General features: G+C 68.6%; 77 protein-coding genes and 1 tRNA gene. 35 read left to right on the top strand and 43 right to left on the bottom strand.

Features of this window, described 5'->3' with window-relative positions; all coding sequences use genetic code 11:
* Positions 1 to 296: 296 nt before the first annotated feature.
* From ASC87_RS14330 to ASC87_RS14315, 4 genes are all read right to left on the bottom strand, one after another.
* The gene (locus ASC87_RS14330) at positions 297 to 2,174 is read right to left on the bottom strand and encodes an ATP-binding protein (protein WP_082568631.1); all 1,878 of its coding nucleotides are present in this window, start codon (positions 2,172 to 2,174) and stop codon (positions 297 to 299) included.
* On the bottom strand, positions 2,174 to 2,899 hold the full coding sequence (locus tag ASC87_RS14325; RefSeq protein WP_056662903.1) for a response regulator transcription factor: 726 nt from the start codon (positions 2,897 to 2,899) through the stop codon (positions 2,174 to 2,176). The genes ASC87_RS14330 and ASC87_RS14325 overlap by 1 nt, the downstream gene beginning before the upstream one ends.
* 249 nt (positions 2,900 to 3,148) lie before the next feature.
* A complete protein-coding gene (locus tag ASC87_RS14320) occupies positions 3,149 to 3,601 on the bottom strand; it encodes a MaoC family dehydratase (protein WP_056662900.1) in 453 nt (150 codons plus the stop codon).
* Positions 3,598 to 4,218, bottom strand: a complete 621-nt coding sequence (locus tag ASC87_RS14315) for a ParA family protein (RefSeq protein WP_056662897.1) — start codon at positions 4,216 to 4,218, stop codon at positions 3,598 to 3,600. Before ASC87_RS14315 ends, ASC87_RS14320 begins: the two co-directional genes overlap by 4 nt.
* A gap of 92 nt (positions 4,219 to 4,310) precedes the next feature.
* Here ASC87_RS14315 and ASC87_RS14310 point away from each other — a divergent pair, with 92 nt between their 5' ends.
* The 4 genes from ASC87_RS14310 (at position 4,311) to ASC87_RS14295 (ending at position 8,566) form a co-directional block, all read left to right on the top strand.
* Complete coding sequence (locus ASC87_RS14310) at positions 4,311 to 4,931, top strand: NAD(P)H-dependent oxidoreductase (protein ID WP_056662894.1); 621 nt, start codon at positions 4,311 to 4,313, stop codon at positions 4,929 to 4,931.
* Between the two features lie 2 nt (positions 4,932 to 4,933).
* Positions 4,934 to 6,799 (top strand): glutathione-regulated potassium-efflux system protein KefC, encoded by a 1,866-nt coding sequence (gene kefC / locus ASC87_RS14305; protein WP_056662891.1) that lies wholly within the window; start codon positions 4,934 to 4,936, stop codon positions 6,797 to 6,799.
* 87 nt (positions 6,800 to 6,886) lie between these two features.
* Entirely contained in the window at positions 6,887 to 7,321 is a 435-nt protein-coding gene (locus ASC87_RS14300) for a DUF1841 family protein (RefSeq protein ID WP_056662916.1), read from the top strand.
* Positions 7,322 to 8,566 (top strand): DEAD/DEAH box helicase, encoded by a 1,245-nt coding sequence (locus ASC87_RS14295; RefSeq protein ID WP_056662888.1) that lies wholly within the window; start codon positions 7,322 to 7,324, stop codon positions 8,564 to 8,566.
* A gap of 16 nt (positions 8,567 to 8,582) precedes the next feature.
* Here the strand turns inward: ASC87_RS14295 and ASC87_RS14290 are convergent, their stop codons facing one another.
* Entirely contained in the window at positions 8,583 to 9,215 is a 633-nt protein-coding gene (locus ASC87_RS14290) for a 3'-5' exonuclease (RefSeq protein ID WP_056662886.1), read from the bottom strand.
* A 130-nt stretch (positions 9,216 to 9,345) separates the two neighbouring features.
* On the opposite strand from ASC87_RS14290, the gene ASC87_RS14285 reads away from it, so the two are divergent.
* Positions 9,346 to 12,354 carry an L-glutamate gamma-semialdehyde dehydrogenase gene (locus ASC87_RS14285; protein ID WP_056662882.1) on the top strand — a complete coding sequence of 1,003 codons (3,009 nt, stop codon included), beginning with the start codon at positions 9,346 to 9,348 and terminating at the stop codon, positions 12,352 to 12,354.
* Between the two features lie 40 nt (positions 12,355 to 12,394).
* Here the strand turns inward: ASC87_RS14285 and ASC87_RS14280 are convergent, their stop codons facing one another.
* From ASC87_RS14280 to ASC87_RS14265, 4 genes are all read right to left on the bottom strand, one after another.
* Positions 12,395 to 12,892, bottom strand: a complete 498-nt coding sequence (locus ASC87_RS14280) for a hypothetical protein (protein ID WP_056662879.1) — start codon at positions 12,890 to 12,892, stop codon at positions 12,395 to 12,397.
* Between the two features lie 107 nt (positions 12,893 to 12,999).
* Positions 13,000 to 14,568, bottom strand: coding sequence for an ABC transporter substrate-binding protein (locus ASC87_RS14275; protein WP_056662876.1), 1,569 nt, complete (start codon positions 14,566 to 14,568; stop codon positions 13,000 to 13,002).
* A gap of 92 nt (positions 14,569 to 14,660) precedes the next feature.
* Positions 14,661 to 15,887 (bottom strand): HD-GYP domain-containing protein, encoded by a 1,227-nt coding sequence (locus ASC87_RS14270; RefSeq protein ID WP_056662874.1) that lies wholly within the window; start codon positions 15,885 to 15,887, stop codon positions 14,661 to 14,663.
* A gap of 126 nt (positions 15,888 to 16,013) precedes the next feature.
* A complete protein-coding gene (locus ASC87_RS14265; RefSeq protein WP_056662871.1) occupies positions 16,014 to 16,676 on the bottom strand; it encodes a cytochrome c in 663 nt (220 codons plus the stop codon).
* Positions 16,677 to 16,757: 81 nt separating this feature from the next.
* Between ASC87_RS14265 and ASC87_RS14260 the strand changes: the two genes are divergently transcribed.
* From ASC87_RS14260 to ASC87_RS14240, 5 genes are all read left to right on the top strand, one after another.
* A complete protein-coding gene (locus tag ASC87_RS14260) occupies positions 16,758 to 17,600 on the top strand; it encodes a MoxR family ATPase (RefSeq protein WP_056662868.1) in 843 nt (280 codons plus the stop codon).
* A 190-nt stretch (positions 17,601 to 17,790) separates the two neighbouring features.
* Positions 17,791 to 18,975: a VWA domain-containing protein gene (locus ASC87_RS14255; RefSeq protein WP_056662864.1), complete on the top strand. Its 1,185-nt coding sequence runs from the start codon at positions 17,791 to 17,793 to the stop codon at positions 18,973 to 18,975.
* The gene (locus ASC87_RS14250) at positions 18,972 to 20,834 is read left to right on the top strand and encodes an autotransporter assembly complex family protein (RefSeq protein ID WP_056662860.1); all 1,863 of its coding nucleotides are present in this window, start codon (positions 18,972 to 18,974) and stop codon (positions 20,832 to 20,834) included. The genes ASC87_RS14255 and ASC87_RS14250 overlap by 4 nt, the downstream gene beginning before the upstream one ends.
* On the top strand, positions 20,834 to 25,081 hold the full coding sequence (locus tag ASC87_RS14245) for a translocation/assembly module TamB domain-containing protein (RefSeq protein WP_056662857.1): 4,248 nt from the start codon (positions 20,834 to 20,836) through the stop codon (positions 25,079 to 25,081). Before ASC87_RS14250 ends, ASC87_RS14245 begins: the two co-directional genes overlap by 1 nt.
* A gap of 147 nt (positions 25,082 to 25,228) precedes the next feature.
* Positions 25,229 to 26,380, top strand: coding sequence for an IS481 family transposase (locus tag ASC87_RS14240; RefSeq protein WP_056662913.1), 1,152 nt, complete (start codon positions 25,229 to 25,231; stop codon positions 26,378 to 26,380).
* Between the two features lie 494 nt (positions 26,381 to 26,874).
* Here ASC87_RS14240 and ASC87_RS14235 read toward each other — a convergent pair whose 3' ends face one another.
* Both ASC87_RS14235 and ASC87_RS14230 read right to left on the bottom strand, forming a co-directional pair.
* Positions 26,875 to 27,060, bottom strand: a complete 186-nt coding sequence (locus tag ASC87_RS14235; RefSeq protein ID WP_056662853.1) for a hypothetical protein — start codon at positions 27,058 to 27,060, stop codon at positions 26,875 to 26,877.
* 120 nt (positions 27,061 to 27,180) lie between these two features.
* Positions 27,181 to 27,483 (bottom strand): hypothetical protein, encoded by a 303-nt coding sequence (locus tag ASC87_RS14230; RefSeq protein WP_157604047.1) that lies wholly within the window; start codon positions 27,481 to 27,483, stop codon positions 27,181 to 27,183.
* A 170-nt stretch (positions 27,484 to 27,653) separates the two neighbouring features.
* On the opposite strand from ASC87_RS14230, the gene ASC87_RS14225 reads away from it, so the two are divergent.
* Positions 27,654 to 27,728: transfer RNA gene (locus ASC87_RS14225), tRNA-Arg, on the top strand.
* Between the two features lie 4 nt (positions 27,729 to 27,732).
* On the opposite strand, the gene ASC87_RS14220 is transcribed toward ASC87_RS14225, so the two are convergent.
* Both ASC87_RS14220 and ASC87_RS14215 read right to left on the bottom strand, forming a co-directional pair.
* Positions 27,733 to 27,960 (bottom strand): hypothetical protein, encoded by a 228-nt coding sequence (locus ASC87_RS14220; protein WP_056662847.1) that lies wholly within the window; start codon positions 27,958 to 27,960, stop codon positions 27,733 to 27,735.
* 76 nt (positions 27,961 to 28,036) lie between these two features.
* The gene (locus ASC87_RS14215; protein WP_157604046.1) at positions 28,037 to 28,489 is read right to left on the bottom strand and encodes a hypothetical protein; all 453 of its coding nucleotides are present in this window, start codon (positions 28,487 to 28,489) and stop codon (positions 28,037 to 28,039) included.
* 367 nt (positions 28,490 to 28,856) lie between these two features.
* Here ASC87_RS14215 and ASC87_RS14210 point away from each other — a divergent pair, with 367 nt between their 5' ends.
* From ASC87_RS14210 to rocF, 4 genes are all read left to right on the top strand, one after another.
* The gene (locus ASC87_RS14210; protein WP_056662841.1) at positions 28,857 to 30,356 is read left to right on the top strand and encodes a S41 family peptidase; all 1,500 of its coding nucleotides are present in this window, start codon (positions 28,857 to 28,859) and stop codon (positions 30,354 to 30,356) included.
* 78 nt (positions 30,357 to 30,434) lie between these two features.
* A complete protein-coding gene (locus ASC87_RS14205; RefSeq protein WP_056662838.1) occupies positions 30,435 to 31,190 on the top strand; it encodes a HesA/MoeB/ThiF family protein in 756 nt (251 codons plus the stop codon).
* Between the two features lie 45 nt (positions 31,191 to 31,235).
* Positions 31,236 to 32,138 (top strand): TIGR00730 family Rossman fold protein, encoded by a 903-nt coding sequence (locus tag ASC87_RS14200; RefSeq protein ID WP_056662833.1) that lies wholly within the window; start codon positions 31,236 to 31,238, stop codon positions 32,136 to 32,138.
* Positions 32,139 to 32,166: 28 nt separating this feature from the next.
* Entirely contained in the window at positions 32,167 to 33,081 is a 915-nt protein-coding gene (gene rocF / locus ASC87_RS14195) for an arginase (protein ID WP_056662831.1), read from the top strand.
* 5 nt (positions 33,082 to 33,086) lie between these two features.
* On the opposite strand, the gene ASC87_RS14190 is transcribed toward rocF, so the two are convergent.
* A complete protein-coding gene (locus tag ASC87_RS14190; RefSeq protein ID WP_082568629.1) occupies positions 33,087 to 33,596 on the bottom strand; it encodes a thermonuclease family protein in 510 nt (169 codons plus the stop codon).
* A complete protein-coding gene (locus ASC87_RS14185; protein WP_056662822.1) occupies positions 33,593 to 35,035 on the bottom strand; it encodes a potassium/proton antiporter in 1,443 nt (480 codons plus the stop codon). Before ASC87_RS14185 ends, ASC87_RS14190 begins: the two co-directional genes overlap by 4 nt.
* A 173-nt stretch (positions 35,036 to 35,208) precedes the next feature.
* Between ASC87_RS14185 and ASC87_RS14180 the strand changes: the two genes are divergently transcribed.
* The 3 genes from ASC87_RS14180 to ASC87_RS14175 are packed head-to-tail and all read left to right on the top strand — an operon-like array spanning position 35,209 to position 39,211.
* Positions 35,209 to 38,187, top strand: coding sequence for an EAL domain-containing protein (locus tag ASC87_RS14180; protein ID WP_056662820.1), 2,979 nt, complete (start codon positions 35,209 to 35,211; stop codon positions 38,185 to 38,187).
* Positions 38,184 to 38,357: a hypothetical protein gene (locus ASC87_RS31880; protein ID WP_157604045.1), complete on the top strand. Its 174-nt coding sequence runs from the start codon at positions 38,184 to 38,186 to the stop codon at positions 38,355 to 38,357. Before ASC87_RS14180 ends, ASC87_RS31880 begins: the two co-directional genes overlap by 4 nt.
* The gene (locus tag ASC87_RS14175; protein WP_082568628.1) at positions 38,354 to 39,211 is read left to right on the top strand and encodes an HDOD domain-containing protein; all 858 of its coding nucleotides are present in this window, start codon (positions 38,354 to 38,356) and stop codon (positions 39,209 to 39,211) included. The genes ASC87_RS31880 and ASC87_RS14175 overlap by 4 nt, the downstream gene beginning before the upstream one ends.
* A 13-nt stretch (positions 39,212 to 39,224) precedes the next feature.
* On the opposite strand, the gene ASC87_RS14170 is transcribed toward ASC87_RS14175, so the two are convergent.
* The 6 genes from ASC87_RS14170 to nudB form a co-directional block, all read right to left on the bottom strand.
* Positions 39,225 to 40,817 carry an ATP-binding protein gene (locus ASC87_RS14170; protein ID WP_056662814.1) on the bottom strand — a complete coding sequence of 531 codons (1,593 nt, stop codon included), beginning with the start codon at positions 40,815 to 40,817 and terminating at the stop codon, positions 39,225 to 39,227.
* A 191-nt stretch (positions 40,818 to 41,008) separates the two neighbouring features.
* On the bottom strand, positions 41,009 to 41,833 hold the full coding sequence (locus tag ASC87_RS14165) for a DUF429 domain-containing protein (protein WP_056662811.1): 825 nt from the start codon (positions 41,831 to 41,833) through the stop codon (positions 41,009 to 41,011).
* Entirely contained in the window at positions 41,830 to 43,200 is a 1,371-nt protein-coding gene (gorA, locus tag ASC87_RS14160; RefSeq protein ID WP_056662910.1) for a glutathione-disulfide reductase, read from the bottom strand. Before gorA ends, ASC87_RS14165 begins: the two co-directional genes overlap by 4 nt.
* Before the next feature lie 270 nt (positions 43,201 to 43,470).
* Positions 43,471 to 44,745, bottom strand: a complete 1,275-nt coding sequence (clsB, locus tag ASC87_RS14155; protein WP_056662808.1) for a cardiolipin synthase ClsB — start codon at positions 44,743 to 44,745, stop codon at positions 43,471 to 43,473.
* The gene (locus ASC87_RS14150; RefSeq protein ID WP_056662805.1) at positions 44,742 to 45,542 is read right to left on the bottom strand and encodes an endonuclease/exonuclease/phosphatase family protein; all 801 of its coding nucleotides are present in this window, start codon (positions 45,540 to 45,542) and stop codon (positions 44,742 to 44,744) included. The genes clsB and ASC87_RS14150 overlap by 4 nt, the downstream gene beginning before the upstream one ends.
* Complete coding sequence (nudB, locus tag ASC87_RS14145) at positions 45,539 to 46,021, bottom strand: dihydroneopterin triphosphate diphosphatase (RefSeq protein WP_056662802.1); 483 nt, start codon at positions 46,019 to 46,021, stop codon at positions 45,539 to 45,541. Before nudB ends, ASC87_RS14150 begins: the two co-directional genes overlap by 4 nt.
* A 187-nt stretch (positions 46,022 to 46,208) precedes the next feature.
* Between nudB and ASC87_RS14140 the strand changes: the two genes are divergently transcribed.
* The 5 genes from ASC87_RS14140 to ASC87_RS14120 are packed head-to-tail and all read left to right on the top strand — an operon-like array spanning position 46,209 to position 53,744.
* A complete protein-coding gene (locus ASC87_RS14140) occupies positions 46,209 to 46,553 on the top strand; it encodes a multidrug efflux SMR transporter (protein WP_056662799.1) in 345 nt (114 codons plus the stop codon).
* Positions 46,554 to 46,555: 2 nt separating this feature from the next.
* A complete protein-coding gene (locus ASC87_RS14135) occupies positions 46,556 to 47,119 on the top strand; it encodes a TetR/AcrR family transcriptional regulator (RefSeq protein ID WP_056662796.1) in 564 nt (187 codons plus the stop codon).
* A 46-nt stretch (positions 47,120 to 47,165) separates the two neighbouring features.
* Positions 47,166 to 48,035: an SDR family oxidoreductase gene (locus tag ASC87_RS14130; RefSeq protein ID WP_056662793.1), complete on the top strand. Its 870-nt coding sequence runs from the start codon at positions 47,166 to 47,168 to the stop codon at positions 48,033 to 48,035.
* 51 nt (positions 48,036 to 48,086) lie between these two features.
* On the top strand, positions 48,087 to 48,881 hold the full coding sequence (locus ASC87_RS14125) for an AraC family transcriptional regulator (RefSeq protein WP_056662790.1): 795 nt from the start codon (positions 48,087 to 48,089) through the stop codon (positions 48,879 to 48,881).
* A gap of 39 nt (positions 48,882 to 48,920) precedes the next feature.
* Positions 48,921 to 53,744 (top strand): NAD-glutamate dehydrogenase, encoded by a 4,824-nt coding sequence (locus tag ASC87_RS14120; RefSeq protein WP_056662787.1) that lies wholly within the window; start codon positions 48,921 to 48,923, stop codon positions 53,742 to 53,744.
* 22 nt (positions 53,745 to 53,766) lie between these two features.
* On the opposite strand, the gene ASC87_RS14115 is transcribed toward ASC87_RS14120, so the two are convergent.
* The 4 genes from ASC87_RS14115 to ASC87_RS14100 all read right to left on the bottom strand — a co-directional run bounded on the left by ASC87_RS14115 (position 53,767) and on the right by ASC87_RS14100 (position 55,720).
* Positions 53,767 to 54,075: an acylphosphatase gene (locus ASC87_RS14115; RefSeq protein ID WP_056662784.1), complete on the bottom strand. Its 309-nt coding sequence runs from the start codon at positions 54,073 to 54,075 to the stop codon at positions 53,767 to 53,769.
* A 54-nt stretch (positions 54,076 to 54,129) separates the two neighbouring features.
* Complete coding sequence (locus tag ASC87_RS14110) at positions 54,130 to 54,378, bottom strand: hypothetical protein (RefSeq protein WP_056662781.1); 249 nt, start codon at positions 54,376 to 54,378, stop codon at positions 54,130 to 54,132.
* A gap of 185 nt (positions 54,379 to 54,563) precedes the next feature.
* A complete protein-coding gene (locus tag ASC87_RS14105; RefSeq protein ID WP_056662778.1) occupies positions 54,564 to 55,058 on the bottom strand; it encodes a hypothetical protein in 495 nt (164 codons plus the stop codon).
* 68 nt (positions 55,059 to 55,126) lie between these two features.
* A complete protein-coding gene (locus tag ASC87_RS14100; RefSeq protein WP_235582170.1) occupies positions 55,127 to 55,720 on the bottom strand; it encodes a TetR/AcrR family transcriptional regulator in 594 nt (197 codons plus the stop codon).
* A 73-nt stretch (positions 55,721 to 55,793) separates the two neighbouring features.
* Between ASC87_RS14100 and ASC87_RS14095 the strand changes: the two genes are divergently transcribed.
* Positions 55,794 to 56,390 (top strand): NAD(P)H-dependent oxidoreductase, encoded by a 597-nt coding sequence (locus ASC87_RS14095; RefSeq protein WP_056662774.1) that lies wholly within the window; start codon positions 55,794 to 55,796, stop codon positions 56,388 to 56,390.
* Positions 56,391 to 56,611: 221 nt separating this feature from the next.
* Here ASC87_RS14095 and ASC87_RS14090 read toward each other — a convergent pair whose 3' ends face one another.
* Positions 56,612 to 57,871: a hypothetical protein gene (locus ASC87_RS14090; RefSeq protein ID WP_056662771.1), complete on the bottom strand. Its 1,260-nt coding sequence runs from the start codon at positions 57,869 to 57,871 to the stop codon at positions 56,612 to 56,614.
* Positions 57,868 to 58,107 carry a hypothetical protein gene (locus ASC87_RS14085; RefSeq protein ID WP_200954358.1) on the bottom strand — a complete coding sequence of 80 codons (240 nt, stop codon included), beginning with the start codon at positions 58,105 to 58,107 and terminating at the stop codon, positions 57,868 to 57,870. The genes ASC87_RS14090 and ASC87_RS14085 overlap by 4 nt, the downstream gene beginning before the upstream one ends.
* Before the next feature lie 78 nt (positions 58,108 to 58,185).
* Here ASC87_RS14085 and ASC87_RS14080 point away from each other — a divergent pair, with 78 nt between their 5' ends.
* On the top strand, positions 58,186 to 58,995 hold the full coding sequence (locus ASC87_RS14080) for a methyltransferase domain-containing protein (protein WP_056662766.1): 810 nt from the start codon (positions 58,186 to 58,188) through the stop codon (positions 58,993 to 58,995).
* A gap of 53 nt (positions 58,996 to 59,048) precedes the next feature.
* On the opposite strand, the gene aspS is transcribed toward ASC87_RS14080, so the two are convergent.
* From aspS to ASC87_RS14050, 7 genes are all read right to left on the bottom strand, one after another.
* A complete protein-coding gene (gene aspS, locus ASC87_RS14075) occupies positions 59,049 to 60,842 on the bottom strand; it encodes an aspartate--tRNA ligase (protein WP_056662907.1) in 1,794 nt (597 codons plus the stop codon).
* A gap of 117 nt (positions 60,843 to 60,959) precedes the next feature.
* Positions 60,960 to 61,610: a DUF502 domain-containing protein gene (locus tag ASC87_RS14070; RefSeq protein WP_082568627.1), complete on the bottom strand. Its 651-nt coding sequence runs from the start codon at positions 61,608 to 61,610 to the stop codon at positions 60,960 to 60,962.
* Between the two features lie 34 nt (positions 61,611 to 61,644).
* Positions 61,645 to 61,983, bottom strand: a complete 339-nt coding sequence (locus ASC87_RS14065; RefSeq protein WP_056662763.1) for an FmdB family zinc ribbon protein — start codon at positions 61,981 to 61,983, stop codon at positions 61,645 to 61,647.
* A gap of 89 nt (positions 61,984 to 62,072) precedes the next feature.
* Positions 62,073 to 63,524 carry a sodium:solute symporter family protein gene (locus tag ASC87_RS14060; RefSeq protein ID WP_056662760.1) on the bottom strand — a complete coding sequence of 484 codons (1,452 nt, stop codon included), beginning with the start codon at positions 63,522 to 63,524 and terminating at the stop codon, positions 62,073 to 62,075.
* A gap of 314 nt (positions 63,525 to 63,838) precedes the next feature.
* The gene (locus ASC87_RS14055) at positions 63,839 to 64,882 is read right to left on the bottom strand and encodes an acyltransferase family protein (RefSeq protein WP_056662758.1); all 1,044 of its coding nucleotides are present in this window, start codon (positions 64,880 to 64,882) and stop codon (positions 63,839 to 63,841) included.
* Between the two features lie 138 nt (positions 64,883 to 65,020).
* Positions 65,021 to 65,185, bottom strand: coding sequence for a hypothetical protein (locus ASC87_RS31875; protein WP_157604043.1), 165 nt, complete (start codon positions 65,183 to 65,185; stop codon positions 65,021 to 65,023).
* Between the two features lie 132 nt (positions 65,186 to 65,317).
* Positions 65,318 to 65,947, bottom strand: a complete 630-nt coding sequence (locus ASC87_RS14050) for a hypothetical protein (RefSeq protein WP_157604042.1) — start codon at positions 65,945 to 65,947, stop codon at positions 65,318 to 65,320.
* Positions 65,948 to 66,055: 108 nt separating this feature from the next.
* Between ASC87_RS14050 and ASC87_RS14045 the strand changes: the two genes are divergently transcribed.
* The gene (locus tag ASC87_RS14045) at positions 66,056 to 66,718 is read left to right on the top strand and encodes a response regulator transcription factor (protein WP_056662752.1); all 663 of its coding nucleotides are present in this window, start codon (positions 66,056 to 66,058) and stop codon (positions 66,716 to 66,718) included.
* Complete coding sequence (locus tag ASC87_RS14040; protein WP_056662749.1) at positions 66,715 to 68,184, top strand: ATP-binding protein; 1,470 nt, start codon at positions 66,715 to 66,717, stop codon at positions 68,182 to 68,184. Before ASC87_RS14045 ends, ASC87_RS14040 begins: the two co-directional genes overlap by 4 nt.
* On the opposite strand, the gene ubiB is transcribed toward ASC87_RS14040, so the two are convergent.
* Positions 68,153 to 69,703, bottom strand: a complete 1,551-nt coding sequence (ubiB, locus tag ASC87_RS14035; RefSeq protein ID WP_056662747.1) for a ubiquinone biosynthesis regulatory protein kinase UbiB — start codon at positions 69,701 to 69,703, stop codon at positions 68,153 to 68,155. The two genes, ASC87_RS14040 and ubiB, sit on opposite strands and share 32 nt — an antisense overlap.
* Positions 69,700 to 70,254: a hypothetical protein gene (locus ASC87_RS14030; protein ID WP_235582169.1), complete on the bottom strand. Its 555-nt coding sequence runs from the start codon at positions 70,252 to 70,254 to the stop codon at positions 69,700 to 69,702. The genes ubiB and ASC87_RS14030 overlap by 4 nt, the downstream gene beginning before the upstream one ends.
* Positions 70,255 to 70,347: 93 nt before the next feature.
* Between ASC87_RS14030 and galE the strand changes: the two genes are divergently transcribed.
* Both galE and ASC87_RS14020 read left to right on the top strand, forming a co-directional pair.
* On the top strand, positions 70,348 to 71,358 hold the full coding sequence (gene galE, locus ASC87_RS14025) for a UDP-glucose 4-epimerase GalE (RefSeq protein WP_056662739.1): 1,011 nt from the start codon (positions 70,348 to 70,350) through the stop codon (positions 71,356 to 71,358).
* Between the two features lie 160 nt (positions 71,359 to 71,518).
* Positions 71,519 to 75,325 (top strand): exonuclease SbcCD subunit D C-terminal domain-containing protein, encoded by a 3,807-nt coding sequence (locus ASC87_RS14020; protein WP_056662737.1) that lies wholly within the window; start codon positions 71,519 to 71,521, stop codon positions 75,323 to 75,325.
* A gap of 205 nt (positions 75,326 to 75,530) precedes the next feature.
* Here ASC87_RS14020 and ASC87_RS14015 read toward each other — a convergent pair whose 3' ends face one another.
* The 5 genes from ASC87_RS14015 to ASC87_RS32450 all read right to left on the bottom strand — a co-directional run bounded on the left by ASC87_RS14015 (position 75,531) and on the right by ASC87_RS32450 (position 81,076).
* Positions 75,531 to 75,809, bottom strand: a complete 279-nt coding sequence (locus ASC87_RS14015) for a hypothetical protein (RefSeq protein WP_157604041.1) — start codon at positions 75,807 to 75,809, stop codon at positions 75,531 to 75,533.
* A gap of 59 nt (positions 75,810 to 75,868) precedes the next feature.
* Positions 75,869 to 76,735, bottom strand: coding sequence for a cupin-like domain-containing protein (locus ASC87_RS14010; protein WP_056662730.1), 867 nt, complete (start codon positions 76,733 to 76,735; stop codon positions 75,869 to 75,871).
* A 105-nt stretch (positions 76,736 to 76,840) separates the two neighbouring features.
* Complete coding sequence (locus ASC87_RS14005) at positions 76,841 to 78,835, bottom strand: diguanylate cyclase domain-containing protein (protein ID WP_056662726.1); 1,995 nt, start codon at positions 78,833 to 78,835, stop codon at positions 76,841 to 76,843.
* Between the two features lie 8 nt (positions 78,836 to 78,843).
* Positions 78,844 to 79,845 carry an ABC transporter substrate-binding protein gene (locus tag ASC87_RS14000; protein ID WP_157604040.1) on the bottom strand — a complete coding sequence of 334 codons (1,002 nt, stop codon included), beginning with the start codon at positions 79,843 to 79,845 and terminating at the stop codon, positions 78,844 to 78,846.
* 169 nt (positions 79,846 to 80,014) lie between these two features.
* Positions 80,015 to 81,076 (bottom strand): SGNH/GDSL hydrolase family protein, encoded by a 1,062-nt coding sequence (locus tag ASC87_RS32450; protein WP_162255161.1) that lies wholly within the window; start codon positions 81,074 to 81,076, stop codon positions 80,015 to 80,017.
* A 252-nt stretch (positions 81,077 to 81,328) separates the two neighbouring features.
* Between ASC87_RS32450 and ASC87_RS13990 the strand changes: the two genes are divergently transcribed.
* From ASC87_RS13990 to ASC87_RS13975, 4 genes are read left to right on the top strand one after another with little or no spacing between them, the layout of a single operon-like run.
* Positions 81,329 to 94,273 (top strand): hybrid non-ribosomal peptide synthetase/type I polyketide synthase, encoded by a 12,945-nt coding sequence (locus ASC87_RS13990; RefSeq protein ID WP_056662716.1) that lies wholly within the window; start codon positions 81,329 to 81,331, stop codon positions 94,271 to 94,273.
* On the top strand, positions 94,270 to 94,962 hold the full coding sequence (locus tag ASC87_RS13985; RefSeq protein WP_056662713.1) for a 4'-phosphopantetheinyl transferase superfamily protein: 693 nt from the start codon (positions 94,270 to 94,272) through the stop codon (positions 94,960 to 94,962). The genes ASC87_RS13990 and ASC87_RS13985 overlap by 4 nt, the downstream gene beginning before the upstream one ends.
* Entirely contained in the window at positions 94,959 to 95,762 is an 804-nt protein-coding gene (locus ASC87_RS13980; protein WP_056662710.1) for a serine aminopeptidase domain-containing protein, read from the top strand. Before ASC87_RS13985 ends, ASC87_RS13980 begins: the two co-directional genes overlap by 4 nt.
* Complete coding sequence (locus ASC87_RS13975) at positions 95,759 to 96,577, top strand: serine aminopeptidase domain-containing protein (protein WP_056662707.1); 819 nt, start codon at positions 95,759 to 95,761, stop codon at positions 96,575 to 96,577. Before ASC87_RS13980 ends, ASC87_RS13975 begins: the two co-directional genes overlap by 4 nt.
* Before the next feature lie 66 nt (positions 96,578 to 96,643).
* On the opposite strand, the gene ASC87_RS13970 is transcribed toward ASC87_RS13975, so the two are convergent.
* Together ASC87_RS13970 and ASC87_RS13965 are read right to left on the bottom strand one after the other, a co-directional pair.
* Positions 96,644 to 97,684, bottom strand: a complete 1,041-nt coding sequence (locus ASC87_RS13970; protein WP_056662704.1) for an SDR family oxidoreductase — start codon at positions 97,682 to 97,684, stop codon at positions 96,644 to 96,646.
* Positions 97,684 to 98,964 (bottom strand): nucleotide sugar dehydrogenase, encoded by a 1,281-nt coding sequence (locus ASC87_RS13965; protein ID WP_056662702.1) that lies wholly within the window; start codon positions 98,962 to 98,964, stop codon positions 97,684 to 97,686. The genes ASC87_RS13970 and ASC87_RS13965 overlap by 1 nt, the downstream gene beginning before the upstream one ends.
* Before the next feature lie 319 nt (positions 98,965 to 99,283).
* Here ASC87_RS13965 and ASC87_RS13960 point away from each other — a divergent pair, with 319 nt between their 5' ends.
* Both ASC87_RS13960 and ASC87_RS13955 read left to right on the top strand, forming a co-directional pair.
* Positions 99,284 to 100,639, top strand: a complete 1,356-nt coding sequence (locus ASC87_RS13960; RefSeq protein ID WP_056662700.1) for a hypothetical protein — start codon at positions 99,284 to 99,286, stop codon at positions 100,637 to 100,639.
* A 53-nt stretch (positions 100,640 to 100,692) separates the two neighbouring features.
* On the top strand, positions 100,693 to 101,454 hold the full coding sequence (locus ASC87_RS13955; RefSeq protein ID WP_056662696.1) for a YdcF family protein: 762 nt from the start codon (positions 100,693 to 100,695) through the stop codon (positions 101,452 to 101,454).
* Positions 101,455 to 104,405 lie beyond the last annotated feature (2,951 nt).

The raw sequence follows: 104,405 nt of genomic DNA, 5'->3' as shown, positions 1-104,405 counted from the left end.
AGTTACCTTCGGCTTCGGGGCTGTGACTTACCCCGACGCGGACTTGCACCGCGCTGGTACGCGCCATCGTGGGCGCACTCACCCCGACGAAAGTCGGGGCCCACCGGCCCAATGGGTCCCGGCCTTCGCCGGAACGACAAGGTGATGTTGGGCGAGCGAGCGAAGCGAGCAACGCCCCGCACCGCGAACGCCAGGAAGGCGAGCGAAGCGACGCCGCAGATCAAGCTACCGCCGAGCCCGGGTCCCCCGGGCGACCGCGGGCGCCCCTCGGGGGCAGGAGCGAAGCGACTGGGGGGCTAACGTCTCACGCCGAGCTTGAAGCCAATCATGGCCCGAAGCTTGTTGGGCACCACCGGCTTCACCAGCAAGTGGAAATCATGCGCCTGCGCATCGGCCTCCAACCCGCTCATCGTGCTGCCCGTCACCATGATGGCGGGCACTTGCGGACCGAAACGCCCGCGCAGGGCCTGGATGGCATCGAGCCCGGTGCTGCCATGCTCCAGTCGGTAGTCCACCACCAGCAGGTCAGGCGCCTTCACGTCCGGTGCAGCAGCCGACGCCCAGTTGCGGCTGGCTTCCACCGTTTCGAACGTGGCCACGGTGGCACCCCACCCCTTGAGCAGCACCTCGAGGCCACCGCGCACGGCCGGTTCGTCTTCGACCACCACGATGAACTTCTGGTCGAGCGTGAGGCCCAACGGCGCCTTGCCGGCCACGCCGGACAGCGACTGCGTGCGCGGGGCCTTGCCCGGCGGCAGCGTCAGCGAGAACACGGTGCCCCGGCCCGGTTGCGAGCGCAGGTCCAGCGGCGCGTTGATCAGGTCGGACAGGCGCTTGACGATGGCCAGGCCGAGGCCGAGGCCCTTGCGCTGCTGCGGCGAGAGCACCTCGGTATGCGGCACCTGGTAGAACTCTTCGAAGATGCGCGTCTGCTCGCGTTCACGAATGCCCACGCCCGTGTCCCACACCTGCAGGATCATGCGGCCGCTGCGGCGGCGGCAGCTCACGAGGATGCTGCCGTCGTTGGTGTAGCGGATGGCGTTCGACACGAGGTTGCGCAGGATGCGCTCCACCAGCGTGGGGTCGGCGTACACGTTGTGACTCTCGCCACGGAAGCGCAACGCCAAGCCCTTCTCGAACGCGGTGGGCTCGAAGTGCAGGCGCAGCTTGCGGAAGATGTCGCCGATGTTGAAGTGCTCGGGTGTGACGTCCACGCCACCGGTGTCGATCTTGGTGATGTCGAGCAGTTCCGAGAACAGGCCCTCGAGCGCATCGACCGAGCCGTTGATGCTGGTCACGAGGCTCGTCACTTCCTCGTCGTGGCTGCGCTGGCGCAGCGCTTCGGCAAAGAGGCCCATCGCATGGAGTGGCTGGCGCAGGTCATGGCTGGCCGCGGCAAAGAACTGGGTCTTGGCGCGGTTGGCCACCTCCGCCTCCTGGCGGGCCTGGTCGGCCGCGGCCTTTTCGGCCCGCAGCTGCACGAGCAGCTGGTCGGCCCGCACCTTGATCTGCAGGAGCCCCTCGAAGTTCTTGCGGTACAGGCGGCTCAACGACACGGTGATGCCGAAGATGAACACCAGCACGCCGGCGAGGAACAGGTCCTCGAAGGTGCCGGGCCAGGCCACCTTCACCACCAGCGGCACGAGGGCCAGCACGCAGAACTCATAGAACGTGTGGTGCTGCGGCGAGAGGATCTGCATGGCGGCCATGCAGAAGCTGTAGATGGTGAGGATCAGGCCCACCTTCTCGGTGACCCCGCCGTACTTGTAGAAGAACCAGGCGGCCGCCCCCCACAGCACGCCAGCGGCCAGCGTGCTGTAGCGCCAACCCTGGTAGTACTTCAGCAGCCGCGACTGGTCGGTGGGGCGCTCGCGCCAGAACGACCGGTACATGAAGGTGCGGGCCAGGCCCAGCAGCACCAGCAGGCCCAGCCAGGTGAGCAGCCCCGCGTGGGGCACGTGCTCCCAGTACAGCACCGTCACCACGCCGGCCCCGGCGGCGGTGGCGGCCTGGGTGGTGGGAAGGTACGAATAGATGTTCTCGACCCGTTCGGCCGAGGCCTGGTCTTCGAGCAAGGTTTTCAGTGCCGAGGCGTTTTCAGCGGCGGCGGAAGCGGCCTCTGCCGGGGTGGGAGCCGCGAGGGGATTGCGTTCGGTGGGGGACGGTGCCGTCATCATCGGGAGGTGCTGCTGCGCCAAGTGGAGAATCCACCGTGCTTCTGGCTCATCTGGCTCACGGCCAGGACGGCCTGCGTGCGGGAACTGACTCCGAGCGCCCGCAGCACCGCGGCCACGTGGTCCTTCACGGTTTCGACCGAGAGGCCCAGCTCACGGGCGATCAGCTTGTTGGGGTTGCCCTGCAGCAGCAGCGCGAGCACGTCGGTCTGGCGCGGGGTGAGGCCCAGCGACGCCAGGCTGGGCTGCTGCTGGAATTCGCTGCCGGCCGCTTCGCGGCCCACGACGTTGAGGTCGTTGCGGCTGTCGAGCCGCGTGAAGCCGTTTTCGGCGCCGATGTTCATGGGCGGCACGTAGATGCCACCGGACATGACCATGTGCAGCGCCTCGAACAGCGTGTCGTTCGAGGCCCGCTTGGGCACGAAACCCATGGCGCCCTGGTCGATGGACCGGATCACGTCGCTGGCCCGGTCGGACGCGGACACCACCACCACCGGCAGCGCCGGGTAGGCGGCGCGGAACTCGACCAGCAGGTCGAACCCGTCGGCGTCGCCCAGTTGCAGGTCGAGGAGCACCAGGTCGAAGTCGCTGTCGGCCTGCAGCGTCTCGCGCGCGGCGCGCGCGCTGCCAACGCCAACCACGGTGACGTGGTCACCGAGACCTTGGATCACGGTCTGCAGGGCGGACAGGATCAGGGGGTGGTCATCAACCAGCAGCACTTTCATTCTTCATCTCCAGGCGGATCGATGCCACGATCTCGGATCGTACGATGAAGAACCCCCCTCCCGCGCCCCTCTTAAGGGGGCCCCAGGGAAAAGAGGGCGAGCGACGCGCAGCGAGCAATGCCCCGAGTCGCGAACGCCAGGAGAGCGAGCGCAGCGAAGCGACCGATCAAGCTACACGCGAGCCCGGGTCCCCCGGGTGACCCGTGGCGCCCCCTTCCCGGGGGGCAGGAGCGAAGCGACGCGGGGGCCCTACCAATATCGGCGGGACAGCGATTCGGCCACGCACACCGGCTTGATGCCGTTCTCGCGTTCCATCGTGGCCTCGATCGTGAGCTGGGCGCCACCTTCCAGGGGCTCGTACGACAGCAGCTTGAAGCGGCCGCGCACGCGGCTGTCGACGGGCACCGGCGCCGGAAAGCGCACTTTGTTCAGGCCGTAGTTCACGCCCATCTTGGTGTCGAGCACCTTGAACGCGTTGGCGGTCAACTCGGGCAGCAGGCTCAGCGTCAGGAAACCGTGGGCGATGGTGGTGCCGAACGGGCCGTTGGACGCGCGCTCGGCGTCGAGGTGGATCCACTGGTGGTCGCCGGAGGCCTGGGCGAACAGGTTGATGCGCTCCTGGTCGATGACGATCCACTCGCTGACACCCAGCTCCTGGCCTACCAGGGATTCCAAATCGGTGATCTTGTCGAAGGTCTTCATTCGGTCTCGATCCAATCGGTGAGGGATACCCATTGTTCTACATCCCGCTGCACCCTGCCAGGTGCCACGTCCCACAACGTGAGGCCGCGGGCGGCGAGGTGCACGTAGTTCTGGGTGTCGCGGAGGAAAGCCACCAGCGGCACGTCGAGGGTTTCGAGGAACTTGTGCAGCTGGTCGGCCGAGATGGTGCCCTCGCGGGTGCGGTTGCCGATGAGGCCGATCTTGACCTTGCCACCCCGGCGGTGGGCTTGCAGCTCGCGCACGAACGCGTGGGTGGCGTGGATGTCGAAGAGGCTCGGCTGCAGCGGCACGAGCACCTTGTCGGCGAGTTTCATCACGGCGTCAAGCCGCTTGCCGTGCAGGCCGGCCGGCGTGTCGAGCACCACGTGGGTGGTGCCCTTGGGCGGGCGCACGACGTCGTCCTGGTCGACGTCCCAGCCCTGGATGGCAGGCAGGTTCGGGGGCCGCAACGACAGCCACGTGCGGGTGGACTGCTGGCGGTCCACGTCGCCGAGCATGACGGGATGCCCCGCCGCGGCGAACCAGCCTGCGAGGTTGGTCGACAGCGTGCTTTTTCCCACGCCACCTTTCGGATTGGCCACCACGATCACGGGCATGCGACGCTCCTGCAGGCTGGGCCTGTTTGCGGTTGGGTTATGTTAGCGGGCCCACGCCCCCGATTGCCGCAGATTCATCGAGAGTTGTACCAATGCCCGCAGACATCCTGGTCCTGACCGCCCACCCGCACCTCGAACACTCGAGGGTGAACCGGGCGCTGATGGCCGCCGCCACCGCCGTGGACCGCACCGAGGTGCGCGACCTGTACGCGCTCTACCCCGACTACCTGATCGACGTCGCGGCCGAACAACGGGCGCTTGCCCAGGCCCGGCTCGTGGTCTGGCAGCACCCGATCCAGTGGTACCACATGCCGCCGCTGATGAAGCTGTGGGTCGACGAGGTGCTCGGCTTCGGCTGGGCCTACGGCCACGGCGGGCATGCGCTGCAGGGCAAGGACCTGTGGCTCGTGGCGTCCACCGGCGGCCCCGAAAGCTCCTACCGGCCCGCCGACTACAACCGGTACCACTTCGACGCCTTCCTGCCGCCCTACGAGCAAACGGCCGTGCTGTGTGGCATGCGTTTCCTGCCGCCCCTGGTGCTGCACGGCGCCCACCGGGTCACCACCGCCGAACTCGACGCGCACGCCGGGGTCCTGACCGATCGCCTCCGCACCTACCCCGACTGGCCCGAGATCGAGGACCTCGCCGACTGCGTCGCCTGCGAAGTGCCCGACAACGCCCGGCCGAGCCTGGCATTGCAGGAAGGTGCATGACGATGGAACACAGCAACTGGCTGTCGGGCACGCTCGTCTACCTGAGCGCGGCGGTGCTGGCGGTGCCCGTCGCCAGGAAACTCGGGTTGGGGTCGATCATCGGGTACCTCGTGGCCGGCATCGCCATCGGCCCGTGGGGGCTGCGTCTCGTGACCGACCCGCAGGACATGCTCCACTTCGCCGAGTTCGGCGTGGTGCTGATGCTGTTCCTGGTGGGCCTCGAACTGGAACCGCGCCGGCTGTGGGCCCTGCGCAAGCCCATCTTCGGCTGGGGCACGGCGCAGCTGGCCGGTTCAGCGGCGCTGATCGTGGCCATCGCACTGGCGTTCGGCGTGCCATGGCAGCTGTCGCTCGTGGTCTCGCTGGGCCTGGCGCTGTCATCCACCGCGATCGGCCTCGGGGTGCTGAACGAACGCAACCTGATGTCCACGTCTGGCGGGCAGAGCCTGCTGAGCGTGGCGCTGTTGCAGGACATCGCGGCCATTCCCATCCTCGCGCTGGTGCCGCTGCTGGCGGTGACGGCTGCCGACGCCCCGCACGACGGCAACGGCTGGCTCGCCGCCGGCAAGGCCCTCGGCATGATCTTCGCCATCGTGCTGGGCGGCCGGCTGCTGCTGCGCCCGGCACTCCGCTGGATCGCCCGCAGCGCCACGCCGGAGATCTTCACGGCCGCCGCACTGCTGCTGGTGGTGGCCACCGCCTCGCTGATGCAGGCCGTGGGCCTGTCGATGGCGCTTGGCGCCTTCCTCGCCGGTGTGCTGCTCGCGGAAAGCGAGTACCGGCGTGAACTCGAGACCGACATCGAACCCTTCAAGGGCCTGTTGCTCGGGCTCTTTTTCATCGCCGTGGGCATGAGCGTGGACTTCGCCGTGGTGATCGCCCGACCCGGCCTGATCGCGGCCATCGTGGTGGGGTTCCTGCTCGCCAAGGCCCTGGTGCTGTGGGGCATGGCGCGCACCATGCCACTGCCCGCCCCGGAGCGTCCCGTGTTCATCATCCTGCTGGCCCAGGGCGGCGAGTTCGGTTTCGTGGTGTTCCAGTCCGCGCAGCAAGCCGGGGTGATCGACGCGCCCACCTCGTCGCTGCTCGTGGCGGCCGTGGCCGTGTCGATGCTGCTCACGCCGCTGATGCTGGTGGCCGCCGACCGCTGGTGGATCCCCCGCCTGACACGCGCCACGCGCAACACGTTGCCGGAGCTGAACGAGCCCCAGGATGCGCCGGTGATCATCGCGGGCTTCGGCCGGTACGGCCAGGTGGTGGGCCGGATGCTGAACGCCAACGGCATCGACGTCACCGTGCTGGAACACGATGCCGACCAGGTGGAAACGCTGCGCCGCTTCGGCATGAAGGCGTTCTACGGCGACGCCACCCGGCTCGACCTGCTGCGCACCGCCGGGGCCGACAAGGCGCGCATCATCGTGCTCGCCATCGACGACGTGGAGCAGAGCCTGAAGGCCGCGGACGTGGTGCGCCAGAACTTCCCGCAATTGACCGTGGTGGCCCGCGCCCGCAACGTGACGCACTACTACGGCCTGCGACAGCGGGGCGTGACCCTCATCGAACGGGAAACCCTCGACTCCGCGCTGATGAGCGCCCGCTCAGTGCTGGAACTCATGGGCTTCGAGCGCCACCAGGCCCGCAACCTCGCCTTGCGCTTTCGCCGCCACACCATCGACCTGCTGGAGGAAATGACCCCGCACCAGGGCGACCAGAACAAGCTGATCGCCGTCGCGAAAAAGGGGCGCCAGCAGCTGGAGCAGCAGTGGGCCAAGGAACGCGCCGAGGCCGGCGCCCGGCACAAGCGGGCCGGCTGGCACACCGACAGCCAGCACCCGGAGCCAGTGACGGGCGAGAGCGCGCGAGACTGAGGAGGAGGCAATTCGCACGATCGTTCACGCAGGACTTTCCTTGGGGACCACAGCCTCACGTCCGTGACAGGCGACAATCGCGGGATCATGTTTGCCCCCTCCCAGCACGACGTGCGCCGCTTTTTCTGCGACGCCTACCGCAAGCACCGCGACGGCAGCCCCGTCACCCCCCTCGAGGCGCTGGCCGCCGACTGGATCGCGGATCACCCCGAATACCACCCCGACTTCGCCGACGCGGACGCGGCGGTGGCCGCCGTCTACGACCCCGACCAGGGCCGCGAGAACCCGTTCCTGCACCTGTCCATGCACCTGTCCATCAGCGAGCAGGTCAGCATCGACCAGCCGCGTGGCATCAAGCAGGCGTACGAACTGCTGGCCGCGCGCCGCGGGTCGCCGCACGAGGCCCAGCACGAGGTGATGGAGTGCCTCGGCCAGATGATGTGGGAATCCCAGCGCAGCGGCATGCCGCCCGACGGCGACCAGTACATCGCCTGCGTGCGCCGCCGGGCCACGCGCGACTGAATGACCGCTCCCCTCACCTTCGCCGCCCTCGGGCTGGCCCCCGCGCTCACCGACGCCGCCGCCGCCCGCGGCTACACCGACCCCACGCCCGTGCAGGCCGCGGCCATTCCCGCGGTTTTGCGCGGGCGCGACGTGCGCGCCGCAGCCCGCACCGGCTCGGGCAAGACCGCGGCGTTCGTGCTGCCGCTGCTGCAGCGGCTGGCCGCCACGCCACGCACCACCACCCGCCATGCCACCGTGCTCGTGCTTGTGCCCACGCGCGAACTGGCCGCGCAGGTGGCCGACGTGGTGCGAGACCTCGCCCCCGTGCTGGCCCAGCCGCCGAAGGTGGCCTGCCTCTTCGGCGGGGTGTCGATCAACCCGCAGATGATGGGCTTGCGCGGTGGCGCCGACGTGGTGGTGGCCACGCCCGGCCGCCTGCTCGACCTGGTGGACCACAACGCGCTGTCGCTCGCCCAGGTGGCCGCGCTGGTGCTCGACGAGGCCGACCGCCTGCTCGACGCCGGGTTCGCCGACGAGCTGGGCCGCGTGCTGGCCCTGCTGCCGCCGGAACGGCAGAACCTGCTGTTCTCGGCCACGTTCCCGCCCGCGGTGCTCGCGCTGGCCGACTCGCTGCTGCACGACCCGGTGCACATCGACGCCCCCGACGAACCCGAGGCCGTGCCGGCCATCCAGCAGCGTGCCATCGAGGTGGATGCCGCACGGCGCACCCAGCTGCTCGCCCACCTGGTGCGCGACGGCGGCTGGAACCGCGTGCTCGTGTTCGTGGCCACGCAATACGCCAGCGAACACGTCGCCGAGAAGCTGCGCCGCCAGGACATCCGCGCCGCCGCGTTCAACGGCGACCTGAGCCAGGGCGCCCGCACGCGCCTGCTGGCCGACTTCAAGGCCGGCCACGGCCAGGTGGTGGTGGCCACCGACATCGCGTCGCGCGGCCTGCACATCGACGACCTGCCGGTGGTGGTGAACTTCGACCTGCCCCGTTCGGCGGCCGACCACGTGCACCGCATCGGCCGCACCGGGCGGGCCGGTGCCGAGGGCCTGGCCATCAGCTTCGTGAGCGCCGGCACCGAGGCCCACTTTCGCCTCATCGAGAAGCGCCAGGGGTTCCGCGTGCCGCGCGAGCAGGTGGCGGGGTTCGAGCCCACCGAGGTGGCCACCGAGGCGCAGGCCACCGGCGGCGTGAAGGGCAAGCGCAAGAGCAAGAAGGACAAGCTGCGCGAGGCCGCATCACGCGGCGAGTGATCAGCGGCTCAGCCTCTCAGCCGCGCCGGGCCACCCAGCTCCGCAGTTCGTCGGCGGACAGCGCCAGCGCCTCGAGCACCTTGAGCGCCGCGAACGCGTCGTTGGCGGCGTAGCGCAGCTGCCGGTCTTCCAGCTCGGCCACGGACCAGTTGGACGTGGTGACCCGCTTCGACTTCGTGAAACAACGCCCGGCGGCCACCGCCATGGCACCGCGCACGCCGATCGTGCGCGGGTAGCCGCGCTGGCGGAACACGATGTCGAGGTCCAGCACCGGGCGCACCAGCACCCCGAGCCTCGCCTTCAGCTGCGTGTGATCGGACTGCAGGCCGAAGCCCACCTTCACGACGTCGTTGGATTCGAGCACCCGGCGCACGATGTCATGGCATTCGGGATGCCGGAGCTGGAACACCCAGGCCGACGACGGCGTGGCGAACTGCACCACGTCGGGCCCGCCCGACACCTCGCCGGCCGTGAAGGTGGGCTTCGATTCGGTGTCGAACCCGACGAAGGCGCACCGCCCCAGGTCGGACCATGCGGCGTCGAGGGCCTGTGGCGAACGGGGCACGTGGATGCGATCGAGCAGGAGGCCGTCGAACGGCGGCATCTCGGCGATGGTTTCCTTCGAGGGGGGCAGCTTGCGGGTGACCATGCGACCAGTCTACCGACAGTCTGGCCGGGTGCACCGGGAAGTGGCCCACGCACCCATCCATTCGCGGGAGGCGCGCACATCCGGCAGGCGGGTCTTACCATGGGCAGATCCACCGCTTCCGGTGAACGCCATGGATCACGCCGCCTTCCGCCTCGCACCCCGCCGCGTGCAGGACCGTCTGCCGAGCCCGTACCGCGACGAATCGGCGGTCCTGGCCGACCTGGTGTCCCGCCTGCCCGACAGCCTGTCGTGGCCCGACGCGGTGGCCACGGCCTGGCCCTGGGTGCAGGCCGTGCGCGAGAAGCCGGCGCCGTTCTGGGCCATGGAGTCGCTGCTGCGCGACTACCCCATCTCCCGCCCCGAGGGCCTCGCACTGATGCGCCTGGCCGAGGCGCTGCTGCGGGTGCCCGACGCGGCCACCGCCGTGGCCCTCACGGCCGACCAGCTGGGCAAGGCGGACTTCGGCGCGCCGGCATCCAGCGCGCACAAGGTGGTCTCGGGGCTGTCGTCGAGTGTCATCGCATTGTCGAAGCGGTTCCTGCCGGACGGCGAAGGCGGCACCGGTCTCTTCAAGCGGCTCGGGGCGCAGACGGTGGTGGCCGCCACCGTGCAGGCCATCCAGCTGATGGGCAAGCAGTTCGTGCTGGGCCGCCACATCGGCGAAGCCCTGCACGAAGCCGGCGCCGCGCGGCACGCCCACCCCGGGTTGCGCTACAGCTACGACATGCTCGGCGAAGGCGCCCGAACCGAAGCCGACGCGCGCCGCTACCTGGCGTCGTACGCCGACGCCATCGGCCACATCGCGGCGTCGGCACGCGGCGCGGGGCCCGAGGCGGCCGACGGCATCTCGATCAAGCTGAGCGCCCTCTTCTCCCGCTACGAGGACGCACACCGCGCCCAGGTGGGCGACACACTGCTGCCACGGGTGTGGACACTGGTCGAAGCCGCTGCCGCCGCCGACATCAACCTGACCATCGACGCCGAGGAATGCGACCGCCTGGAGCTGTCGCTCGACGCCTTCGAGGCCCTCGCGTCACGCGCGGCCGCCGAGTTCCCGCCATGGCGCGGCTTCGGCCTGGCGGTGCAGGCGTACCAGACACGCGCACGCCACGTGATCGACGAGGTGGCCTGCATCGCCCGTGCGAACGGCCAGCGGTTCATGGTGCGGCTCGTGAAGGGGGCGTACTGGGACGGCGAGATCAAGCGCGCCCAGGAACTGGGCCTGACCGCGTACCCGGTGTACACCCACAAGCACCACACCGACATCTCGTACCTCGCGTGCGCCGGTGCGCTGATCGGCCACGCCGACGTCCTCTACCCACAGTTCGCCACCCACAACGCCGGCACCATCGCCGCCATCCAGGCGATGGCCCGCGGCCGCAACGCCGCGTACGAGCTGCAGCGGCTGCACGGCATGGGAGAAGGCGTCTACCGCGAAGTGATGCACGATGCCGGCGTGCCGGTGCGGGTGTACGCGCCGGTGGGCGAACACCGCGACCTGCTGGCCTACCTCGTGCGCCGCCTGCTGGAGAACGGCGCCAATTCCTCGTTCGTGCACCAACTGACCAACGATGCGGTGCCCATCGACACCCTGCTCGCGTCGCCGCTGCACCCGTCGCCCGACAGCGGCCTGCCACTGCCCGTGGCCTTGTACGGCTGGGACGGCCACCGGGGCCGGCGCAACCCGGCCGGTGCGGACCTGGCCGTGGCGGCCGAACAAGACCGGTTCGAACACGCCGTGGCCAGCACGCGGGTGGAGCCGGTGGCATTGGCGGCGGTGGACCGTGTCGGCGACGCACTCGCCGCGCTGCACGCCGGCTTCCCGCGCTGGAACGCCACGCCGCTCGCCGGGCGCGCCGCCGTGCTGCGCCGCGCCGCCGATGCCCTCGAGATGCGCCTGCCCGAGTTTTGCGGCCTGCTGGTGCGAGAGGCCCACAAGACCCTCGGCGACTGCATCGCCGAAGTGCGCGAGGCCATCGACTTCTGCCGCTACTACGCCGACCAGGCCGAGACCACGCTGGCCAGCCGGGCCCTGCCCGGCCCCACCGGCGAAACCAACACGCTGCACCTGCATGGCCGCGGGGTGTTCGTCTGCATCAGCCCATGGAATTTCCCGCTCGCGATCTTCGCGGGCCAGGTGGTGGCCGCGCTGGTGGCCGGCAACACCGTGGCCGCCAAACCCGCGGAGCAGACCCCCGCGGTGGCGGCGCGCTTCGTGGCGTTGCTCCACGAGGCCGGCGTGCCCGCCGATGCGGTCGTGCTGCAGCACGGCCCGGGCCGCACGCTGGGCGCCGCGCTGGTGGCCCACCCGCTCACCGCCGGCGTGTGTTTCACCGGTTCCACCGCCGTCGCAAAGGGCATCAACCGGATACTCGCCGCGAAGGACGGCGCCATCGTGCCGCTGATCGCCGAGACCGGTGGCATCAACGCGATGGTGGTCGACAGCACCGCACTGCCGGAACAGGTGGTGGATGCGGTGGTGCAAAGCGCCTTCCGCAGCGCCGGCCAGCGCTGCTCCGCTCTGCGCCTGTTGTGTGTGCACGAGGGCATCGCCGACGCGGTCATCGCCATGATCGGTGGCGCGTTGCAGGAACTGTCCGTGGGCGACCCGGCGCTGCTGGCCACCGACGTGGGCCCCGTGATCGACACCGAGGCGCGCGACGGCATTGCCGCCCAGGTGCGCCACCTCGAAGCCCACGCCCGGCTCATCGCCCGGGCGCCGGCCCCGGCCGGCAACTTCGTCGCGCCGGTGGCGTTCGAGGTGGAGAAGGTCTCGGACCTGACTGGAGAGATCTTCGGCCCGGTGCTGCACGTGGTGCGCTGGTCGGGCGAGCCCGATGCCGTGCTGGCCGAGATCAACGCGCTCGGCTACGGGCTCACCCTCGGCCTGCAGACCCGCATCGACTCCCGCGCGCTGCGCCTGGCGTCGCTCGCCCGCATCGGCAACGTGTACGTGAACCGCAACATGATCGGCGCGGTGGTGGGCGTGCAGCCGTTCGGTGGCGAGGGGCTGTCAGGCACCGGCCCGAAGGCCGGTGGCCCGCACTACCTGTTCCGGTTCTGCGCGGAGCAGACCGTCACCATCAACACCGCCGCGGCCGGCGGCAACGCGGCGCTGCTGGCGGGCACCGCCGGATAGTCGCCCCGTGCCGCCCGGTGCGCAGCCGCGAGCTGCTCTGTCAGTTGGACGACGAGGCCGCCGGCGCTGCCTGCGACGGCGCGCGGTCCGTCTCGAGGATCACGTTCAGCGTGGAACCACCGAGCGCCGCGCAGTCCTGCGTCACCGGCTCCACCCACTTGACAGCGACGCCTCGTGCCACCGGGCGCACCATCCGCCAGGGGAAGAATCCGAAACGCTGCGAGCCGCTGTAGTTGATCACGGCATCGGCGCCGAGCCGCTTCGCGGTGGCCGCGAGCTTCGGAAGCATTTCCTTCACGCCCCCGTACGTTTGTTTGCCCGCCACCACGCGGCGAATCACCTTGTACTCGCGCCCGACCGGTGCACCGGCGAAGAAGCAGAAGTTCCCCAGCCCGTCCGCCGCCGCACCGGACACGGGCGCGTCGTCCAACTGTTCGACCGGGGCGTCAGACGCCTCGGCGCCCGCATCTTCCGCGGCGAGGGCACCGAAGCAGCAGAACGAGAGGGCAAGCGTGGAGAACAGGGCTTTGGTACGCATGAGGACACGATGGCAAATGAATGGGCCGCGGCGGGTGCGCCCGCCGCGGAAAGGCGCGAGCGTACCCTGTCTTCATGGACGCGCCAACGCAGCGCGCCCCGTGTCCATCATTTGGCCACCTTGACCCAGCTCCATTCCAGCCAGTTGTCCGCCCGGTGGACCACCGTGACATTCGATCGGGCGGCCCACGGGATCACCTGGCGGTGCAGCGGCAGGTGGAGCACCTGCTCGTTGTGGCGCTTGAGCAGCTCGCGGATCAGCTGCTCGCGCTTCTTCGGGTCCGGCTCGCGGCTCGACGCGGCGGCCAGTTCGTCGATCTTCTCGTCCTTCACGCCGCCGAAGTTCCATGAGCCGGTGGTGTCGCTGCGGCTGCGCAGGATGGGTGTGATGAGGGTTTCCGCATCGGTGATGGAGCCGCCCCAGCCCAGCAGGTACATCGACGTGTCCTGCTTCTGCAACTTCGGGAAGTAGAGGCTGCGTGGCATCGCATTGACCCGCACCTTCACGCCGAGGCGCGCCCACATCGCCGCCAGGGTCTGGCAGATCTCCTCGTCGTTGATGTAGCGGTTGTTCGGGCAGTCGAGCGTCACCTCGAAGCCGGCCGGGTAGCCCGCGTCGGCCAGCAGCTTCTTCGCGGCCTCCAGGTCATAGGGCAGCCGGCGCTCGATCTCGGGATCGTTGTAGGCGCCGAGCGGCGACGGCGTGATGCCGCCGGTGGGCAGCGACTGCCCGCGCATCAGGCGCGACTTGATGGCCTCGATGTCGATGGCCTGGTACAGCGCGCGGCGCACGCGCACGTCCTTGAACGGGTTCTTGGCCTTGACGCTGCCGTACAGCAATTGGTCGCGGGACTGGTCCATGCCGATGAACAGGAGGCGGTTTTCCGGGCCGTCGATGACCTTGACGCCGGACGTGGTGCGCAGGCGCTGCACGTCCTGCGGCACCGGGTCGAGCACGAAGTCGATCTCGCCGGAGATCAGCGCGGCGGTGCGGGTGGCATCGCTCGCGATGGGGGTGTACACCACCTCCTGCACGTTGCCTTCGAACGTGCCCCACCAGGCGGGGTTCCGCTTGTACGTGGTCTTCACGTCAGGCTGGCGCGACACCAGCATGAATGGCCCGGTGCCGTTCGCATGGAACGACGCATAGTTCTCGCTCTTGCCCTTGAAGTTCGCGGGCTCGGTGGCCTTGTTCTTCTCGGCCCAGGCGCGGTTCATGATGGGCAGCGTGGTCAGGTGCTGCTCGAACACCGGGTTCACCTGCGCCAGCTCGAACTCGACCGTGAGCGCGTCGATCTTCTTCGGGGTGCCGAGCGCCGCGGCGTACGCACCGATGTCCGACGTGCCCGCCTTCGCGCGCTGCAGCGAGAAGATCACGTCGTCGGCGGTGAACGGCGCACCATCGTGGAACTTCACGTTCGGGCGCAGCTTGACGCGCCAGCGGGTGGGCGCCACCTGCTTCCATTCGGTGGCCAGCACCGGCACCAGCTCGAGGGCCTTGCCCCGGTTCACGAGGGTCTCGTAGACCTGCCCGTTCATCTGGTTGGTCAGCGACTCGTTCTGCGAGTGCGGGTCCATGGTCTGCGGGTCGCCCTGGGACGACCAGCGCAGGGTCTGTGCCGAGGCCGATGCGGCCAGCGACACCACGAGGCTTCCCACGACAAACCAGCGGCGCATGTCCTGTCTCCGTGCAAAGGGCGGAGTTTAGGCGGCCGCCCCCGAGGAAGCATGGAAGGGATCCGCATGCCCCCACTCGGGGGCATGCCGGGCTATTTGCCGAGGCGCCGGAGCGCGTCGGGACCGGCCCACAACTCTTCGAGGTGCGCGAACTTCCACTGGGCGTTGGACTCGCGCGCGGCGATGCGGTCGTTGCACGACGGCTGTGCCAGGTCGACCAGTTCGGGCGGGATGTGCATCTGTGACCGGGTCGAGAAAAACACCTTGACCATGGGCGTCACCAGCGAACGCTCGTTCTGCGAGACAACCACGGCGAGCCGCCCGGAATGCATGCGAACCAGCGAACCGGTGGGGTAGATGCCCAGGCTTTTCACGAACGCCTGGAACACGGCGTCGTCGAAATGGCCGCCACGCCATTCGGCCATGTTGCGGATGGCCTCGGCAGGGTCCCAGCCGGCCTTGTACGGCCGGTTGGACGTGACGGCGTCGTACACGTCGCACACGGCACCCATGCGGGCCATCTTCGAGATCTGGTCGCCGCGCAGGCCCTTCGGGTAGCCGCTGCCGTCCATCTTCTCGTGGTGGTGCAGGCACACGTCGAGTGCGGCGGCCGGGGCGGTTCCCCCCTGGAGCAGTTCGAAACCACGCTCGGGGTGCGACTTGATGACGCGGAATTCCTCGTCCGTGAGCTTGCCGGGCTTGTTCAGCACGTCGAGCGGCATCAAGGCCTTGCCCATGTCGTGCAGCAGGCCCGCGATGCCCGCCACGCGGGTCTCCTGCTCGTCGGCGCCGAGCTGGCGGGCGAGCGACACCATCAGCGCGCACACCGCGACCGAATGCATGTACGTGTAGTCGTCGTGGGTCTTCAGCCGCGCGAGGCTGATCATCGCGCCCGGGTTGCGCCACACGGAACTGGCAATCTCGTCGACGAGCGGCAGGCACTCCTCGGCGTCGATGGCGCGCCCGAGGCGCACTTCCGAGAAGATGGCCGCCACGGCCTGCCTGGCCTTGCCGATCAGCACGCTGGCGCGCCGCACCTCTTCGTCGAACTCGGTCGCCCGCGGTGCCGGAGGGGCCGGTGGCGCGACAGGCGCCGCGGCCAGTCCTGCGGGGGGTGGCGGAGGCGCCACGGCCACGTCGAGGCCCTTGCCCGGGTCGATCCAGACGGCATCGACGCCGCTGGACTGGAGTTTCTGCAGGTCGGAGGTGTCGTCGATGACGAACTTGGTCTTCCAGAACGGATGGTCAAGCCATGCCCCGCACAGCGAGTGCACGTGCATGCCGAGCCGGACCTGGGATACGGGAATCTTCTTCAACATCTTGGATTCAGACACCAGGAAGGCGCTTGTCGCACCAGTGTGCCCCCGTCCGGCCGTCCGCATACGCGGCGCCCAAGAAAAAGGCCGCACTTCGTGCGGCCTTGCTCGAACGGGGCGGTGCCGGCTTCAGCGGAAGCGCGACTGCGGCTGCACCGTGAGGTCGGTCTTCAGCGAACCGAGGTAGTTGGCCAGGAGCTTCAACTCGGCATGCGTGAACCCCTGGATCTGGGCCTGCATGGTGGGGTTGGCACGGCCCACGTTGGGCTTGCCGGTGGTCTGGTAGGCCTTCAGCGCAACGTAGAGGTAGTCGGCGTGCTGGCCGGCGAGCTTCGGGTACTCACCGCTGATGGCGGTGTTGAAGTCGGCGCCATGACAGGTGACGCACTTGCCCTTGTCCAGCAGGGCGGTCACGTTGGCCGGCGCGGGCGGCACGGTCTTCTCGGCGCCCGCGACGCCCTGCTTCTCGTAGAAGGCGGCGAGGTCGGCGAGGTCCTGTTCGGTGAGCGATGCGGCGATGGCCTTCATCGTCGGGTGCTTGCGGTCGCCCTTCTGGTACTCGCCCAGCGCCGCCACGATGTACTTCGCGCCCTGCCCACCGATCATCGGGACCTTGTGCACTTCGGGGAAGCTGGCCTGGTAGCCCGGAATGCCGTGGCAGCCGATGCACATGGCCGCCTTCTTCTCGCCCGCGGCCGCACTCGGCGTGACCTGCTCGGCATGGGCCGCCGAGGCGGTTCCCATCAGGGCAGTGACCACCACGGGGAGGAATTTGGAGAACAGCTGGTTCATGGTTCTTCGGGCGAGTCTTCAGTCAACCAGCGATTATAGGGGCCCTTATACTGAGCCGACACCCTCAACCGACACGCCCGCATGAAGTTCAAAGGCACTGACAACTACGTCGCAACGGACGATCTGATGCTCGCGGTGAACGCGGCCGCCACGCTGAAGCGGCCGTTGCTCGTCAAGGGCGAGCCGGGCACGGGCAAGACGATGCTCGCGGAAGAGGTGTCGCAGGCGCTGAACCTGCCGTTGCTCCAATGGCACATCAAGTCCACCACGAAGGCCCAGCAAGGCCTCTACGAGTACGACGCGGTGAGTCGCCTGCGCGACAGCCAGCTCGGTGACGCGCGGGTCAAGGACATCCACAACTACATCGTCAAGGGGGTGCTGTGGCAGGCCTTCACGGCCGACCAGCCCGTCGCGCTGCTGATCGACGAGATCGACAAGGCCGACATCGAGTTCCCGAACGACCTGCTGCGTGAAATCGACCGCATGGAGTTCTACTGCTACGAAACGCGCGAGCTGATCCAGGCCAAGCACCGCCCGCTCGTGTTCATCACGTCGAACAACGAGAAGGAACTGCCCGACGCGTTCCTGCGCCGCTGCTTCTTCCATTACATCAAGTTCCCCGACGCCGACACGATGAAGTCGATCGTCGAAGTGCACTTTCCGGGGCTGAAGCAGGAACTGCTGACGTCCGCGCTGAAGCGGTTCTACGACGTGCGCAACCTGCCCGGCCTGAAGAAAAAGCCGTCCACGTCGGAGCTGATCGACTGGCTCAAGCTGCTCGTCGCCGAGGACATCCCCCTCGACGTGCTGCAATCGAAGGACGAGAAGGTCACCGTGCCGCCGCTCGTGGGCGCGCTGCTGAAGAACGAACAGGACGTCTCGCTGTTCGAGAAGCTCGTGTTCATGCAGAAGCACAACCGCTGAGGCGGCCCCGGGGGGCGATCGAGCCCCTCGTGCGCCCCGCACTGGTGCGCCCGGCCGGCCCATTTTGAGGGGATTTTCCGCAAGGGTGAAACCCGATTCGCGGCATCATGGAAACACGGGCGGCCGCCCCGCCCGCAGCAGACACCCTGGCGACGGCCCTGCTCCGCCCCATGCGGGAGAATCACCCACCATGCTGATCAATTTCTTCTTCACCCTGCGCGCCGCGAAGCTGAAGGTGTCCGTCAAGGAGTACCTGACGCTGCTCGAAGCGGTCAAGTCCGGCGTGATCGACGGCGACACGGGCCCCACCGTGGACGACTTCTACTACCTCGCCCGCACGTCGCTCGTGAAGGACGAAGCCCACTTCGACAAGTTCGACAAGGCCTTTGCCGCCTACTTCAAGGGCGTGGAACTGCTGGCCGACTTCACGAAGGACATCCCGCTCGAGTGGCTGAAGAAGAAGTTCGAGCTGGAACTGAGCCCCGAGGAACGCGCCCTCGTCGAGAAGATGGGCTGGGACGAGCTGATGGCGACGCTCAAGAAGCGCTTCGAGGAACAGAAGGAACGCCACGAGGGTGGCAACAAGATGATCGGCACCGGCGGCACGTCGCCGTTCGGGGCCTACGGCTACAACCCGCAGGGCATCCGCATCGGCCAGGACAAGAGCCGCAACAAGAGCGCCGTGAAGGTGTGGGACCAGCGCCAGTTCAAGGACTACGACGACAACCTCGAACTGGGCACCCGCAACATCAAGGTGGCGCTGCGCCGCCTGCGGCGGTTCGCCCGCGAAGGCGCAGCCGACGAACTGGACCTCGACGACACCATCCGCGCCACCGCGGCCAACGCCGGCTACCTCGACCTGAAGATGGTGCCCGAGCGGCACAACAAGGTGAAGGTGCTGCTGCTGATGGACGTGGGCGGCACGATGGACGAGCACATCCACCGCGTGGAAGAAGTGTTCAGCGCCGCGAAGGCCGAGTTCAAGCACCTCGAGTTCTACTACTTCCACAACTGCGTGTACGACTACATGTGGAAGAACAACCGCCGCCGCTACAGCGAGAAGTTCTCCACCTGGGACATCCTGCGCAAGTACAACAAGGACTACAAGCTCATCTTCGTCGGCGACGCCACGATGAGCCCGTACGAGATCCTGCAGCCCGGCGGCAGCGTCGAATACAACAACGAGGAAGCCGGGGCTGAATGGCTCCAGCGGCTCACCAACGCCTTTCCGAAGTACGCATGGATCAACCCGGAACCGGCCGGCGTCTGGGGCTACCGCCAGAGCATCACGATCGTCCAGCAGCTGATGAACCACCGCATGTTCCCCCTCACCCTGCAAGGCCTGGAAGGGGCCATGCGGCTGTTGAGCAAATGACGAACGTCCTTGGCGTGGCCCGTGGCCTGGCGGGCGCGTCGGTGTGCCTGAGCCTCTGTGCCTGCGGCTTGCTGCCGGCCCACACCCCGCCGCCGAACGACACGCCGCTGCCACCCGCGGCAGCGGCGTCGTCGCCCGCCGACGCCACGTACCGGCTCGAAGTGGACGCACCGCGAGAGCTGCGCACGCTGCTCGCCACCTACCTCGACCTGGCGCGGTTCCAGGGCGCGGCGCAGGCCGACAGCATCACGCCCGCCGAACTGAACCGGCTGGCCAACGCCGCGCCGGCCCAGGCGCGGTCGCTGCTGGAGACCGAAGGCTACTTTTCCGCCGACGTCACCGTCGAGCGGGCCACCGCCGACGACGGCGTGCCGCTGGTGCGCCTGCACGTGACCCCCGGGCCGCGCAGCACCGTCACGTCGCTCGACGTGCAGCCTGGGGCCGAACTGCAGCGCAAGATCGACGCCGGCGACAAAGACGCCATCGCGCTGCTGAAGCTCATCAACGAACGCTGGAGCCTGTCGCCCGGCGAGCCGTTCCGCCAGGTCGCGTGGAACACCGCCAAGAATGGCGCCCTGGCCACGATGCGCTCCGAGGGGTACCCCACCGCCACGTGGTCCACCACCCACGCCCAGGTGGATGCCCGCGCCCACACGGTCGCGCTGTCGGGGCAACTGGAAAGCGGGCCGCAGTTCCTGATCGGTGAACTGAACATCGAAGGGCTGCAACGCTACGACCGGACCGTGGTGAGCAACCTCGCCAACCTGCCACCCGGCACGCCGTACACGGAAAAGCGCCTGCTCGATTTCCAGGACCGGCTCTTCAAGCTCGGGTTCTTCGAAACCGTCTCGGTCGACATCGACCCCGACCCGGCCACCGCGGCGGCCACGCCGGTGCGCGTGCGGGTGCGCGAACAGACGCTGCAGCAGGCCACCACCGGCTTCGGCTACAGCGACACCACGCGCTTTCGCGTCACCCTCGAACACCGCCACCGCCGGCCGTTCGGCTGGAACGGGCAGGTCTACAACAAGGTGGAGCTCGGTGGCAACCTGCGGTCGTGGGAAGGTGAACTCATCTCGAACCCCGACCCCCGCGGCTACCGCAGGCTGCTCGCCACCAGCCTGAAACGCGAAGAGGCCGCCGGCGAAATCTCGCTGAACAGCCGCGTTCGCCTCGGCCGTTCGCTCGATTCGGAACGCATCGAGCGCCTCGTGTACGGCGAGTGGCTCACCAGCGAACTCCGGCGCGCCAACGGCGCGGAGGAAGACACGCGGGCGCTCTCGCTGAACTACAACTGGGTGTGGCGCGACCTCGACAGCATCGTGCTGCCCACGAAGGGGATGTCCTCGTCGCTGCAGACCGGCGCCGGGTATGCCCGGTCCAACTACGCGAACTCCGGCCCCTTCGCCCGGCTCTACTCCCGCAACACCTTCTACTGGCCCCTCGGCAAGAGCTGGTACTCCCAGGTGCGCATCGAAGCCGGCCAGGTGTTCGCGGACAACCAGGTGGGCATCCCGGACCCGCTGCTGTTCCGCGCGGGCGGTGACGAGTCGGTGCGGGGGTACCCGTACCGCACGCTCGGCCCCATCCGCGATGGTGCCGTCTCGAGCGGCCGCGTGCTGCTGACCGGCAGCGCGGAGATCGCCCACCCGTTCACGCAGCGGCTGCCGAGCCTGTGGTGGGCCGCGTTCGTCGATGCCGGCAATGCGGCCGACGACTGGGGCGCCCTCGAACCCGCCCTCGGCTACGGCCTCGGGCTGCGCTACCGCAGCCCGGTCGGGCCGCTGCGACTCGACCTCGCCTACGGCCAGGACCTCCGGAAGGTGCGGCTGCACCTGAGCGTGGGAATCGCGTTCTGATGGCAGCGGACGAATCGACCGTCGCCGCGGCACCGCCGCCGGACGCACCGCCGCCCGCGCGCCGGCGCCGCCGGCTCGGCCTGTGGATCGGCTTCACGACCATGGTGCTGACGCTGGTCGTCGTGGGCAGCGCGCTGTTCGGTTTGTTCTGGGCCGTGGGCAATGCCCGCGGCACGGCCTGGCTGCTCGCGAACCTGTCGCGCATCGGGGTGGGGGTGCAGGTCATCGACCCATCCGGGCCGCTGGTGGGTGACTTCAGCGCCAGGCAGGTGGTGGTCAGCGCCGGACGCACGAAGGTGGTGGTCGACGACCCGGTGTGGAAGGGCCTGTCCATCGCCTACACCCGCTACCCCGGCACCTGGGCGCGGGTGCGTGCGGCATCGCTCCACGCGAGCCGCGTGACCATCACCGTCCAGCCGAGCGGCAGCACCGACCCGCTCAAGCTGCCCAAACGCCTGCAACTGCCGGTCGAGATCGAGGTGCACGAGGTGGTGGCCGGTGAACTCTACGTGCCCGGCCTGGCCGATTACCCGCTGCGCGATGTGCACGGCGAGGTGCACATGGGCCTCGACGAAGGCCGCAGGCACCACTTCGACAACGTGAGCGTGCGCGCCGAGCCCCTCACCATCACGGGCCACGGCCACATCGACGCGGTGGGTGACCTGGCCCTCGACGTGGCCCTCGACGCGGTGCAGGCCGACCCGGCGGGTGCCACCCCCGGCCAGGCACTGCCCGCGTGGGCCAGTGCCCTGCGCAAGGACTGGCAGGGCCGGCTGCGCGCCAAGGGCCCGCTGGCCGGGTTCGCCACGGCGCTCGAGGTGCGCGGCAAGGGACAGTCGCTCGATGCCTCCGCGAAGATCGAGCCCGAGGTCCCCTGGCCGCTCACCCAACTCGACCTGAAGACCCAGGCGTTCGACGTGTCGGCCCTCGTGGCCCGCGGCCCCATGACGTCGTTGACCGGCAATGTGCGCATCGACCCGCTCGACCGCGCCCAGGGGGCCTCCGGCGGCCTGCGGTTCGAGGGCAACATCGTCAACGCCAAACCCGGCCCGTGGTCGGAGCGGCACGTTCCCGCCCGCAGCCTCAAGATCGACCTGCGCGGACGCACCCGTGCGGCGGGCCCGCTCGACCTGACCACCTTCGAGGCGCTGCTGTCCGACGGCCGGCGCGACGCCGGCGTGTTGCGCGGCACCGGCCACTGGGCCGCCGACCGCTTCTCGTTGAAGGCCGACCTGGAACAGGTGCGGCCCTCGGCGGTGGACGCCAGCCTGCCCGCAATGACGCTCACCGGCCCGGTGACCGCGTCGGGCACCTGGCCCACGGCCCCCGACGGCACCCGGGCCGCGTTGCCCACGTTCACGGCCGACACGCACCTCAGCGGCCGCCTGATCGACCTGGATCGCCCGGTGCAACTGCGCCTCGAGGCCGCGGGCAACGCCCAGCGCATCGACGTGAAAACGTTCGAAGCCGCCGCAGGGGGGGCCAAGGCCACCCTCGCCGGCAGCGCCGAACGGGGCACATCGGCCTGGCGTGTGCTCGCCAAGGCCGGCCTCGTGGACTTCGACCCGCGCCCCTGGTTCCCGGGCGCCCTCAACGCCGGCTGGCAGGCGGGCCCCCACCGCCTCAACGTCAAGGCCGAAACCGACCTCACCGTGCCCGATGTTCCCGCCGGGGACCGGGGGCGTGCCCCCGTGGCCCGCCTGGCCGGGCTGCGCGGCACCGCCAGTGCCGAAATCCCCGCGAGCGTGCTGGCCGGCGTGCCCCTGACGGGCACGCTCAACCTCCGCCGCGCCACGGCCGCCGACTTGCTGCAGGCGAATGCCCAACTCGACGTCGACGGCAACAGCGTGAAAGCGGAAGGCCAGCTGGCGCCCGACACCGTGGGTGTGCGGGACCGGTGGACACTCACTGCCGACGCCCCGGTGCTCGCGCGCCTCGCCCCGGTGCTCCGGCTCATCCCGGGCGCGGCCGAGTCCGGCCTGCTCGAGGCACTTGGCGGCACGGTCAAGGCCAGCACCGAGGTGAGCGGCCGCTGGCCCAACGTCATGACGTCTGGCCAGGTGCATGCCAGCGCCATTCACGCAGGCCCGCTGGCGGTGAACAAAGGCGACGTGCGCTGGAACATCGGCACCACCGCGGACGGCCCGCTCGAGGTCCAGGCCAACATCGACCAGGCCGGCTGGGGCACCCAGCAGCTCGGCGCCTCGCAGCTCACGCTGAAGGGCACCGCAGCCGCGCATGACTTCAACCTGCGCGCCGAACTCAAGGCCGCGCCCCCGGCCTGGACCGACGGCCTGCAGACGCGTGCGCAGCCGGCCGGCGTGCCCACCCGCACGCTGGTGACTGCCAACGCGCAAGGCAACCTCGCGGGCGGGGTGTTTGCGAGTGAACCCGGTGGCCCGGCCCCTCCGCCGCTGTCGTGGAAGGGCACCCTGCAGCAGCTCGACCTGCGCAGCAGCCAGGCCGGCGCCGCGCCGTGGCTCAACACACGCAACGTGGGCCTCGAAGTGCTGGCCGGCCCGTCGCCGCGGTTCGTGATGTCCGCGGGCCGCGCCGACATCTTCACGGCCGGGCTGCGCTGGGACCGCATCGAATGGCACCCCGAGCAGGGTGTGCGCACGCAGCAGCTCGACATGCAGGCCGAGCTGGAGCCCCTGGCGGTGGCGCCCCTCCTCGCCCGCGCACAGCCCGAGTTCGGCTGGGGCGGTGACCTGCGCATCGGTGGCAAGGTGGTGGTGCGCCAGACCGCCGATTTCAGTGCCGACATCGTGCTCGAACGGGTGAGCGGCGACCTGACGGTCACCGACGACAGCGGCACGCAGGCGCTCGGCCTGACCGACCTCGTGCTCGCGCTCAACGCCCAGGACGGGGTGTGGACCTTCACGCAGGGCCTGGCCGGCAAGCAGCTCGGCGTGGCGGCAGGTGCGTTCGTGGCGCGCACCTCGCCCCAGCGCGCGTGGCCCGACGCCGACGCCCCGCTGCAGGGGGTGTTCGAGGCGCAGGTCGAGAACCTGGGCACCTGGGGCGCCTGGGTGCCCACCGGCTGGCGGCTCGGAGGCCGCATGCGCACCACGGCGAGCCTGGGCGGCCGTTTCGGCGCGCCCGAGTACACCGGCCAGATGATCGGCAACGGCGTCGCCGTGCGCAACATCCTCGAGGGCGTGAACGTCACAGACGGGGAAGTCGACATCTCGCTGAAGGGCGACACGGCCCGCATCAACCGCTTGACCGCACGCGGCGGCGCGGGCACCGTCGGCCTCACCGGCGACGCCCAGTTCGGTGAGTCGCCGCGCGCGCACTTGCAGCTCACCGCCGAGAAATTCCAGCTGCTCGGCCGCATAGACCGCCGCATCGTGGTGTCGGGCCAGGGCGACGTGACCCTGGAACGCGACAACGTCAAGATCGCCGGCAAGTTCGGCGTGGACGAGGGCCTCATCGACTTCACGCGTTCAGACGCGCCGTCGCTCGGCAGCGACGTCACGGTGGCGAACCGCACGGCCGACGAACAGCCCCTCCCCCCGGTCACGCCGCAGCGGCACCGCAACGTGTCCATCGACCTGGCCATCGGCCTGGGCGAACACCTGCAACTGAAAGGCCGGGGCATCGACACCGGCCTGCAGGGAGAGCTGAAGATCACCACGCCGAACGGCCTGCCGGCGTTCACCGGCAGCATCCGCGCCGTGGGCGGCACCTACGCCGCGTACAGCCAGAAGCTGAGCATCGACCGGGGTGTGATCACGTTCAACGGCCCGGTCAACGACCCCCGCCTCGACATCGAGGCCACGCGGCCGAACCTCGACGTGCGCGTGGGGGTGGCCATCACCGGCACGGCGCTGAACGTGCGCGTGCGGCTGTTCTCGGACCCCGACATGTCCGACATCGACAAGCTGTCGTGGCTGATGCTGGGCCGTGCCAGCGACGGCCTGGGCAGCTCGGACACCGCCCTGCTCCAGCGCGCCGCGATGGCCCTGCTGGCCGGCGACAGCCCGGGCGTGACCGACCAGGTGCTGCAGACCATCGGCCTCGACGACCTCTCCGTGCGCCAGACCGAAGGCGATTCCCGCGACACCGTGGTCTCGCTCGGCAAGCAGCTGTCACGCCGCTGGTACGTGGGCTACGAGCGGGGCCTCAACGCCACCCAGGGCACGTGGCAGCTCATCTACCGCATCGCACGCCGCTTCACGCTGCGCGCGCAGTCGGGGCTGGACAACTCAATGGACTTGATCTGGACTTGGCGGTGGGATTGATGGGCTTGGGGGTGGATGCCCCCTGTTTGCTCGCTGCGGGTTGGCTTTTTCTCTGGCGAGGCCGCGCCGGGTCTCGGCCCGGCAGCCGAGTCCCTTCTTTTTCTGGTGTGTATGGACCGGGGACATGAGTGACAGGTGTGCGGGGACATGGTTGACACCTGTGGTCGTATTGGCCGCAGGAGGTGCAACCCATGCCCTGGAGCACATGAGTTCGTCACTTTGGCCCGCCAGGACGGAGCCAATCGCCGGGAGTTGTGTCGACGTTTCGGCATCAGCGCCCAGACTTGCTACAAGTGGCTGGACCGCTTTGAGCGCTATGGCGCTGCCGGCTTGGCGGACGTCTCGCGCCGACCAAAGTCGATGCCGTCGATCACGCCGCTGCCGCTGGCCGAGGCCGTTGTTGCACTCCGCCTTGAACATCCGGCGTGGGGTGGCCGCAAGATCGCTCGCCGGCTACAGGACCTGGGATTCGGCGAGATCGCGCCCAGTACTGTCACGACAGTGTTGCACCGGCACGGGCTGATCAGCCCTGAGGCGAGCGCAGCCGCCCAGCCCTGGCGGCGGTTCGAACACGAACATCCGAATGCGCTGTGGCAGATTGACTTCAAAGGCCTCATCAAAACTACCGCTGGCGGCTGTCATCCTCTGACGCTGCTGGACGATCACTCACGCTTCAGTTTGGCTATTCGTGCCTGCGCCAGAGAGGAAAACGAGGTCGTCCACAACCACCTGGTGCGTGTCTTCCGGACCTACGGTTTGCCTGTTCGCATCAATGCCGACAACGGCCCTCCGTGGGGCTCTCCGCGTGAACCCGGGCAGCTCAGTGCGTTGGCGTTGTGGCTGGTGCGATTGGGCATCCGCGTCAGCTACAGCCGGCCATATCACCCTCAGACAAACGGCAAGGAAGAACGCTTCCATCGTTCCTTCAAGGCAGAGGTGCTCAAAGGGAGGATCTTTGCCGACCTCCCTCACGCGCAGCGCGAGTTCGAACGATGGCGCCACGTCTACAACGATCAGCGACCTCACGAAGCGCTGGATCTGGCCACACCGAGCAGCCGCTATCGAATGAGCGAGCGCGGCTATCCAGAGCGGCTGCCTCCAATCGAATATGGCCCGGACGACATCGTCTCAACGGTCAGGTGGGGCGGTTCAGTCCGCTTCAAGAAGAAATACTTCAAGGTCGCCAAGGGACTTCAGGGGCTACCTGTAGCACTGCGCCCCGTCCCCAAGCGAGACGGCCTCTTCGAGGTCTACTTTGTCCATCAAAAGCTCGGGGAGATCGACCTACGGGAGTCCTGAGCTACCGACAATGTGTCAACCATGTCTCCGCACACCTGTCCACCATGTGTCCGGTCCACACACANCAAAAGCTCGGGGAGATCGACCTACGGGAGTCCTGAGCTACCGACAATGTGTCAACCATGTCTCCGCACACCTGTCCACCATGTGTCCGGTCCACACACTGGTGAAAAAGAAGGAACCAAGAAAACACCTGAACACCAGCTTCCTGGACCTTTGCTCGAGCGCTCCGAGTGGCCAATCCCCCGCGCGACCACTGTCTCCAGCGCCACCGTTACCTATCCCGCGCGCACGCCGTGCAGGCTCATCTCGCCTCGCTGCGCATCGGCTGGATCGGCGCGCCGAGGGCGAGCCAGCGAAGCGGCAAAGCCCCGCAGCGCGTGCGCCAGGAGAGCAAGCGCAGCGAGCGACAGATCAAGCTACCACCGAGCCCGGGTCCCCCGGGCGACCGTGGGCTCCCCCTTGGGGGGACCGGCGCGAAGCGCCGTAGGGGGCTACATCTCTAGCCGAAGCTGCTCCTCGTCCTCATGCGGAAGGACGGAGGCCAGGGCCATCTCGGTGGCAACGATCTCGTCCGCGATGCGGTCGATCTTCGGGCGGTTCCAGGCAGGGGCGGCGTAGGCCTCCTCCAACTCGGTGCGCAGGCGTCGGTACTTGCCAGTCAGTTCGTTGAATCCCATCGAAGTGCTCCTGTTGGGTCTCTGCTGCAGTGCAGTGTGACCCAAGTGGAAACCCTAGGATGTAGGACAAAGCCCGGCGTGGCGCCGGAAATGTTCGCAAGTGTTTGTTGTCGCCAGCGGTCAGCGCACGGTGCCGCCCACGAGCCCCCACGCCCAGCCGGCAACGGCCGGGGCGAGCAGCACCACGAGCAGCCAGACGAGCGCTTGGCGCGCCCACCGGGCTCGGCGGAACCGCAAGCGGCGGCCCGGACCGAGCAGGCCGTCCGACGAGGCAAACGAGACGTGGCCAGTGAGTTCGCGGCGCGCACGGGGTGGCGCCGTGTCGGGTTCTTCGGCCGCGCGGCCCGTGGCAGGCGGCATCACCCTGCCACCCACGGCCGACCAGCCCCGCCGCGGCATCCCCACCGCGATGTCGTCAGTCATCTCGATCTCCCCTTCGATGCGCCGGAACAATCCCGGACGCGAACCCAGTGTGAATGGCCCCGGCGGGCGTGCCCGTAGGCCCATGACCCAGCCTCGTGTCGGCGGATTCCGACACGTGCCTCGGCATTCCGTTGCCATGTGCTGGAACCGTGCGCTTAAAATGCGCGGCCCTCGCCGTAGTTCAATGGATAGAACGGCCGCCTCCTAAGCGGCAAATACAGGTTCGATTCCTGTCGGCGGGACCACCCCTCACCTGGGCCTCGGCTTCACCCAGCCCGACGGCACCAGCGGCAGTTCGTCGGCAAAGTCTTCCGCCGCTTGCTCGGGGTCCATGTCGCACCAGTGGTCGAACTCACTGGCGGCAATCACGGTGCTTTCGAACTCGGACAGCCGCGGCTCCAGGTCGCGCAAGGCGAGCACGAAGCGGCGCCGCCACTGCGATTCGAGGCACACGGGCAGGCGGAACCGGATGGCCATGTCGATCCCTCCAACAGACAACCCGGCAGATATGGCAATCGGCGTTCCCGCCCACCTGCGCCTCACGGCGCGGAGGTCAGGAGGCGCGTTGGTCGAACGAGGGAACGTCGCTGCCGAGCAGTCGGCCGATGGGGGCTTCGGTCACCGGGTCGGGCGAGGTACGGGGCTGCGGCAGCGCTTCAGGCAGCGGCGCCGGTTCGGTGGCCGATGCCGACAGGGCATCGCCGTAGGCGGCTTCGACGGACACTTCACCCACGGCCGAGGCAAACACGAGCTTGAGCATCCAGGCGATGCCGAGGAACAGGCCGATGCCGATCACGGCGAAGGCCGTGAGGAGCACCCCGTGGACCCAGGGGTCGGTGAACACGGAGAACCCGACGGCCGAGACGAGCCCGAACAACCCGACGCTCACACGGGCGCCCGGGCCGAGGAAATCGCCGATGGCAAGCGAGTAACAGATCAGGAACGCCACCGCGAACAGAAACTGCAAGACACCCATCGTTTCAAGACTGTGGTGAAGCTCGCTCATTTGATGCCTCGGTGGAACGTTGTGACACATCTGCATAGTGCCATCCAGCGCGAAGGCTGAACGTGACAAAACCCCCTGTTTTCCTCCGGTTATGAACGGTCCTCGCTGCGGACTTTTGCGCTGCGGTCAAACATCACGGTTTCTCGGCGAGGCCCCTCTCCCCGCGCCACGCCACCGATGCGCGCCGGCAACACCCGGCAATCCGGCAGAAGCCATCGGATGCAGCCCCCCGGATCCCGGTGCGTGAATCCACTCAAATGGGGTGAAACTTCCCCGTGTCTTCCCCCTCAAAACGGGGGTCCCGCGTCATATACTGAAATCGAGTTTTTTCCGTTTGCCGGTGGTCCCGGCCAGGAGTTGTTCATCTATGGGTTCGAAACTGAAAGTTGCCGGCTGGATCACGCTGGGTGCAGTGGCCGGTGCGCTGACCACCATGCAGTTGCAGGCAACCGCGCGCAACGCGGCGGTGCCCTACCCGCTCGATGAAATCCAGCAGCTCACGCACGTCTTCGACATCGTCAAGAACACGTACGTGGTGCCCATCGACGAGAAGAAGCTGATCACCGACGCCATCGGCGGCATGGTGTCCGGCCTCGACCCGCACAGCCAGTACATCGAGCAGAAGAACGTCCGCGAATTCTCCGAGAACATCACCGGCAAGTTCGTCGGCGTGGGCATCGAGATCGGCATGGAAGATGGCCTCGTGAAGGTCATCACCCCGATCGAAGGGTCCCCCGCGTTCAAGGCCGGCATCAAGAGCGGCGACCTCATCACCAAGGTCGACGACACCCAGGTCAAGGGGCTGACGGTCGAGCAGGCCGTCAAGAAGATGCGCGGCGAACCCAACACGAAGGTCGTGCTCACGATCTTCCGCAAGTCCGAGTCGCGCAGCTTCACCGTGCCCATCGTGCGCGCCGAGATCCAGGCGCAGAGCGTGCGCGCCAAGGTCGTCGAACCGGGCTACGCCTGGCTGCAGGTGCGCCAGTTCCAGAACAAGACCGTCGAAGACTTCGTTCGCCGCATCGAGGACGTCTACAAGGAAGACCCGAAGCTCAAGGGCATCGTGCTCGACCTGCGCAACGACCCGGGCGGCTCCGTCGCCGCGTCCGTGGCCATCGCATCGGCATTCCTGCAACCCGACGTGGTGATCGTCTCCACGAAGGGCCAGCTCGCGTCGTCCAAGTCGGTGTTGCGCGCCAACCCGAAGGACTACCTCTACCCCGAGGGCCGCGGCCTGCTGCGTTCGCTGCCGCCGGACCCACTGAGCAAGCTGCCCGATGCCATCAAGACCGTGCCCATGGTGGTGCTGGTCAACGAAGGGTCCGCCTCGGCCAGCGAAATCGTCGCCGGTGCACTGCAGGACCACAAGCGCGCACTCGTGATGGGCGCGCAGACCTTCGGCAAGGGCTCGGTGCAGTCGCTCATCTGCCTCAGCCAGGAACAGCAGAGCATCGACAAGTGCTCGGGCGCGGCCGTGAAGATCACCACCGCGCGGTACTACACGCCGAGCGACCGCTCCATCCAGGCCAAGGGCATCGTGCCCGACATCATGCTGGACGAAACCGCCGAGGGCCCGCGCTACTCCGCCCTGCACACCCGCGAAGCCGACCTCGACAAGCACTTGCAAAGCGGCCAAGGTGCCGAAGAGAAGGACATCGCACGCGAGAAGGCACGCGAAGAAGCCCGCAAGCGCTATGAGGAAGACGCCGCGAAGGCGGGCAAGTCGCCGCTGAAGCCGCCGCCGGAACTGGGCAGTCCGGAAGACTTCCCGCTGATGCAAGCGCTGAACCAGCTGAAGAACAAGCCGGTGCAGGTGTCCAAGACGGCCACCGAGCGCAAGCCGGAAGACGCGACGAACACGAATTGACCCTCTCCGTCATCCCGGCGAAGGCCGGGACCCACCGCCCCAGTGGGCCCCGGCTTTTGCCGGGGTGACAGCGTCCCCATGAACGACAACCAGCTCCTGCGCTACTCGCGCCACATCCTGCTGGACGAGGTGGGCATCGAAGGGCAGCAACGCCTGCTGGCGTCGCACGCACTCGTCATCGGTGCCGGCGGACTCGGGTCGCCCGTCGCGTTGTACCTCGGTACGGCGGGGGTTGGGCACATCACGATCGTGGACCACGACACCGTGGACGTGACGAACCTGCAACGGCAGATCGCACACAACCTGTCTCGCGTGGGGCAACCCAAGGTCACGTCGGCGGCACACGCCATCGCCGCCATCAACCCCGATGTCAGGGTGTCCGCGCTGCAGGAACGCGCCGATGCCGACCGGCTGGCCGAACTGGTGGCCCACGCCGACGTGGTGGTCGACTGCAGCGACAATTTCGGCACGCGTCAGGCCGTCAACGCCGCCTGCGTGAAGCACCGCAAGCCGCTGGTGTCGGGGGCGGCCATCGGCTTCGACGCCCAGGTATCGGTCTTCGATTCCCGCGACCCGGCGGCGCCCTGCTACGCGTGCCTGTTCCCGCCGGACCAGCCCGCCGAGGAAGTGCGCTGTGCCACCATGGGCGTGTGGGCGCCGCTCGTGGGCATCGTCGGCAGCATGCAGGCCGCCGAGGCGCTGAAGCTGCTGGCCGGGGTGGGCACGTCCCTTGCAGGAAGGCTGCAGATGCTGGACGCCCGCGACATGTCGTGGACCGAGATTCGCGCGGCGCGCGATCCCGATTGCCCCGTCTGCAGCGCCGGTCCGCGATAGCGGCCACGGTGGCCGAGAACGGGCCGGCGCGTTAAGCTGTCTCTCATGAACAAACGCTCCGATCTGACCGCTCGCAACTTCCCTTCCGCGCAGCAAGAAGCCGAAAACGTCGTTCCGCCTTCGCTGTACGACGCCCCTGAAAGCGCGTACCGCCTCGCGTTCACCGACACCGAATTCCTGCTCCGCCAGGAGTTGCGCCCCGTCCGCATGCAGCTCGAACTGCTCAAGCCCGAAATGGTGCAGCAGGAGCTCGGCATCCAGTCCACCGTCGTGATCTTCGGCAGTGCCCGCATCGTGTCGAAGGAAGTGGCCGAACGCCTCGTGGCCGATGCCACGTCGGCCGGCAACGCCACGGCGCTCGCCATCGCCAACCGCCACCTGTCGATGTCGCGCTTCTACGAAGAGGCACGCCGGTTCGCCCAGATCGTCACCACCCGCTCGCGCTCCATGACCACGCCGTTGTACGTGGTCACCGGCGGCGGCCCGGGCGTGATGGAAGCCGGCAACCGCGGGGCGTTCGAGATCGGCGGCAAGAGCATCGGCCTGAACATCGTGCTGCCGCACGAGCAGGCCCCGAACCCGTACATCACGCCGGAGTTGTGTTTCCAGTTCCACTATTTCGGCCTGCGCAAGATGCACTTCCTGATGCGCTCGATCGGGCTCGTGTGTTTCCCGGGCGGCTTCGGCACGCTCGACGAGATGTTCGAGGTGCTCACGCTGATGCAGACCGGCAAGTGCCGCAAGCGCCCCATCCTGCTCTTCGGGCGAGAGTTCTGGACGAAGCTCATCAATTTCGACTGGCTGGTGGAAACGGGCATGATCAGCGCGCTCGACCTCGAGCTCTTCAAGTTCGTCGAAACCGCCGAGGAAGCTTGGGGGTACTTCGAAGCCGAGTACGGCTTCGACCTGCCCGAGAACGACAAGGGCGGGCTGTCCGCCGACATCTGAGTCAGTCCGTCACCACCGGGGGCCCGCGATGAACCAACCCGTCAGCCTGATCGGTGCCCCCACGGACGTGGGCGCGGGCACTCGCGGCTCCAGCATGGGCCCCGAGGCCCTGCGCGTGGCCAACATCGGCCCCGTGCTCGCCGGGCACGGGCTCGACGTGGCCGACCGCGGCAACCTCGCCGGCCCGCCCAACCCCGGACTGCCCCCGGTGGACGGCTACCGGCACCTGCCCGAGGTGCTCGCGTGGAACCTCGCGGTGCACGACGCGGTGTACGCCGAGTTGCAGCTCGGCCGCCGCCCCATCCTGCTCGGCGGCGACCACTGCCTCGGCATCGGCTCCATCAGCGCGGTGGCCCGGCATTGCCGTGACACGAACCGCAAGCTGCGCATCCTGTGGCTGGACGCCCACGCCGACTTCAATACCCACACCCTCACGCCGAGCGGCAACCTGCACGGCATGCCGGTGGCCTGCCTCTGCGGCCACGGCCCGAAGGAACTGATCGAGATCGGCGGCCACGTGCCGGCCATCAGCCCGAAGTGGGTGCGCCAGATCGGCATCCGCAGCGTGGACAAGGGCGAGAAGGAATTCGTCCACGAGATGGACCTCGAGGTGTTCGACATGCGGTTCATCGACGAGATGGGCATGCGCCACACGATGGAACTCGCGCTGGCCACGCTCGACACCCACACGCACCTGCACGTGAGCTTCGACGTGGACTTTCTCGACGCCGACGTGGCCCCCGGCGTGGGCACCACCGTGCGCGGCGGGCCCACCTATCGCGAAGCCCAGCTGTGCATGGAGATGATCGCCGACACGGGCCGCCTCGGCTCGCTCGACGTGATGGAGCTCAACCCCGCGCTCGATGTGCGCAACGGCACCGCCGAGGTGGCGGTGGACCTGATCGAAAGCCTCTTCGGCAAGAGCACGCTGCGCCGGCGCTGATCCCGCTACCGGCCCGTGGCGGGCTGACGCTTGCCTGGCGGGCGCGGGCACGGCCCATGGTCGCGCCGGAACTGGCGCGGCTCGATCGCCGGTGCGGCGAACAAGCCACGGTGGCGCGTGCGGGCGAGGCGTTCTTCGTCGGCATAGGGCCCGTTGGCGCGCCGGTAGCCGGGGCTCCACGCGTGGCCCTGCGCCACGAGCCAGGCGCCGATGTCCTCGCCCCGCAGCCACACGGTGCCCACCACCCGGCCGTAGCCGTCGTGGGCGGACGAATCCACCGTCACCTCGCGGCGCAGCACCCGTGTGGCAAGGGCCTCGGTGGCCTCGGGGCCGCCGGCCTGGCAGCTCTCGGGCGCGTCGATCCCATACAGGCGCACCGGCACCGGCCGGCTGCCGTCCGGCCGCACCCACACGGTGTCGCCATCGGTGACGTGCGTGACCGTTCCCGAGAAGGCGAACGCCCCGGTCAGCCCGGCCAACACCGGGACCCACAGCACCCACCGGAATCCGCTCATGACCGCGCCAGCGTGACGCGCACCTGCGCCACCCCGTCCCCCTCGCGTTCTGTCACCTCGAACACCACGCCATGCCAGGTCAGCTGCGACGCGTCGCCGATCAGCGCCTCTTCGAGCCAGTCGCCCAGCGTGGACGACGCCTTTTCCGGCAGCGGCACCTGGAAGAAGTGGCACACATCGGCGAGCGGCAGGGACCCGTCGAGCAGCAGGTGCCCCCGCAGGCGCACCGGCTCCGCACCGCCCGCCTTGGGATCGGCCACCACCCGCAGCCAGCGGGCCGCCACCGACAGGAACGTGCCCTGCAGCAGCAGCGACAGCAGCACCACCGCAAAGGCCACGTTGAAGAACCGGTAGCTGCCCTGCACTTGCGCCATCAGCGGGAACAGCGCCAGCACGATGGGCACCGCACCGCGCAGCCCCACCCAGCCGATGAACAGCACCTCGCGCGGACTGAAGCGCATGGGCAGCAGGCAGAAGGCCACGGCCACCGGACGGGCCACGAAGATCAGCGTGGCGGCCACGGCCAGCGTGCGTCCCGCATCCTCGAACATCTGGTTGGGTGACACCAGCAGGCCCAGCAGCAGGAACAGCCCGGCCTGTGCGGCCCATGCGTAGCCGTCGAGGGCCGATGCGGCGCCGCGGGAGGCTTCGTCGGCCAACGCGCGCACCCGCACGCCGAAGAGGTACACCGCGAGGAAACCCGAACCTTCGATCAACCCCGCCGACGCAAACACCACGAGGCCGGCGGACAGCAGCATGAGGGCGAGCAGCCCGCCTTGGTGCGGCGCCCGGGCAAACACCGCCCGCATGAGCCAGGCCATGGCCCACCCGGCGGACAAGCCCACGGCCGCCCCGAACCCGGCTTGCCGCACCAGCAGCCACAGCGCATCCGCCAGGCCGCTGTCGGCCCGGATGGTGTCGATCAACGCGAGGGTCAGGAACACGGCCATCGGGTCGTTCAGGCCCGACTCCACCTCGAGCGTGGACGACACGCGGGTGTCGAGCTGCACCCCGGCGTGCCGCAGCACCGAAAACACGGCGGCGGCGTCCGTCGACGACACGATGGCCCCCAGCAGCAGGCCGTAGCGCCAGTCGACGCCCATCGCGGCCATCGCGGTGGCGCCCACGATGCCCGCCGTCACGGCCACGCCCAGCGTGGCCAGGCCGATGGCCGGCCGCAGCCCGGCCCGGAACGTGGCCACACGGGTGCTGAGGCCCCCTTCGAGCAGGATGATGGCGAGGGCCGCATTGCCGACCCAGGCGGTCAGCTGGGTGTCGTAGAAGCGGATGCCACCGGGGCCGTCGACGCCCACCAGCATGCCGGCCACGAGGAACACGAGCAGGAACGACAGGCCGAGGCGGGCCGACATCACGCCGGCCACGAGGCTCATCAGCGTGAGCAGGCCGGCCGCCAGGAGAATCAGGTTGAACGTGTGCATGGGCCACTGACCTTACCAGAGGGGCCGCCGGCCACGAAACCACCGACACGGTGTACGTAATTCACCGGCAAGCAGCGTCTCCATCCAGCACAGCAGCCACCGAGGTCACCTCACTGCCGCGGCCCCGCCACCTGCCGAAAACAAGGGCGTAGGACCCCGACCGGGAAAGCGCCATGAACTCGATCCTCTTGCTCCACGACGAAACCCACGTGCCCCGGACCCTGCGCGCCGTCGCCACCGAGGACACCCTGGCACCTCAGCAGCCCGACGACCCGCTGGACTTCCGCCAGGTGGTGGAGGAAACCGACGTCGGCATCTGCATCATCCAGGACGAGCTGCTGCAGTACGTGAACCCGAAGTACGCGCAGATGCACGGCTGGGCCGCAGGCGAACTCGTCGGCACCGATCCCCTGCGACTGGTGCCCCCGGACGCCCGCGCCCGCATCCGCGAGGTCCGCCAGTTGCGCAACGATGGCCTGCACCACGCCCCGTACGCCTCGCGCAGCCTGCGCCGCGATGGCACGGTGTTCGACACGCGGGTGTTCGAACGCAACATCGTCTATCGCGGCCGCACGGCCAGCCTCACGACACTGAGCGACACCAGCGAACTGGCCCGCGTGCACCGCGTGGCCAGCTGGCGCGCGCAGATGCTGCTCAGCACCGAACTGCTGTGCCGCAGCGGCTCGATCGAGATCGTGCTGGCGCACGCCGAAGTGCGCCTGTCGGCCGGCGCCCGCGCGCTGTTGCAGGCGCCGCCACAGTCCAGCCAGACGCCGCTGCGCCACGCGCTGCGCTGCATTCCCCGCGAAGACCGGGCCCATGTGCTGCAGCAGTGGCGCCGCGCGGTGCTCGGCAAACCGTTCGAATGCCACCACCGCCTGCTGCGTGCCGACGGCAGCGAGCTGCGCGTGCTGCACCGAGGCACCCTGGAGATGTCCGAGGGCGACACCCGCGCCCGGCCGGTGGCGATGCTGAAGGACATCACCGAGCAGGCCTCGGCACGCGACCGCATCGATCGCCTCGTGAACTACCACCCGGTGACCGGCCTGGCCACCCGCACGCTGCTGCTCGAACGCACCGCCCACGCGGCCGAGAACGCCCTGCGCGACCGCCGGTCGCTCGCGATGCTGTACCTGCGCGTGCCCGACGTGGACCGCCTCCACACCACGATGGGCCTGGCCTCCGCCGATGCGCTGGCCACCTCGCTGGCCGCCCGCCTGGTGGCCACGTGCAGATCGGAAGACACCGTGGCCCACCTGGGAGGCGGGGAATTCGCGATCCTGCTCGAGCCCGCACTCGGCGCCGAGGAATCCGCCGCGCTGCACACCGCCACCCGCATCCTCGCGACACTCGGTGCCCCCGGCACGCTGGACCGTGCGGAGTTCGTCGCCGAAGGGCAGATCGGCATCGCGCTGCTCCCGCGCGACGGGGTCAACCCCGCCGAGCTGCTGGACCACGCCCACACTGCCTGCGGACAAGGCGGTGCCCGCATCAACTTCTTCACCCGCGAGGTGGGGGAGTCGGCCGCACGGCGCAACCAGCTCGACGCCGCGCTGCGGCGGGCTTTCGAGCGCAACGAGTTCACGCTGCACTACCAGCCGCAGGTGGACCTGCGCGATGGCACGGTGGTGGCGGTGGAGGCCCTGCTGCGCTGGCACAGCGAGGCGTTCGGCAATGTGTCGCCGGCCGAGTTCGTACCCATCGCCGAGGAAAGCGGCCTGATCGTGCCACTCGGCGAATGGGTGTTCCGCACCGCGTGCCAGCAAAGCGTGGCCTGGGCCCGCGCCGGGCTGCCCACGGTGCGCATCGGCGTGAACCTGTCACCACGCCAGTTGGAGCAGCCGGACATCTCGCGGCGGCTGCAGGCGGTGATGCTCGAGACCGGCGCCAACCCGGCGCACCTCGGCATCGAGGTGACCGAGTCGGTGCTGATGCGCGACCTCGAACACGCGCGCCGCACGCTCAACGAGCTGAGCGCCATCGGCATGGAAATCTCGCTCGACGATTTCGGCACCGGCTACTCGAACCTCAGCGTGCTGCGTGCATTGCCCTTCGACGTGCTCAAGATCGACCGGTCCCTCGTGCACGATGTCACGGCGTCGTCCGCCGACGTGTCGATCACCCGGTCGGTGCTGATGCTGGCCCAGGGCCTGAAACTCAAGGTGCTGGCCGAAGGGGTCGAGACCGAGGGCCAGCTCAACCTGCTGATCTCGAACGGCTGCGACCTGATGCAGGGCTACATCTTCAGCAAGCCGCTGCCGCCGGCCCAGCTCGAACAACTGCTGCGCGAGGGCACCCGGCTGCCCGAGCGGCACCTCCAGCGCGGCACGCGCCAGCCCACGCTGCTGCTCGTCGACGACGAGGACAACGTGCACGTGTCGCTGCGGCGGTCGCTGCGGGGTGAGGGTTACCAGATCGTCTCGGCACGCAGCGGCCCCGAAGGCCTCGCGAAACTCGCCGAACACGGCGTGGACGTGATCCTCTCCGACCAGCACATGCCGGGCATGACCGGCGTGGAGTTCCTGCGCCACGCGAAGGCGCTGTACCCGGACACGGTGCGCATGGTGCTGTCCGGGCACACCGAGCTGCAGTCCATCACGGACGCCGTGAACGAGGGCACGATCCACAAGTTCCTCACGAAACCATGGGACGACGACCTGCTGCGCGACCACGTGGCCGAGGCCTTCCGCCGCAAGAACCTGTCGGACGAGAACCGCCGCCTGTCGGCCGAGGTGAGCAACGCCAACCTCGAACTCGTCCAGGCGAACGAACGCCAGCAACGGATGCTCGCGCAGCAATGCGAGCGCCTGGGCCTCGAGGAGGTGCGCGCGCTGACGGCACAGGACCTGATCGAGAACCTGCCCACCGCCTCGATCGGCATCGGCGCCGACGGCACCATCGTGTTCGTGAACCGGCAGGCCCGCCAGCTGCTGGCCGCGTCCCCCGTGCTCGTGGGCCGCGACGCCGCCGACGCGCTGCCACCCGACTGGATGAGCGCCTGGCACAAGCCCGACGGGCGCCACCGCCCCGGCCGGGTGGGGGGACGATCGTGCCTGCTGTCCTGCTCCCCGATGGACGGCCACGGCGAGCCCCGCGGCAACCTGCTGTCCGTGATCCCGATGCCGGACTACGACAAGGAATTTGCCGCATGAACCCGATGCTTTCCGCCCGCGCCGGGCTCGACGGGCTTTCGCCCACCGCCCAGACCCGCATCGACCACCTCTTCCGCCATTCGCTTCGCGCCGGCCGCATCCACCCGCTGTACCCGCAGATGCTGAAGTACCGCCAGGCCCGCGCCCACACCCCGCCGCAGCCGCGATGAACATGGCCTCGATCCTGCAGGTCACGGGCGAACAGGTGGCGGCCCGCGTGAAGGCCTTGCCACCGCTGCCTCAGGTGTGGCATGCGCTCGACAAGGCCTTGCGGAGCGACACCGCGTCGCCGGACCACATCGTGCGCCTCGTGGCCTGCGACGCGGGCCTCACGGCCGTCACGCTGAAGCTCGCGAACTCCCCGTTCTACGGCGTGAGCGGCCGCGTGGTGAGCCTGCGCGATGCGGTGCAGATCCTCGGGGTGCAGACGCTTTCGGCGGCCACCCTGACGGCCGCGGTCATGGCCCGTTTCGATCCGGCCGCCTGCCCGGCGTTCGACATCGCAGGCAGCTGGCGCCACGCGCTGGGCACCGCGGTGTGCGCGCAGTTCCTGGCCGAACCTCGTGGCATCGACCCGTGTGCAGCCTACACCGCCGGCCTGCTGCACGACATCGGGACGCTGGCGCTCGCCACGTCGTTCCCCGACGTGTTCAACGAGACGCTCGCGTGGGCCGCCCGGCACGACGTGCCGCCGATCGACGCGGAACGCGAGCTGCTCGGCATCGATCACGCCGTGGTGGGCGGGATGGTGGCCCGGCACTGGCGCCTGGCACCCGTCATCGCCGATGCCGTGCGCCAGCACCACGACGTGCCCGGCGGGCCGTCGGCCAGCCTCAACGACGTGTTGCACCTCTCGGACAACATCGTCCATGCGCTCGACGTGTCACATGCCGCCGACGACTTCGTACCGCCCCTCGACATCGGCGCCTGGGCGCGTGTGGCGCCCACGGCCGAGGAACTCGGGCGTGCGTTCGAACGCGTGGAGTCGCGCCTGATGAACCTCGACCTCGGCACGTTCCGCTGACAGGCGACCTGGCTCACGATGCCCCGGGCAGCGTGATGCGAAAGCGCGCACCCTGCCCCTTCGCCGCATCAACCTCGATCCCGCCGCCGTGGCGCTCCACCACGCGCCGCACGATCGCAAGGCCCACGCCGGTGCCGGGGAATTCGGACTCCCGGTGCATGCGCCGGAAGGGCTCGAACAGCTGGCCCGCATAGGCCATGTCGAAACCGGCCCCGTTGTCCTGCACGGTGAACACCGTGTGGCCGGCCGGATCGGGCTCGCCGCGGAACGCGATGCGGGCGTCGTCGCGCTTGCCGGTGAACTTCCAGGCGTTCGACAACAGGTTTTCCACCGCCAGCCGCAGCAGCCCCGCATCGCCCTGCACCACCAGGTCGTCATCGACGTCGACCGTCACCTGGCGATCGGGCGACGCGGCCCGCAGCTTGTTGACGACGTCGCGTGCAATGAGCCCGAGCTTCACCGGAAGCCGCCACATCTCCTGCCGGGTGACCTTGGACAAGGTCAGCATGTCGTCGATCAGCGTGTTCATGCGCCGCGCGGACGTGCGGATGTTCTCGAGGAAGAGCAGCTGCTGCCCTTCGAGCGGCGGATTCGCCTCGGTGGCCAGCAGGTCGCTGTAGCCCTGCACGGCCCGCAGTGGCGCGCGCAGGTCGTGCGACACCGAATAGCTGAACGCCTCCAGCTCCTTGTTCGCGGCTTCGAGCTCGAGCGTGCGCTGCTGCACCCGGCGCTCCAGGCCTTCGATGAGCGCCACGTTCTCGAACGCGAGCGACGTGGAATCGGCCAGCGCCTGGATCAGCAGCACCTCGTCCGCGGTGGCCTCGTGTTCGCGCGCCCAGTAGTTGCCGATGGCACCGATGGGGGCCTCCGCGCGGATGGGCACCATCACGAGGCTCTTGACGAACGTGGGGCGGTACACGTCGTGCGGGATGCGGGCATCCTCGTAGATGTCGCGGATCACCGCGGGCTGGCCGTGCAGCATGGCCCAGCCGCTGATGCAGGCCGACATCGGGAACCGCCCCCCTTTCCACAGCGGCGAGATGGCGTCCTCGTCGACGTAGTGGCACAGATCGCCGTCGCGCAGGATGAACGTCGCACCGTCGGCCTGGTTGAGCTGGCGGGCAGCCCGGCGCACGATGTGCGCGATGGCGTCCACGCTGCGCGCGAGCGACAGGTCGCGCACCGCGTCCACCAGCACGGCGCGGGCACGTGTCAGGGTGGTGAGGCGCCGGGACTCGCGCGCATCGTTCAGGCGCTTCAGCGCGCTCGGCAGCCGCCACAGCTGTTCCTTCGCCACGTAGTCGGTGGCGCCGGCCTCGATGCAGTGTTCAGCCCAGCGCGGATCGGCGTTGCCGCTGACGAAGATGAACGGCACGTCGGGGTATCGCTCCTTCGCCACCTTCAGGGCCTGGATGCCCTCGATGCCGTCCACCCGGTTGTCGGACAGGATGGCGTCGAAGCCACCGGCGGCGATGGCCGAGAAGAATTCGTCGGCCGACGCGGCGTTGACCCAGACGGGTGACACATCGAGCCGGGCCACCTCGCGGTGGACAAGGTCGGCGTCGAACGCGTCATCCTCCAGATGCAGGATCTGCAAGCTCTTCATGGCGCACCCCCGTGGCATGTCCACGGGATTTGCGAGGCTTTGCCCCTGCATGACGGCCCACGGACGCGCCCATCTTAGGCGTACCGCCCGGCCGTGGGGGCCCGGTCAACCCGGAGTCCGTTGTGCCGTTCAGGTTTTGGACGTCGCGTGCATCCGCGGGCCGGATTTTGGTGCAGGAGGCAGCTCCGGCGTCACGCGCCGACGATCCACCCTTCGAGCGGGTCCATGCCGGCGGGCAGGCCGTATCCCGGCTGCCCCGCCCCCCAGGCGGCCAGCACCAGGCACAGCACGGCGTCGAGCCGGTCGCCCGAGGCGTCGGCCACCAGCGTGTCGCGCATCGCGTGGCTGAGCCGCACCCGCAGGCCGAGCCGCGTGCGCCCTTGTTCGAGCGCCTCGACCAGGTCCTTGCGTGCAATGAACCGCTCGGGTGTCTGTTTCGCCTTCTCGTCGCTCTTGTACGACCGGTTGCCGATGAGCTCGCGGGCCAGCAGGCCGGGGTACGCCTCCAGTGCCACGCGGGTGCCGTCGCCCGGGTGCAGGCCCGCGATCTCGACTCCGGCCTCCAGCAGGAGCGGCACACCGGCGTGCATCATCAGCGCGACCGGCGGGTTGACCCACTTCATCGACGGAGACGACCCGGCCGGGCCGTCGGTGGCCCGGTGCGCGAACTTCGCGCCCACCGGCCGCGCATCGCAGAATGCAGCGAAGGTGCCGCGCACCTCGTCGCGGGTCAGGCCGTTGAAGTGCAGCATGGATGCGTGCCAGGTGGCCGGCCAGCCCAGGGTCTCGACGAGTTCGCGCGGCAGGCCGAACGGGAAGTCGAACCCGCCCACCCACGGCCCCGGCTGCGCGAGCCAGGCCGTGAAGCCGGCGAAGGTGTCGTGTTCGTGGAGCCGCTCCACGCGCACCACCCCGCGCGACTGGTGGCCCATGGCCACCGTGATGGGCTTGCGGCGGGTGGGCCGGCTCGTGAAGTCGACACCGGCCAGCAGCACGTCCTGCGGGGCCACGCTCATCGGACCGGTTCGCGCATGGTCACGAATTCCTCGGCCACGGTGGGGTGGATGCCGATGGTGCGGTCGATCTGGGCCTTTGTGAGGCCGGCCTGCACGGCCACGGCGAACCCCTGGATCACCTCCCCGGCGTCGGCCCCCACCATGTGCATGCCCAGCACGCGGTCGGTGGCCGCATCGACCACGATCTTCATCAGCGTGCGTTCGGTGCTGTCGCTCAGTGTGTGCTTGAGCGCCTTGAACTCGGCGCGGAAGATGCGCACGTCGCCATGGTCCTTGCGGGCGCGTTCCTCGCTTTTGCCCACGGTGCCGATGTTGGGGTGCGTGAACACCGCGGTGGCGATGGTGTCGTAGTCGAGCGGCGGGCGCGTGCCGTCGCCGAACAGCCTGTCCACCAGCACCATCGCCTCGGCCAGCGCCACCGGCGTGAGCGCCTTGTGGCCCACCAGGTCGCCGATCGCGTGCACCGACGGCACCACGGTGTTGAAGTGTTCGTCCACCGGCACCGTGCCGTCGGCATGCAGCGTGATGCCCAGCGCTTCGAGCCCCAGGCCTTCGGTGAACGCCGCCCGCCCGGTGGCCTGCAGCACGGTGTCGGCCTCCACGGTGGCACCGTCGCTCAACTGCACCACCTGGGCGCCGCCGAGGCGGCGCACGCTGGTGACCATGGCATTGAGGCGCAGCGTGAGGCCCTTCTTCTGCATCTCGGCCGCGGCAAAGGCGGCCACCTCGTCGTCGAACCCGCGCAGCAGCCGCGGCCCGCGGTGCACGAGGGTGACCTCGCTGCCGAGGCCGGCGAAGATGGACGCGAACTCGCAGGCGATGTAGCCGCCGCCCACCACCACCAGCCGGCGCGGGAACGGGTCCAGGTCGAACATGTCGTCGGATGTCACCGCGCTGTCGGCGCCCGCACCGGACGGTGCCTGCGGCCGCCCGCCCGTGGCCAGCAGGATGTGGCGCGCGGTGAAGCGGTTCTCGGCGCCGGACTCGTGCCGCACCACCACCGTGTGGGCGTCGGCCAGGCGCGCCCAGCCCCGCACGAGGCGCACGCCGGCGTTGGCCAGCAGGTTGTCGTACACACCGTTGAGCCGCGCGATCTCGGCTGCACGGCGTGCCTTGAGCTTCGGCCAGTCGAACGACGGCTCGTGGGGCGCCCAGCCGAAACCGACCGACTCCTCGAACAGTTCGGCGTAGTGGGCGGCATGGCTGTAGAGCTTCTTCGGAATGCAACCGAGGTTCACGCACGTGCCACCGAGCGCGCCGCCTTCGGCCACGATCACGCTGGCACCACGCGCCGCGGCCATGCGGCTCGCGCGCACGCCGCCGCTGCCGGCGCCAACGACAAAGAAGTCGCAGTCGTAGGTGTCCATCGCCATCATCCCGGGCGCCGCCACACGGCGGCAGCGCCGATCATGCCTTGCCGGGAGAAAGTGCTCCGGTGTGGGGCTGCTCCGGCGCCCAGAAAGGTAACCCAAAGATGCGCGCGAACGCCGAGCCGACAGCGGGCAACGCCCCGAACCGCCAACGCCAGGAGGAGGCGAGCAAAGCGAAACCGCACATCAAGCCACCCGCGAGGACCGGCTTTGCCGGCCGACCCGGGGTCGCCCCTCGGGGGCAGGAGCGAAGCGACTGGGGGGCCCTCAATATCGGCCGGTGGCCCCGGCGATCTTGAGGTACACGTGGGCGCACCAGGCCACCCACCACCGCCGAACCGATGCGCGCACGCCCGTGGGGTGCACCTGGTGCCGCGCATCGATCTCCTGCGACACCGCCACCGCCGTGTCGAACTCGTGGGCGAGCGACCGGTTGAAGTCGGCATCGCGCACCATCACGTTCGCCTCCAGGTTCAGCAGCAGCGACAGCGGGTCGATGTTGGAGCTGCCCACCGTGGCCCAGTCGCTGTCCACGAGCGCCACCTTCGCGTGCAGGAACGCCGGCGTGTACTCGAAGATGCGCACACCGTCGGCCAGCATCTCGTCGTACAGCGCCCGTGCGGCGAGCGCGGCGATGCGGTAGTCCACTTTGCCCTGCATCAGCAGGCGCACCTGCACGCCTCGGCGCGCCGCCTGGCGCAGCACGCGCCGGAACGCCCGGCCGGGATAGAAGTACGGCGACACGAGGTCCACCCGCTCGCGGGCGTTGCGAATGGCGTCGATGTACGCGCGTTCGATGGCGCGGCGCCGGCGCAGGTTGTCGCGCAGCACGAACGCCGCCCGCACGGGAGCGAGCGCCGCGCCGGTCGCATCGGCGCCGGTGGGCGACATGCGCAGGCGGCGCATCATGCGGCGGGCCCGTGCCACGGGTTCGGCACTGCGGGCGAGCGAGGCGATCTCGTGGCGGAAGTTGCTGCCGAGGTGGGCGCGCGTGAACAACGCCCTCACCGCCTGCTCGATGGGCACCACCACCGGCCCCACCACCCGCACGGCGAAGTCGAGCCGCGGCGTGTCGGTCCACCCGTGCACCTGGTCGTACCGGTCGTCGAGCAGGTTGACCCCGCCCACGAATGCCACCTCGCCGTCCACCACGCAGATCTTCTGGTGCAGGCGCCGCAACTGCCCCGGCTGCAGCCAGTTCCACCATCGGTCGATGCGCCGGAATACCTCGATCTCCGCACCGGCCGGGCACAACTCGGCCTGCAGCCTGGGCAGGTCGATGCGGCAGCCGAAGCCGTCGAGCACGAGCTTGACCCGCACCCCACGCCGCGCGGCATCGGCCAGCGCCTGCGTGATGGCCTTCACCCTGCCTTCGTTCGTGTAGATGTACGTCGCGAGCCACACCTCGTGGCGAGCCGACGCGATGGCGTCCACCATGGCCGGGAACAGCGCATCGCCGCCGCGCAGCAGCGTGGCGCGGTTGCCGCCCGTGAAGATGGCGCGCACCGCGGCCCGCGTCAGGGAGGTGTCGGCCGACCTCATTCGTCCACCAGTTCCAGCTCGGCGACCAGCGGCAAGTGGTCGGACATGCGGGCCCACGCCGGTCCGCGAGGCACGTGCGTGCCCACGCAGCGCAGGCCGCGCACATAGATGCGGTCGAGCGAAAACACCGGCACCCGTGACGGGAACGTGCGCTGGGTGGGCGACCCGGCATGCTCCGCGCGGCGCAGGCCCATGGCCTTGATGGGCGCGCCGAGGCGCTCGCCCCAATCGTTGAAGTCGCCGGCCAGCACCAGCAGTTCGCCGGGTGGCACATGCGCCTTGATGAACGCGGCGATGCGATCGACCTGCCGCATGCGGCTCGAATGCATCAACCCGAGGTGGGCCACGATGGTGTGCACCTGGGTGCCATTCCAGTCGATCACCGCGTGCAGCAGGCCGCGCTGCTCGAAGCGGTGGTCCGACACGTCGTGGTGACCCGCCTCGCCCAGCATGGGCCAGCGCGACAGCAGCGCGTTGCCGTGTTCGCCGTCGGGCGTGATGGCGTTGGTGCGGTAGGCCGCCTGGTAGCCGTCGGGAGCGAGGTAGTCGGACTGCGCGGCGCGCGGCCAGCCGCGGTGCGGGTCGGGGAAGGCGCGTGCCTCGCCGTGGTTGAAGCTGCGCACCTCCTGCAGGAACACCAGGTCGGCGTCGAGCGCCTCGATGCCGAGCACCAGGTTGTGGATCTCGAGCCGCTTGCGCGGCCCCAGCCCCCGCACGCCCTTGTGGATGTTGTACGTGGCCACACGCAGCACGTCGGCCGCATGGGTGGTGCTTTTCGGGAAACGCAGTTGGCTCATGCGAGGAAGCGGGGCAGTTGCAGGATGGCCGCCGCGTTCGACGGCGAGAAGCAGCGGTCCGCGGCCTCGCGCCAGGGCAGCCAGTCGTGGCGGGTGTGTTCGCGCGGCGCGAGCGTGACGGGGGTGCCTTCGGGCACACACAGCCCGAACACGTGCTCGGTGTTGTGGGTCACCCCCGGCGCATAGCGGTGGCGCCACACCGGGTAGATCTCGTAGACGTTTTCCATGCCCCAGTCCTGCAGGGCCTCGGCCGGCACGGCCGGTGACCCGACCACGATGCCCGTTTCCTCCGCCACCTCGCGCACCGCGGTGTCGCGCGGGTCCTCGCCCACGAAGTCCTTCGAGCCGGTCACGCTCTGCCAGAACCCCGGGTTGGCCGCCCGCTCCATCACGAGCACACGCCAAGCGGGATCGTGGATCACGACCAGGACGGATTCGGGGATCTTCGGCGGGCGATCGGCTGGGGTGTCATCGGGCATGGCCCTAGGATACCGTCGCGGGAGACCGGCCGAGATGCCGGCAACGACCCAGTGCCCGCTGCCGACAGCCCCCGGTGCGACCTGCACTGCCGAGCAGACCGCCTGTTAGCGTCGTACCTCTCAAATTCGTGTTGAAAACATACCGCTTGGTCGGTATTATTCGCATCCTGCACAACAGGTTGATGAAATGAACCCCACCCCTGCCGCCTACGGTTGGCTTGCCGGCGCCATCGCCTCCGAGGTTCTCGGAACGGCGTTCCTTCAGAAGTCCGCGCAGTTCACCCGCCTGGTTCCGACGCTGGCGATGGCTGTGCTCTATGCCGCGTCCTTCTACTTCCTGTCCCAGGCGCTCAGGAGTCTGCCCCTGGGCATTGCCTACGCCATCTGGGGCGGGCTCGGCATCATCCTGACCGCCGCCGTCGGGGCCATCGTGTTCCGGCAGATGCTCGATGCGCCTGCCATCCTCGGCATCGCGCTGATCGTGTCGGGCGTGATCGTCATCAACCTCTTCTCTACAAGCAGCGGACACTGACCATGAGCCATGCGCATCAACGCAAGAAGCAACCGGAGCAAGTTCGCCGGGCGTTGCTGGACAACGCGGCCCGGATGGCCGCCGAGCATGGTGTCGCGGGTGTCACGGTCCAGGCCGTTGCCGAAGCGGCCGGTGTCACCAAGGGCGGGCTCTTCCACCATTTCCCGAACAAGAAGGCCATGGTGGACGCCGTGTTCGACGATCTGCTCGAACAGTGCGGCCAGCGGATTGACGCGCTGCTGGCTGAAGACCCCGTGCAGCATGGGCGGTTCACACGTGCGTACGTGAAGGTCTTGTTCGAAGAGAGCGGCGAGAACGCGCTGGACCCGTGGAAGGCCTTGTCCATGTCGATGATCACGGAGCCGGTCTTGCAGCAGATGTGGGGGGACTGGATGACCGAGCGCCTCGCACGACACGGCGAAACCGACAACGACCCCATGCTGGAGATCGTGCGCCTGGCCGCCGATGGCGCCTGGCTCGCGTTCATGTCGCAGACGCATGAAGCCCTCCTGCCGGATGTCGCCGGCTTGCGCGACCGCCTGGTCGCGTTGACGACCAGGACCTGAGGTCCCCAGCCCGCCGTTTCATTTCCTCAAACCTTGGGAACACGCCATGATCCTGATCACAGGCGCGACGGGCCAACTGGGCCGTCTCGTGATTGCACAACTTCTGAAGACGCTTCCGGCGAACCGGATCGTGGCCGCCGTCCGCAACCCGGCCAAGGCACAGGACCTCGAAGCCCTGGGCATCCAGGTGCGGCTCGGCGACTACGAGCAGCCCGGGCACTGGCCTGCGGCCCTGCAGGGTGTCGAGAAGGTCTTGCTGATTTCAGCCAGCGACATCGGCGCCCGTGTCGCGCAACACAAGGTCGTCATCGACGCCGTCAAAGCCTCCGGCACTGTGACGTTCATCGCGTACACCAGTATGCTCCGTGCAGATACCTGCCGGATCCCGTTCGCCAGCGAGGACCGCGAGACCGAGCAGATGATCGTCGCTTCAGGCAAGCCCTTCGTGTTCCTGCGCCACGGTTGGTACACGGAGAACTATGTGATGAACGCGGAGCATGCCGTGCAGTCTGGCGAGTTGTACGGGGCGGCCGGCGCCGGACGAATCTCCGGAGCCTCGCGGGCCGACTACGCAGAGGCGGCAGCGACCGTGCTGACCTCTGGTGAACGCCTGCAGTCCATCTATGAGCTGGCGGGAGACAGCAGCTTCACCCTGGCCGATGTGGCGGCAGAACTCGCGAAGCAGTCGGGCCGCAGCGTGCACTACGTGGACCTGCCGGAGGCGGCGTACCAACAACTTCTGGTCAGCTTCGAGCTCCCCGAGTTGGTCGCGACGGCGCTTGCCCTTGCCGACACGGGCGTCGCCAACGGCGATGTCTACAGCGAGCGTCAAGACCTCTCTCGCCTCATCGGCAGGGACACCACGCCGCTGGGGGTGGTCGTGGCGTCAGCGCTGGCACGAGGTGCCGCCAGCTGAAGTGCTCTGCTCGCTCCTGCACCGGACGCGGCGGAGGCACATAATGCCCGGATGAGCCACCGCTGCCGCTGGGTCGTCGCCCCCTGGGATGGCGTCCACTGCACCGACATCGAAAGTGACCGTCATTTCGGCCGCCACTGGCACGACACCTTCGGGGTCGGCCTGGTGGTGGACGGTGCGCAGCATTCGGCCAGCGGCCGGGGCGATGTCGATGCCTACGCCGGCGACCTGATCGCCACGAACCCTGGTGAGGTGCACGACGGCCGGCCCATCGGTGGTTCACCGCGGCGCTGGCGCATGCTCTACCTCTCACCGGCGGCGATGGCGGCTTTCACCGACACGCACGACCTCCGGCTGACACGCCCCGTGATGCAGGACCCGCAGCTGGCCGCCTCGCTGGGTCACCTTTTCCAACGGCTCGCCGTCGGCGACGCGACCCCGCTGGCCAACGAGGAAGCCCTGGTCACCATCTGCGCGCAGCTGATGGCCCGCCACACCACGACCCGGCCGCCCTGCGAGGCTGCCGACGCGGCCATGGACAGCGTGCGCGACCGCCTCGCCGCCGAGGGCGTTCCACCGCCCACGCTCGCCGAACTGGCCGAGGCCACCGGCCTCAGCCGCTTCCAGCTGCTGCGCCGGTTCGAGAAGCTGCACGGCGTGCCGCCTCACGCTTGGGGCCTGCTGCGGCGCGCGGAACGGGCGCGGGGCCTGATCGCGCGCGGGTCCAGCCTGGCCGATGCCGCAGCCGACACCGGGTTCGCCGACCAGAGCCACATGACGCGCCAGTTCAACCGGCACTTCGGCTTCACGCCGGGGGCCTGGCGCCAAGCCACCACGCACCGCTGAACGATGTCAACGGATTCAACGACCGGACAGGAGACAAGCATGCTGACGCAGACCAACGAAACCGGCCGGCGCGCCGAGCGCACGGACGAAGTCGTCAAGCTGGTGCGCGCCAAGGTCGCCCCCGACCAGCGTGAGGCGCTGACCGACTTCGCACAAACGTACTTTGCCCAGGTCGACCCCGATGAACTGGCCGAGCGGCAGGTGGCCGACCTGTACGGTGCGGCGCTGTCGCACTGGGGCTTTGCCCGCAAGCGCGAACCCGGTCGCGCGCGGGTGCGGGCGTTCAACCCGACGATCGCCGAACACGGCTGGCAGTCGACCCACACCGTCATCGAGATCGTCAACGACGACATGCCCTTCCTCGTCGACTCGGTGACGATGGAGGTCAACCGCCACGGGCTCACGCTGCACCTGATCATTCATCCGCTGGTGGCCGTGAATCGTGACGCCGACGGCGTGCTGCAGGGACTGGCCGGCGACGGCGGCGGCCCGCATGAATCGTTCATCCACGTCGAGGTCGACCGTGTGCCCGAGTCGTCCCAGCTCGACGCGCTGGCCGCCGATGTGGCCCGCGTCCTCGGCGACGTGCGATTGGCGGTGGCCGACTGGAGAGCCATGCGCCAGCGCATGCTCGACATCATCCATGATCAGCAGCAGCACGCGCCGCCCATTGCAACCGAAGAACTGGCCGAAGGCACGGCCTTCCTGCGCTGGCTGGACGACAACCACTTCACCTTCCTGGGCTACCGCCGCCACGAGCTGGCGATCGTGGATGGACAGGACGCATTGAACATCGTTGCCGATTCGAGCCTCGGCATCCTGCGCGAGGTGGCAGCGCTCGATGCGGTCGCCGCCTTTGCCGCGCTGCCGCCCGAGGTGCGTGCGCAGGTGCGCCGGCCCGAGCTGCTGGTGGTGACGAAGTCGACCGCGCGCTCCACCGTGCACCGGCCGGGCTACCTCGACTACGTCGCCGTCAAGCGCTTCGGTGCCGATGGTGCGGTGTGCGGCGAAGACCGCTTCCTGGGCCTGTTCACCTCCACCGCGTACAGCGCCAACCCGGCCGACATCCCGTTGTTGCGGCGCAAGGTGGCCGACGTGGTCGCGCGCGCCGGCCTGGCACCAGGCAGTCATGCCGGCAAGGCCTTGATCAACATCCTCGAAACCTATCCGCGCGACGAGCTGTTCCAGACCAGCGGCGATGACCTGCTGCAAACCGCGGTGGCCATCCTGCACCTGGGCGAGCGCCAGCGGTTCCGCCTCTTCGTGCGGCGTGACCCGTTCGAGCGCTTCGTGTCCTGCCTGATCTACGCGCCGCGCGAGCACTACACGACCGAACTGCGCCAGAAGTGGCAGGCGATCCTGATGCAAGCCTTCAATGGCAGCAACTCGGAGTTCAACGTGCACCTGTCCGAATCGGTGCTGGCGCGGGTCCAGATCACGGTCCGCACGCAGCCAGGGCAGATCCCGGCGTTCGACGCGCGTGAGCTCGAAGCACGCCTGGTCTCGGCCGCGCGGCGCTGGGACGACGACTTGAAGACGGCGCTGATCGAGGCGTTGGGCGAGGCTCGCGGCATCCAGCTGTTGCGTCAGTTCGGCGGCGCCTTCCCGGCCGGCTACCGCGAAGAGTTCGCGGCCCGCGCCGCGGTGCCCGACGTCGAACTGATGACCCGGCTCGGTGACGCCGAACCGGTGGGCATGAGCCTGTACCGCCCGCTCGAGGCGCCGCCCGGCAACCTGCGCTTCAAGCTGCTGCGCCGGGGCGAGCCGCTGACCTTGTCGGCCAGCCTGCCGATGCTCGAGCACATGGGCATGAAGGTGCTCGACGAACATCCATACCGCATCACGCCGCAAGGCTCGGCGCCGATCTGGATCCATGACTTCGGTCTGATGTCGAGCCTCGGCGACGCGGAGGTCGAGGTCGACGCGCTGCACGAGGTGTTCGAGAACGCGTTCGCAGCCGTGCTGCGCGGCGCCGTCGAGGATGACGACTTCAACCGCCTCGTGGTGGCAGCGCGCCTGCCGGCAGAGCAGATCGTGGTGCTGCGTGCCTATGCGAAGTACATGCGGCAGATCGGCTTTGCGCTCTCGCACGCCTTCATCGAGGCGACACTGGTGGCGCACGCAGGGATCGCACGCCAGCTCACCCAGCTCTTCGAGCTGCGATTCGACCCGGCCGGCGGCGCCGATGCCGATGCCCGCGCCGCGGCGCAGGTGACTGCGATATCGGCCGCGCTCGAGCAGGTCGACAACCTGTCGGAGGATCGCGTGCTGCGCCAGTACCTGGCGCTGATGCTCGCCACCACCCGGACGAACTTCTGGTGCCGCGACGCCGCCGGCCGGCGACGCGGCTTCCTGTCGTTCAAGTTCGATTCGTCCAAGGTGCCGGGCCTGCCCGCACCGAAACCGATGTTCGAGATCTTCGTCTACTCGACCCGCTTCGAAGGGGTGCACCTGCGAGGGGGCAAGGTGGCACGCGGCGGCCTGCGCTGGTCCGACCGTCCTGAAGACTTCCGCACGGAAGTGCTGGGCCTCGTGAAGGCGCAGATGGTGAAGAACACCGTCATCGTGCCGGTCGGATCGAAGGGCGGCTTCGTGCTGAAGAAGGCGCCGCCGGCCAGCGACCGCGAGGCGTTCATGAAGGAGGGTGTGGCCTGCTACCAGGACTACCTGCGCGGCCTCCTGGACATCACCGACAACCGCGTCGGCGACAAGATCGTGCCGCCGCCACAGGTCAGGCGCTACGACTCCGACGACCCGTATCTGGTCGTGGCCGCCGACAAGGGCACGGCGACCTTCTCGGACTACGCCAACGGCATCAGCAAGGAATACGGCTTCTGGCTCGGGGACGCGTTCGCCTCCGGTGGCTCGGTGGGCTACGACCACAAGGCCATGGGCATCACCGCGCGCGGGGCCTGGGAATCGGTCAAGCGCCATTTCCGCGAGATGGGTGTCGACACGCAGGCGCGCGCTTTCACGGTGGCCGGCATCGGCGACATGTCGGGCGACGTGTTCGGCAACGGCATGCTGTTGTCGCGCCACATCCACCTGCTGGCGGCGTTCGATCACCGCCACATCTTCCTCGACCCGCAGCCCGATCCCGAGAAGGCGTTCGCCGAACGTGAGCGCCTCTTCAGGCTGCCGCGATCGTCGTGGGCCGACTACGACGCCGGGCTGATCTCGGCCGGTGGCGGCGTGCACGCCCGCAGCGCGAAGTCGATCCTGATCACGTCCGAAGTGCAGCGTGCACTGGGCATCACCGCCAATGCGATGACGCCGACCGAACTGGTCAATGCCATCCTCAAGGCACCGCTGGACCTGGTCTACAACGGCGGCATCGGCACCTACGTGAAGGCCATTGGCGAAAGCCACGCGCAGGTCGGGGACCGCGCCAACGACGCGCTGCGGGTCAACGGCAAGGAACTGCGCTGCAAGGTGTTCGCCGAGGGCGGGAACCTGGGCTGCACCCAGCTGGGCCGCATCGAGTACGCGCTCGCGGGTGGGCGCATCAACACGGATGCGATCGACAACTCGGCCGGGGTCGACACCTCGGACCATGAGGTCAACATCAAGATCCTGCTCGGCCTGGCCGTCAGCGAGGGCGAACTCACCGACAAGCAGCGCAACGCGTTGCTGCCGGGAATGACCGACGACGTCGCCGCGCTGGTGCTGCGAGACAACGTCTTCCAGACCCAGGTGCTCTCGGTCACGGGCCGCATGGCGCCACAGCTGATGGACGCGCAGGCGCGGTTCATGCTGTACCTTGAAAAGGCCGAGCGGCTCAACCGCGCGATCGAGTTCCTGCCGTCGAACGAGGAGATCGCCGACCGGCGCGGCAAGGGACAGGGCCTGACCAGCCCGGAGCGCGCGGTGCTGCTCGCCTACAGCAAGATCTGGCTCTACGACGAGTTGCTCGGCTCGACCTTGCCCGACGATCCCTGGGTGTCAACTGCGCTGGAGCGCTACTTCCCGCCGTTGCTGCAGGAACGGTTCAGCGGCTACATGCAGCGCCACCCGCTCAAGCGCGAGATCATCGCCACGCACGTCACCAACAGCATGATCAACCGGGTCGGCAGCACCTTCGTGCACCGCTTGCTCGAAACCACCGGCGCACGCGCCTTCGAGATCGTGCGAGCGTACCTGTTGAGCCGGGAAATCTTCGGCATGGTGAGCCTGTGGCAGGCGATCGAGTCACTCGACAACAAGGTGGCCGACGAGATGCAGTCTCTGATGCTGATCGACACCAGCCGACAACTCGAACGCGGCACCAAGTGGTTCCTGCGTTCGCGCCGGCTCATCGACGACATGGGGGTCACGATCGAGCACTTCACCTCGAACGTCACCAAGCTCGCCGCACGCCTGCCGCAGTGGCTCGATGCGGACGAACGCGCCCGCGTCGACGCCGCTGCGGCCCACTACGAGGCGGGCGGCGTGCCACGCGAACTGGCCGATCGGGTGGTGACCTTCGGCACGCTGTACGCCACGCTCGACATCGCCGAGATCGCCGGCAGCGCACGTTGGCCCGTGGAACTGGTGGCCGCGATCTACTTCGACCTCGCCAACCGCCTGGGTATGCCGTGGCTGCGCGACAAGATCACCGCGCTACCGGGCGACCAGCATTGGCAGACGCTTGCCAAGGGCGCCATGCTCGACGACCTGTGGGGCCTGCAGCGCTCGATCACCGGCGCGGTGCTGACCGGTGGTGGTGACATCGACTCGCCGGCCGCGCTGGTCGAGGCCTGGCAAGCCAGCAATGGCCGCACCATCGAACGTGCCGGGCAGTTGCTCGGCGAGCTGCGCGCGGTGCCGGCGCCGGATGCTGCGATGTTGTCGGTGGCGTTGAGGGAACTGCGCGGCCTCACCTAGTCTCGCGTTCTCGCCTGCCAGCCTACAGGGTGGGCAGACGTTCGAAATGGTCGAAGCGGGGAAACGGCGGCTGCAGCGGCGTGACGTCGAGCTTGTCGACGATTGCGGCGGGCATGCCGTCGCGCAGCCAGTTGCACATGTCCGCAAGCTGTTCCGACGAACCTTGCAGCATCGCCTCGACCGAATCATCCATGCGGTTGCGGACCCAACCGGTGATGCCCAGCACCCGGGCATGCCGCACGCAAGCATCCCGGTAACCGACGCCTTGCACGCGGCCGTATGCCCGCACGAGCCAACTCTCGAGCGTCCGATCGTTATCGCGAGAGTCCATGCGCGCTATTCCGTTGCAGATCGATGAATGAACAAGGGGCGCGGGACGCCCTGATCAGTACACGAGCGAGAAGGTGACGTACCCGGCACCTTCCTCGGCAAGGTGCTTGATTCCCGACGTGCCTGCACTGATCCCGACGAACTTGAGGTGCCGCTGGGTTTCCTTCGCGTGTTTCGCAAGCTCCAAGGCCGCGGTCATCCGGTCGTTGGCATGAGGCGCCAAATCGTTGTACGGAAGTTCGAGGTTCGCTCCGGCTGTCATGAGCGAATTCAGGTAGGCGGGTTTGAACGTGGTGTTGATCAAGTGATCTCTCCGTGGTGTTCAGGCAGCATAGTCCCGGATCGATTTCCATGGGGCCAATGTCGCCGTGGAGCTAACCCAAACCAGCACTTGACCGCCCGGTGACTGTCACGAGCGGCGAGGCAAGCCGGTGCCAACGAGGACCACGCTTGACAGCATTCAAAGCCACTTCACGGCAAAACAGGCAGTCATGCACTGTGCTCCGGCTGACCATGCTCGATTTCGGCGGCGTGCGCTTGCAGGAACGCGCGCAAGCGTGCAAAGCGGCGACGTGTCTGCCAGTCGAACACCCATGCGACCGGCGGCTCGAGAAGCCAACGCAGCAGGGGTGGGCCGACCTCGAAGGTATAGGTGTAAATCAGCCATGACCGGCTTGGTCCGTCGGCGCGGTGCTGCATTGATGCGGCCCAGCGTCTGAACGGGAACGAACGTCCCACCATCATGGCTGCTGCAACGCGTGGGCGGTCGTAGGACACGAAGCGCGTCTTCATCGACACGCGACGCAATGCACCCGCGCCGGCGCTTTCCGTCACGGCACCAACGAAGGGGCATGGCGCGTCGCCCTGCACGCGCGTCGCGCGGACCAGCGAGTCCCAGCGGAGGCGCCAGTGGTGGTAGTGGAAGGCGTCGAAGACGATGTCCTCGCTCGCCGGCATCGCAAATTCAAAGCGTCGGTGCGCCATCGGGCAGGTCCTCAGCGAGGATATCGGTCATCCAACGCGTGGCAGATGCGCGCACTGGTGGGTGTAAGTCACGTCCTCCGCGCAATGCGCAAGATGGTGTCCTGGATCTCGTTCTCTGCGTCCGCAGGCTCGATCTCGCCCGCCGCTGCGGCAAACGACACGGCCTCCGCCGTGCCCAGCATCGCCCGCATGGCTGCCGGCCCAAGGGGCTGCTTTGCAAACGGCTGCAGCGCCGCCTGGCATTTCGCCAGGAACGCCGCCTCATGCTTCTTCTTCAAGGCGTCGAGCTCGGGAGACCCCGCCAGCGCGGCGCTGACACCAGGCATCTCGCGGCCCATTTCCATGACGCAGTTGACGTAGGCGGCGGCGATCACCTTCGCCACGGCCGGGAGCGATTTTCCGGACGTGCGCAGCGCCTCGTCCATGCGTGCGTGCTGCAGACTGTCGTACTCCCCGTAGAGGACACCGAGCAGGCCGGTCCTGGTGCCGAAGTGGTCGTACACCACGGGCTTCGTCACCCCGGCGCACTCCGCCACGTAGCCCAGCGTGAGCGCGTCGGTGCCGGCGCTCCGCACGATGGCCCACGCCACATCCAGGAGCTGCCGGTGCCGGTCCTCCTTGGAAAGGCGCTTTCTCGTCGGGGCTTCGACAGCCGGCTTCATCCGCTTGCTTGACATTGAAAACTTACCAAAGGTAATCTACCAACAGTAGTTTAAACCAACCAGGAGCACGCCCATGCACGCCCTCATCGTCGTCAGCCATCCCGATCCGAAGTCTCTCACGCACGCCGTCGCGCACTCGTTTGCCGAAGGGGTTGCCCAATCGGGTGACCACACCACCGAGATCGCCGACATCGCCGCGGAAGGCTTCCAGCCGGCGTTCAACCAGGCCGACCGCTCTGCTTATTTTCTCCAGCAGCCGTTGCCGGCGGACATCGTGCGGGAGCAGGCGCGCATCGACCGGGCCGACGCCCTCGTCCTCGTCTATCCCGTCTACTGGTGGTCCTTCCCTGGTCAGCTGAAGGGTTGGATCGACCGCGTGTTCTCCAATGGCTGGGCCTACGACGAGGCGCCGGACGGCACGCTCGGCCAGCGACTCGGCCGCCTCGCCGTCCACCTCATCGGCATCGGCGGCGCAGACGGCGGCACCTATGCACGGCACGGTTACGACCAGGCGATGCGCAAGCAGATCGACCACGGCATCTTCGATTTCTGCGGGGCGCGGGTCGTCACCTCGGAGCTCTTGCTGGGGGTGAATGGGCAGGGTGGCACGCCCCACCTCGTCGCGGCACGGGCACTCGGCGCCGACGCGTTCGCGCGGGAGGCTGCCTAAGCCAGTTCATGACTGCCTGCTGCGCTGCGATCAGTCCCGCAGGGCGCCTGCCACCAGGGCCTCGATGTACGCGACGAGCGTCGTGCCACCACGGCCTGGGACAGAACCGCAGACATCCCCCCGCTGGCGAGGCGATGGGGGTCCCGCTCGAGGCGCTTGTGGACCAGAGGGGCCAAGACCCTCGCGGTGGGTGAGGTCATGCCGCAATGGCTCCACGCCCATCAAACGAGCTTGAAGCGTTGCAGGTGCTCGATACGCGCAGAGAGGCCCTCGGGTCCGAGGTAATGACCCAGCTTGCCTCGGCGCACTTTGAGCAGCGTCGCCTTGAGTTCGATCAGCGTGGCGTCGCACTCGCTCGCGAACGCTGCTGGCAGGTCGAGGCCAGTCTGCGCGCAGGCATTCGCGATCAGTTGTGCGCTCTGGGCTGCGCCACAAGCCGCACACTTGACGACCGCCGTCACTTCGGGCGCAGCGCCGTGGGCGAGCAAGGCACTCGTCAGCTCCGGGGGTATCGGGCTGTCGATGTTCGTCAAGGCCTCACGCGCAACCGGGGCGCCGGCGTGTACCAGCGCAATGGCCGCCGCGAAGGCGCCCTTGCAGATCGCCACGTCGGTCGCCAGCGCACTGCCCTGCTGCGGTCCGTGGAAGCTGACACCCGCTGCTGCAAGCTGGGCCACCAACCGGGCGTCGTCGGTGGCAATGGCATGGCGCAATGCAGCCCGTGCGACGCTCGGCTGCTGGCCCAGCGTGCCGGTCGCCAGCGGCGCCCGCCAGTCGACCACCGCGACACGATAGAACGCCACGAGTTTTTCCATCAGGCTGCGTTCGAGGCCGTGACCCTCGCACCGGTCATGGAGGTACTCCAGCAGTGACTGGCCGGAGAAATGGTCGCTGACCGGCGCGAGGGGATCTTCGTTGAGGTGCAGCGCCGCGAAGGCGCCGCGCAGGTCGGACGCGACGGTGCTTGCATCATCCTCGTGCAGCGCATGCGTCCAGGCTGGTGGCAGCCCATGCTTCCACGCAACGATGCTGCCGTGTTCAGCGCCGGGTTTCACCACCGCATAGACGCGATCAAGGTATTCGAAGCCGCCGAATGGCAGGTGCGTCAGCTTGCCATTCCAGACACGACCTTCTTCGTCCGCGGCTTCTTCAGCAAGCTCTTGTTCGTGCTCGATCCAGCCCTGCAGGTCGCGATAGCCATTGCTGCCGTCCCAAAACAGTTCCGACCAACTCACGGACTCGATGTTGCTGTTCATGGCCACCGAGAGGTCGTAGTCCAGCCGGCCGCCTGCGGTTTGCGCCCACAGGGCGAGGAGTGCCTCGGGCACCGGCCCCGCGCACAGCGCCTCGATGGAGGCCATGCGAGCTTCCGGCATCGGAGGTTCAGCATCGAAGATGACCCGACCCGAGAACAGAACCACGCCATGCACACGCAGGGAGGTGATCTCTTCAGGTGAAAAGCAGATGTCGACCTTGTTCATGGCGGTGTACCGAGGGATGCATTCGCTGGCGATTCTGCCCGGATTGCGGCGCTCACTCCCGGCCGGGCCTGGCCGTCTTCGCCGACGAGGACGACCTCGAAATCGATATGTCTCCCCTTGATGCCCATGACGATGTCGTCGCCCAGCCGACGAAGGTGGCGCACGAGGAAATCGGAGAAGCCGCCAGCCAACGCGTTGTCCCTGCTGTGCCAGCCTGCGCAGCCACGTCTCAACATCCCCATTGCAATTCCGTTCAAGACCCGCGGCCAGTCGGCCTGGACACTGGGACCTCCACAGTCCACCCGCCCTGCCCCATGACCGCCACCGCCTACGTCCACGGCTACGACCCGCGCGAAGCCGACCGCCTGCACGACCAGGCCCATGCCCTTGCCGAGCTGCTGCACGCCGGCACCACCTACGCGTCCGGGGCGCACGTGCTGGAGGCCGGCTGTGGCACCGGCGCGCAGACCGTCGAGCTGGCCCGGCGCAGCCCGGGCACCTGGTTCACATCGGTCGACCGCTCGGCCGAGTCGATCGACACCGCGCGCCACCGCGTGGACACCGCGGGCCTGGCGAACGTCGCCTTCCGCCAGGCGGACATCATGGCGCTGCGGTTCGCGCCGCAGTCGTTCGATCACGTGTTCGTCTGCTTCGTGCTGGAGCACCTGCCGCAGCCGGCCGATGCGGTGGCGGCACTCGTGCGCCTGGTGCGGCCGGGTGGCACGCTGACGGTCATCGAGGGCGACCACGGCACCGCGTGCTTCCACCCGGACGCTCCGGCGGCTCGCGCCGCCATCGCGTGCCAGGTGGCGCTGCAGCAGCGCGCGGGCGGCGACCCGTTCATCGGCCGGCGCCTGCACCCGCTGCTGGCCACGGCCGGGTTGCACGACGTGCGGGTGACACCACGGTTCGTGTACACCGACGGCAGCCGCCCGGGCTTCGCCGACACGTTCACCCGCCGCACATTCACCGCGATGATCGATGGCGTGCGCACCGCGGCCCTCGCGGCAGGGCTGACCGATGCAGCGCGATTCGACGACGGCGTGCGCGCACTGCAACGCACGGCCGACCCCGACGGAAGCTTCTGCTACACGTTTTTCAAGGCCACGGCGGTGGTTCGCTGAAACGACAAGGGCGCCTCGCGGCGCCCTTGTCGTTCAAACGAACAGGCTGGAGATCAGCTGTTCGCTGGCTGCGGGTTGCGCAGGCGGATGTGCAGTTCGCGGAGCTGCTTCTCGTCCACCGGGCTCGGCGCGTGCGTGAGCAGGTCCTGTGCGCGCTGGGTCTTCGGGAACGCGATCACGTCGCGGATGCTCTCGGCCTTGGTCATCAGCGTGACGAGGCGGTCGAGGCCGAACGCGAGGCCGCCGTGCGGCGGGGCGCCGTACTGCAGTGCGTCCAGCAGGAAGCCGAACTTCAGCTGGGCTTCTTCCGGTCCGATCTTCAGCGCGCTGAACACCTTGCTCTGCACCTCGGCACGGTGGATCCGCACCGAACCGCCGCCCAGTTCCCAGCCGTTGAGCACCATGTCGTAGGCCTTGGCAATGCACTTGCCCGGGTCGGTGTCCATGTAGTTCTCGTGGCCGTCCTTCGGCGCCGTGAAGGGGTGGTGCACCGCGTTCCAGCGGTCACCCTCTTCGTCGTGCTCGAACATCGGGAAGTCGACCACCCACAGCGGGGCCCAGCGGTCTTCGAACAGGCCGTGGCCCTTGCCGAAGTCGCTGTGGCCGATCTTCACGCGCAGCGCGCCGATGGCGTCGTTGACGACCTTTTCCTTGTCGGCGCCGAAGAAGATCAGGTCGCCGTTGGCAGCCTGCGTGCGCGCGAGGATCTCGGCAATGGCGGCGTCGTGCAGGTTCTTGACGATGGGGCTCTGCAGGCCTTCACGACCCTTCGACACGTCGTTGACCTTGACCCACGCGAGGCCCTTGGCACCGTAGATCTTGACGAACTCGGTGTAGCCGTCGATCTCGCCGCGGCTCATGTCGCCGCCGCCCGGCACGCGCAGCGCGACCACGCGGCCGCCCACCGTGGTGGCCGGGGTGGAGAACACCTTGAAGTCGACGTCCTTCATGACCTCGGTCAGTTCGGTGAACTCGAGCTTCACGCGCAGGTCGGGCTTGTCGGAGCCGTAGCGGTGCATGGCCTCGGCGTACTTCATCACCGGGTACTCCGGCAGGTCCACGTCGATGGCGGTCTTGAACACCTTTCGGATCATGCCTTCGAACATCGAGCGGATCTCTTCCTCGGTGAGGAAGCTGGTCTCGATGTCGATCTGCGTGAACTCGGGCTGGCGGTCGGCGCGCAAGTCCTCGTCGCGGAAGCACTTGGTGATCTGGTAGTAGCGGTCGAAGCCCGCCACCATCAGCAGCTGCTTGAACAGCTGCGGGCTCTGCGGCAGCGCGAAGAACTGGCCTTCGTTGACGCGGCTCGGCACGAGGTAGTCGCGTGCGCCCTCAGGCGTGCTCTTCGTGAGCATGGGCGTCTCGATGTCGATGAAGCCGTTGGCATCGAGGAACTTGCGCACTTCCATGGCCACGCGGTAGCGCAGGATCATGTTCTTCTGCATGACCGGGCGGCGCAGGTCCAGCACGCGGTGCGTGAGGCGCGTGGTTTCCGACAGGTTGTCGTCGTCGAGCTGGAACGGCGGCGTGATGCTGGGGTTCAGCACCTCGAGCTCGTGGCACAGGATCTCGATCTTGCCGCTGGTGAGGTTGGTGTTTTCGGTGCCGGACGGGCGCGCGCGCACCTTGCCCACCATCTTCAGGCAGAACTCGTTGCGAACGCCTTCGGCGATCTTGAACATGTCGGCGCGGTCGGGGTCGCAGACGATCTGCACGAGGCCTTCACGGTCGCGCAGGTCGATGAAGATCACGCCACCGTGGTCACGGCGGCGGTGGGCCCAGCCCATCAGCGTGACGGTCTGGTCCATCAGGGCTTCGTTCACCAGCCCGCAATATGTTGTTCTCATCGGTTTCTCCAGGGTCTCGGTCGTCACCCCCGGCAGTCGGGGCCGGGGGAGGAAATGTAGTTCAGGGCATCGTCGGCTGTGTTGCAAGCCGTCAGGGCCGAAGGGTCGCCAGCCGCTTCAGCCCATGTGATTTCGCGGCAACGCCGTCTGCTGCATGGGAGGGGCGACCACCCCCATCGAGATGACGTACTTGAGCGCTTCGTCGACGCTCATGTGCAGCACGATCACGTCCGCGCGCGGCACCATCAGGAAAAAGCCCGACGTGGGGTTGGGCGTGGTGGGCACGTACACGCTGAGGTAGTCGCCGCTCAGGTGCACCGCCGCCTCGCCGCCGGGTTTGCCGGTGACGAAGGCGATGGTCCACGAACCTTCCCGAGGGTACTGCACCAGCACCGCTTCGCGAAATGCATTGCCGCTGCTCGAGAAGAGGGTGTCGGAGACCTGCTTGACCGAGTTGTAGATCGACTTGACGATCGGGATGTTGCTGAGGACGCGGTGCCACTGGCGCAGCGCCCACTGGCCGAAGATGTTCGTGGCGAACATGCCCGTGAGCAGCAGGCCGGTCACCAGCACCACCACACCCAGGCCGCGGATCTGGCGCAGGCTGCCCAGCAGGCTGTGCGCCGGCGGCCACGACACCACGGACTGCACCGTGGTGATCACGCCGAAGAACACGCCGTCCATCAGGCCGAGGACGGAGTTGAGGACCCAGATGGTGATGGCCAGCGGCATCCACACGAGCAGGCCGGCGAGCAGGTACTTTTTCAATGGGATCCTTGGGACAGCGAAACGAGACCGGGCATCAACTGCCGGTCTTGGGCGCAGGGCTCGGCGCTGGTGCGGGCGCGGGCGACGACGCGGCGGGCGCCGGGCTCGGTGCAGCCGTGGCATTGGCGGCCGCGGCCGGTGCCGGCGCGGCGGCACCGGGTTCCGCCGGCGGTGCACCGCTGGCCGAGTTGCCACCGCGGAAGTCGGTGACGTACCAGCCCGAACCCTTCAGTTGGAAGCCAGCGGCCGTCACCTGCTTGCGGAAGGTGTCCGCACCGCAGGCCGGACACACGGTCAGCACGGGGTCGGAGATCTTTTGCAGTGCGTCTTTCGCGTGGCCGCAGGCTTCACAACGATAGGCGTAGATGGGCATGGCTAAGCCTTTGATTCAAAACAGAAAATTATAAACCCGCGGGCGCTGTTGCGGCGCCCCGGGGTACCGGATAGGGGGTGAACGGGCAGTCAGCCCTTCGCGGCGCCGGCCAGCACGTGGTGCGAACCGTGGCGGTTGAGCACCACCTGCGGCGCGAGCGAACCCACCAGCATGCCCGCGATGGCGGCCAGGAAGCCGGCCAGCTGGGCCGGGAAGACGGCGCCAATCGAGGTGTTCAGGAACGCCAGCCACACGGCGGCACCGAGGCCGATGGACAGTGCGGCACCCTGGGTGGTGGCCCGCTTCCAGTACAGCCCGAACGTGAGCGGCACGACCGCGCCCACGAGCGTGACCTGGTAGGCCCCGGACACCATGTCGTAGATGGGCGTGCCCTGCAGCGCGATGGCGTACGCGCAGACGCAGACGCTGAAGACCAGCACCGCGATGCGCATGGTGAGCAGTTCCTGGCGGTCGCTGCGGCGCGGGACGAACTGGCGCCAGATGTTCTCGACGAAGGTGACCGACGGTGCCAGCAGCGTGGCCGACGCGGTGGACTTGAGGGCCGACAGCAGCGCCCCGAAGAAGATCACCTGCATCGCGAACGGCATGCGTTCGAGCACCAGCGTGGGCAGCACCTTCTGCGGATCCTCCTTGATCAGCGTGGCAGCCTGCTCCGGCATGATGATGAGGGCGCTGGTGACCAGGAACATGGGCACGAACGCGAACAGGATGTACGCGATGCCGCCGATCACCGGGCCGCGCGTGGCGGCCTGCACGCTGTTGGCCGACATCACGCGCTGGAACACGTCCTGCTGCGGGATGGAGCCGAGCATCATGGTGATGGCCGCCGCGATGAAGAACGCGATCTGCGTGAAGGTGGGTTCCGGGAAGAAGTGGAACAGGTCGCGGCTCACGGCCAGGTCGATCACCTTGCCTGCGCCGCCGGCCTGGTTGGCGGCGAACACCGCGATGATGCTGAGGCCCACCACCAGGATGATCATCTGCAGGAAGTCGGTGACCGCCACCGACCACATGCCGCCGAACAACGTGTACGCGAGGATGGACACCGTGCCGATCACCATGCCCGCCGGGATGCTGATGGACCCGGCCGACAGCAGGTTGAACACGAGGCCCAGCGCGGTGACCTGGGCGGAGACCCAGCCGAGGTAGCTCAGGATGATGATGAGCGAACACACCAGCTCGATGCCGCGGCCGTAGCGCTCGCGGTAGTAGTCGCTGATGGTCAGCAGCGTCATCTTGTACAGGCGCGCCGCAAAAAACAGCCCCACGAGGATGAGGCAGGTGCCCGCGCCGAACGGGTCTTCCACGATGGAACCGAGCCCCCCCTCGACGAACTTGGCCGGGATGCCCAGCACCGTCTCCGACCCGAACCAGGTGGCGAAGGTGGTGGTGACGATCATGATCAGCGGCAGGTGCCGGCCGGCGATCGCGAAATCGGTGGTGTTCTTGACACGCTTGGCCGCCCAAAGGCCGATGCCGATGGTGACGAGCAGGTAGAGGAAGACCAGTGTCAGCAACATGGAAGGACGTCTCCTGGAAGGCGGGAGGCAGGGCCGGGGGAATCGAAAGTGCGCGGAATTATCTCCGCAAGCGGCATGCCAATCCGGCCCGGAAGCAGCCGCTATGCACGATTTTTCACCCGTTTGGCCATTCCTGCCAGACAGACCCCCCGCAATCCCCGTCCGGGGCGGCCCGAATGGGCGCCTGCCCACCTCGCCCGGCAGCATCGTCCGCCCTCCCCTTCACCGAGGGTCAGCGAGGGTCACCGAGGGGGTTCAGCCCCCCACGTGACCCCGGGCAAGCCCGCCGGCGGCTGCGCGCCCTGACGCGCGGCTCAGTCCTTCGACAGCGAGGGCTGCTGCACGCCCGGCAGGCGGACCGGCCGGGCTGCCTCGAACAGCAGCGGCGGGGGCACGGCGTACAGGAAGCGCAGCACGGACCGCGACGCGAGCCGCTCGGCCAGCAGCGCCACCGCGATGACCGCGGCCGCCACCAGCGGCGGCAATGCGATCAGCCATTCGCCCGGCACACCCACCTTCGCGAGCACGGTGGCCACCATCGCGATCAGGATCACGTGGGCCACGTAGATGGGCAGCGTGTTGCGGCCGAGGAACGTGAGCGGCCTCGCCAGTGGCGTGGCGGCCAGCACACGGGCCAGCAGCACGCTGGCCGTGACAGCCACGATGCCGAGCAACGTCAGCACCCCGGGCGCGGCCGCCAGGTCGAACACCTTCACCGCGACCACGGCGCCGCCGAACGCGAACAGCGCGAGCGCGGCCGCGGCGGGCCGGGGCTTCGCCGTCATCGACAGGATCCGGCCCCGCAGATGCAGGCCGGCCAGGAAAAACAGGAAATAGCGCGCCATGCCGTCATAGCTCAGGTTGCGCACCGAGAGGTACGAGAAGAACGCCACCGAACACACGGCCGCCAGGCCCAGTTGCCAGGCGGGTGGAATGTGCGCCCACATGAGCTTCGACGCCACGAAGAACACGACCAGCGCATGCAGGAACCAGAGCCCGCTGGTGGGCCACACCGGCGCGGCCAGGAGCCGTGTCACCGAGGTCTCGAACGGGCGCAATTCCATCGGCACCACGCTGAAGTACACGAAACGGATCACGGTCCACAGCAGGAAGGCCCACACGAGCAGTGCGAGCCGGGACGCCCACAGCATGCGCCAGGGCCGTTGGACGACGGACGCCGCGAAGATGCCCGCAGCGAGGAAAAAGAGCGGCATGCGCACGGTGACGAACACGGCGTTGATGTCGTCCCAGACAGGCACGCCCAAGCCACTTTGCGATAACAACAGGTTGGCGTGGTAGATCGCCACGAGCACGATCGCCAAACCCTTTGCCACGTCCACCCATTCCACTCGTTGCATGCCTGTTCCCTCCGGATGTCGAAGCACATCGGGCAGGATCGGCAATATCTGCTGGGCCCGACGCGCACTGGTCCCGTGGCAACTCCGTGAGAAGGCACCGCGGTGCGCCTCTCAGGGCAAACGACATGCCTGCGTGGCTCAGGCGGCCGCCCCCGCGAACCAGAGGGAGACGGGCTTCGGCTGCGCCGCGCGGCGCTCGGGGGATGGTGCAGCGGCGAGGCCGGGGGCAACGCGACGATCGTGGCGCTGCTGGGCGCGAACCATCATCTGGGCGAACGACAAGGTCTTGTGCGGTGTCTTCATGGCTACTCTCCTGAACCGAACGGCCGACATCGTGGGCGAGCGCTGGTTGTCACTCTCTCGCGGGCGGCGGCACGTGGGTACGCCGGTGCGATGAAACAGCAGGATCGGGGCGCGAACGGCGGCGGGGGCGCGTCAGGCGGTGGCCTCGGCCAAGGCATGCGCCCGCGCGCGGCTGTCGTGCAGCGCGCGCAGCGCATTCGCCAGGGCGGGGCCCACCGCGCGCCGCGCGGCCTCCCCGCGATCACGCCCGGGCACGTCCCCGCACACCCACCACACGTCGAGCCGGACGTGGTCCGCATGGTCCACCTCGGCGTGAAGCCCCGCGCGCAGGCCACGCTGGATCTCGAGGCGGGCGTCGTCGAAATCGATCACCGCGCCACAGTCGACGGCGGCCACCACACGATGGACCCGCCCCCCGTCGCCATCCTCGGAGACCTCGGCCACCAGCGCGACCCACGTGCCTGCGGTCTCGCCCATGGCCACGCCTCGCGACACCCCGGCGGCCGGAGGCGAACCCCAGCCAGCCCGGCGGGCCGCCTCGTCCAGTACCTGGCGCGCCCGCGATCCCTCGGGCACCTGCTCGCGCCGGAACTGCACGGGATCGCGCCACGCGGCCCGCGCGGCTTCGTCCACCCGGCACTCGGTCCACAGGTCGGACGCCGCGGGTTGGTGGCGCGGCCCCAGCCACTGGCGCAAGCGCGCCCACAGGCCCGGGTTGGTGCCGGGCGCCAACAGGCCCGCATTCAGGTTCAGCTCGATCATGGCCACTCCGCAATCGTCGTTGTGTCGCCGGAATGCTCGCGGGTTGGCATTAAGAACTTTTTAATGGCGTCGAGGCACACTGGCGGCCTCTGCTGAACCCCATCCGCCATGCAACTCCTGTTGGTCGAAGACGATGAGATGCTGTCCCGTGCACTGCGCGCGGGGCTCGAACGCGACGGCTACGAGGTGGACGTGGCCGCCGACGCCCCGGCCGCCCGCCTCGCGCTGACGGACCACGGCTATGCCGCGGTGCTGCTGGACCTGGGCCTGCCCGGCGGTTCCGGGCTGCAGGTGTTGCGGGGCGTGCGCGACCGGTACGACACCACGCCGGTGCTGATCCTCACCGCCCGCGACAAGCTCAGCGACCGCATCGCCGGCCTCGACGCCGGCGCCGACGACTACCTGGTCAAGCCGTTCCAGCCCGACGAACTGGGCGCGCGGCTTCGCGCCGTGCTGCGCCGGGCGCAGGGCCGCGTGGCCCCGGTGCTGGCCGTCAAGGCGGTGCGGCTCGACCCGGCCCGCCGGTCCGTCACGCTGCGCGACGAGCCCGTGGCGCTGAGCGTGCACGAATACCGCACGCTGCTCGCGCTGATGGAACGATCGGGCCGTGTGGTCACGCGCTACCAGCTCGAAGAGGCCGTGTACGGCGGTGACAGCACCATCGAAAGCAACACGGTGGCCGTGTACGTGCACCAGCTGCGCCGCAAGCTCGGCGACGACTTGATCGTCACCGTGCATGGGCACGGCTACCGCATGGGAGACGCGCGATGATGCTGGCCCGCCTGTGGAACGTCCGCTCGCTGCGCGTGCGGCTGCTGATCAGCCTGATGATGGCCATCTGCACCATCTGGGCGTCGTGGTTCCTGTGCCAGGCGATGCAGATGTCGCGCCAGCAGACCGGGCAGTGGGACCAGATGATGAAAACCACCGGCCAGCAGATCCTGCGGTCGGTGCCCCCCGGCATGACACCGGTGGACCGGCAGACCGGCTTGAGCCTGCCCCCCGAGATCCCGGTGCTGCCCGCCCACCTGTACTACCAGGTGTGGCACCGCAACGGCCAGTCCATCCTGCAGTCCGCCAATGCGCCGGCCCAGGCCTGGGTACCGTTGCGTTTCGACGCCCCCCACTGGCTCGGCCAGGCGGACCTGGACGGCCAGGCGTGGCGCGTCTACACGATCACGGACGCGACCCACACGGTGCAGGTGCAGGTGGCCAAGCTGCAATCCCAACTCGATGCCGAGCTGGCGCTGTGGTTCAACGGCAGCATCGTGATCGCGGGCCTGCTGATCGTGCTGCTCGGCACGGTGTCCTGGTGGACCATCTGCTGGACCATGCGCCCCGTGCGCCAGCTGCGGGATACCCTCGTCGAGCGCGCCGCGCTCGACCTGCGCCCGCTGCCGCTGCGCGAGTTGCCGCAGGAGCTGCGCCCGCTGGTCGAGGGGTTCAACGGCGTGCTCGGGCAGCTCGACACCGCCCTGCGCGCCGAGCGCCACTTCCTCGCCGACGCCGCCCACGAGTTGCGCACGCCCCTGGCCGTGCTGACCGCGCAGGCGCGCCTGGTGCAGTCCGCACAAACCCTGGAGGAGAGCCGCGCGGCAATGGCGCCGCTGCTGTGCGGCATCGAGCGAACGGCCCGGCTCACCGAGCAGTTGCTCGACTCGGCACGCGTCGACGCCTCGGCCGATCCGGCCGCCGGCGGTGCCGTGACGCTCCACGAGATCGTTTCACTGGTACTGCACGACTTCGATCCGGCCGCGCGCCAACACCAGCAGCGCCTGCTGCTCGACACCGAGCCGTGCGCGCTGCCGGTGGACGTGGACACGCTCGGGGTGCTGCTGCGCAACCTGATCGACAACGCCCAGCGCTACAGCGGCACGGGCGCCCGCATCCAGGTGGTGTGCCGCCGCGTGCGCATGGACGACGGCTGGTGCGTGGCCCTCGGGGTACGCGACGACGGGCCCGGCGTGCCCGCCTCGGCACGCGACCGCATCTTCGACCGCTTCTACCGCGTGCCCGGAACCACGGGCCGGGGCAGCGGCATCGGCCTGTCGCTGGTGGCCCGCATCGCCGAACTGCACGGCGCCACGATCGACGTGGGCGAGGGCCTCGACGGCCGCGGCTTCGGCATCACCGTGCGGTTCACGCGCTACCGCGTGGACGCGCCGGCCGACTGCCCCGATTCGTCACCCGCACCGCTCGCGGTGGTCACCCCATCCACGGCTGCAACCACGCCATGACCGCCGCGCCGGCGGCGAACCCGCCGGCCGTCAGCAGCACGGCCGTCAACAGCCGGTTGGTGCGCCGTTGTTCGGCCAGCAGCGCCAGCAGCGCGGGAGACTCCTCGCGGTGCGGCCGGTGCAGCGCCTGGTGCAACAGCCGCGGCAATTCGGGCAGCAGCTGGGCGTAGTGCGGGGCTTCCTTTTTCATGCGCTCGAACAACCCGCGCACCCCCACCTGGGCGTCCATCCAGCGCTCGAGGAACGGCTTGGCGGTGCTCCACAGGTCGAGCTCGGGATCGAGCTGCCGGCCGAGGCCCTCGACGTTGAGCAGCGTCTTCTGCAGCAGCACCAGCTGCGGCTGGATCTCGACGTTGAAGCGGCGCGAGGTCTGGAAGAGGCGCAGCAGCACCTGCCCCAGCGAGATGTCCTTCAGCGGGCGGTCGAAGTGCGGTTCGCACACGGCGCGGATGGCCCCTTCGAGTTCGTCAACCCGCGTGCCCGCCGGCACCCAGCCGCTCTCGAGGTGCAGTTCGGCCACGCGTTTGTAGTCGCGCCGGAAGAACGCGATGAAGTTCTGCGCGAGGTATTCCTTGTCGACCTCGGTGAGCGTGCCCACGATGCCGAAGTCGAGCGCCACGTAGCGGCCGAACGTGGCCGGTGCGATGCTGACCTGGATGTTGCCCGGGTGCATGTCGGCGTGGAAGAAGCCGTCGCGGAACACCTGGGTGAAAAAGATGGTGACCCCGTCGCGGGCGAGCTTCTTGATGTCGACCCCGGCGTCGCGCAGGCGCTGCCGTTGGCTGATGGGCACGCCCTTCATGCGCTCCATCACGATGACACTCTGGGTGCACAGGTCCCAGACCATCTCCGGCACCATCAGCAGGTCGAGGCCTTCCATGTTCCGGCGCAGCTGGGCGCCGTTGGCGGCCTCGCGCACCAGGTCGAGTTCGTCGTGCAGGTAGTTGTCGAACTCGGCCACCACCTCGCGGGGCTTGAGCCGCTTGCCATCCACGGACCACCGGTCGATCCAGCGGGCCAGCGTGCGCAGCAGCGACAGGTCGTCGTCGATGATGGCGAGCATGCCGGGGCGCAGCACCTTCACGGCCACCTCGCGCCCGTCCTTCAGCGTGGCGAAGTGCACCTGCGCGATGGACGCGCTGGCCACCGGTTCGGCTTCGAACGTGGCGAAGATGGCCTCGATGGGCCGCTTGAAGGCCTTCTCGACCAAGGCCCGGGCCACGGCAGCCGGGAATGGCGGCACGTCGTCCTGCAGGCGGGCGAGTTCATCGGCCACGTCATCGGGCAGCAGGTCGCGCCGGGTGGACAGCACCTGTCCGAACTTGACGAAGATGGGGCCCAGGCGTTCGAGGGCTTCGCGCAGGCGCTGCCCCGGCGGGGCGTCCAGGCGCCGGCCGAACGTGACCACCGACACCATCACCCGCACCCACCGCTGGCGGAAGCCCGACAGCGCGACTTCGTCGAGACCGTAGCGAAGAACCGTGACGACGATGTAGATGAGCCGGGCGAGGTGCCTCATCGGGGGCCGCCGCCCCCGCCGCGAACGACGAGGTCCTGCAGCGTCTTGGCGGCAAAGCTGAAGCCCGAGGCCACGGCGGAGGCGACGCGCGCGATCTGGTGGGCCGGGGCCTGGCCGACGATGCGGGCGAGGTCGTCCTCGATGTCCCAGCGCAGGTTGTCGATGAGCCAGCTCACGTCGGCGGCGAACGCGGAGTCCCCTTCGATGTTGACACTCGGGCGTTCACCGGCCAGCCACATGCCCGCCAGACGTGCAGGGTTCGAGGCGTCGAGCGACACCCGCAGCTCCGGGGCGGCGGGGGGTTCGGTACCCGCCCATTCGAGCAGGCCGGCGGGTGTGACCGCGAAGGCGACCACCGGCGGCGCCGGCAGCAACGAAGGCCAGCCCGTCCACACGAGCTGGACATGGCGTCCCGCATGGGGCTTGAGCCGTTCGGTGGCGACGGTTTCGGCTGCGATCACGTGGTTGAGCAGCAGCGTGATGCGCTCCATGGCGGCGGTGCCGAGCGAGGAGGTGATGGCATTGAGCATGCCCGGATTGTAGGGGGGCATTCATCGGGGGGACTTCGCCAGGGGTGGTCCGGGACCTATGATCTCGGCGCAGTACCGCCCCGCCTTTCGAACCCATTCTCCAGGTCCCCTTCCATGGCTCGCATCCTGCTCACCGGTGCCACCGGCTACATCGCTTCCCACACCTGGCTGGCACTCGCCGCCGCTGGCTTCGACGTCGTCGGTGTCGACAACTTCGCCAACAGCTCACCCCGTGTCCTCGACCGCCTCGCCGCGCTCGGCGGTTTCACCCCCGTGTTCGTCGAAGCCGACGTCACCGACAAGGCCGCGATGGATGCAGTGTTCGCCACCCACGCCATCGATGCCGTCGTCCATTTCGCCGCTTTCAAGGCGGTGGGCGAGTCCACCCAGATCCCGCTCGCCTACTACCGCAACAACCTCGGCGGCCTCGTCAACGTGGCCCAGTCGATGCAAGACCACGGTGTCTTCAAGATCGTGTTCAGCTCATCGGCCACCGTGTACGGCCAGCCGGAAACGCTGCCCATCACCGAAACGTCCCCCCTCGCCGCCACCAGCCCCTACGGCACCACCAAGTTGATGGGCGAGGAACTGCTGCGCGAACTCGAACGCTGCACCCCGGCGTGGAAGGTGGCCTACCTGCGGTACTTCAACCCGGTGGGCGCGCACCCCAGCGGCCAGATCGGCGAAGACCCGCGTGGCATCCCGAACAACCTGATGCCGTACGTCACGCAAGTGGCAGTGGGCAAGCGCCCGTTCCTGCAGGTGTTCGGCGGCGACTACGACACCCCGGACGGCACCGGCGTGCGCGACTACATCCACGTGATGGACCTCGCCGACGGCCACGTCGCCGCCGTGCGCCACCTGCTCGACCGCAACGAATCCGTCACCGTGAACCTCGGCACCGGCCAGGGCTACAGCGTGCTCGACGTCATCAAGGCGTTCGAAACCGCCAGCGGCCGCCCGGTGGCCCACCAGATCGTGGCCCGCCGGCCCGGCGACGTGGCCGCGTGTTACGCCGACCCGGGCCGCGCGAAGGCGGTGCTCGGTTGGTCCGCGTCGCGAGGGTTGGCCGACATGTGCGCGGACTCCTGGCGTTGGCAGAGCCAGAACCCGGATGGATTCTGACTAAGCCCCCCAGTCGGCTCTCGCCTCCTGCCCCCGAAGGGGCGGCCCCGGGTCGACCGGCAGAGTCGGTCCTCGCGGGTGGCTTGATCTGTCGCTTCGCTGCGCTTGCTCCGCGCCTGCTAGGAGTCCCGCCAGTGATCGGACCTCCTAGAATGTTGCGATGATTCTTGAAGTCACTGGCGAGCAGCTCGCGCAGCTGAACGACACAGACCTGCGGACATTGGTGGGCTATCTTTGCGAGCGTGAAATGCGGTCGCATGGACATGCTGCGTCCGCAGTGACGTGGGGCGGGCATCAGAACGCAGCTGATGGCGGGATTGACGTACGGGTGGCGCTTTTGGCTGGCGCGGCGATCGCGGGTTATGTCCCCAAGGCAGCGACTGGTTTCCAGGTCAAAGCCCAGGACATGCCGCGCGGAGCGATCCTTCAGGAGATGGCCCCGGGAGGTGCTGTCCTTCCCAGAATCATTGAGCTGGCGGCGAATGGTGGGGCCTACATCATCGTCAGCTCACAGGGTTCGCTTTCCGATACGTCCCTGAGGAGCCGGAAGGCCGCGATGGCGGAAGCGCTAAGGGGGCTTCCTTCTGCCTCGTCGCTGACGCTCGATTTCTATGACCGCCGCCGCATTGCCTCATGGGTGAACCAGCATGCCGGACTGGTGCCGTGGGTACGCGAAAAACTTGGGCTTCCCCTCTCCGGTTGGCGCCCATTTGAAGACTGGTCTAGTTCGCCGGCGCCCGTGGATACGTCGTACTTGCTGGACGCGAAAATCCGGCTCGTTGGCCCGTCAATCAAGGATGTGGATGGGCTGACCGCTGAGCAGGCGCTGGCGATGCTTCGCGGCATCCTCGTCAAACCCAAGGGCGTTGTCCGTCTCGTTGGCCTGTCCGGTGTCGGCAAGACACGCCTCATCCAGGCGCTATTCGACGATCGGATCGGAACGGAGGCGCTGCCTCGGTCCGATGCCCTTTATACCGACATTTCAGATGAACCCGATCCCGTCCCTCAGGAGATGCTATCGAGGCTGATCAGCATGGGCCACAGGGTCGTTCTGATTGTTGACAACTGTGGCATAGAACTGCATCGGAAGCTGGCGGCGAAGGTTGGGAACTCCGACTGCCTGCTTAGCGTTATTACCGTCGAATACGACATCATTGACGACGAGCCGCCGAATACAGACGTCTTCAAGCTAGAGCCCGCGTCGCCTGACCTCATCGAGAAGATGCTTGACATCCGCTGTCCGGCTATCGCCTCGCCCAGCCGCCACGTGATCGCGAGATTCTCCGAAGGAAACTCGCGCGTTGCCTTCGCGCTGGCGGAGACGGCAAAGAACGGCGAGTCGCTGTCCAAGCTGAATGACACAGACCTGTTCGAGCGCCTGTTCCGGCAGCAGAAGGCGACCAGCGCAGAACTCCTTGACGCTGCCAAAGCTTGCGCGTTGCTCTATTCATTCGACGGAGAGACGCTGGAGGGCGACAACTCCGAGCTTGTGTCCCTGGCAAAGCTTGCGGGGCAAACGGTGGACCAACTCCACAAGCATGTCGCTGAGCTTCACCGCCGACAACTCGTCCAGAAACGAAGCCAGTGGCGAGCGATTCTTCCCCACGCCTTGGCCAACAGGCTGGCCAAGCGTGCGTTCGAAGATGTTCCGTTGCAGCGCATTGAAAACGCGATCGTCACCGGGTCATCGGCCCGAATGCTGCGCTCGTTCTCCCGTCGCATCGGCTACCTTCATGACGATGAGCGTGCCGTTGCGTTGGCCGCGAAATGGTTTGCGACCGGAGGCCTCTTGGATCATCTCGGCAAGCTCAACACCTTGGGCGTGGAAATCTTCGAGAACATTGCTCCGGTTAGTCCAGCCGCAACACTCTCCTTCATCGAAGAGGCGGCGGCAAAAAGTGAAGACTGGTTCTTCGACGATGAGAATGACAACAAGGCCCAGATTCTCCGGGTCCTTCGATCCCTTGCCTATGGTTCGGATCTGTTCGGGCGCAGCGCGAGCTTGCTACAAAGATTTGTTCTGAACGAGCCCCTGGGAAAACATCACTCCGCAGTCGAACCTCTCAAGTCGCTCTTCTGGCTGTACTTGTCGGGGACGTATGCGAGCGCTGCTCAGCGGACGGCGTTCATCAAATCGCTACTTGAAGGCGTCGCGGCCGAACAGGAAATCGGCCTCACGCTCTTGGCAGAAATGCTCAAGACGTCGCACTTCTCCTCGCACTACTCATTTGAGTTCGGCGCTTGGAAACGCGACTTCGGCTTTCACCCGGAAGATGTCACTCAGGTACGGGATTGGTACGCGCAGGTCATCGAGTTGGCACGTGCCGTAGGCACTTCCGGAGGTGGATTGTCGGACCGTGTTCGACGGATGATGGCGAACCATGTCGCGGACCTTCTGCGTGCCGGCATGCTCAATGAAGTGATCGCCCTAGCAACGGCCTTCACGGGAGACAGTGGTTGGCCGGAAGGTTGGATCGGCGTTCGCAACGCCATGAGACGGGGCAAGGGCAAGTTCGCCGAAGCCGCATTCAAGGAGCTGGAAGAGTTGGAGCAGCGTCTTCGTCCTGGCAATCTTGCCGGGATGATTCGCTCTCATGCGCTCACGCCAGAATGGAGCGCTCTCGAAATCGCCGACCTTATTGAGGAGACGGCGCTTAAGCCGCTTGAAGCACGGCAGAAGATCCATGATCTGTGCGCCGAACTCGGTCAGCAGCTCGTCGGGAACGACCAGCAGTTCGCCGCATTGCTTCCTGAGATCGTCGCCGCCGATTCGCCGAAAACTTTCGAGCTCGGGCGAGGCTTGGCTACGGGCTGCCTCTCACTAGCGGAGTGCTGGAGCCGCCTACGGGATGAGTTTCTCAGGCTCCCGGAAGGCAACCGGAAGGCGCAATTGCTCGCCGGTTTTCTGACCTCGGCGATGGTCCGCTCATCGGGCGAAACCGAAAGTCTCCTCGATGAGGTGCTGTTCGACTCGCGTCTTCATTCCTATCTTCTCAATTGGCAGGCATGCGCAGGCCTCAATGGCAAAGCCTTTGAACGGATGATGAGGGCGCTGGCAATCGATACCGTGCCGATTTTCAGCTTTCATTTGCTCGCGAATGGGCGGGCCCACGAAGGGCTGGATGATGAGCAACTGCGCCTATTGCTGCAGGGGATCATTCGCCGGGACGGCGGGAATCGCGTTGCTGCGGAGATCCTGGGAATGCGTGTCTTCGGAAGGCGTTCTGACAAGCTGCCCATCAGTGAATCACTGAAGGCCACGGGCAGGGAGTTCCTGGCCAGAGTCGAACTAGAGGAGGGGGCGCATCTCGATCACATGATCGGCGAAGTGATCGAAGTGGCGTTCGACAAGCCGGAGTATGAGGATCAAGCGCGCGCTTTCTGCGCTCGGATCAGCGAGCCAATCGGAAGCCGGAGGGTCTATGCGTGGGACGTAGCCGAGATCATTGCAGCGCTAACGAAGACGTTTCCGCATATCGTCCTCGACATGCTCGTTGAGCAGGCGGTCGGCGAGGACGGCCTCGGGCGAACTCTCTTTCAGGACATCAGGGGCTATCGCGCCTGTCCGCTCGATGCCGTGCAGGAGGACGTGTGGATGGCGTGGGCAGCACAGAAACCGGAGACCCGTTACGAGCTTCTTGCGCGGGTGCTGCGGTTCTCGAATGCGGGCGACGAAGATCACGCCAAAGGCTGGTCGCCCGCGGCTGCAAGGCTTATCGATGTCGCACCGGAGCCCGCAAAGGTTCTGGATGCATTCCTTCTGCGCTTTCGGCCGAGTGGCTGGAGCGGCTCGCTTGCCGACACCCTCGCAACGCGAGCGCCGTTGATCGAAGTCCTCAAGCTGCATTCGAAGGCGGAGATCGCCGGGTGGGCCACCAATATCGCACCCCAGTTCGCCGCATGTATCGATCGCGAGCGCGCCCGTGAGGCGGTGGAAGATAGGGCCCGCGACCAGTCATTCGAGTAAGCCGCCGGTTGCATGCACCTCGTCAACATCTTCTGGGCCCCGTACGGGGTTGTCTCGCACCTTGAAGGTCAGGATTTCGGCGCGAAGTCGACGGCCCTCTTCTGGCCGACAACTCGCGCCCGTCAACCGGCATCGCACGACGGCTCATGAACAGACAGTGCAACTTCGAACATCGCGACCGCTTGGCTCGGGCCACCCCGATGGATCAGTACATGAGGGAGAAGGTGACGTACCCGGCACCTGCCTCGGCAAGGTACTTGATTCGCGACGTGCCTGCACTGATCGCAACGAATTTGAGGTGCCGCTGGGTTTCCTTCGCGTGCTTCGCAAGCTCCAAGGCCGCGATCACCCTGTCGTTGGCACGAGGCGCCAGATCGTTGTACGGCAGTTCGAGGTTCGCTCCAGCTGTCATGAGCGAATTCAGGTAAGGGCGGGTTTGAGCGTGGTGTTGAGCAAGTGATCTCTCCGTGGTTTCAGGCAGCATAGTCCCGGATCGCCTTCCCAAGGGTCAATGCCACCGTCGGGCTACCAGGAACACCCTGATCAACCGTGGCGGCCCAAGGCGTGGGCCACGCGCGCGCTGGTGCGCCACACGCCGGACTTGACGGCGTCGCGCCACGGGGCGGTGCCCACGGGATGCGGCCGAAGGCGCAGGCCCTGGCGCAGCTTGTGGTTCAGCACCATGGCGCGGGTCTGGGACTGGGTCTCGTCGGTGTTGAAGATGATCGACATCGAGATGGACACGTCGTCGGGGCCGTTGCGCACGTGGTGGCCCGCCACGAAGGGGATGTGCAATGCGTCCCCCGGGGCAAAGCGGAACGTGGTGCCCAGGCCCTCGGCCTCGGGGCGCCACACGGGCCGCACGCCGGCGTGGGCCACGAACCCCTCGCGCACGTCGGAAGGCACCACACGGTCGTCCCATTGCGGGAACACGGCCACTTCCTTGCTGCCCTGGAACTGCATCAGGATGGTGGAATAACGGTCGATGTGGAACGGCGTGATGCTGTCGGGCGACGCGATGAAGAGGTACAGCATCGCCCCATGCGCCTTCTCGCCAGCGCGGCGGTCGCGGATCAGCGCTTCGACATCGCCCACCAGTTCGCGGAACAGCGGCTGGAACGATCCGTCCGCCTCGGGGGAACGCACCATGATGTAGGAGTTCGACGTGCGGATGGTCTCGATCGTCTCTTCGATGGACAGGCCATTGGTGTGGTCGACATGGGCGCGGTCGAAGTCGTCCCCGCGGTCGAGCTTACCGCTCGAATAGAACACCTGGGACGACGGCAGTGCCGGGATGGCCCGGCCCAGGTTCTCGAGGGACAGGGCCGGATGGCCCATCAGCTGGTGGCGGAACGTGAACGCCTCGCGGTCCAGCAGGTTGCGCTGGATGTCGTCCGCGAAACAGGTCATGGATGGGGTCACTGCGCTGCCCTCCCGGGCGAATGGTTCGACTACGCCGCGTAGTGTCGTCGGACCTGGCGGTTTTCGCACTAGCGCATTCGCGGGGGGGCCCGGTCAGTACGCCGACACGGCAAAGGTGTTGCGGCCCGACCGCTTGGCGCGGTAGAGCGCCTCGTCTGCCCGCGACATCAGGGAGGCGCCATCTTCCGGCCCGCCACCGGACACCACCACGCCGATGCTCGTGGTCACCGGCAGCGCGGCGGCCCCCACGGCAAACGGCGGCTTCATGCCGCCGAGGATCTTGCGGGCCACCTGTTCGGCCTCCTGCCCGATGTTCAGGCCTTCGAGCACCACGACGAATTCGTCGCCGGCCAGCCGCGCCACGGTGTCGGTCGAACGCACGCTGCCCAGCATGCGGCGGGCGAATTCCTGCAGCACGATGTCACCGCCCTGGTGGCCGTGGGTGTCGTTGATGGCCTTGAAATGGTCGATGTCGAGGAACATCAGCGCGAGCGGCCGGCCGCTGCGCCGGCTGCGCGCCAGGGCCTCGTCGAGACGTTCGTTCAGCTGGCGGCGGTTGGGCAGGCCGGTCAGCGGATCCCTGCGGGCCTGTTCGCTCATGCGCGCCTCGGCTTCCTTCAGTGCGGTGATGTCGGCGCTCAGCGCATATACACCCGCCACATGGCCGTCCGCCCCCACGTCGGGGATGTATTCCGTGCGCAGGTGCCGCGACGCACCGCGCACCATGGACGCCACCTCGAACTCGACCCGCTCGCCGCGCAGTGCCCGTTCGAGCTGGGCTCGCCGCTGGGCATACACCGCGGGCCCGATCGCGTCGGACAAGGGCTTGCCGATCAGCTCGGACGGATCCACACCCAGCCAGGCCCGGTAGGTGCCGTTGCAGAAGCGGATCACGTGGTGTTCGTCGACGTACGAGATCAGCGCAGGCAGGTGGTCGGTGATCGTGCGCAGGCGCAATTCGCCGGCCGCACGCGCCGCCTCCGCCAGCTTGAGCGCCGTGACGTCGAAGGTCATCGCGTAGAACCCCACCACCCGCCCATCGGCGCCGACATCGGGCACGAGGTGGACCTGGAAGTGAACGCTTCCGCCATGGCGCACCGACTCCGCATCGAGCGTGACCCGCTCGCCGGCCAGCACCCGCGGCAGGAACGGCTCGTGCTGGGCGTACACGTCGTCACCGAGCGCCGAACGCATCGTGTACTCGCCGACGCGCGCGGGGTCCACGCCGAACCGCCGCAACGCCGGGCCGTTGGCAAACCCGAGCTGCAGGTCAGCGTCGAAGTAGCCGATCAGCGCGGGGATGTTGTTCGTGATGTCGGTCAGCCGCTGCTCGGACGCGACGCGACGTTGCATCTCGCCGCGGAGTTCGTCGCGCCGCTCCGAGATCGACGAGGTCATGCTGTCGAAGCCCCGGGCCAGGTGCCCGAGTTCGTCGTCGGAATCGAGGCCCACCTTGACGCTCAAATCGCCTGACTCGACGCCGGCCACAGCACGTTCGATGCGTGTCAGCGGCCCCACCATGCGGCGGGCGATCACGATGGACTGGCCCAGCAGCAGCGCCACGAGCAGCGCGAGCGACGACACCGAGATCCACCGGTACCGCCGCGCCGCCGCCTGCTGCACCGCCGCGGCCTCGCGCGACCACCGGTAGATGCCGTCGGCCAGGCCCTGCGTCTCGTTGATCATCTGGTCGACGAGGAATTCGGCGCGGCGGGCCGTGAACGCCGTTTCCGGCGCCTCCGTGAGCCCGGCCAGGAGATCGAACAGCAGCGGCAGCCGCCGTGCGGACTCGCGCAGCGCGTCAAGGCCCGCCCATTCGCCGGCGGGCGAGGCGGGCAAACCGAGTTCGACCACGAGCGCGCCATGGCGCTCGCGCCACTGTTCGGCCACACGGTCCTCGAAATAGCGCGGGTACTCCTGCGTCAACAGCAACAGGGCCGCCGCGTGGCGTGCCACGGTGCGCGAGCGCTCCTGCTCCGCCTCGGCATCGTGCGCCGCCCGCCGCGACTGCCATGCGAGGCCCGCCACCACCAGCACCACGCCGGCCGCCACGGTCAGGATGAGTTGCAGCTGGGTGCGGATGCGCATGGAATAGTTCAGCGGCTGATGCCGACCGCGGAGGGGTTCACGGCCATCAGCGGCGCGCGGTGGAAGAACGGCAGGAAATTGGGCGTCGTGCGCGCACTGACGTGCCCTTCGCGGATGGCCCAGCGCGCCTCGCTCTCCAGCGTCTTCAGCAGCGACTGGTCGAGCGACAACCGGTACACCTGCCGCGGCCACACCCAGTGCACGAAGGCGTCGTCGGTGGCGAGACGGCGGCGCAGGATGGCCTTGGCCCGGTCCGGTTGCTCGCGGATGAACTGTTGGGCCCGCCCCACGGCGGCCAGCAGCCGGGACAGGTCGGCATCGCGCCCCCCGGCGAGCTTGCGTTGCGCCACGAGGTTGAACATCACGTTGTACACCCCCTCGTTCGACAACTGCACCGCACCGGCCTTCAGCTCCGCGGCGATCCGGTAACCGTACGGTTCCCACACGGCCACCCCGTCCACGCGGCGCGACTGCAACGCTTCGAGCATCTCTTCCGGCTGCATGGGCACGGCGGTCACGAGGCGGGGTTCGATGCCGTGGATGAGCAGGAACGAGTCGAGGAAGTACTGGCTCGCCGTGCCCGCCACCACGCCGATCCTGTGGCCTGGCAGCGCCCGCGGTGCCGAGATGCCGGCGTCCTGGCGGACGATCAGCTTGAGGTCGTTGGTGGTGGAGGCGATGGTGCCCAGAACCACGAAATCGGGGGTGACGAAGCTGTTGAACATGATGGGGGTGTCGCCGGCCGTGGCCACGTCGGCGCTGCCGTCGAGCACCATCCGCATGCAACGGTGGCCGCCCGCACAATCGGCGATGTGCACACGCAGGCCCGCGTCCTCGAACAGGCCTTCGGCCTCCGCCACGTACAGCGGCAGCGACAGCGGCGAACGGGACACCGCGAGGTTCAGCACCGACTGGGCCCACAGCGGCCCGGACAGGCCCATGGCCACCACCACCGCGACGACCCGGCCCACCCGGTGGACGGGCGGCGAGCGGTGCGAAGGAAGGGTCATGGTCAGGCTCCGGAAAGGGCGCACGGGAAGTACCGGGGCCGTGCTCGTGGGGCCCCGAGACTGACCGCCCTGGCCGCCGGGGGCAACCAAGGCCCTTTCCGCCACCGGGCCTTGAGCGGCCGCGCTTGCCAACCGGGAAAGGCCCGCGTTGCCTCTGCCAGGCTCCCTGTCAGGGGCTGAACCGGCGGGTGAGCAGCGGCACCATCTCGGCCTCGGCGAGCGGCGCCACACCAAGTGCGAAGCGCCGGTTGAGCAGGTCGACAAGGGACTGGGCCCACAACACGTTCCAGACGGTGCCGGCATGGCCATCGGCGAGCGTGGCATGGAACGGCTCGTCGCCGGCCGAGTTCGAGACCTTCAGCGGCCCGAACGCCACCGTGCGGTAGGCCGGCACGCCCTGGGCGTCGCGTCCACCCCACAGCGACGCGAACCAGGCCCGGTCATCGAAAAACGCGACCTGCGGGCGGTCGGACGCCAACCGCTGCAGCGCCTGGTCGAACCGGTCCAGCCCAGCCGAGATGTTGGTCTGGTCGGCCGGCTGCCGCCAGCGGGTCAGGTACGAGGCCCAGTGGCGGTTGTCGAAGATGCCCACCACGACCACCCGGGTGGCCGGGTGAACCGCGCCAATGGCATCCACCGCCGTGCGGATCTGCGCCACGCAGGTGTCGATGTCCCGCACGACCTCGGGATCGCGCGGGTCGCGGGCGAGGCGGTCGAGTTCGCCGGCCTTGCCGAAGGTATTGACCCCGATGCGGATCACCACGACGCCACGCCGCCAGCGCGCAGGGTCTTCATTCATCAGCCGGATCAGCTCGGGCACCTGCCGGGACGTGCCGCCCATCAGGTCGTCACAGCCCTGCCCCGACGCCGCGAAGTTGTACCGGTGGTCCAGCTTGCGAGGGGCCCGGGCGTCGATGCCCACCATCCGCAGCACCTTTGCCGCACGCCCCCAGGTGCCGGTGACCTCGCGTTCACCCAGGTCGAAGGCCTGCCCGCGCAAGGCGGCGACGGCTTCGGTCCACTGGTAGGTGGTGTCGCGCAGGCGCCCGCCGCGCTCGGGCGAACCGGGCGGGAACGCCCGGTCGTCGTGGTACCCGTGGCTGTCGGAATCGCCGATGACGGCGAGCGGGATGCGGTCGGCCGGTGGGGCGGCCGGCACGAGCGCAGGCAAGCTCATCAGGACGGCGGCCAGCGCGTTGCGCCAGCGCGATGTAAGTGGGGAGGCTCGCATGTCAGGGTCGGAGTGTCGGCCATCACCCCCCCCGCCACACTCACGCATTCGGGGGATTTGCATCCCCACCCCCCTCGACATAATCGGAAACAAATCAGAGCCCGTGTGACCCACCAGAGCGCCAGCCACACCCGAGGCGACACGGCACACGTCCAGGGGCCCTCCCATGAATGGGGGCCGCACGGCGTCATCCCGCGGGGTGATTCCGCGCTTACTCCCTCCCTTCAGGATGGCCGCGCGCCACCCCCTGTCATGAACGAACGCCGCCCCACCCTGTCCGATCCGGCCATCCCTGCCCCCCGCGCCCTGCGCGCCGTGCTGCACGACACGGCTGGCCGCGTGCCCGGCGCGCTGGCGCTCGAAACGCCCACGGTGTCGCTCAGCTACGCCGAATTGCTGGCCCGCACGCAGGTGCTGTCGGCCCGCCTGTCGGCCGCCGGTTTCACCCCCGGCGACCGCATCGGCATCGCGGCCACCCGGTCGGTGGACACCATCGTCGCCATCCTCGCCGTGGTGGATGCCGGCCTCGCGTACGTGCCCCTCGACCTGGCGTACCCGGCCGACCGCCTGCACGCCATGCTCGAAGATGCACGGCCTCGCGCGGTGCTCGGCGAAGACAGCGCCCTGGCCGACCTGGCGCGCGTGGCCGGCAGCTTCCCCACGCTGGCCGCGCCCGCACCCGCCTCCGCGCCGGTGCACGCCGCCGAGTCCGACCTCACCTACGTGCTGTTCACGTCAGGCTCCACCGGCCGCCCGAAGGGCGTGGCCATGGGCGCCACCCCGCTCGCCCACCTCACCGACTGGCACGTGGCCCATCCGCGCCTCGGCCAGCCCGCACGCACGCTGCTGTTCGCACCGTTGTCGTTCGACGTGCATTTCCAGGAAATCTTCGCCACGCTCGCCTGCGGCGGCACGCTGGTGATGGTGCCCGAGGCCGTGCGCCGCGACCCGGCGCTGCTGCACCGCGCGCTCGTGGACCACCGCATCGCGCGCATCTTCCTGCCATACGTGGCGCTGCAGATGATCGCCCAGGCCGCCGCCGCCGAGGCCCCCGCGCACCTGGTCGACGTGATCAGCGCCGGCGAGCAGCTGCAAGTCACGCCGGCCATCCGCCGCCTGTTCGAACGGCTGCCCGGCGCCGCCCTGCACAACCACTACGGCCCCACCGAGAGCCACGTGGTCACCGCCTTCGAGCTCGAAGGCGACGCCCGCACGTGGCCCGAGATCCCGCCCATCGGCCGCGCACTGCCGCACGTGGCCCTCGCGCTGCACGACACCGAATCCGGCCAGCCCGCCACCGGCGACACCGGCGAGCTGCTGCTCGGCGGCGACACGCTGGCCCACGGCTACCTCGGCCAGCCCGAGCTCACCGCAGACCGCTTCCGCACCGACGTGCCCGGCATCCCGGGCCGCTGGTACCGCACCGGTGACCTGGTGCGCCGCGATGCCGACGGCGTGTGCACGTACCTGGGCCGCGCCGACCATCAGCTCAAGGTCGATGGTTTCCGCATCGAACCGGGCGAGATCGAACTCGCCCTGATGGCCCACGAGGCCGTGCGCGACGCGGTCGTCACCGCACCCGACATCCCCGGCATCGGCAAGCAGCTGGTGGCCTACCTCGTGCTGAACGCCGGCCAGTCGGCCGATGGCGCGGCCGCGGGCCTGCGCGCGCACCTGCGCGGCCGGCTGCCCGAGTACATGGTGCCGGTGCGGTTCGTCACCCTCGACACCCTGCCCACCACCCCGAGCGGCAAGATCGACCGCCGCGCACTGCCCGTGCCGGCGGTGGCCTCGGCCCGCGCCACCGATCCGTCCGACGTGCCCGCGCTGTGCCGCGCCCTCTGGCAGGACCTGCTCGGCCTCTCCGCCATCGGCGACGACCAGAACCTGTTCGACCTGGGCGCGCGCTCGCTGCTCGTGCTGCGGTTCGTGTCGCAGCTCAAGGATGCAGGCGTGACCCACATCGGCGTGGCCGACGTGTACGACCGCCCCACGCTCGCCGGCCTCACGGTCCGGCGCCAGGCCGGCACCAGCCGCCGCCGCGCGGCCGCGGGCCCCACGGCCGGCATCGCCATCATCGGCATGGCTGCACGCACCCCGGGTGCGTCCGACGTGGACGGTTTCTGGGAAAACCTGCTCGCCGGCCGCGAGGGCATCCGCCACTTCGCCCCGCACGAACTCGACGCCTCGGTGCCGCAAGACCTGCGCAGCCGCCCCAACTTCGTGGCGGCGCGCGGCGTGCTCGACGACGCCGACCGGTTCGACGCGGGCTTCTTTGGCCTGTCGGCCCGCGAAGCCACCGTCATCGATCCGCAGCAGCGCCTGATGCTCGAACTGAGCTGGACGGCGCTCGAACACGCGGCGGTGGACCCATCGCGCGGCGGCCAGCGCATCGGCGTGTACGCCGGCACGGCGAACAACAACTACATCACCGCGCTGCGCCAGGAAGACCCCGACCTCGCCCACCGCTACGGCGACTTCGCCACCATGCTCGCGAGCGAGAAGGACTACGTGGCCACCCGCGTGGCCCACCGCCTGAACCTCAACGGCCCGGCGGTCAGCGTTCACACCGCCTGCTCCACCGGCCTCGTGGCCATTGCCCAGGCCTGGCACGCCCTCGCGGCCGGCCAGTGCGACGTGGCCATCGCCGGCGGCACCACGGTCAACGTGCCACAGCAGAACGGCTACCTGCACGTCGAAGGTGGCATGGAATCGGCCGACGGGCACTGCCGCCCGTTCGACGCCGACGCCACCGGCACCGTGTTCGCGAGCGGCGGCGCGGTGGTGGTGCTCAAGCGCCTCGAAGACGCCCAGGCCGATGGCGACACGGTGTACGCCGTCGTGCGCGGCGTGGGCCTGAACAACGACGGCGGCGACAAGGCCAGCTTCACCGCCCCGAGTGTCACCGGCCAGGCCGAAGCCATCCGCATGGCCCTCGACCACGCGGGCGTGGACGCCCGCAGCATCGGTTACGTCGAGGCCCACGGCACCGGCACGTCGCTCGGCGACCCCATCGAGGTGGCCGCGCTCACCCGCGCCTACCGCGAGGACACCCCCGACGCCGCCTACTGCGGCCTCGGTTCGCTCAAGAGCAACCTCGGCCACATGGTGGCCGCGGCCGGCGCGGCCGGGCTCATCAAGGCCGCGTTGTCGCTTCACCATGGCGTGATCCCCGGCACGCTGCACTACCGCCGCCCGAATCCGCAGATCGACTTCGGCACGTCGCCGTTCCGCGTGATCGCCGAGAACACACCGTGGCCCCGCGATGCCACCACGCCGCGCCGCGCCGCGGTCAGCTCGTTCGGCGTGGGCGGCACCAACGCACACGTCGTGGTCGAGGAAGCCCCGCTGCCGGCGGCCGTCCCCACGGTGGAAGGCGGCCGCTGGGTGCTGCCGCTGTCGGCCCGCGACGCCGACGGCGTGGCGGCCCGTGCCCAGCTGCTGGCCAACCACCTCGAACGCCACCCCGCGCTGCCGTTGTCGGCCGTGGCCGCCACGCTGGTGCGTGGCCGCAAGCCCATGGCCCAGCGCCAGGCCGTCGTGGCCGCCAGCCTCGCCGAGGCCGTGGCCGCCTTGCGTGCGCTGAAGGCATCGGTCACGTCGCTCGCATCGCCGCGTGTGGTGTTCCTGTTCCCCGGCCAGGGGTCCCAGCACCCCGGCATGGCCCGCCACCTGTGCGCCGAGGCGCCCGCGTTCCGCGAACCGTTCGACCGCGCCCTGGCGCTCGCTGAAGCGGCCCTCGGTGTGCCGCTGCGCAGCTGGCTGGTCGATGCCGATCCGGCCGACGAAGCCGTGGCCCGCCAGCTCGCCGAGACACGCCACGCCCAGCCCGCGCTGTTCGCCGTGTCGTACGCCCTGGCCGCCTGGCTCGACAGCCTGGGGCTCGAACCCGATGCCATGATCGGCCACAGCATCGGCGAATATGCCGCGGCGTGCCATGCCGGCGTGATGTCGCTCGAAGATGCCACGGCCGCCGTGCTGGCCCGCGGCCAGGCCATGTTCGCGCAACCGCGTGGCGCCATGCTCGCCGTGCGCACCGACGCCACCACGCTGCAGCCGCTGCTGCCGGCCGGTGTCGAGATCGCCGGCAACAACGCACCCACGCTCACCGTGGTGGCCGGCAGCACCGAGGCCATCGACGCCCTCGCCCCGCTGCTCGAAGCCCGCGACCTGGGCACCACGCGCCTGCGGGTGTCCCACGCCTTCCACAGCGCAACCATGGACGGCGCGCTGCCGCTCGTGAGCCGTGCGCTCGCTGGCGCCCACCTGCAGGCCCCGAAACGCGCGCTCTATTCGTGTGTCAGCGGCGCGCTGCTGACGGCCGACGAGGCCGTGGACCCCGCCTACTGGGCCCGCCAGGTGCGTGCCACGGTGCAGTTCACGCGTGCGGTGTCGGCCGAGCTGGGCCGCACCGGCGACACCGTGTTCGTCGAGGTAGGCCCCGGCCAGGCCCTCACCGCGTTGCTGCGCCAGCACCGCACCGCGGCCGGTGCCGTGCCGCGCCAGGTGGCGCTGCTGGGCCCGGCCAACAACCCCGGTGACCCGGCGGCCTCGGTGCTCGCCGCCGCCGGCGCGCTGTGGGCCCTGGGCGCCCGGGTCAACTGGCCCGTGGCCGCGAACGCCCCGCGCGTGGCACTGCCCGCCTACCCCTTCAAGGACGAACGCCACTGGTTCAAGCGCCAGGCCATGTCCACCCCGAACGACCTCGTGCCCGCAACGGCTGCCGCGTTGCGCACCGAGTCCGCCCCTACCGCTTCATCGATCGTCGCCATGACCCGACTGCCCCGCCTCGAACAGGAACTCCAGCGCATCCTCAGCGATGTCTCGGGGGTGCCCGCCGACGACATTGCCCGCGACAGCACCTTCGTGGACCAGGGGCTCGATTCCCTGTCCCTCACGCAGGCCACGCTCGAACTGGAGCGGGTGTTCGGCGTGAAGCTGCGGTTCCGCCGCCTGCTGGAAGACCTCAACGACATCGGCAAGCTCGCGCGGTTCCTCGACACCGAACTGCCGGCAGATCGCTTTGCCCCGGCACCGCAGGCTGCAGCCCCTGTCGCGGCGGTCGCGGCCGTGGCTGCCCCGGTGGCCACCGCCGCGCCCGTCACCTTCGCCCCGGTGGCCGTGGCCGCCGATGGCAACGCGTTGCACCAGCTGATCCAGCAGCAGATGCAGCTGATGGCCCAGCAGCTGGCCTTGCTGGCCGGGCAACCCGTGTTGCCGGCGCCCGCGGTGCAGGCTGCCGCGCCCGCCTTGCCCGCACCGGTGGCCGCGCCCCAACCGGCCCCGGCCGCCGAGGCCGCCGTGATCGATACCCCGGCACGCCAGTCGCTCGTCGACAAGCCCTTCGGTGCGTCCCCGCGCCTCACGCTCGAGGCCGTGCGCACCTTCACGCCGGCGCAGCAGCAGTGGCTCGACGACTTCATCGTGCGCTACACGGGCCGCTCGGGCCAGTCGAAGACGTTCAGCCAGCAGCACCGCAAGGTGATGGCCGACCCGCGGGTCGTGACCGGTTTCAACCCCCTGTGGAAGGACCTGGTCTACCCCATCGTCGTCGACCGCTCGAACGGCGCCAAGCTGTGGGACATCGACGGCAACGAGTACATCGACCTGCTGTCCGGCTTCGGCGCCAACCTGCTCGGCTACCAGCCGCCGGCCGTGGTGGCCGCCATGCACGAGCAGCTCGACCGTGGCATCGAGGTGGGTCCGCAGCACCCGGTGGCCGCCGAGGTGGCCCAGCTGATCTCCGAGTTCACCGGCATGCAGCGCGTGGCGTTCTGCAACACCGGCTCGGAAGCCGTGATGGGGGCCATGCGCATCGCCCGCACGGTGACCGGCCGCAAGACCATCGCGATCTTCACCAACTCGTACCACGGCATCTTCGACGAAGTGATCGTGCGTGGCACGAAGCAGCTGCGGTCGCTGTCGGCCGCGCCGGGCATCCTGGCCAACGCCGTCGAGAACATCCTCGTGCTCGACTGGAACAGCGAAGACTCGCTGCGGGTGTTGCGTGAGCGCGGGCCGGAGCTGGCCGCCATCATGACGGAGCCCATCCAGAACAAGTACCCCACGCTGCAGCCGCGCGACTTCGTGCGTTCGCTGCGCGAGATCGCCGACGGCGCCGGTTGCGCGCTGATCTTCGACGAAGTGGTCACCGGTTTCCGCGTGGCCCCGGGCGGTGCACAGGAGTTCTATGGCGTGCGCGCCGACATCGCCACCTACGGCAAGATCATCGGCGGCGGGCTGCCGTTCGCGGCCATCGCCGGCGCCGACCGCTGGCTCGATGCACTCGACGGCGGCCATTGGCAATACGGCGACGAGTCGTATCCCGAGGCCGGAGTCACGTACTTCGCCGGCACCTTCGTGCGCCACCCGCTCGCGCTCGCCGCGGCACGTGCCACGCTGCGCCACATCCAGGCCGGCGGCCGCGCGTTCTACCAGAACATCAACGACCGCACGCAGCGCCTGGTCGACCGCCTGAACAACGCGTTCGCCGTGCGCGGTGCGCCGGTGCAGGCCGTGCACTGCGCATCACTGTGGCGCCTCGCCTGGGACGACAACCAGAAGTTCGTCAGCCTCTTCTATTACCTCGTGCGCTTCCACGGGCTGCACCTGTACGAACAGTTCGGCCACTTCGTCACCGAAGCGATGGACGACGCGGTCACCGACCGCATCTTCACGGTCTTCACCGACGCCCTCGACGAACTGATGGCCCTCGGGTTCATCGTGCCGCGCGACGGCGGCCCGGCCCCGAAAGGCCCTGGCGACAAACCCGCCCGTGGTACCGATGCCCCGCTCACCCCGGGCCAGACCGAACGCTGGCTCGCCGGCAGCTTCGACCCGTCCGCCCGCCGCGCGCTGAACGAATCGTTCTGCGTGACGCTTGGCGGCGCCGTGAACCGCCCCGCGTTGAAGCTGGCCCTGCAAGACGTGCTGGGCCGCCATGACGCCTTCCGCGTGCAGTTCGGCCTCGAAGACCCCGTGCAGCACCTGGCCGCGGCCGCGGCTATCCCTGTCGTCGAGGTGGACCTCCGCGCGCAACCCGACGCCGACGCCGCACTCGACACGTTCTGCAGCGAGGCCAGCCTCCGCGACTTCCCCGTGGACCGCGCCCCGCTGGCCGCGGTGAGCCTCGTCGACCTGGCCAACGGGCGCACCGTGGTGCACGTAGTGGCCAGCCACCTCGTGTTCGACGGCTGGGCCTCGAGTGTGTTCAACGCCGAACTCGCCGAGGCATACCGCGCCCGCGCAACCGGCCTCGTGCCGGCGTTCAAGCCCGCCGAATCCCCCCTCGCCTTCGGCACCGAGGAACAGGCCCGCTTCGCCGGGCCCGACGGCCAGGAGGCGCTGGCCTTCTGGACCGAACACCTCCGCGGCGCCCCGGCGCCGTTGTCGTTGGGAGACCGCACGCCCACCGGCGCGCGCACCTTCGCCGCCGACACCGTGCGCGTGCGGCTCGACGGCGACGCCCTCGCCCGACTGCGCGCCCAGGCCAAGCTGCAGTCGGCCACGCTGTTCCAGGTGCTGCTGAGTGCGGTCACCGTGGTGCTGCACCGCCGCAGCGGCCAGGACGACTTCGTGGTCAGCATCCCGTACGCCAGCCAGAGCCTGCAGCGCCGCGGCCCGCTGCTGGCCGACGGCGTGCTCGACCTGCCGCTGCGCCTGCGCTGCGCGCCTTCTGACGACGCCACCTGGGTGCTGCAACGCGTGCGCAGCCACCTGATGGACGCGCTCGAACACCCGGTGATGACGCAGGGCACCGTGGCACGCGCACTCGGCATCCGCAGCGTGGGCAGCCGCCCGCCGCTCACCGGCATCTACTTCAACCTCAACCCGCGGGTGGACCTGTCGGGCTGGGCGCCGTTGCAGGCCACCATGTTCGAAGGCCGCAAGCGCGGTGTGTTGAGCGAGCTGTTCTTCAACTTCTACGAAACCGACGACGCGCTGACCCTCGACCTGCATCACAGCAGCGAGTTCTTCAGCCCGCAACGCGCGCAGGACCTGGTCGACGACCTGATGGACCAGTGCCGCGCATGGGCCACCGCCCTCGTGGGCCCGGCCGGCAGCGCGCCGGTCCGCGCCACGGTGCCGGTGGACCCGCGGCTGCTCGCGTGGAACCGAACCCCCATGCCGCTCGAAGGCCGTGCGCGGCTCGAACGCTGGGTCACGGCCCAGGCCGAGCGAACGCCGGACAGCATCGCCGTGGTCGCCCCCGGCGGCAGCCTCACGTATCGCGCGCTCGATGAGCGCGCGAATCGCTTTGCAAACCTGCTTCGTGCACGGGGTGCAGGCGCCGGTGCACTGGTGGGCGTGTGCCTGGGCCGTGGCCTCCACCTCCTGCCCGCGCTGCTGGGCGTGCTGAAGACGGGTGCCGCCTACGTGCCGCTCGACCCCGGCTTCCCGAAGGAACGCCTGCAGTACATGGCCGAGGACGCCGCGCTGCACACCGTCATCACCGAACGACGCCACGCCGACCTGGCCGGCCTGCAGCGTTCGCAGCAGCTGCGGGTGGACGATGACGCAGCGCTGTTGGACGCGGCACCGGCCACCCCGGTGGCCGCACCCGCCGACGCCCCCGAAAACGCCCCGGCCTACGTCATCTACACGTCGGGCTCCACCGGCAAGCCGAAGGGCGTGGTGCTACCGCAGCAGGCGGTGTGCAACTTCATCGCCAGCATGCAGCGCGAACCCGGCCTGAAGGCCGGCGACCGGCTGCTCGCCGTCACCACGCTGTCGTTCGACATCGCCGTGCTCGAGCTGTTCGTGCCGCTCACCGCCGGCGCCACCGTCGTGCTCGCGCAGCGTGAAGACGCGATGGATGCCGACGCGCTGTCGCAGCTCATCACCGCCGAACGCATCAACGTGATGCAGGCCACGCCCACCACCTGGCACCTGCTGCTCGACGCCGGCTGGCGTGCGCCCGCGGCTTTTCGCGCGCTGTGTGGCGGTGAACCGCTGCCACCGGCCCTGGCCGCGCGCCTGCTGGCCGCGCCGGTCGAACTGTGGAACATGTACGGCCCCACCGAAACCACGGTGTGGTCCACGCTGGCGCGCATCACGGACGCCGCGCAGCGCATCACCATCGGCCGCCCCATTGCCAACACGCAAGTGTGGGTGGTGGATGGCCGCATGAACCCGTGCCCGGTGGGCGTCGAAGGCGAGATCTGCATCGGCGGCACCGGCGTGGCCAATGGCTACTTCAAGCGCCCCGAACTCACCGCCGACCGTTTCGTCGACGACCCGTTCAGCACCGCCCCCGGCGCGCGCCTGTACCGCACGGGCGACCTCGGCCGCTGGGGTGAGGACGGCCAGCTGCACCACCTCGGCCGGCTCGACTTCCAGGTCAAGGTGCGCGGCTACCGCATCGAACTGGGTGAAATCGAGGCCCGCCTCGAGGCGCTGCCCGGTGTGGCCCGCACCGTGGTCGTGGCCCGCGAGGACAGCCCGGGCGACGTGCGCCTGGTCGGTTACCTGGTGGCCGCGCCCGGCACCGCACCCGACCCGGCCGCACTGCGCCAGGCCCTGAAGGCCGGCCTGCCCGACTACATGGTGCCGCAGCACCTGGTGGTGCTCGCCGCGATGCCACTGCTGCCCAACGGCAAAATCGACCGCAAGGGCCTCCCCGCCCCTGGCGGCGCCGCGCCCGTACCCGTGGCTGCCCTCGTGCCCGCGCCGCAACCCGCCGCCGGCGACCTGGTGGCCCAGGTGGCCTCGGCCATGGCCGAGGTGCTCGGCGTGCCATCCGTGGGCCCGGACGATCATTTCTTCGAGCTGGGCGGCCACTCGCTGCAGGCGGCCAAGCTTGCTTCGCGCATCGGTGCGCTGGTGGGCACACGGCCGTCGTTGCGCACCTTGTTCGAGCACGCCACGCCCCGCGGCCTCGCCGCAGCGCTGGGCACCCCGGCAGCCGGTGCCCAGCCCGTGCAGGCCTTGCGCGTGAAGGCCCGGCCCGAACAACGCCTGGCCCCGCTGTCGCTGATGCAGCACCGCCTGTGGTTCCTCGAGAACATGACCCCGGGCACGCCGTTCAACCAGCTGCCTTCGGGCCACCGCCTGAGCGGCCCGCTCGACGTGGCCGCATTCCAGCGCGCGTTCCGGCAGGTGGTGGAACGCCAGGCCGCCCTGCGCACCGTGATCGAACGCACCCCGGAAGGCCCGCGCCAGCGTGTGCTGGACACGGTGACCCCGGTCTGGCCGCCGGTGGAAGACATGCGCGCACTGCCAGCCGCTGAGCGCGACGCCGCGGTGCGCGAGCGCATCCGCGGCCTGACGCTCGTGCCGATGGACCTGGAGCGCGGCCCGCTGTTCCACGTGCACCTGTTCCAGACCGGCGACCTCGAACACGTGTTGTTCTTCATGGTGCACCACCTGGTCTGGGACGGCTCCTCGTTCGACGTGCTGTACCGCGACCTCGCCGCGCTCTACCCAGCCGCGGCTGAAGGCCGTACACCGGCCATCGAGCCGCTCGCGGTCTCGTACGGCGACTACGCCGAATCGCAGCGCGAGTGGATGCAGGGCGAGGAACTGACCCGCCAGGTGGCCAACTGGCGCGAGGTGCTGACCCCGCTGCCCGAATCGCTCGACCTGCCCACTGACCGCGCGCGGCCCGTCGAGATGACGGGCGACGGCCGGTCGTGCCAGGCCCTGCTGCCGCCCGACCTCGTGCTGTCCCTCCAGCAGCTGGCGCGCCGCCAGGGCGTGACCTTGTCCACCGTGATGCTGTCGGCGTATGCGCTGCAACTGCACCGCATGTCCGGCCAGAACGACTTTGCGATCGCCACCCCGGTGCGCGGCCGCGAGCAGGCCGAACTGGAGCCGGTGGCCGGCTTCTTCGTCAACGCGCTGCCGCTGCGCATGCGCCCGCAAGGCACCGTGGGTTTCGACCGCTGGCTGCACCAGGTGCAGGACACCGTGGGCATCGCCTTCGCGAGCCCCGACGTGCCGTTCGAACACCTCGTGCAGGCCCTCGGCGTGGCCCGCGACACCAGCCGGCCCATGGTCGCCCAGGTGCTCTACTCGTACCAGGACGTCCGCGAGCGCCCCGTGCAATGGGGCCCCATCGGCCACAAGCGCTTCGACATCGACCTCCGCGGGTCGAGCCATGACCTGAGCCTGTACTGCGTCGAACTGTCCGCGGGCCTCGAGTGCGCGCTGACCTTCAACACCGACGTGTTCGACGAAGGCACGGTGCACCACTTCCTGCTGCGCCTGGAACACCTGCTCCGCCAGATCGTGGCGGCCCCCGCCACCGCCTTGGCCGATTTCAAGCTGGCCACCCCCGGTGAACAAGCCGCCATCGACGCGTGGAACGCCACCGCAGCGCCGTTCGACCTCGACACCACCGTGCACGCCCGCATCGCCGCAGCGGCCGCGGCACACGCGCACTCGGTGGCCATCACCCAACCGGGCTTCGGCAGCATCTCCCACGGTGAACTCGACGTCCGCGCGAACCGCCTTGCGCACCTGCTGCGCAGCCGCGGTGTCGGCCGTGGCGACCTCGTGGGCCTGTGCATCGACCGCGGCGTCGACATGGTGGTGACGCAGCTCGCCATCCTGAAGGCGGGGGCGGCCTACGTGCCGCTCGATCCGGCCTACCCGGCCGACCGCCTGGCCTACATGGCCGAGGACGCCAAGCTCGCCTTGCTGGTCACCGAATCGGCCCTGGTGCAGTCGATCGACTGGCCGCGCGCACGCTCGGTGCTCGTCGACATCGACGCCATGGCCATCACCGGCCAGCCGGAGACCGAACCGGTCGCCGACCCGGAACGTGACGCCCGCCCCACCGATGCCGCGTACGTGATCTACACGTCCGGCTCCACCGGCAAGCCCAAGGGCGTGATGGTGCCGCACCGCGCCGTCGTGAACTTCCTCGACAGCATGGCCCGCGAGCCGGGCCTCACGGCCAGCGACCGCCTGGTGGCCGTCACCACGCTCAGCTTCGACATCGCGGTGCTCGAGCTGCTGCTGCCGCTGGCCGTGGGCGCCGAGGTGGTGCTCGCGTCGCGCGACACCGCGCTCGACAGCCAGGCGCTGCGCGCCCTCGTCGAATCCACCGGCGCCACCGTGATGCAGGCCACGCCATCCACGTGGCGCATGCTGATCGAATCGGGTTGGCAAGGCACACCCACGTTCAAGGCGCTGATCGGGGGCGAGGGGCTGCCCGCCGACCTGGCCGACCAGTTGATCGCCCGCACCGGCGCGCTGTGGAACATGTACGGCCCCACCGAAACCACGGTGTGGTCCACCTGCTGCCAGGTCACGTCCACCGAACGCGGCATCTCGATCGGCCGCCCCATCGCGAACACGCAGGTGCACATCCTCGATGACCGGCTGCAACCCGTGCCGCTGGGCATTCCGGGTGAACTGTGGATCGGCGGTGACGGTGTCACCCTCGGCTACCTGCATCGCCCGGAACTGACGGCCGAACGGTTCGTCGACGATCCGTTCCGCCCGGGTGCCACGATGTACCGCACCGGCGACCGCGGCCGCTGGCGCCACGACGGCCAGCTCGAACACCTGGGCCGCCTCGACTTCCAGGTCAAGGTGCGTGGCTACCGCATCGAACTCGGCGAGATCGAAAGCAACCTCGCCACCCACCCGCAAGTGGCCCGCTCGCTCGTGATCGTGCGCGAAGACCAGCCAGGCGACGTGCGCCTCGTGGCCTACGTGGTGGCCCGCGGCGAGGCACCCGCGGCCGACGCGCTCCGCGAGCACCTGCGGGCCGGCCTGCCCGAGTACATGCTGCCCCAGCACGTCGTGTTCCTCGACGCCATCCCCCTGCTGCCCAATGGCAAGACCAACCGGCATGCGCTGCCGGCTCCGGCCGCCCAGGTGGGCGGCACGGCCGACCGCGCCATCGTGGCCCCGCGCAACGAAGCGGAGTCGGTGGTTGTCGACATCTGGAAGTCGCTGCTCGGGGTGCAGCACATCAGCATCACCGACAACTTCTTCGACCTGGGCGGCCACTCGCTGCTTGCGATGCGTGCGGTGATCGAATTGGAGAAGCGCCTGGGCGTGCGGCTCAATGTTCGCCGCTTGATCTTCGAGACCCTGACCCAGATCGCGAGCAGCGCCACGCCGGCCGAACCCGAATTGGCCACGGCGGGCGCGCCCGCCGCGACGCCGGCCACGCCGGTACGGGCGTCCGAGCCGAAGGGCCTGTGGGGCCGCCTGATGGGCGCGTTCCGAAGCGGCTCATGAGGCGCTACCTGGCGCACGACACGGCCCCCTTGCAACTCTGGTGGACCGACCTCGACACGATGCCGCCGCCCCCGGGCGCCGAGGCCACGCTTTCCGCGGATGAACGCGCGCGCGCCGCCCGGTTCGTGCGCGAGGTGCACCGCCGCCGCTTCACCGCGGCGCACGTGGCGCTGCGCGAGCTGCTCGCGCAGCACACCGGCCGGGCGGCCGCCGAACTGCAGTTCACCGGCGGCCCCTTCGGCAAACCCGCGCTGCGCGGGCAGCCAACCTGCGCGTTCAACATGAGCCACAGCGACGAACTGGCCGTCTACGCCGTCGCCGCCCACGGTGACATCGGCGTCGACGTGGAACGGCTGCGCGAGATGCCCGACACCGACATGCTCGCCCGGCACAACTTCACCCCGGCAGAACAGGACCAACTGGGCCGGGCACCCGCATCCGCCCGGGCGCTCACGTTCCTCTACGGCTGGACCCGCAAGGAGGCCTGCCTGAAGGCCATCGGCTGCGGGCTCCAGGTGGACCCGTACACGTTCGAGGTGGGGCTGGGCCCCGACCGCCGCGACGTCTCGGTGGTGTCCCCCGACGGCCCGGTCATGGTCGAAGTAGAGTCCTTTTGCGATGGCGACCGTGCCGTTGTCTCGTGGGCCCGCGTGAAACCCGCGTTGCCCGAACCCACGCATTCCGCATGACACCCTTTCGTTTCGGTCCGCCCCAACGCCAGCTCTACGGCATCCACCACCCCGCCATGCCGGGGCGTGCCCAGCGCGCTGGCGTGCTGTTGTGCAACCCGTTCGGCCAGGAGGCAGTGCGCACCCACCGCATGTTCCGCGTGCTGGCCGACCGGCTCGCCCGTGCCGGCGTGCACGTGCTGCGCTTCGATTACCACGGCACCGGCGACTCGTCGGGCGACGACACCGACGGCCACCTGGAAGCATGGCGCGACGACGTGCTGCTCGCCCACCAGGAACTGCACCGCCGGGCGGCGGGGGCCACCATCACGTGGGTGGGCGCGCGCCTGGGAGCCACCCTCGCCGCCCTCGCGGCAAGGCAGTCGCCCGACCTCGCCGAACACCTCGTGCTGTGGGAACCGGTCGCCGACGGGACGGCCTACCTGGCCGCGATGGCGGAACACCACCGGCACGCCCTCGCCATGAGTTTTGGCGTGGTGCCGCCCGTGCACCAGCACGTGCCCAGCCACGAGGCCATGGGGTTCGGCATGAGCGACACACTGATCGCCCAGTTCCGCCAGCTGTCGCCGGCCAGCCTCGCGGGGCTGCGCGCGCGCCGCGCCACGCTGATCGCCCCCGCGCATGACCGCGATACCATCCTCATTGCCGAGGCGTTCCGCGCCCAGGGCACCCCGGTCGAGCAAGTGGCTTTCGCCCACGGCTTCGACTGGGCTTCCGAGGAAGCCTTGAACACAGCCCTCGTGCCCCACGAAGCCGTCACCCTGCTGGCCGAACGGGCCGCGCCCGCCGCACAACCATGAACGAAATCCCCGTCGTCTTCGGCGCCGAACGCCACCTCGTCGGCACGCTGACGCTGCCCACCGAAGGCACCCCGGCCAAGGCCGCCTTCGTGTTGATGAACGCCGGCGTGGTGCACCGCATCGGGCCGCACCGCATCAACGTGAAGCTCGCCCGCCACCTCGCGCGGCTCGGTTTCGCGAGCCTTCGGTTCGACCTGTCCGGGCAGGGTGACAGCCGGGTGCCCGTGTCCGCCCTCGACTTCGCCCAGCAGGCCGTCGCCGACATCCGGGCCGCGATGGACCACGTGGCCCGCACGGCCGACGTGCACCGCTTCGTGATCGCCGGCATTTGCTCGGGCGCAGACAACGGCTGGAACACCGCGCAGGCCGACCCGCGGGTCGTGGGCCTGTGCATGCTCGACGGTTACGCCTATCCCACGCCCAAGACCCGGTGGATGCGCTATCGCCTGCGCGCGCGCGGCCCCATCTTGAGCGCAGTGTTGCCGTGGCTGCGCCGCAAGGTCGCGGCGTTTCGGATGCCCAAGGAAGACCAGGTGCAAGCGGACGGTGGCCGCACGCCGCCCAGCCACGCGGACTACGCCCGAACCATGCAGTCACTGGTGGACCGGGGTGTCGAGGTGTGCGTGGTGTATTCGGGCAGCATGCTGCCGCAGTACAACTACGTGGACCAGTACCGCGAGGCGTTCGCGGGCCACGGGTTTGCCACCCGTGTGCGCAGCGAGTACCAGCCCACCATCGATCACACGGTGACACCGCTGAGCGCGCAGCGCCAGTTGCTCGACCTCGTGGGCGACTGGGCGCGCACGCTCAAGTAGGCGCCAAGACCGCCTCACTCGCGTGGGTGCCCGCGGGTGCCGGCTCCCGCGGCACCCGTGACAAGGTCAGCCGGCGCGGCGCACCGCGTCTTGCACGTACCAGGTCACGGCCTGTTTCAGGCCGGCATGCACGTCGTGGGTGGGTGCATAGCCCAGCAGGCGCGAGGCCTTGCCCACGTCGGCCAGCGAGTGGCGCACATCGCCTGCACGGAAGTCCTGGTACACCGGCGCGGCCACCTTCAGTTCGGGCCGTTCCGTGGCCAACGCCTCGACCAGCGCCGCATGCAACTGGTTCAGCGTGGTGCGGTCGCCCACGGCCACGTTGTAGACCTGGTTGGACGCGTCCGGGTTGTCGGTGATGCCTGCACGCAGGTTGGCCTGCACCACGTTGCGGATGAAGCAGAAGTCACGCGAGGTTTCGCCGTCGCCGTTGATCAGGCAAGGTTCGCCCTTCAGCATGGACGCCACCCACTTCGGGATCACTGCGGCGTAGGCGCCGAACGGGTCCTGGCGCGGGCCGAACACGTTGAAGTAGCGCAGCCCCACCGACGACAGCCCGTAGGTGCGGCCGAACACGTCGGCGTACAGCTCGTTCAGGTACTTGGTGACCGCATACGGCGACAGCGGGCGGCCGATGACGTCCTCGACCTTCGGCAGCGTAGGGGAGTCTCCGTAGGTGGAACTGGAGGCTGCGTACACGAAGCGCTTGACACCCGCGTCCTTCGCCCCCGTCAGCATGTTCAGGAAACCGGTGGCGTTGGCCCGGTGGGTGGTGAGCGGGTCCTTGATGGACCTCGGCACCGACCCGAGTGCCGCCTGGTGCAGCACCACGTCGATGCCCTCGCACGCCTGGCGTGCGGTGTCGGCATCGGCGATGTCACCCTGGATGAAGCGGTGGCGCGCCCACGCGGCCTCGCCCACCAGCTCGCGCACCTGGTCGAGGTTGTGCTGGTGGCCGGTGGCGAAGTTGTCGAGGCTGGTGACGTGCTGGCCCGCGCGCAGCAGGTTCTCCAGCAGGTGCGAACCGATGAAACCGGCGCTGCCCGTGACGAGCCAGCGGCGTGGCGCGGCCTCGACCTGCGCGAGGATGTTGTCGAACGCGTCCATCACAGGCGCCACACGTTGATGCCGCGGGCACGGAACGCGGCCGCGTCGGCCTGGGCCTTCACGTCCACATACAGGCCGCCCGGGGCCAGCTTCTCGACGTAGGCGTCTACGCCGTGTGCCTTGAGCTCCTTGTGCGACACGGCCGCCACGATGGCGTTGGAACGCGGCAAGTGTTCCCACGACACGAGGTTCACGCCGTACTCGTGCTTGGCTTCCTCGGCCGAAGCCACCGGGTCGTGCACGTGCACCGTGACGCCGTAGCTTTCGAGTTCGCGGATCACGTCGATGACCTTCGAGTTGCGCAGGTCCGGGCAGTCTTCCTTGAAGGTAAGGCCCAGCACCGACACGTGCGCACCCTTGACCTGGAAGCCCGCCTGGATCAGGTTCTTGATGGTCTGCTCGGCCACGTACTTGCCCATGCCGTCGTTGATGCGGCGGCCGGCCAGGATCACCTGCGGGTGGTACCCCATGCGCTCGGCCTTGTGCGTCAGGTAGTACGGATCGACGCCGATGCAGTGGCCGCCCACCAGGCCCGGACGGAACGGCAGGAAGTTCCATTTCGTGCCGGCGGCTTCGAGCACGTCGAGCGTGTCGATGCCGATGCGGTGGAAGATCAGCGACAGTTCGTTGACGAGGGCGATGTTCAGGTCGCGCTGGGTGTTTTCGATCACCTTGGCGGCTTCGGCCACCTTGATGCTGGCGGCCTTGTAGACGCCGGCGGTGATCACGCTGCCGTAGATCTCGGCCACGCGGGCCAGCGTCTCGGGGGTGTCACCCGACACCACCTTCGTGATGGTGGTCAGCGTATGGAGCTTGTCGCCCGGGTTGATCCGTTCAGGCGAGTAGCCGACGAAAAAGTCCTTCTGCCACTTGAGGCCCGACTCTTTTTCGAGGATGGGAATGCACACCTCTTCGGTGGCACCGGGGTACACCGTGGATTCGAACACCACGGTGGCGCCCGGCTTCAGGTTGCGGCCCACCGACGTGCTCGAACCCACCRGCGGCGAGAAGTCGGGGTTGTGGGCGTCGTCCACCGGCGTGGGCACGGCCACGATGATGAAGTCGGCTTCCTTCAGCGCGGCCGGGTCGGTGGTGGGAAACAGCTGCGTGGCCGCCTTCAGGTTGTCGGTGCTCACCTCGCCGGTGGGGTCCACATGGCGACGGTAGGCCTCGATCTTCGCCACCGACAAATCGAAGCCGATGGTCTTGTATTTCTTGCCGAATTCAACGGCCAGCGGGAGGCCGACGTAGCCCAGTCCGACGATTGCGATGGTGGTCATGGTTTTCTTTTCATCAACAGAATGGGGTTCGAACATCGGGCCCCGGAGGTGCACGGCGCGACCCCGTCGTGTCGGGATCTTCGGTTCAGCTCGGTTGGCACGTCATGCAGCACCGGCCTGGACGCGCATCGTAAGCGCTCCGACGCCGGGCGTTGGGATATTCCCTGATCCCGCCTCGGCAGCCCATCCCTGACTCACGGGGTCGATCCCGATGGCGCGACCCCCACCCGGAGGATAGGTCAACGCGCCGCCCCATGTTAAAAAGCCCGGCTCCCCCACGATCCACGGGCTGCCTGCCTGCGGCGCCCAGGAGCCCACCATGACCACCGGCTTGCCATCGAACCGTTTCGCACCCTGGCGCGGCACCCGCCGTGCCTTGGGCCTGCTGATCGTACTGGCCGCGGGGTCGTCCGGCGCCGCGCCCCCCATCCGCGCCACGCCATCCCTGGACCCGTCGATTGCACAACAGTGCGAGCGCGTGTACACCCCGTCGTGGCGCCCGGCCCCCGGCCTGGTCAATGTCCCGGTGCCGGCCGACGAACGCCCACCGAAGGGCCTGCCGGTGTTCGACGCCGCGCACCGCACCTGCTTGGTCCGGGTCACCGACCATGACGCCGAATTGCGCAGCGGTTTCGCCCGCAACGAGTATTCGCGGCGGCAGGCGTTCAACGCCGACGACTCGCGGCTGATCGTCGTGTCCCAGGATGGCTACTGGCACCTCTACGCCACGGCCGACCTGCGGTACCTGGGCAAGTTGAATGGCCCGGCGGGCGACGCGGAACCGCAATGGCACCCCACCGACCCCGCCGTGCTGCGCTACCTGCCCAACAACGGCATCGGCATGACGCTGAACGAAGTCAACGTGGAGACGGGGCAGACCCACGTCGTCGCGGACCTGTCGCAGCGTGTGCGCGCCGTGTGGCCCACGGCCCAAGCGCTATGGACCCGTTCGGAAGGTTCGCCGTCGCGTGACCAGCGCTACTGGGCCTTCCAGGTCGACGACGCCAAGTGGGGTGGCCTCGGCCTCGTGAGCTACGACCTCAAGGAAGACCGCATCGTCGCCACCTACGACTTCGCACGCAACCGGAAGCTCCGGCCCGACCACGTGAGCATGAGCCCCTCGGGCCAATACATCGTGGTGTCGTGGCTCGATGCCGTCACCTCCTTCCGGGCCGACTTCTCCGAACCGCGCGTGATCCAGAAGAAGAGCGAACACTCCGACCTGGCCATCGGGGCGGATGGCGACGACGTCTACGTCGCCGTCGACTACGAGGCCCGCGGCGGCCCACTGTTCAGCGTGAACCTGCGCACCGGCAAGCGCACCGACCTCCTCAAGACGTACATCGACGGCACGGCCACCGCGCTGCACATCTCCGGCAAGGCCTTTGCGCGCCCGGGTTGGGTGTTGGTGTCCACGTATGCCGACTACGGCAAGGCCGGGCAGCAGTGGCTGCACCGCAAGCTGTTCGCGATGTCGCTCGACGCCGAACCACGCATCCTCGAACTGGCCCACCACCACAGTACGTACGCCGAATACTTCACCGAGCCGCAAGCCACGGTCAACCGCAACCTGACGCGCGTGCTGTTCAGCTCGAACTGGGGCACCCGCAGCAAGACCGACGTCGACACCTTCATGGTCGTCGTGCCCGACCGCGCGTATTCGCTGGCGCGCTGACCCGGCGCGGCACGCCGCCCCCCACCGAATCGTTCCGCCCGGCCTCCCTCCCGTTGATCCAATACCTGACCCCCTCGCCGCTGCTCGCGCTCGCGCTCCTCGCCTTGTTCACCGTGTCGGCATGGCGGCAACCCCGCTCTGCGGGCCTGGCCAGGTTCCGTCACGTGCTGGTGGCCCTGACCTTCTGGGCATGGCTGTGCTGCACGCCGGCCATCACGAACACCTTCGTGACCGCCATCGAGGGACCACCTCGTGCCGCCGATGTCCCGTCCACGGCCCTTCGCGCCGCCAACACGACGATCGTGGTCCTCGGCAGCGGAGAGATGTGGACGCCGGGGCGGCAGGCCGCACCGCGGCTCGACGAAAACGGCTGGGAGCGCCTGCACGAAGGCGTGCGCCTGTGGCGACGCACGGATGGCACGCTGATCTTCACGGGCGGGCCGGGCGGGAGTGACCAACCCACGCTCGCCGGGCAAATGGCCACCGTGGCACATGAGCTGGGTGTGCCGGCCGCGCAGGTGGCGGTGGCGGTGGGGTCGCGCACCACCTATGAAGACCTCGTCGCAGCCAAGCCGCTGATCACGGGCAACGGCCCCGTGTGGCTCGTGACCAGCGCGGTCCACATGCCACGTGCGCTGGCCGTCGCCCGGCAGCTCGGCATCGATGCCCGACCGTACCCGGTCGACTATCGGCAGATCCGCCAGGTCACATGGCGCGCGTGGATTCCTGACAATGCCGCCGCCGATCGCATGAACGCCGTGCTGCACGAATGCATCGGACGCCTCTGGTACCGGTGGCAGGGTTGGGCGCACTGACCGCCCTTCGCACCGCCCAGAAAAAAGGCCCCGCGATGCGGGGCCTTTGWGCGTCAGGAGGGGCGGCAAGCGCCCGTTCCGTGTCGGCTTCTTACTTCACGGCGTCAGCCGGGATTTCGATCATGTAGGCATCGACGTCCGTGTCCGAGCTGCTGTCTCGTGGCGGGCTGGAAACGNGCGTCAGGAGGGGCGGCAAGCGCCCGTTCCGTGTCGGCTTCTTACTTCACGGCGTCAGCCGGGATTTCGATCATGTAGGCATCGACGTCCGTGTCCGAGCTGCTGTTCCAGTTCGACGTGAACATCACCTTCGTGAAGTCACGGTTCACCGTGGCGTGCGGCTCCGTCCAGTAGCCGTTCTCGACAGCGTGGTGGTGGCCCAGGTTGTAGATCTTCGGCGAAGCCTTCAGCTGGACTGCAAAGATCTTCTTGTGCAGCCACTGCTTGCCACCGTAGTCACCGTAGGTCGACAGAACCACCCANCCAGGTTGTAGATCTTCGGCGAAGCCTTCAGCTGGACTGCAAAGATCTTCTTGTGCAGCCACTGCTTGCCACCGTAGTCACCGTAGGTCGACAGAACCACCCAGCCCGGCTTGTTGAAGCCCTTGCCCGAGATGTGCAGCGCCGTGGCCGAACCCGACACGTAGGTCTGGAACAGCGCGGTGCGCTCGCCGGTGCGCAGGTTCATCATGAACACGTCGCCCTTGTCCGACTGGTAGTCCACCGACACGTACACGTCGTCGCCGTTGGCGTCGATGGCCAGGTCCGAGTGCTCGGACTTCTGCAGCAGCTTGCGGCTGGAGCTGAAGTCACGGGCATACGCCACCGTGCCGNCGTCGTCGCCGTTGGCGTCGATGGCCAGGTCCGAGTGCTCGGACTTCTGCAGCAGCTTGCGGCTGGAGCTGAAGTCACGGGCATACGCCACCGTGCCGCGGGCRCCGTCACCCGACACCACGCAGTAGTTGCCGCTCGGGCTCATGCTCACGTGGTCAGGACGTTCGCCGTTCGTGTTCATCGAACCCAGGATCGTGTTCGTGTCGCGGTCCCAGGTGAACACACCCACGCTGCCCCATGCCGCGTTGTCGACCATGAAGCACCNCTCATGCTCACGTGGTCAGGACGTTCGCCGTTCGTGTTCATCGAACCCAGGATCGTGTTCGTGTCGCGGTCCCAGGTGAACACACCCACGCTGCCCCATGCCGCGTTGTCGACCATGAAGCACCAGTAGCGACCATCCTTCGACGGYGAACCTTCGGACTTCGTCCAGGCGGCGTTGGCATCAGACCACTTGGCCTTCAGGCGCGCCGAGAAGTCACCCAGCGTGCGGGTCACGCCCGTGGAGACCGTCAGCTCGTTGAGCTTCATGCCCACGCCGTTGGTCGGGATGTAGTACAGCACRTCCGGGTTGGACGAGCTCCATTGCGGCTCGGCATCGCCGGCCGGGCCGGACAGCGCCTTCAGGCGGTTGCGGGTCTTCGCGTCATACAGCTGCCACGAGCCGTTCAGNTCCGGGTTGGACGAGCTCCATTGCGGCTCGGCATCGCCGGCCGGGCCGGACAGCGCCTTCAGGCGGTTGCGGGTCTTCGCGTCATACAGCTGCCACGAGCCGTTCAGYGCGTASACGATGTACTTGGAGCTGTCCGAGTTGAACGCTTGGCGGCGTGCATAGTCGTTGCGGGTGAAGCCCGACACGCCATCCGCCGTGTGGTCCGTGGAGCGCACGACGCAGGTCTTGTAGGTCGGGTCGGTGAACGACACGCCCTTGGCAGGCTTGGCCACGCTCGGCACGGCGTCGGTGGTCAGCGTGCTCGACAGGGCGAACGTGCTGGCGTAGAAGGTCGAGCAGGCAGGGCTCAGGGCAGCGGCGGGTGCCGGGGCCGGGGCCGGTGCAGGCGCGGGGGCCGGGGCCGGGGCCGGGGCCGGGGCCGGGGCCGGRGCCGGRGCMGGTGCGGGAGCCGGAGCSGGRGCCGGAGCCGGAGCCGGGGTCGAAGCAACCGTGATGGTCTTGGTGATGCGGGTCTTGTTGCCGGCGGCGTCGAACGCGGCCACGGCAATCACGTTGTCACCCGGCAGCACGGCGATGTTCTCGATCGCCCAGGAAGCCGACTTCGATTGGCCGCTCAGGCTGGCTGCACCCATGGCACCCGTGCGGGCGTTGGACCAGCGAACCGACATGACGGCAACGTTGTCGCCCGTCAGGCCCGTCAGCGAGTGCGACTTGTTGACCGTGCGCCAGCCGCCACCGGTGATGCTGATCGTGGGGAACGTGGTGTCGGCTGCGACTGCGTTGGAAACACCAGCGGTGCCGGCAGTGATGGCCAATGCGGCAACGCTGTTGAAAACAGCGGTCAGGGCGAATTTATTACCGAGGTTCATTTCAACTCCGTCGATTCAATTGATTGACAAATGACCATCGAGACCAACGGGCCACGGGTCGAGCGGGAAGTGCTTACGGGAGGAACCGACGGGATCGGTGAGACGCAGAGCGTGGATCGCAAGGCACCGGCTTCAGATGCTTGCCAGACGGGCGTCTGGGCGTTGAGAGCATCTGCGGCATGGACTGCACAGACCGAAGGTTAGGGGCCCTGGCCTCCCCCTCCGTAACGAGACGCCGAAGCTGTAACAACGGCGTTTGGAGGTCGAGAGAGCAACAACCGGCGGTTCTTCTCTGGGTGTTAACCCTCGAAAAGTTCGCGTTCGAGGTCGCCGCAGGGGTGACGTGTCCATGCAACACGCGTGGCGTTTTTGCCCGCCAATGCTTGCTTTCCGGGGGGAAGGCACCCCCTGCTCGCGGGCTCACCCGGGTGTTCGGCCCGACAAGCACCGCGCACCCCCTCAAACGCGGGGGTGCGCAAACTGAATGGCACTCGTATAGTCCGCCGCCAATTTTTTGCTACAGATCCGTTACCAATGGACGCATTCGAGTGGGTCCAGGCGACCGGAATGGGCGCAAT

The organism is Rhizobacter sp. Root1221, assembly GCF_001425785.1.
Classification (GTDB): domain Bacteria; phylum Pseudomonadota; class Gammaproteobacteria; order Burkholderiales; family Burkholderiaceae_C; genus Rhizobacter.
Note: the sequence above shows the minus strand (reverse complement) of the source record. Positions and strands in the feature narration are given on the sequence as shown.

Coding starts and splice junctions, on each gene's coding strand:
- ASC87_RS14045 (WP_056662752.1), top strand. CDS start 66,056: ATGCAACTCCTGTTGGTCGAAGACGATGAGATGCTGTCCCGTGCACTG.
- ASC87_RS13990 (WP_056662716.1), top strand. CDS start 81,329: ATGAACGAACGCCGCCCCACCCTGTCCGATCCGGCCATCCCTGCCCCC.
- ASC87_RS13985 (WP_056662713.1), top strand. CDS start 94,270: ATGAGGCGCTACCTGGCGCACGACACGGCCCCCTTGCAACTCTGGTGG.
- ASC87_RS14105 (WP_056662778.1), bottom strand. CDS start 55,058: ATGGCGCACCGACGCTTTGAATTTGCGATGCCGGCGAGCGAGGACATC.
- ASC87_RS14310 (WP_056662894.1), top strand. CDS start 4,311: ATGCCCGCAGACATCCTGGTCCTGACCGCCCACCCGCACCTCGAACAC.
- ASC87_RS14190 (WP_082568629.1), bottom strand. CDS start 33,596: ATGAGCGGATTCCGGTGGGTGCTGTGGGTCCCGGTGTTGGCCGGGCTG.
- ASC87_RS14240 (WP_056662913.1), top strand. CDS start 25,229: ATGGTTGACACCTGTGGTCGTATTGGCCGCAGGAGGTGCAACCCATGC.
- ASC87_RS14125 (WP_056662790.1), top strand. CDS start 48,087: ATGAGCCACCGCTGCCGCTGGGTCGTCGCCCCCTGGGATGGCGTCCAC.
- ASC87_RS14210 (WP_056662841.1), top strand. CDS start 28,857: ATGGGTTCGAAACTGAAAGTTGCCGGCTGGATCACGCTGGGTGCAGTG.
- nudB (WP_056662802.1), bottom strand. CDS start 46,021: ATGCCCGATGACACCCCAGCCGATCGCCCGCCGAAGATCCCCGAATCC.
- ASC87_RS14180 (WP_056662820.1), top strand. CDS start 35,209: ATGAACTCGATCCTCTTGCTCCACGACGAAACCCACGTGCCCCGGACC.
- ASC87_RS14130 (WP_056662793.1), top strand. CDS start 47,166: ATGATCCTGATCACAGGCGCGACGGGCCAACTGGGCCGTCTCGTGATT.
- ASC87_RS14020 (WP_056662737.1), top strand. CDS start 71,519: ATGATTCTTGAAGTCACTGGCGAGCAGCTCGCGCAGCTGAACGACACA.
- ubiB (WP_056662747.1), bottom strand. CDS start 69,703: ATGAGGCACCTCGCCCGGCTCATCTACATCGTCGTCACGGTTCTTCGC.
- ASC87_RS14065 (WP_056662763.1), bottom strand. CDS start 61,983: ATGCCCATCTACGCCTATCGTTGTGAAGCCTGCGGCCACGCGAAAGAC.
- ASC87_RS14015 (WP_157604041.1), bottom strand. CDS start 75,809: ATGCTGCCTGAAACCACGGAGAGATCACTTGCTCAACACCACGCTCAA.
- ASC87_RS14170 (WP_056662814.1), bottom strand. CDS start 40,817: ATGAAGAGCTTGCAGATCCTGCATCTGGAGGATGACGCGTTCGACGCC.
- ASC87_RS14290 (WP_056662886.1), bottom strand. CDS start 9,215: ATGGTCACCCGCAAGCTGCCCCCCTCGAAGGAAACCATCGCCGAGATG.
- ASC87_RS14215 (WP_157604046.1), bottom strand. CDS start 28,489: ATGAGCGAGCTTCACCACAGTCTTGAAACGATGGGTGTCTTGCAGTTT.
- ASC87_RS14050 (WP_157604042.1), bottom strand. CDS start 65,947: ATGATCGAGCTGAACCTGAATGCGGGCCTGTTGGCGCCCGGCACCAAC.
- aspS (WP_056662907.1), bottom strand. CDS start 60,842: ATGAGAACAACATATTGCGGGCTGGTGAACGAAGCCCTGATGGACCAG.
- kefC (WP_056662891.1), top strand. CDS start 4,934: ATGGAACACAGCAACTGGCTGTCGGGCACGCTCGTCTACCTGAGCGCG.
- ASC87_RS14040 (WP_056662749.1), top strand. CDS start 66,715: ATGATGCTGGCCCGCCTGTGGAACGTCCGCTCGCTGCGCGTGCGGCTG.
- ASC87_RS14090 (WP_056662771.1), bottom strand. CDS start 57,871: ATGAACAAGGTCGACATCTGCTTTTCACCTGAAGAGATCACCTCCCTG.
- ASC87_RS14150 (WP_056662805.1), bottom strand. CDS start 45,542: ATGAGCCAACTGCGTTTCCCGAAAAGCACCACCCATGCGGCCGACGTG.
- ASC87_RS14140 (WP_056662799.1), top strand. CDS start 46,209: ATGAACCCCACCCCTGCCGCCTACGGTTGGCTTGCCGGCGCCATCGCC.
- ASC87_RS13960 (WP_056662700.1), top strand. CDS start 99,284: ATGACCACCGGCTTGCCATCGAACCGTTTCGCACCCTGGCGCGGCACC.
- ASC87_RS13980 (WP_056662710.1), top strand. CDS start 94,959: ATGACACCCTTTCGTTTCGGTCCGCCCCAACGCCAGCTCTACGGCATC.
- ASC87_RS14055 (WP_056662758.1), bottom strand. CDS start 64,882: ATGCAACGAGTGGAATGGGTGGACGTGGCAAAGGGTTTGGCGATCGTG.
- ASC87_RS14205 (WP_056662838.1), top strand. CDS start 30,435: ATGAACGACAACCAGCTCCTGCGCTACTCGCGCCACATCCTGCTGGAC.
- ASC87_RS14095 (WP_056662774.1), top strand. CDS start 55,794: ATGCACGCCCTCATCGTCGTCAGCCATCCCGATCCGAAGTCTCTCACG.
- ASC87_RS14330 (WP_082568631.1), bottom strand. CDS start 2,174: ATGACGGCACCGTCCCCCACCGAACGCAATCCCCTCGCGGCTCCCACC.
- ASC87_RS14060 (WP_056662760.1), bottom strand. CDS start 63,524: ATGTTGCTGACACTGGTCTTCCTCTACCTGCTCGTCACCATCGGCATC.
- ASC87_RS14285 (WP_056662882.1), top strand. CDS start 9,346: ATGGATCACGCCGCCTTCCGCCTCGCACCCCGCCGCGTGCAGGACCGT.
- ASC87_RS14235 (WP_056662853.1), bottom strand. CDS start 27,060: ATGGGATTCAACGAACTGACTGGCAAGTACCGACGCCTGCGCACCGAG.
- ASC87_RS13970 (WP_056662704.1), bottom strand. CDS start 97,684: ATGGACGCGTTCGACAACATCCTCGCGCAGGTCGAGGCCGCGCCACGC.
- ASC87_RS32450 (WP_162255161.1), bottom strand. CDS start 81,076: ATGCGAGCCTCCCCACTTACATCGCGCTGGCGCAACGCGCTGGCCGCC.
- ASC87_RS14245 (WP_056662857.1), top strand. CDS start 20,834: ATGGCAGCGGACGAATCGACCGTCGCCGCGGCACCGCCGCCGGACGCA.
- ASC87_RS14275 (WP_056662876.1), bottom strand. CDS start 14,568: ATGCGCCGCTGGTTTGTCGTGGGAAGCCTCGTGGTGTCGCTGGCCGCA.
- ASC87_RS14135 (WP_056662796.1), top strand. CDS start 46,556: ATGAGCCATGCGCATCAACGCAAGAAGCAACCGGAGCAAGTTCGCCGG.
- ASC87_RS14100 (WP_235582170.1), bottom strand. CDS start 55,720: ATGAAGCCGGCTGTCGAAGCCCCGACGAGAAAGCGCCTTTCCAAGGAG.
- ASC87_RS14255 (WP_056662864.1), top strand. CDS start 17,791: ATGCTGATCAATTTCTTCTTCACCCTGCGCGCCGCGAAGCTGAAGGTG.
- ASC87_RS14030 (WP_235582169.1), bottom strand. CDS start 70,254: ATGCCCCCCTACAATCCGGGCATGCTCAATGCCATCACCTCCTCGCTC.
- ASC87_RS14325 (WP_056662903.1), bottom strand. CDS start 2,899: ATGAAAGTGCTGCTGGTTGATGACCACCCCCTGATCCTGTCCGCCCTG.
- clsB (WP_056662808.1), bottom strand. CDS start 44,745: ATGAGGTCGGCCGACACCTCCCTGACGCGGGCCGCGGTGCGCGCCATC.
- ASC87_RS31875 (WP_157604043.1), bottom strand. CDS start 65,185: ATGAAGACACCGCACAAGACCTTGTCGTTCGCCCAGATGATGGTTCGC.
- ASC87_RS14200 (WP_056662833.1), top strand. CDS start 31,236: ATGAACAAACGCTCCGATCTGACCGCTCGCAACTTCCCTTCCGCGCAG.
- ASC87_RS14265 (WP_056662871.1), bottom strand. CDS start 16,676: ATGAACCAGCTGTTCTCCAAATTCCTCCCCGTGGTGGTCACTGCCCTG.
- gorA (WP_056662910.1), bottom strand. CDS start 43,200: ATGGACACCTACGACTGCGACTTCTTTGTCGTTGGCGCCGGCAGCGGC.
- ASC87_RS14165 (WP_056662811.1), bottom strand. CDS start 41,833: ATGAGCGTGGCCCCGCAGGACGTGCTGCTGGCCGGTGTCGACTTCACG.
- ASC87_RS14005 (WP_056662726.1), bottom strand. CDS start 78,835: ATGCGCATCCGCACCCAGCTGCAACTCATCCTGACCGTGGCGGCCGGC.
- ASC87_RS14175 (WP_082568628.1), top strand. CDS start 38,354: ATGAACATGGCCTCGATCCTGCAGGTCACGGGCGAACAGGTGGCGGCC.
- ASC87_RS14260 (WP_056662868.1), top strand. CDS start 16,758: ATGAAGTTCAAAGGCACTGACAACTACGTCGCAACGGACGATCTGATG.
- ASC87_RS14280 (WP_056662879.1), bottom strand. CDS start 12,892: ATGCGTACCAAAGCCCTGTTCTCCACGCTTGCCCTCTCGTTCTGCTGC.
- ASC87_RS14300 (WP_056662916.1), top strand. CDS start 6,887: ATGTTTGCCCCCTCCCAGCACGACGTGCGCCGCTTTTTCTGCGACGCC.
- ASC87_RS14120 (WP_056662787.1), top strand. CDS start 48,921: ATGCTGACGCAGACCAACGAAACCGGCCGGCGCGCCGAGCGCACGGAC.
- ASC87_RS14185 (WP_056662822.1), bottom strand. CDS start 35,035: ATGCACACGTTCAACCTGATTCTCCTGGCGGCCGGCCTGCTCACGCTG.
- ASC87_RS14010 (WP_056662730.1), bottom strand. CDS start 76,735: ATGACCTGTTTCGCGGACGACATCCAGCGCAACCTGCTGGACCGCGAG.
- ASC87_RS14250 (WP_056662860.1), top strand. CDS start 18,972: ATGACGAACGTCCTTGGCGTGGCCCGTGGCCTGGCGGGCGCGTCGGTG.
- ASC87_RS14000 (WP_157604040.1), bottom strand. CDS start 79,845: ATGACCCTTCCTTCGCACCGCTCGCCGCCCGTCCACCGGGTGGGCCGG.
- rocF (WP_056662831.1), top strand. CDS start 32,167: ATGAACCAACCCGTCAGCCTGATCGGTGCCCCCACGGACGTGGGCGCG.
- ASC87_RS14320 (WP_056662900.1), bottom strand. CDS start 3,601: ATGAAGACCTTCGACAAGATCACCGATTTGGAATCCCTGGTAGGCCAG.
- ASC87_RS13975 (WP_056662707.1), top strand. CDS start 95,759: ATGAACGAAATCCCCGTCGTCTTCGGCGCCGAACGCCACCTCGTCGGC.
- ASC87_RS14270 (WP_056662874.1), bottom strand. CDS start 15,887: ATGTTGAAGAAGATTCCCGTATCCCAGGTCCGGCTCGGCATGCACGTG.
- ASC87_RS14315 (WP_056662897.1), bottom strand. CDS start 4,218: ATGCCCGTGATCGTGGTGGCCAATCCGAAAGGTGGCGTGGGAAAAAGC.
- ASC87_RS14220 (WP_056662847.1), bottom strand. CDS start 27,960: ATGGCCATCCGGTTCCGCCTGCCCGTGTGCCTCGAATCGCAGTGGCGG.
- ASC87_RS14080 (WP_056662766.1), top strand. CDS start 58,186: ATGACCGCCACCGCCTACGTCCACGGCTACGACCCGCGCGAAGCCGAC.
- galE (WP_056662739.1), top strand. CDS start 70,348: ATGGCTCGCATCCTGCTCACCGGTGCCACCGGCTACATCGCTTCCCAC.
- ASC87_RS31880 (WP_157604045.1), top strand. CDS start 38,184: ATGAACCCGATGCTTTCCGCCCGCGCCGGGCTCGACGGGCTTTCGCCC.
- ASC87_RS14085 (WP_200954358.1), bottom strand. CDS start 58,107: ATGTTGAGACGTGGCTGCGCAGGCTGGCACAGCAGGGACAACGCGTTG.
- ASC87_RS14295 (WP_056662888.1), top strand. CDS start 7,322: ATGACCGCTCCCCTCACCTTCGCCGCCCTCGGGCTGGCCCCCGCGCTC.
- ASC87_RS14230 (WP_157604047.1), bottom strand. CDS start 27,483: ATGACTGACGACATCGCGGTGGGGATGCCGCGGCGGGGCTGGTCGGCC.
- ASC87_RS14115 (WP_056662784.1), bottom strand. CDS start 54,075: ATGGACTCTCGCGATAACGATCGGACGCTCGAGAGTTGGCTCGTGCGG.